The sequence below is a fragment of the Algorimicrobium algoritergicola genome (assembly GCF_008086165.1).
Lineage (GTDB): Bacteria > Bacteroidota > Bacteroidia > Flavobacteriales > Flavobacteriaceae > Algorimicrobium > Algorimicrobium algoritergicola.
Map to the genome: position 1 here is coordinate 1 of NZ_VSKL01000004.1, position 115343 is coordinate 115343.

The following is a 115343-nucleotide window of genomic DNA, read 5'->3' on the forward strand; positions in this document are numbered from 1 at the left end:
CTTGTAATGTAATTGTTACTCGTACTTGGACATTTACGGACTCTTGTAATAATACATCGTCTGTATCGCAAACAATAACAGTTGCGGATACAATTGCACCTGTTGTTCCTGCTGCACCTGCTGATATTACTGCACAATGTGTAACAGAACTACCAGAAGCTATAAACTTAACAGCTACAGACAACTGTGCTGGTGATATTGTTGCTTCGCCTGTAGATACTACGGATGATTCAAATCCTTGTAATGTAATTGTTACTCGTACTTGGACATTTACGGACTCTTGTAATAATACATCGTCTGTATCGCAAACAATAACAGTTGCGGATACAATTGCACCTGTTGTTCCTGCTGCACCTGATAATGTAACTTACCAATGTATTACTGAAGTACCTGTCGCAGCTGATTTAAATGCTGTAGACAATTGTACTGGTAACATTCTAGGTATTGCTACTGATGTAACTGATAATTCAAACCCTTGTAATGTAATTGTTACACGTACTTGGACATTTACGGATGGCTGTAATAATACATCTTCTGTATCTCAAACCATAACGGTTGCTGATACTACGGCCCCAGTAGCTACAAATGATTTATCTGACATATTTGTTAATTGTGCAGATGTACCTGATGCTCCGACTCTAGTCTTTGACGATTGTTCGAGTGATGTAACGATAGTTAGTTTTGAAGAAGTAAACACTTCAGACGGATCTGAAACAGATTATGAAATTATTTGGAACTGGACAGTTGTTGATGCGTGTGGAAATGAAGCACAATTAAGTCAAGCTGTTTACGTAACAAATGAAAACAGTATCATAACGGTAAATGATGATCGCTGTAATGATGATGGTATAATTGATTTGTTTGATTACTATAATGGATCAGACACGTCAGGAACATGGATAGCATTATCTAATACTGTAACCTTAAATGGCAATTTATTCGATCCTTTAACTGTTGATTTAGACGATTACACGTTTAGTTATACGATTATGGAAAATGGCTGTACAAGTACAACTCGAGTAACCATAAATGTAAATGATGATTGTGTTGTATTAGCTCCTGAACCTTGTGATAGAGAAAATATAGTCGTTTCGACTGCTATAACACCAAATGGTGATCAATGGAATGAGAATTTTGAAATCTCTGGTGTTGATACCTGTGGATATGCATATGATGTTCAGGTCTTTAATAGATGGGGAGCAATCATATACAAAGCAAATAACTACCAGAATAACTGGAATGGTACAGCGCACAAATCATCTGTTGGTGGTGCAGACAAAGTGCCTAATGGAACATATTATTATATCATTAACGTAAGAAATAGTGGATTTAAACCATTAACAGGTTACTTCTACGTAGGAACCAAATAAAACATTAACCTATGAAACTTATAAAACATTATATAATTGCACTAGCATTATTGAGTTGTACGGTTGGAATTGCTCAACAATTACCACAGTTTACCCAATATATGTATAATACCATCTCTATAAACCCTGCCTATGCAGGTAGTAGAGAAACGTTAAGCGTTGTTGGTTTACACAGAAGTCAATGGGTTGGCTTTGATGGTGGACCAATAACCCAAACCCTGTCTGTTCATTCTCCTTTAAGGAATGACAAAATAGGTTTAGGATTGTCCTTTATTAATGACAAATTAGGTGATGAACGTTTTTCATACCTGTATGGAGATTTTTCATATACCATACAAACAGGTCAGAAAACGGAGTTAGCATTTGGTATCAAAGCTGGTTTCACAAGTTATACGCTAGACAGATATTCTGCGGATAGTTCGGGTGATCCAAGCATTTATGGTATTGATGATCGTTGGGATCCAAATATTGGTGCAGGTGTTTATTGGCATTCAGATAGATGGTATCTAGGTTTATCCACACCGCGTATTTTAACCAATGATTATAACGATGACACAGGAGTCGGTCAAGACTATGCTGCATTAGAACGCGTGAGTTACTACTTTACAGGTGGATATGTTTTCACCTTAAGTGAAAACACAAAACTAAAGCCAGCATTTCTTTTGAAAGCAACCAATGGTGCACCACTCTCTTTTGACCTTACTGCCAACTTCTTATTCTATGAGAAATTTTGGGCAGGAGTAGGTTACCGAATCGATAATCAAACCTCTGCTTTAGCTGGTATAGTTGATTTTCAAGTATCAAAGCAACTCCGCATAGGCTATGCTTATGAATATCCACTATCAGACTTAATTGACTACACTGGAGGAACCCATGAAATATTGATCATGTTTGAATTATTTAAAACAAAACGAATCAAATCACCAAGATACTTCTAAAATATAATCGTATGAAAACTAAAATTATATTCACATTTATTGCATTAAGTAGTACGTTTCTATTTTCGCAAAAAAGAGTAGCTGACATATTCTTCGAGAATTACTCGTATGTTAAAGCTGCAGAATTATATGAAGAAACCGTTAGAAAAGGTGATAGTAGTGAGCATGTATTAACACGTTTAGGCGATTGTTATTATAACAACTCGGATACTGAATCTGCCGCAATATGGTATAAATTAGCCTTAAATAAATATAAAAAGGTAAATCCTGAATATATTTATAAGTACATCCAAACGCAACGTAGTTTAAGTAACTATGAGGAAGCTGACACCTGGTTAGCTACATTTAAAGACATTCAAAATGATGACAGACGCGCAGATGATCTGGACGGAAGTAATATTGCACTTTATGAATCTTTAGAATCCTTAAAAGGTGTTGAAGTAAAAACTAAAAACCTGGATATTAATTCGAAATATTCTGATTTTGGCGCATTTGTATATAATAACAATATGTACTTTGCTTCTGCAAGAAATACAGATAACGATATTTACAAATGGAATAATGAACCCTATCTTGATATCTATTCTGCGGAAGTTAGTAATGGCGAGAATAATATTGATAGTATCTCAAACCCCACTAGTGTCATTATAAAAGGAAAAGACCGAAATGATGTTCATGAAGCTAGTGTTGCGATAACTAATGATGGAAATACCATGTATTTTACACGTGATAACGTCAACAAGAAAAACAAACCTATCTACGATAAAAAAGGAACATCACATCTGAAAATTTACAAAGCAACTAAATCTGAAGATGGGAACTGGGATAATGTAATAGAGTTACCGTTTAATGATGACATATACTCTACTGGCCATCCAACTTTAAGTCCTGATAACAAAACACTGTATTTTGTTTCTGATCGTGAAGGTGGTTTAGGGCAAACCGATATTTATCAAGTTGCTATTCGTGGGGAATCTTATGACGCTCCCGTAAATTTAGGCAAAAAAGTAAATACAGAAGGTCGTGAAATGTTCCCGTTTGTTGCAAAAGATAGTACACTTTATTTTTCATCTGATGGCTATTTAAACCTTGGTTTATTAGATATTTTTAAAACAAACATCCTTAAAGATGCGGAAGCTGAAGTGGAAAATATGGGAGCACCATACAACAGCGGCTTCGATGATTTTGCATACTTTGTAGATAGTGACACACAAAAAGGATATTTCTCATCTAATAGAGCCGATGGAAAAGGTGGTGATGATATTTACGGATTTGTAGCGCAACCTTGCAAACAAATTATTACAGGAACGGTTAGAGATAGTAAATTACTAACGCCAATTCCAATGGCAACCGTTCAATTAATTGATGAATCCGGTAAGATTGTAGCCGAAGTAACAAGTGATGAAAACGGTCTATATGAAATTGAAGCCGACTGTAGTCAAAAATATAAAGTTCTCGGTATGAAAGCCGATTACAAAGACGACTTGAAAGATGTTGAAACAACAGATGTTACTGGTGAAGAACATGTAGTTGACTTGAATTTAATACCGTTAATTAATGATAATGAAATCGTGATTAATCCTATTTTCTTCGACTTTGATAAATGGGGAATTAGAGCTGATGCTGCTTATGAGCTGGAAAATATTGTTTCAGTCATGCGAGCACATCCGAACATGGTAATCAAAATTGAATCACATACAGATAGTCGTGGTGGTGATAACTACAACTTAAAACTTTCAGATAGAAGAGCGAAATCCACACAAGAGTATTTATACTCAAGAGGCATTACAACAGATCGTATTGAAAGTGCTATAGGATATGGAGAAACCCGTTTAATAAATGAATGTTCAAATGGCGTTAAATGTACCGCTGAAAAACATCAAGAAAACAGACGTTCTAAATTTATTATCTTAAAAGATAATGATTAATTAACAGTTGTTTTTAAACATACAGTTAATAAGATTTGCGAACTGATTTAATATGCTTACACATCATTAAAACCTTCCTAACAATAGTCTTAATAACTATAAAGCCACTCCATTCGGAGTGGCTTTTAAATTTAAAATACAAGACAAATTTTGAATTTATTATAGTAAATTTATCACCTAAAAAAATAAATCTCAATCTACTAATAAACTAAAATGAAAAATAATCTATTAAAGGTTTTACTTATATTTTGTATTTGTTATTCAGCGCAAGCTCAAACCCAAACACCAATGGCTAGTGTTGAGAAATCTGTTTTTGGTATACAAACTGGCTTTCTGGGAATATGGGTTCACAATGAAACCAAATTAAGCAATAGTATTGCATTAAGAACAGAAATAGGTTTGGAAGCTGGTATTTTTGATGGTGCTAATTATCCTAAAACGGGATACTTTTTAGTTCCTGCAATCACATTAGAACCGCGTTGGTATTATAATCTAAATAAACGTGTTAAAAAGTCAAGAAATATTTCTGGTAACAGCGGAAATTTTATAGCATTAAAAACAACCTACCATCCCGACGTAATCGTTGTTTCTAATTATGACAATGTCAATTTTATAAGTGATTTTTCTATTGTTCCAACCTGGGGAATTAGACGTCAAATAGGAAAACATTTTAATTACGAAACAGGAATAGGCATTGGATATATTCACTTTTTTAATCCTAATAATGTCTCGTTTGATAATGAGGCAGATCTAGCTCTTAACTTACACTTACGACTTGGCTATCGTTTTTAATTTTAGGAATTAATAACAATCAAAAAACTACCAACCTGGTAACCCAAGTGGTAGTTTTTTTATAAAAATAATCTAAATAGAATCTTATTTTATTTCTTAACAAATATGTTAGTGTAATACCAATCGCCATCAGCATTTTGATCAGCTGATAAATCAAAATCGGTAAAGTCTCCTTCTATATTCGCTTTATGATTTGTACTATTTAACCATGCTGTTACAACCGTTTGAGCAGATGTAAAACCATAAGCTACATTTTCCGATACATTACGAGCACCTAAACTACTTTCTAAAAATGATTTGCGTTGGTAAAAATTATCATGAGAAACATTATTATTCGTAATCATGTATTCTGTATGATTAAATGCTTGCGCTTTAATAATACCAACATTGTTTAGTGGATTTAATCCTTTGCTTAATCTGTAGTCATTAATAAGTTCCATAATTTCAATTTCTATGGTCTTGGTTTGAGGAACTACCAGATTGGCAGTACTCATATCTGCAGCTTTATCATCAATGGGATCAGAAGAACAGGAAGTCATAAACATGACTAATAATACCATTGCTGGTAGTAAAGTAAACTTTTTCATTATTAGGTTATTTAGATTTGGGATTATAAAAATAGAATCCTATCTCTAAACAACTGTTAATAAAATGTTAAAATCGATAAACAGCGCGCATTTAATCGATTTTTAATGTGTTTTATCGATGAAATGCATTTTGTAAATCAAAAATTATGTATTTCATCGTTATTATCATGGCGATAATCGATTTTTCACCCAATTGTACTCTGCATCCATTTGATAATGAATTCGATCATGCAATCTATTAGGTCGTCCTTGCCAAAATTCAATAGAAATTGGCCTTACCATATAGCCACCCCAAAAATCAGGTCTTGGAATTTCTTTTCCTTCGTATTGCTGTTCTAAATTCTTTAAATCGGTTTCTAATTGTGCCCTATCTTTAACAACAGCGCTTTGATTAGAAGCTATAGCACCTAGTTGACTTCCTCTTGGGCGTGATTCAAAATAACCATCGCTTAAATTTTCTGCTAATTTTTCGGTGACTCCTTTTATAATTATTTGTCGCTCCGCTCCATGCCAGAAAAACGATAAACAAACATTCGGGTTTTTAGCAATAGCATGACCTTTTTCACTTTCATAGTTTGTAAAGAATATAAATCCTTCATACGTGAAGCGTTTAAGTAACACGACACGATTTTTAGGAAAACCATCCAATCCTATCGTTGATATAGTCATAGCATTGGTTTCATCTCCCTCAAAATGTGTATCTACTTCATGAAACCATTTTTTAAAGAGCTCCATAGGATTTTCAGGTGTTTCTTTTAATAAAAGTTCACCTTTATCATAGGTTTTTCTATAATTACTTAAGTCTCCGTCCATTGACAATGTCATTTAAATTTTTGTACATTTGCACTGAATATATATGCAATTAACGCCCTAAATTTAAGCATTATTTAATAGAATGAAATTTGAAAATAGTATTTATTTCAACCAATTAAAACATCAAAAAGTGGTATTTCCATTTGGCATCTATTATCTGTTTGATAATTACATCATTGCCGAACACACGGAAGAAATCCACTTCGATTGGCCAGAAATTAAACAAATATCCGATTATCTGATTGATTTTTATGGACCGAATTTAAAAATTGGTCATATAACAAATCGTATAAACCACTACTCTATAGACCCAAATTTATGGCTTAAGTTCAATAATGAGTATGGATTTGTCATTGCATCCGCTATTGTAATCTATGATGACTTTGGGTATCGAAATGCAACGTTAGAAAAACAATTTTCTACTAATAGTATTAAACGCTGCACGAGTCTAGAAGAAGCTATTTATTTTATGCAAAACTTAAAAGAGTTTAAAACGTAATTACCTTGCCATCTCTAGCCAATTCTATAGGTTCAAAAATAGTTTCAGCTTCTAATTTAAAATCTTTTAAATTATCGTAACGTGTGGAATAATGCCCTAAAAGCAACGTACCTACTCCAGCCTGTTTGGCAATGCTAGCTGCTTGCTTAGCGGTACTATGTTTGGTTGGTGCTGCTAATTTTTCATGCTTTTCTAAAAAAGTGGATTCGTGATACAGCAAATCAACGCCTTTTATAATTGGAATGATAGCTTCTGAATAAGCTGTATCGCTGCAAAACGCGTAACTTTTTGGTTTAATTGGCTCATTCGTAACCTCATGATTTGAAATGATTATTCCGTCCTTATTTTCTACATCAAAGCCTTGTTTGAGTTTTCTATAATAAGCCACATCAATATCTGCATTTAAAACTGCATTCATATCCAGTTTGCGCTCACCTGGTTTTTCTTTAAATAGAAAACCGTTGGTGTAAATCCTATGGTCTAGAGGAATGGTGTGAACTTCCACTTTGTCATCTTCAAAAATTAGTTCGGAATTCTTCGAAGTTAATTCATGAAAAAAAAGAGGGTAATTTGTCCAAGATTCGGCCAATTTCATTTGAAGGGTAATGATATCTTTTAAACCTTTTGGACCGTAAATATGAAGTTCAGTTTCACGAGTTAATAAACGAAATGTAGAAATTAAACCAACGAGCCCAAAAAAATGATCGCCATGTAAATGAGAAATAAAAATATGCTTGATTCGTGCAAATTTGATTTTATTTCGGCGTAATTCTACTTGAGTGCCTTCACCACAATCTATTAAAAATAAATGGTTATTTATTTCCAGAACTTGAGCCGTTGGATTCGTGTCCGTTCGTGGTGTGGCGCTATAACAGCCTAAAATGGTAAGTTTCATTCTTGTTGTTTGTCGTTTGTTGTTAAGTCGTTAAGCGTTCAGACAGCTTAACACCATGCGACTTAACAACAAACTTTTTTATAAACCTAAATCGCGTTCCATTTCTTCCATTTCAATAATATCATGCGCTTCTTTAACGGTTGGAACCACTACCAGTTCATCTGGCATATCGTCTAAACTTGCTTGATTAGTAACAATAACAAACGATTGTTTTGCTTTTCTATGCTTATTTGATAATTGAAGGAACTCAACAATATCTTGTAACACCACAGGCTTTAAAGTATTTAAATTAACAATAATATTATCGTTTTTAAAGCGTTCGTAAAGCACGTCTATTTTTTTGATTAATTCAATTACCGAAGCTTTCTCTTGGGTAATGGTCGTTGTATTGTCAGTTTTATCGAAAATCATAGGGTTATTGTTTTATTTTGGATGCTAGTAAATAAATAATAGCCATTCTTACAGCTACACCATTTTCTACTTGGTTTAAAATAATAGCTTGGTTGGAATCTGCAACCTCACTGGTGATTTCTACACCGCGATTTATAGGCCCAGGATGCATAATGGTTATTTCCTTGTTTAAACTATTAAGAACATCCATTGTTACGCCATATTGTTGGGTATATTCTCTGGTGGATGGAAAATAATTAACTTCCATACGTTCGTTTTGAACCCGAAGCATATTAGCAACATCACACCAATTTAGAGCTTTTAGCAAATTGGTTTCTACTTTAACGCCTAATTTATCAATGTATTTTGGCAAAAGTGTTTTTGGTCCGCAAACCATCACCTCTGCTCCTTGTAACTGCAATGCAAAGATATTTGATAGGGCAACTCGACTGTGTAAGATATCGCCAACAATAACCACCTTTTTTCCTTTTACCTCTCCTAATCGTTCTCTAATGGAATAGGAATCTAATAAGGCTTGTGTAGGATGTTCATGCGCGCCATCTCCAGCATTTATAATACTCGCTTTCACGTGTTGCGATAAAAATACACTAGCGCCTGGATTGGGATGACGCATAACAACCATATCCACTTTCATGGATAATATGTTACTAACCGTATCTATTAAGGTTTCTCCTTTTTTAACCGAAGATTGTGATGCAGAAAAATTTATAACATCGGCTGAAAGTCGCTTTTCGGCTAATTCAAACGATAATTTAGTTCGGGTAGAATTTTCAAAAAATAAGTTAGCAATCGTAATATCTCGAAGCGAAGGCACTTTTTTAATGGGTCTGTTTATCACTTCTTTAAAGTGATCCGCAGTTTCAAAAATAAGCTTGATATCGTCTTTATTAAGATATTTTATTCCTAATAAGTGGTTGACACTTAATTCGCTCATGATTTTTAATTATTCATTGTTAACTATTAATTAAATAAACGGCATCTTCTCCTTCGTTTTCAACCCAATTTACTTTTACGCGCTCATCATTTATAGCATCTACTTGTCGGCCTTTATAATTAGGCTGAATTGGTAAATGCCTGCTAAAGCGTCTATCAATTAGGGTTAAAAGTTCAATTTCGTGGGGTCTGCCAAAAGATTGAATGGCTGTTAAGGCTGCACGAATGCTTCGTCCAGTATATAAAACATCATCTATAAAGACAATTTTCTTGTCTTCGACTAAAAAATTAATTTCGGTGGTATTGGCTTCTAGGGTTTTTTCGCCGCGTCTAAAATCATCTCTAAAAAATGTAATATCTAAAAGGCCTAATTGAACATTTTTGATTTTATAGTCCTCTTTTAACATGGTAGCTAAACGGTTGGCAAGAAACTTACCACGAGGTTGAATGCCTATTAAAACCGTATTGGTAAAGTCCTTGTGATTTTCAATAAGTTGGCAAGCCAATCGATGAAGAATGATGTTGATTTCCTTGGCGTTAAGTAACACTTTTTGACTCATAGACTATCCAAACATATTTGCTAAACAAAGTTACGGTAAAAAAATTGAGTTCACAATGCTTTTATAATACAAAGCATTTGTATGATTGATATTGCAAGTAAATTGCAAGCATAAAAAAAGCCTTCAATTTCTTGAAGGCTTTTTAGTATTATAGAATGGTGAAATTACTTTCCTTCCATTTTATTTTTAAGAGCTTGTAAAGCATCATTGGCATCACCTAAAGTTGGTTTTGCTTCTGCAGCTGCACTACTAGCAGCAGCTTTTACATTTGCAGCTTCTTCTTCTCTGAAGATTGCTGTATGCGACGCTACTACACGTTTGAACTCTTTATTAAATTCGATGATTTTGAATTCAGCTTCTTCGCCTTTTTTCAATTTCTTGCCATCTTCTTTTTCAAGGTGACGAGACGGTACGAAAGCTACGATATCTTCATTAAAATCAATAGTTGCACCTTTGTCAACGATTTCAGTTAATTCAGCTGTATGAAGCGTTCCTACTGCGAATTCAGTTTCATATTTATCCCAAGGGTTGTCTGTAGTTTGTTTGTGTCCTAAACTTAATTTACGACCTTCAACATCTAATTCAAGAACAACTACATCTAATGTATCACCTACATTACAGAACTCACTAGGATGCTTGATTTTCTTAGTCCAAGATAAATCAGAGATGTAAATTAATCCATCAATACCTTCTTCTAATTCAACAAACACACCAAAGTTTGTAAAGTTACGTACAATACCTGAATGCTTAGAACCTACAGGATATTTTTTAGTAATATCAGTCCATGGGTCTGGCGTTAATTGCTTAATACCAAGAGACATTTTACGCTCTTCTCTATCTAAAGTTAAGATAACGGCATCAACCTCATCTCCTACTGAAACGAAATCTTGTGCTGAACGTAAGTGTGTAGACCAAGACATTTCTGATACGTGAATTAATCCTTCAACACCATCAGTAACTTCAATAAATGCACCGTAATCTGCAATTACAACTACTTTACCTTTTACTTTGTCTCCAACTTTAACTTCTTCACCTAATGCATCCCAAGGATGTTTAGATAATTGCTTAAGACCTAATTGGATTCTAGATTTGTTTTCATCAAAATCAAGAATTACAACATTTAATTTCTGATCTAACTCAACAATCTCATTTGGATGGTTGATACGAGACCAAGAAAGATCTGTAATGTGAACTAAACCGTCAACACCACCAAGATCAATAAAGACACCATAAGATGTAATGTTTTTAACAATACCTTCTAATACTTGTCCTTTTTCTAATTGACCAATAATTTCTTTCTTCTGCTCTTCAATATCAGCCTCAATAAGGGCTTTATGAGAAACAACAACATTTTTAAATTCGTGGTTGATTTTAACAACTTTGAATTCCATTGTTTTATTAACATACTGATCGTAATCGCGAATTGGCTTCACATCAATTTGAGAACCTGGTAAGAATGCTTCGATTCCGAAAACATCTACAATCATACCACCTTTAGTTCTACACTTAACAAAACCATTAACGATTTCACCTGTTTCATGAGCTGCATTAACGCGATCCCATGCTTTGATAACACGTGCTTTTCTGTGAGATAATACTAACTGACCTGTTGCGTCTTCACGAACATCAATTAATACTTCTACTTTATCACCAACTTTTAAGTTAGGATTGTAACGGAATTCGTTTAATGAAATAACACCTTCAGATTTTGCGTTGATGTCAATAATGGCATCACGATCTGAAATGTGAATCACTTCACCTTCAACAACTTCATCATCTAAAGTGTCTACGAAATTTTCTGCTACTAATTTTTCAAATTCTTTTAATTGAGAATCTTCAACCTCATCAATACCTTCTTGGTAATTATGCCAGTTAAAATCTTGTAAGAATTTTTCAGGATTTGCTTGAGCTTCAGATACTACTGGAGCTTCTGCTGTTTTTACTTCTGTTGCTTCCGTTGCTTCAACTTCTGCTTGCTTTGCTTTTTCAGCCATTTAATATAAGTTAATATAATGCGTTTAGAGATTTCCGCCTTCGCGAAACCGCAATCGCATTATGTTTTGTATTCTGTGTTGTTTTAGAAACGTTAGGCGACTAACACACAGAAGGATTATTGTTTTTTAGTTTATTCCTTTTATTTTCCAACGCGTCGCTAAAAGGAGTGCAAAAATACTATATTTTCTGCAATTAAACAATAAGTAATTTTCTAAAAATTAAAGATTTAGTTATTTTCTTGTATCGCTGCTTCTGCCAGCTTTACGATTTTCTGGAATTGTTGGTCAAGAGACAAATGAGAATTGTCTATTTCAATAGCATCATCTGCTTTTCTTAAAGGCGAATCTTCTCGGTTAGAATCAATATAATCGCGCTCTTGAATATTATGGAGTACATCATTATAAGTTACAATATCTCCACGATTAATGAGTTCATCAAAACGACGCGTAGCACGTGTTTCTGACGAAGCATTCATAAATATTTTGAGTTCCGCTTGAGGAAACACAACGGTTCCAATATCACGACCATCCATGACCACTCCTTTTTCAGCACCCATTTTTTGTTGCTGTTTTACTAATTGATAGCGCACTTCTGGGATAGCGGCAACTTGACTCACAAAATTAGAGACTTCTAAAGTACGAATGGCTTTTTCTATATTTTCACCATTTAAATACACATCAGCAACATTTGTGGTTTCGTTTAGTTTGAAATAAACAACCACATCATGAAGTTTAGATACCAAACCGACCACATCAAATTGTGTAGCGTCAATAAAACCATATTTCATGGCATAATACGTCACGGCACGATACATAGCACCCGAATCCACATAAATATATCCTAAATGTTTGGCTAATTGTTTGGCAACAGTACTTTTACCTGTTGAAGAAAAACCGTCTATGGCAATTGTTATTTTTTGCATTTATCTTAAATCTAATTGCATGCCGAAAAAATTGGCATTGGATGCGCTTGTATATCTTACATGCGTAAAACTAAATCTAAATTTATTCAATTTCAGTCCAATTCCCGCAGAAATACCTGAAAAATTTCGTTGATCTACAATACGAAGCTCCTCACCTTTTCTGAAATTATAACCTAATCGGATATTAAAAGCGCCTGCTGGAAAAATTTCAGCACCTAATATAGTATGTCTGATAACATTCCCGAAGAATCCAACTTTCTCTTGTGTTTGATTTCCTTCTAAATCCGTTTCAGCACGAGCAGGATTAGAAACGCCAATTGGCCATTTTTGTAAATTTTCAAAAGTAACGTGCCAACGTAATGGTACGTTTTCTAATGTTTGCGACATTCCAAAAGCGACTTCAAACGGCAACGGCTCATTTTGTCCTGCATAGGTTGTTATTTGTAATCCTAAATTACGCACTACTAATGTAGCTTGAAATTCAATATCTTCATTTACATACATCAAACCAGCATCTAAAGCAGCTCCGAATGAGTTGTATTGTTCTAATTTGGATGTAATTAGTTTCACGGTTCCTCCTAAATAAAAATCGGAATAACCAATTTGTCTGGAATGTCCAAAGGATATAGCAGCTTCATTTCCACTGAAAGAGCCTGTGGAATTTCCTTGTTCGTCATAGCCATCAAAGCTTCCGTAATTTATATAGGTAACACCTCCAAAAAATGTGAGCGTGCGTCTATCCCAAGTATAGCCATATGCTGCTGTTCCGTAACTTATGCCTCCCAAATAGCTAGAATAGTTTAGTGCTAATTGATTATCCATTTCGTCATTTATGGCTGCAGGATTGGTCAATGCTTGACTAACATCATAATCGAGATTGGTAAACACTTTACCACCTAAAGCGGCTTGACGTGGCGAAGAAATTAAATTCAAAAACTGATATGTAGATTCACCACCAACTTGCGCAACCGCAGAAAGGCATAAAAGCAAGCAAAAACCAGTGGTAATTTTCTTTAACATATAAGGTTACGACGAAAGTAAGTCTATCTATAAACGGCTGCAAGTATAATTTATTTTTGCATCATAAAAAAACCTCGAAAATAATTTCGAGGTTTTAATCTATGTAACGTCACTTTTTACAGTTTTTTGGCATTCTTCACCTTCTGATTTGTGAGTGCTAACTTAATAACATCGCTCATTTCAGAAACATAATGAAAGGTTAAACCTTTTAAATATTCTGGTTTTATTTCTTCAATATCTCGCCTGTTTTCTTCACATAATAAAATTTCTTTTATACGTGCGCGTTTCGCAGCAAGAATTTTCTCTTTAATACCTCCTACTGGTAATACTTTACCACGCAGTGTAATTTCGCCAGTCATAGCTAAATTGTTTTTTACTTTCTTTTGTGTAAATAAAGATACTAATGATGTTAACATGGTAACACCTGCACTTGGCCCATCTTTAGGTGTTGCTCCTTCTGGCACGTGAATGTGTACATTATATTTATCAAAAATATCAGGATCTAAACCTAATTCTTCCGCATTGGATTTAATATATTCCATGGCAATCGTTGCCGACTCCTTCATTACTTTCCCTAAATTACCTGTAACCGTTAGCGTTCCTTTTCCTTTAGATAAAATAGATTCAATAAATAAAATATCACCCCCAACACGTGTCCAAGCTAATCCTGTAACTACACCTGCTACGTTATTATTTTCGTACTTGTCGCGAAGCATTTTTGGTCCACCAAGTACTTCAATAATATCTTCATTGGAAATTTTTACGTTATACGTTTCTTCCATGGCAATGCTTTTGGCTGCAAAACGCACCATTTTAGCCAATTGTTTTTCTAAACCACGTACACCAGATTCTCGTGTATAACCTTCTACTATTTTTTCTAATTGCGGCTTGGCAATTTTAAGATGCTTATCAGTTAACCCGTGTTCCTTAAGTTGTTTTGGCAATAAATGGCGTTTAGCTATTTCCACTTTTTCCTCAATGGTATAACCCGTTACATTTATAATTTCCATTCTATCCAATAATGCTGGTTGAATGGTAGATAAACTATTGGATGTAGCAATGAACATGACTTTAGATAAATCGAAGCCCATTTCTAAAAAGTTATCATGAAACTCGCTGTTTTGTTCAGGATCTAAAACTTCCAACATAGCAGATGATGGATCGCCTTGATGCGAATTAGACAATTTATCAATTTCATCTAAAACAAAAACGGGATTGGATGTTCCTGCCTTTTTTAAACTCTGAATAATACGTCCTGGCATAGCACCAATATAGGTTTTACGATGTCCACGGATTTCCGCTTCATCACGTAAACCACCTAATGACATACGCACATATTCACGTCCCAATGCTTCGGCTACAGATTTCCCTAATGAGGTTTTACCAACACCTGGAGGTCCATATAAACATAGGATAGGCGATTTCATATCTCCTCGTAATTTTACGACCGCTAAATGTTCAATAATACGACGTTTTACATCATCTAATCCATAATGATCACGATCTAAAATACGTTGGGCACGTTTTAAATCGAATTTATCTTTACTGAATTTATTCCATGGCAAATCTAGAAATAAATCCAAGTAATTTCGCTGTATAGAATATTCTGCAACTTGTGGATTCATGCGTTGCATTTTAGCTAATTCTTTTTCAAAATGCTTGGCTTCTTTAATTCCCCATTTCATTTTTTTAGAACGCTTACGCATTTCTTCTAATTCCTCATCATGACTCACACCACCTAATTCTTCCTGAATGGTTTTCATTTGTTGGTGCAAGAAATATTCGCGTTGTTGTTGGTTCATATCGCTTTGAACCTTGGATTGTATATCATTTTTAAGTTCCAATTTCTGGAACTCCATATTCATATATTTCAGCGTTTCGAGAGCACGATCTTTTAAATCGTTGGTTTCTAATAAACTTTGCTTTTCCGTAACACTCAAGTTCATGTTAGAGGAGACGAAGTTTATCAAAAATGAATTACTCTGAATGTTTTTAATAGCGAAAGATGCTTCACTTGGAATATTTGGGCTTTCCTCAATAATTTGAAGGGACAGTTCCTTTATTGAATCAATGATAGCTTCAAATTCTTTGTTTTGTTCAGCTGGTCTTGCTTCCGGAACATCTTCAATTGTTGCTTTAATATATGGATCTTCTGTTAATACTTCCTTTATTTTAAAACGTTTTTTACCTTGAATAATAACGGTTGTGTTACCATCAGGCATTTTTAAAACTTTTAAAATACGCGCTACAGTTCCTGTTTCATGAATATCCGAAGCTTTTGGGTTTTCAACCGCTTCATCCTTTTGTGATACCACACCAATTACCTTACTGCCTTTATTGGCATCGTTAATTAGTTTAATGGATTTATCACGACCAGCCGTAATAGGAATTACCACACCTGGAAACAAAACCGTATTTCGTAATGATAAAATAGGAAGCGTTTCTGGTAAAGCTTCGTTATTTATTTCTTCTTCATCTTCAGGTGTCATTAAAGGAATTAATTCTGAATTTTCGTCAAAATCTTGAAATGACAAACTGTCAAGGTTTAAAAAATTAGATTTCTTCATAGATATATTTAAGTCATTCTGTCATTAATTTGGGTTAAAAACAGAATCGTCTTTATGTTTTAATAATTCATTTTAGAAATACACAACTCGTTATCAGCCATTCAAACCGTATTACAGCTATATATTTGCCTATAGTATTCAATTTATATGCCATGAATATAAAGTGCGCTAAAACTATTTCATTTTGTGTTGATTGATATGGTTTTTTAATTGGACCATCTATAAATGCGCATATGTTATTAAAATTTTTCAACGACAATATCTTGCATAAAACAGCTATATTAATAAGACAATAAACGTTTTAACACGTTAGGCATAATAGTTAGATAATTAATTTTACCGGATAATTTATGGTTGTTTTTGTTAACCTTTTAATTCCTTACACATTAATAGGTAGAAATATTAAACAAACAAATTATGAGAAAATTACATTTATATGCCATTACTACCTTGCTAATTTTTGCATTTAGCGCGCCTTTACATGCCCAACGCGGTATGATTAAGCGAAAAATTAAAAATGATATGAAGGAGAAATATGCTGAACCGGAAAGAGAAAAAGGACGCGATGCCGTCCGCGATGTGACCTACGAAAATGATACGCGCTACCCAATACCAGAGAATCCAGTAAAAGCAACACTAGCAATGGAAATTAAATCCTTTAAAAAAAATGGCAAATTAGATGATACAAATACGACAAAACTCGTTTTTGGTGAAACGGGTGAATGCATGATTATGAATGAAAATGATAAAAATGAAACCCGAATGCTTTTTGACTATAAAGGTGCAGCCATGTATATGGTAAATCCTAAACAAAAATCGGCTACAAAAATGCCCATGATTAATTTTCAAAAAATGGCTCAACGCATGGCTGAACATCAAATGGATTTGGATGACGATACTGGAACTTGGGAACGCACTAATGAGCAGAAAGAAATTAATGGTTATAAATCCCGTAAATATGTTTATACCAATGCAGAGGAGAAAACTATCACCCATGTTTGGGTTACCCAAGATATTACAATCGATTTAAGCGAAAACCACCTTTTTGGCGGACAGGTAAAGAATTTTATAAATTCGCCAGCCGTCGCTAATTCATCTAAAATAGACGAAAACGCACCAAGGGGTATGATGATACGAAGTGTTTATTTTGAAAAAAACCGAGACACACCTAGTATGCAAATGGATGTAACGGAGTTTAGTGAAAATTCAGATCCTAATTATTTTGATTTAAGTAATTATGAGGTGAGCGATGTTTTAGGTAAATTATAATTTTAAGTGTTTTATTTGTTATTAATATAATCTCAATTTACAAACTAATTCAGCGTTCAAAAGCATCCAATACATTTTGGTTTATTCCAAAGTATTGGATGTTTTGTTTTGCAATACACTTTGTTGTTCTTATTTCACCTAAAATTCACAATAAATTTAGCAAACAAATGCTATCAACTGAATACTAATTCAAATGCTTTGCATATTCATTTAAACACAACTAATTCGGATTGGGTATATCGTATTATAATAACAACAAAAGTAAATCTTACTAAAGACTCTATTTAAAACTTTTAGGAATTTCACTAATTCTCTTGTTTACCTTTCTTTTTGCTAAGCACTAATGTATTGAAGTTAGTTTTTTTTAGGCTTCCAAAAATATACACTTAAAATTTAAATTAAGAAATACTATGCATATTATGAAACCCTTTTTTTACAGACTTACAACGTTATTGTTTTTATTAACGCTAAATGGTTGTAGTAGCGATGACGACGCTCCAACTCCTACCCCAACGCCAATTGCAACATTAACCAACATTTTCCCTAATAGCGGTCCAAAAGAAACCCAAGTTACAATCTCTGGAAACCATTTTGGGCACAGTCCAGATGCCATAAGTGTTTATTTTAATGATGTAGAAGCAACAGTACAAACTGTATCCAATACAGAAATTATCAGCATGGTACCAGCAAGATCTTTTACAGGATTGGTTAAAGTCATAGTTAACGGCACCCAATTAATAGGGCCAGAATTTGAGTATATTATTTCAGATATTCAAGTAAGTACCATTGCCGGAAGTACACAAGGTTTTGCAGATGGTACGGGAACCAGCGCACAATTTTATAATCCTGTTGGTATAACAGTTGATAATCAAGGTAATATTTTTGTTGCGGATAGTGAAAATAATAAAATTCGCAAAATAACGTCGGATGCTGTGGTTAGTACCATAGCAGGAAGTAATTCAGGATTTGAAGATGGCCAGGGAGCTAATGCACAATTTTCTAGACCAGAAGGCATTACCAGCGACAGCCAAGGGAATCTTTATGTAGCAGATAGCAGAAATCATAAAATACGCAAAATAACGTCCAGTGGCGAGGTTAGTACCCTAGCAGGAAATAGCGCTGGATTTCTGGATGGAACCGGCGCCAATGCACAATTCAACTTTCCAACTGGAATTACCATTGATAATCAAAACAACCTTTATGTAACGGATATGGATAATAATAGAATTCGAAAAATAACTCCAAATGGTGTCGTCAGCACTCTAGCTGGCAGCACTGCTGGTTTTGCGGATGGAACAGGGCCAGATGCACAATTTAATCAACCAATGGGAATAACCATTGATAGCCAAGGTAATCTCTTCATAACCGACAACGACAATTTTCGAATACGAAAAATTACGCCGAATGGCACTGTTACAACCCTAGCAGGAAGTACAGATGGTTTTTTAGATGGCCCAGGATCAACGGCACTATTCAGCTGGCCGACAGGAATTGCTATAGACATTCAAGATAACCTTTACGTGGCGGATTTTTATAATAATAAAATACGGAAAATTACGCCAAATGGTATGGTTTCAACCATAGCTGGAAGTACAGATGGATTCGCTGATGGTATAGGTTCTGATGCACAATTTTCTAAACCTATTAAAATAACCATTGACAGCCAAAATAATCTATATATAACAGATTATGAAAATAATAAAATTCGAAAAATAACCCAAGAATAATTAGTGTTTTATTTTACAAAATAAGATTGCAAGAATTTTACTAGATTTTATGTTAACCTTTCATTTTTATATACATTAATAGTATAGAAAACGTATTAATTAACTTACAAAACATGAACAACAAATGAGTACAAATAGAATTTTAAACCTTAAAAACAAAGAGTAATTTAATGAGGCATATTCTGCCTAATCATTACAAAAGAAAACACAGAAACTATTTTTGTTAAACTATATAATAAATAAAACCAATTATGAAAAAATTACAAATTACATTAAAACCTTTAATCTTTTTACTTGCCATTGGCTTCGCTATTACGAGCTGTAGCAGTGACGACAGTATAGACCCCGTTCCGCAAAGTATTATTCCTCCAACACTTTTGGACTGCGATTTCTTTAGTGCTGGAGGTGATATTCATCTCGAAAATGTCCCTGGTGCGCCAGTAGATTATATTATAAGTTGTGACCCAAAAATCACAAGCAATTTTAGCATAGATGAAGGCGTTGTCATTGCATTTGAGAAAAATGCAGGGCTACAATTTATTGATGATGCCAATTATAAAATAGAAATGAATGGAACATCTAGTAATCCAATTATTTTAACAGGTACAGAGAAAAATAAAGGGCATTGGAGAGGTTTATTAATGACAAGTGATAATCCTTCCAATATTATGAGCCATGTTACTGTTGAATACGCAGGACAAATTCGTCCAGGAGGCTGGAACTATAAAGGGGCGGTTATCGGTGCTTGGGGAGGTGTTATGAACCTTAATAATGTTACCATACAAGATTGTCAAGAAATTGGATTACATTGGGAAGCTCGTGCCGGTAATTTACTTATAGCAAATTCAACCTTTACACGAAATGATGTGCCAATTGTTACCAATCCAAATCATATCAACTCAATTGATGAAAGCAGCACCTATACAGGTAATGTAAATGATTATATCAGATTGGAACACACCGATGTTAACAAAGATATTACATTTCATAATATTGATGTACCATTTTTCTCCAATGGATTTAAGCCAAGCAATAGCGCTAAAAGGCGATTTACATTTGCACCAGGCGTTACATTAATTATGGATGCAGGAAGTGAAATTCGTTTTAATAATGCGTTTTCATACCAACATGAAACTATTATGGTAGGTACTGCAGATGACAGAATCACTATTAAAGGAAAAGAAGCGGTTGCTGGTTATTGGAAAGGATTGATTGTAGAGTCTAATAGTCCACTGAATGAAATAGGCTTTTTAGATATTTCTAACGCAGGTCAAACCACAGGTGATCCAAATGGTGCTATTAAAATGGGGTATTCAAGTTATTTGAATATTCACGATGTTAACTTTATCAATTGTTATGAATTCGCAATGAGTCTTGATTATCGCCTAACACTATTTCATTTAGAATTTAACAATTTGGTTTTAGATAATACACCAAAATTATTTTCGGATAGACATGGAGCTGAAGTAATTGATCCTTTCAATCCATAATAGATTTACAAGGTTTATTCCCAAATCAATAATTAGTCTGTTAGACCATTAATAAAGGCGCCCTTTTAGAATCAAATCTAAAGGGGCGCTTTTTTCATTAGCTAGAATTAAAACACCAATTAAATCTTATATTGTTTTTATCACCAATTCAAAAAATTCAACTAGTGATTTTATCTTTTATCTAAAGTAATTCTACCTTCTCCAAAACACGCATTCATTTCAATGAGAATTTGTTACAGAAGCTATCTTCAATTGACTTCTTAATCCATAAATTTAAAGAATGCTTAAACTTTTTTCTTTTAAAGTGTAACAATTCGTTTTTTGTAGCATCTTTATAATAACAAACCGATTTATTTTTGACACTAACCACAAAAAATATTGAAGAGCTCATTGCTTTGTGCCAATCTGGGAACCAACAAGCGCAGTTGGAAATTTACAACAGATATTACAAAGCCATGTATAATACCGCTTTTAGAATTGTAAAAAATTCTTTTGAAGCTGAAGATATTATGCAAGAGGCATTTTTATCTGCTTTTACCAAGCTAGATACATTACAAGAAGCAACAACATTTGGAGCTTGGCTAAAACGGATTGTGGTGAATAAAAGTATTTATCATTATCATAAAAATGATAAGCATCAAAATGTCCCTGTGGATGCCGTTTTATATAAATTAGAAGATGAAAGCTCTAGTATAAGTCGTGAAGAAACAGAAAGTACCAGTAAGGTAAAAGTAATTATTCAAGCCATAAACAGTTTAAAAGATAATTACAGAATTGCACTAACCCTCCATTTAATTGAAGGATATGATTATGAAGAAATTGGCATCATTACCAATGTAACCTATGCTAATTGCCGAACCACAATTTCACGTGCAAAAGAAAAATTAAGGCAAGCCCTTGAACCTATTATAAATTATTAAAACAGTTATTATGAAACCAGACGATTTAGATACGTTATTTACTGATTTACAAGCTGATTTTGATATAGAACAGCCTAAAAACAATCATGAAGAACGATTTTTAGCAAAACTAAATAAACAGGCAATTACTAACAAACCGAAACCTAAAGTTCGAAAATTGTGGTTACCAATTATAGGTGTTGCGGCATCCATTGTATTATTGGTTTCATTAGCTATTGGAACCAATTCAAATTCAGAAATCACAGGATTAGCAAGCGTTTCGCCAGAAATGGCTAAAACAGAAAGTTTTTTTACAGCTACTATTTCTGCGGAATTAAAAAAATTAGAGGCATCCTCCAATAGTAAAACACGCTTACTTATTAAAGATGCTATGGTGCAGCTAAACAGATTGGAAGCAGAATATAAAATTCTTATTTCCGATTTAATTGAAAGTGGACAAGATCAACGTGTTATTTATGCTATGATTTCCAATTTTCAGAATCGTATTGAAGTTCTAGAAAACACCTTAAAACAAATTGAACACGTAAAAGAATTAAACAACAACTTATCAGAAAAAACGCTTTAAAATATACCTCATGAAAACAAACATTTTATATAAACTCGTCTTGATTTTTGCGCTTTTACCTATAGTGGTTTCAGCAACAACAAATCCTGAAAAACGGGATAAACACTCCGAAGAAAAAACAATTAAGAAATCTTATAATGTCTCTAAAAATGCGACCTTAAAAATTGATAATAGTTATGGCAATTTAGATATTATTACATGGAATGAAAACCGTATTGAAATTACGGTAAACATTACTGTTAGCGGTAATAATGAAGATAAAGTGCGTGAAAAAATTGACAATATTAATGTCGATTTTGAAGCGAGCACAAATTACGTTTCAGCAAAGACTATTTTTAGTAAAGGAAAATCCAATTCTTGGTGGAATTGGGGAAGTAACAGTAGTATTAATATGAAGGTGAATTATGTGATAAAAATGCCAATGACCAATTCCGTTGATTTAAGCAATGATTATGGCAGTATTAATTTGGATAAATTAGAAGGAAATGCCAAAATTAATTGTGATTACGGTAAAATCACCACCAAAGAGTTGATGGGAAATAATAATGAGATTGAATTTGATTATACTAAAAATTCCTACTTCGAATATATAAACAACGGAACTATAAATGCCGATTACAGCGAATTTACCGTTGCAAAAGCTAAAACTATCAACCTAGAAGCCGATTATACCAACTCCAAATTTGAAACCATTGAAGATTTAAAATACGATTGCGATTATGGGTCACTTACAGCTGATAGAGCTAATAATGTGAGTGGATCTGGCGATTATTTAACCATTGTTTTAGGTGATATCTATAAAAACGTATCTATCGATTCAGATTATGGTTCTATTAAAATAAAAAACATCAAAGCAACAGCTAAAAACATTACTATAGATTCAGATTATGTTGGTATACATATCGGATTTGAATCGGGTTATCATTTCAACTTTGAAATAGATTTGGATTATGCCTCGCTTCGCAGTCATGAAGGTTTTGAGTTTAACAAGAAACGCGATGAATCTACAAGCAAATATTACCAAGGTTATTACGGTTCATCTAACACTAGTAATAACATTAAAATAAATTCAGATTACGGAAGCGTAACCATTGACAAAAACTAAATAGCAATCATTAAAATAACCAATAAAAACAAATAATATGAAAAATCAGGTATTATTATTCGCCATCTTATTAACGAGCGCTGTTAGCTGCGCACAATGGGGTGAAAAAATTTCAGGAAACGGCAACGTTGTAACAATAGATAGAAACACCAGCGATTATTCCGAAATAAGTTGTGCAGGACCATTCGATTATATTTTGGTGTCAGGAACCGAAGGAAAACTTCAAATTGAAGGTGAAGAAAATTTACTAAAATATGTCATTACAGAAGTCAAAAACGGAACACTTTCAGTAAAAACAGAGAATGGCGTTAATTTAAGAACAAGTCGCGGGAAAACGATAAAAGTAACTATTCCTTTTAAAGATATTGAAGAAGTAAGCTTAGCAGGATCAGGCGATTTATATAGTAAAGATCAAATAACTGCTGATGAATTTGATGTTAATTTAGCAGGTTCAGGAGACATAAAACTTGATATTGTAGCCAACGAAATAGAAAGCCATTTAGCAGGTTCAGGCGATATTACATTAACAGGAAAAACCAAAGATTTGGAATTAAGTATTTCTGGCTCTGGAGATTATAGCTGTTATGGTTTAGAAGCTGATAATACAGAGGTCACCATTTCGGGTTCTGGTGATGCTCAAGTAGTAAGCAACGTATATTTAAAAGTTCGCGTTTCTGGTTCTGGAGATGTGACGTATAAAGGAAAGCCAGCAAAAGAAGACACGAAAGTATCAGGTTCTGGGAGTGTAAGTAAAAATTGAATATAAATAAAAAAGCCACTATAAATAAAGTGGCTTTTTTAGGTGTTTAAATCTAAACCTATTGTCTTTCGTAAGTATAAATATCAATATAATCTTCACCTGCATCATTATAGCTGTCTTGATATCTTAATGTGGTATCTGTAATTTCTAATATTTCTAATGGATCATCACCGTTAACAAAGGACAAAATATTTCCAGAAATACTATACTCATAAGATTCAACAATTTCTACAACGTCACAATTTGGACCTGAATAATCTGTATCTGTTGCAGTAGTTGCTGTATATACTTCTTCCCAATAGCAAATTCCAGAATTATCTAGTTCTTCTTGCAACTCTTCCACACCATTGGATGTTAATGATATTATTCGCCATGTACCTATAATACTCGCAGTACTTGGACCATTTGTATCACAGTCTCCCAAGCCATCAATAATAGCCTGCAAACTCCCATCGGCATCACCACAAACAGTAATTTCATATTGCAAAGCTGTTTTATAAGCATTACATAACGTTGCATTTGTTGGATCTGCGTTATAAGCTGTTAGAGCAGAAAGCGATACGGATTCTGCATCTAAACATTCCGTATGCGTAGTTTCACAATTCAAATTATCAATAATTGCCTGAATGGAACCATTTGCATCACCACAAGCCGTTATTTGTAATCGCAATGCCATTTTATACGAATTGCATAAAACACTATAATTATCATCTGTTGCGTTGGTAAAACTTTGGGCAGCTGAAGCCGATGCTTGTACCGCACTTTGGCAAGCAGCTTGCTGGTTTTCATTTTCAATAAGTCCACTATCTAAAGGTTCATCATCACAAGCTGTAAAGGTAATAAAGAAAATAGAAAGGGATAAAAATGTTAAAGATTTGAGGTATTGTTTCATGTTGCAATTTTAAATTAATTTACACTTTAAATAGCGTTAAGATTCCTTTTAGAAATAATACAATTTAAAGCTTATTCATAATAGTAACTGAATAAACTAAAGTAGTAGATTCAATACCACCTTGATCTTCAGAAATTTCTTGAGTTTGAATAATGGTCAACGTTTGTCCGCCGTTACTAAACGCATATTGAACTGTTTGTTCTCCTGCATAATCTGACATATCTACATCTTGAAATTCAAATTCGAAAAAAGCGCCATCAGTAGTTAATGTATTACCACTTACCGTGTATGTCCCGGAACCAGAAACGTTTGAATATGTTTCTGTTTGTTCTTGTAAAACAGAACCATTAAATGAGGTAATTAAATGCATAGAATAATCACCAGCAGTTTCAAAAGTATTTTCAGTGAAAGAAACGATATAATTCATGTCTAGTCCTACAATGTCATTATTTGACGTATTTGTTTCACCCATAAAAGTTATTTCAGTATCCGTTTCTGTTTCAAAAGATACAATTTCCCAATCACCAATAAAAGATGATGAATTAGTATTGTTGGAGCTATTCAAAGTATTAAGACCTCTATCAAGCGGCTCATTATCACAAGCTGTAAACGTAATGAAAAAGATAGAAAGCGATAAAAGTGTAAAAGATTTGAGGTATTGTTTCATGGTATTAATTTTATATTAATTTTTTATTATGTTGTTAGATTCACGTGGCACTCTAAATAAGAGTAAAATTCCAAGCAGGAAAAATACAAATAAAAATAGAATTGCATTTCGCATACTTCCCGTTATTTGATCTATGGTTGCAAAAATAATCATACCAATTACAATTCCAATTTTTTCAGCTACATCATAAAAACTAAAATAGGATGTGGTATCCGCAGTTTCAGGCAAGAATTTAGAATAGGTGGATCGTGCTAATGCTTGAATTCCTCCCATAACTAATCCCACAAAACCTGCGGTAAGATAAAAATGAATAGGTGTGATAACGAAATAGGCTGCTAAACATAGTAACATCCAAATAATATTTACAGCGATTAGCGTTTTAATGTTTCCAAATTTTTCAGAAGCTCTTGACGTTAAAAAAGCACCCAAAATTGCGACCACTTGAATCACTAAAATACTAATAATTAAGCCAAAGGTTTTTTGACCATCGTCAGCCCATAAAATTTCCTCTTCTCCAAAATAAACCGCAATCAGCATAATAGTTTGAACAGACATACTGAAAACAAAAAATGCAGCCAGATAGCGTTTTAATCGTAAATTTTCTTTTAATTGTCGCCATACTTGACGTAATTCTCTAAAGCCATTTAGAACCACATTCCTTGTTACTTTTCGCCCATTTTTAACGCCTTTTGGTAGTATATAAAAGGTGTATTGACTGAATAAAATCCACCATAATCCCACAGTAACAAATGCTACACGCATGGCTTCAACAGACGCGGCATTTTTAGCATCCTCTAGTGCTAGTGCAATTTCTGCATTGGTACCAGTTTCTCGTACAGAATCAGCAATACTAATATCAAAGCCAAATACGCCAGGAAACATAACCAACCCTAAATTAAATAACAGGAGAATTACACTACCCACATATCCTAATGAGAAACCTCTGGCGCTAATACGATCTTGTTGTTCGGGAAACGCAATATCTGGTAGATAAGAATTGTAAAAAACCAAACTACCCCAGTATCCAATAAGGCCCATAAAATAACAGACCAAACTAATGTAAATATGATCTAAACTAAACCAATATAGCCCTATACAACCAATTCCACCAACGTAACAGAAAAACTTCATAAAAGCTTTCTTATTTCCTATATAATCGGCAATTCCGGATAGTAAAGGTGACAAGATAGAAACTACTAAAAATGTAAACGCCGTTACAAATGTAATAAGTGCCGTACTCTTAAAATTGTAGCCAAAAGCCGTTACAACTTTAATTTCCGAGATAAATAAGGACGAATAGAAAATGGGAAATATAGATGATGCTATGGTTAACGTGTAGACCGAATTGGCCCAATCATAAAAAGCCCAAGCATTTAAAAGTTTTTTACTGCCTTTAGGTAGTGGTTGTTTCATAAAAAAAGCTGCTCTTTTTTGAGCAGCTCCTAAAGTAAACAAATATTTTTAAACAGTTAATATTTCCCTAGCGATCTAAATTCAGATACGCCAAATTTTTTGGCTTCGGACTTCGCTTGCGGTACTAAATTAGTTAAGTTTTCAATTCGTGAAGCATTGGCTGGGTGTGTGCTTAAAAATTCAGGTGGTGCTTGTCCACCACTATTTGCATCCATACGTCTCCATAAGTTTGCCGCCTCTTCTGGATTATAACCGGCAACAGCCATTAAAATCAATCCTATTTTATCAGCTTCCGTTTCATGACTTCTGCTAAACGGTAACATCACACCAACTTGCGTACCAATTCCGTACGATTGGTTAAAAATATCACGTGTTTGATTATCTTCAATAAGTACGTTTCCAGCTAAAGCAATACCTTGCTGAATATAAGCAGCACTCATGCGTTGCTGACCATGATTAGCCAATGCATGCGCCACCTCATGACCCATAATTGCAGCAATAGCTGTTTCGTTTTCAGCAATTGGTAAAATCCCTGTATAAAAGGCAATTTTACCTCCAGGCATACACCAAGCGTTAACTTGGTCGGATTCTATTAAATTGTATTCCCATTTATAGCCTTCCAAATAACCTTGATACCCATTAGCGTTTAACCAACGTTCTGCCGACACCGAAATGCGTTGACCAACACGCTTAATCATTTCAGATTGAGACGTACCCGTAATTACCTTATTTTCTGAAAGCACTTGATTATACTGCTGAAATGCCGTTGGGAATAATTGATCATTCGAAACCAAAGCCATTGTTTGACTTCCGGTAAACGGATTTGTTGCGCAAGATGCGACTAAAATTAATACGAATAATCCACTTATTTTTTGTTTGAATTTCATGTGTTTTGGGTTTTCTTTTTCTAAAATAACAAAAATTGAACCATATTAAAAGTTCAGTTTTAAATAGTTAACAAATATATGTTATAAAAACATAAATTGAAATAACCTGTTATGTTTTAATAGTGTTTACGACCAAATAAGAAAAACAACTATGAAGTATATCCTATCTGTAGTCCTATTAACGGTTTTTTTTAGCTGTAATAGTTCTGCTCAAAAAAAGAATTCAAGTGAGAATACATCATTTCCAATTTCCAAAACGGAAGCCGAATGGAAACAAGAGTTAACCAAGGAACAATTTTACGTGATGCGCGAAGCTGGAACAGAACGTGCTTTTTCAAGCCCTTTAGATAAAAATTATAAAAAAGGAACCTACGTTTGTGCTGCCTGTGAAACACCGCTGTATAAAAGTGAACATAAATTTGATTCCGGAACGGGCTGGCCAAGTTTTGATCGCGTTATTGAAGGCAATGTTGCTTTTGGAACCGATAACGATCTAGGCTATTCCAGAAATGAAGAGCATTGCGCTACGTGCGGTGGTCATTTAGGTCACGTATTTAATGATGGCCCAAGAGAAACTACCGGAAAACGTCATTGCATAAATGGAACATCATTAAAATTTATTCCAGAATCTTAAGATTTTCCAAAACCTATAAAAGCATAGCATTATAAAAATCTGTATTTTTGTAATGCTATTTTTATTTTATGGAAAACGAATTAATCACTAGTATAATAAAACAGTTTAATTACTACAAAGCTGTTGGGGATAAAACGTTCGATCAACTAACTTTTGAAGAAATGACTTGGCAGTATAACGATTCTGCAAATAGTATTTCCATAATTGTTAAGCATATGGTTGGTAATATGTTCAGTAGATGGACCAATTTTTTAACGGAAGATGGTGAAAAAACTTGGCGTCAACGAGACCAAGAGTTTGAAGCTAGCTATACCAATAAAGACGAGTTAATTTCTGCTTGGGAACGTGGTTGGAAATGTCTTTTTGATGCCATTGAACCTTTAAAAAACAACGAATTAAACACCATAATTTACATCCGAAATGAAGAACATTTAGTTTCTGAAGCCATTTTTAGACAATTAGGTCACTACTCCTACCACATTGGTCAAATAGCACATATTGGAAAAATGTTGAAAGGAAACGATTGGCAACCCTTATCTATTGCAAAAGGGAATTCAGCAGCATATAATAAGGTGAAATTTTCAAAAGAAAAAGAAAATAAATAGTATACAGGTGACGTGTAGCTAGAAAAGTTATCAGTTTAGTACTAAATGACTGATTGACTTTGCTTTTCTCCAAAAAAATGCAACATGTGCGTGAGTGATAGAAACGGCATCCTTTTGCTTTTTCTGCAAAAGATATAGTGAATAGCACGACCTTTAGGTCACGCCCAAATAAAAATGAAACTACAATTTATTATATCGGCTATGTTTCGTAAATTCGTAGCATCAAAAAACGATTAAAAAAAACACAATGAGTAAATACGATATTATTGTTCTTGGAAGTGGCCCAGGAGGTTATGTAACAGCTATTAGAGCATCACAATTAGGTTTTAAAACTGCTGTAATTGAAAAAGAAAACCTTGGTGGTGTTTGTTTAAATTGGGGTTGTATTCCTACAAAAGCCCTTTTAAAATCGGCTCAAGTTTTTGAATACTTGAAACATGCTGAAGATTATGGGTTATCTGTAAAAGAATTTGACAAAGATTTTGATGCGGTTGTAAAACGCTCAAGAGGTGTTGCTGATGGTATGAGCAATGGTGTTAAGTTTTTAATGAAGAAAAATAAAATTGACGTTATTGAAGGTTTTGGGAAATTAAAACCTGGAAAAAAAGTGGACGTTGATGGTAAAGAATATTCTGCCGATCATATTATTGTTGCAACTGGCGCACGCTCTCGCGAGTTACCAAGTTTACCACAAGACAGCAAAAAAGTTATTGGTTACAGAGAAGCCATGACGCTAAAAGAGCAACCAAAAAAGATGATTGTTGTTGGTTCTGGTGCCATTGGTGTTGAGTTTGCATACTTCTACAATTCTATGGGAACAGATGTAACGATCGTTGAATTTTTACCAAACGTGGTACCTGTTGAAGATGAGGATGTATCTAAACAATTAGAGCGTTCATTTAAGAAAAGTGGTATTAAAATCATGACATCTTCAGAAGTTACTAAAGTAGATACATCAGGAACTGGTGTAAAAGCAACTGTTAAAACAAAGAAAGGTGAAGAAGTTCTGGAAGCAGATATTATTTTATCGGCTGTAGGAATTAAGTCTAACATTGAAAACATTGGTTTAGAAGATGTGGGTATTGCTGTAGATCGTGATAAGATTTTAGTAAACGATTTTTATCAGACAAATATTCCTGGTTACTACGCAATTGGCGATGTAACGCCTGGACAAGCATTAGCACACGTTGCTTCTGCGGAAGGCATTTTATGTGTTGAGAAAATTGCAGGTCAGCATGTTGAAGCTTTAGACTACGGAAATATTCCTGGTTGTACGTATGCATCTCCAGAAATTGCGTCTGTTGGTTTAACTGAAAAGCAAGCTAGAGAAAAAGGATTGGATATTAAAGTTGGAAAATTCCCGTTCTCGGCTTCTGGTAAAGCAAGTGCTTCTGGCGCTAAAGATGGCTTTGTAAAAGTGATTTTTGATGCCAAATATGGCGAATGGTTAGGTTGCCACATGATTGGTGCTGGTGTAACCGATATGATTGCTGAAGCTGTTTTAGGTAGAAAACTAGAAACTACAGGACATGAAGTTTTAAAAGCAGTACATCCACACCCTACTATGAGTGAAGCGGTTATGGAAGCTGTTGCTGATGCTTATGGTGAGGTTATACACCTTTAATACAGAAATGCCCATCCGAAATCCTTCTTGAACAGAAAGATTTTTATTTAGATGGAATACCATTTATAAATATGTAAAAAAGCACGATTCTCATGTGAATCGTGCTTTTTGTTTTTATTGTTTTTAAGTTCGAGTAAGAATGCCTTTCCTCTTAGGAAGGCTTTAGAACTAAAGAAAACTTTGAATGGCCAATTCATAACTTTGCAATCCAAAACCAACAATAACACCTTTGGCATGAGGTGCAACATAGGAATGATGTCTGAACGCTTCGCGCTTAAATGTATTGGAAATGTGTACTTCCACAACAGGTGTTTCTATAGCAGCAACAGCATCACCAATGCCAACAGATGTATGTGTGTAAGCTGCTGCATTTAATATGATACCATCATAAGTAAAGCCAACTTCTTGAATTTTACCAATGATTTCTCCTTCAATATTAGATTGAAAATGCGCTATTGTAAATGATTCATATTTCGATTTAATCGTTTCAAAAAATTCATTGAACGTTAAGCTTCCGTAAATTTGCGGTTCACGTTTCCCTAATAAGTTTAAATTGGGACCGTTTATAATGATTAGTTTTTTCATAAAGTAAAGGTATAAAAAAAACCGAAGCGTTAACTTCGGTTTTAATTTATGATTATGTGTGGTTTAGAACATAAAACCAACACCTACTTGCCATACTGCGTTTTTAGCATCTACGTTTTCAAAAACGGTATCATCTTTAAAAATGTCTGTTAAACCAAATGTATAACGACCATTTACAAAAAATCCGCTGTCAAATTTATAGGCAGCTCCTAAGGCTAAACTAGTATCAAAATCTTTGATATACGAATCATCTTGATTAATTTCAATGTCTCCACCATCAGAATTTGGTTCAAAATCTAATTCTTCATGTATTTTAAAACCAAATTGTGGTCCGGCCTCTACACTTAATCCTTTAACTAGATACACTTTCACTAATACTGGAACTTGAATATAATCCAATTGGTATTCTATATTCTCATCTGTATCAAAAACATTGTCTTGATCTATTTCACGCACATCAAAACCTTGTCCAGAATACATTACTTCCGGCTGGATAGACAAGCGTTCTGTAATTGGAATTTCGGCTAAAACACCCACATTAAAACTAGTACGAGATTTTAAATCATTAAAATCGTCACTGGTTATTGTGGAAAAGTTTACACCACCTTTTACTCCAAATTGAACGGTTTTTGAATCCGATTGTGCATATATACTTGTTAAGCTAAAAACTGCAGCTGCAGCAACTAAAATTACTTTTTTCATCTTTTGCTATTTTAGGGTTTATAATTATTGTGTCACAAAGATGTCTATCTTTTAAAATAGAAATTGACGTTTTCCATAAGAAAAATAACGCAAAAAATAATTTTATAAATTTGAATCCAGATTTAAATAGTACTGTTAATAAACTAACATTTTGACAATTAATAAATTAGCTGCTCTAACCTGAAAATTGTGTTCAATTGAGAATTTTAAGCATAAAAAAACCGAAGCTTTCGCTTCGGTTTTTAAACATTTTAATAATTTGGAATTAGAATTTGTAAACCAATCCAAAGTTGATATCACGTAAGTTCAAACCAAATGATAATGTATCATAAGATTCAGCTCCATCGAAATCAGCTTTTTCTGTTGTATATCCTAAAATACCAAAAGAAGCTTCTAACGCGAATGACTTAGATATAAAATAACTAACACCTGGCGCTACACCTACTGCAAAACCATCCGTTTTAACGTCTGCTAATTTATCATCCGTACTTCTGTAATCAACACCTAGTTCTCCAAATACTGAAAACTGACTATCCGGAGTAAAATAATATCTACCAAATACACCAGCAGATAATGTTCCCATATCAACTGTATCAACAGGACCTGATTCTGCTTTTCTAGATATATATCCTAATTTTGCTCCAACAGCAATATTTTCAGTTACGAAAAATCCTGCTTGAGGCGCTATTTCAAAAACGTTAGCCTTATCGTCTGCAATTTTTTCAGAACCAAAACCAACTGAACCAGAAATAAAAATATCTCCTTTTGCAAAACCAGTTGTTTGATCATTGTCATTCTGTGCATTCACATTTGTGAAACCAATTACAGCAACAGCTGCAGTAAATAATAATTTTTTCATTTAATAATTTAATTAAGTTTTTAATTTTTGAATCGGCAAAAATACGCCGAATCATCATATCAACCAAATTAAAAGTAAGTATAATCTTATATTTTAAAAACCAAATTCTACGCCAAAATTAAACGAATTAAAACCGCTACCTGAAACATAGGTTCCATCATTGTACGTATCACCATAATCCACACCTCCAGAAATACTTTGGAAAGATGCTATTAATGCTATTGTTCCTAAATCAAAACCAAATTTTGGTCGTGCATAAAATCCTGATTTAGCATCACCAGATACATTTACTCCAACACCTAAATCAAGACCTCCAAAGAACTTGCGGTCCGCAAAGTAATATCTTGCAGAAGCAGCTATTGGAACGAATGAGGCATCTTTATAATTTCTAATAAAATAATTACCGCTATTACCAGCGTAATAAGAATAATCGCCATCTCCTACAAAATGTGTGTAGCCTAATAAACCACCTACTTCCAGGTTATCAATTAGCTCAAATAAGTAGGCCACATCTAAACCAAAGTTAAAAGAAGAAACATCGCTTGATGTACTTAATGGAATTCCAATATTAGCACCTGCATAAAAACTGCCCGTTTTTGCTTTTTCGGCAAAATCATTTTGAGCAGTCATTTTTGTTAATCCGAATACTGCCATAGCAGCAAATAAAATTGGTTTTTTCATAATTGTTGGTTTTAGTTAAAAGATTGATATACTTAATTATAGACAATTTACAAAAATAAAAAAAGCCAAAACAGTGTTTTGGCTTTTTAATATTATTACAATATAATGTTTAGAACATAAATCCTGCAGATAACTGAATTACACGGTTTTTACGTGAGAAAGAAAATATTCCAAAGTCAGCAACATCTCCATAAAAATCTTCATCATCAACTTTCGATAATCCTAAATTATAACGAGCCGTAAAGAAAAGACCACTTGCCATTTCATAACTTGCACCAAAATTTAATCCAAAATCAAGTGATTTGTATAAATCCTTTGTATCAATTTCAGATTCGTCTGGGTCAAGGTCTTCGTTATTATAGTCGTTAAACTCATTCTTTGCAGATACTAAAAAACCTATTTGAGGACCAGCTTCAATGCTTAAACCATCAATAGGGAAAAATTTAGCCATGATTGGAATATTAACGTAGCTTAAATTCACATTATAATCTACTTTACGATCATCAAAGTCATAATAATTTGACTTGAATCCTTGGCTAGAAAATAATAGTTCAGGCTGTAATGCAAACTTTTCAGTAAGCTTTAGTTCAACTAAACCACCAATATGAAAGCCAACTTTCATTTCAGCGTCTTGAAAATCCTCATCAAAACCAGCTACACCAAAATCTCCAGCTAGATTTGCAAAGTTAACACCACCTTTAACACCAAACCTAACGTCCTGTGCTGAAAGTGAACCAATACTAAAAACAGCAACAGCTGCACATACTAATAATTTTTTCATAATTTTAAGTTTTAATTAATTGATTATAACAAACTAACCACTTTTTTCGCAATAATTAAAATTTTGAAGCTAACTTATTAACATTCTAATTAATAATTTAGAATAACAATCTATTTTTCAGCATCTTACAGTATTAGTTGTTAACAATTACGAAACCTACTCCCGCTTTTAATAGGATTTACATACTTTTAGAACTTTATCCTATCTTTGTTTGAATGACCTGGAACCAAGCCTTAACTGATTTTAATTTATACTTAAAAATTGAACGTGGATTATCTCAAAATACCATTTCCAGTTATTCGTTTGATATAGAGAAATTAATAGCTTTTTTAGCGGATCATAAAATTACCACCTCTCCTATACATATCACACCTGAAATAGTACAGCAATTTATTTACCAAGTTGCAAAAGATGTCAATCCACGCTCACAATCACGGATTATTTCTGGATTACGCAGTTTTTTCAGTTATTTAGTTTTTGAAGATTATAGATCGGATAATCCAATAGATTTAATTGAATCTCCTAGAATTGGCAGAAAACTTCCAGACACTTTAAGCTTAAAAGATATTGACCGCATTATTGACGCTATAGATTTAACCAAAGAATATAACCAAGTTCGAATTGGGGAACGTGACAGAACCATGTTAGAAACCCTTTACGGTTGTGGTTTACGTGTCAGTGAATTGGTGAGTCTGAAAATTTCAGATTTATTTTTTGAAGAAGGATTTATCAACGTTACTGGAAAAGGCGATAAACAGCGTTTTGTTCCTATTAGTCCTACAACTCAAAAATATATAACTATTTATATTCGCGATGTTCGTTCTGCTATAGATGTTCAGAAAGAATATAACGACACCTTATTTTTAAACAATCGTGGGAAACAATTAACACGTGCCATGATTTTTACCATTATTAAAAAATTAGCGACTGAAATAAATCTCAATAAAACTATTTCGCCACATACCTTCAGGCATTCCTTTGCAACACATCTACTAGAGAATGGTGCCGATTTAAGAGCTATTCAAATGATGCTAGGTCACGAAAGTATTACAACCACCGAAATTTATGTGCATTTGGATAAAAAGCAATTGAAGAAAGCCATTCAAACATTTCATCCTAGGAAATAATATTATACCTATTAAATTTGCACTTAATCGGTTATTTCATACTTTTGCAGCCTCCAAATCTCTAAATCATGAATAAAATTGAAGAAGTAAGTTCTCAAGATAGCTCTCTTTCTAATAAAATTGAGGATATTTCTTTAGATCCAATACAAAATAACATGATTATGGCGTTTGCGCTTAAAAATTCCAATATTGGTGTCTGGGATTATCATGCAAAAACGAACATGGTTTATTATTCTATTCAGGCCATTAAAATTTTAGGTTTTGACCACTTAAAATATGATACAAGAGATTTTGATTGGCAACAAAAAATACACCCCGATGATTTAGAAGGTTTGCTATCCAATTTAACCGCTCATTATGAAAATAAAACAGAAAAATATACGAGTGAGCATCGTGTAATAGGTAAAGATGGCACGTACAAATGGGTTAAAGATAGCGGTAAAATTGTTGAACGTGATTCAAACGGTATCCATACTAGAATGATAGGAACTATCTCTGACATCACTGATAGAATGGAACGTGAGAAATCTATTGAGAATAATTTAGATATAATTACAAATCAGAATCAGAAACTGACTAATTTTGCACACATAGTTACTCATAATTTAAAAGAATATGCTGGAAACTTTGAAAGCTTATTAACTTTCTATGAGGAAGCCAAAAATGAGGAAGAAAAAGCGTCTTTAATTGAATATCTTAAAACAGTTTCTAAATCCTTAACGAATACGATAACAAGTTTAAAAGATATCGTTACGACACAATCAATTAAAAAAATTGAACGTGAAAATTTAAACGTTTATAACTACATTGAAAGTACAATTAAATTATTAGATATAGAGATAGCTAGTAAACAAGCTGTATTCAACAACGATTTAAATAAATCTATTTATTTGTATTGCAATGCTGCATATTTAGAAAGCATCATACAGAACTTAGCTTCTAATGCGCTTAAATACTCACATCCAGACAGACAGCCGATAATTGATATCAATTCGGAATTAAGTAGTGATAACCAATTAACTATTACGGTAGCAGATAATGGTATTGGTATTGATTTGGATAAATTTGGCGACAAGATTTTCGGATTGTACAAAACATTTCATGGTAATGAAAATGCGCAAGGTGTTGGTTTATATCTTACAAAAAACCAAATAGAAGCTTTAGGCGGTGAAATTTCAGTGAGTAGCCAAGTTAATATGGGAACGACATTCACCATCACAATGACATTAACAAAAAATCCAGCTTAAGGTTAAGCTGGATTTTTAAAATTATATTATTCACTTTATTTTCCCTTATTTCGCAATATTTACGGCACGTGTTTCACGAATAACCGTGACTTTAACTTGTCCTGGGTAGGTCATATCTGTTTGAATTTTTTGTGAAATACTAAACGATAAATCAGCTGCTTTTTGATCATCCACCTTTTCACTTTCTACAATAACACGTAATTCACGACCAGCTTGAATAGCATAGGCTTTTTTAACACCTCCAAAACCGAAAGCAATATCTTCCAAGTCTTTTAAACGTTGAATATAACTATCAAGAACTTGACGTCTTGCGCCTGGTCTTGCTCCTGAAATAGCATCACAAACTTGAACAATTGGTGCTAATAAGGTTTTCATTTCAATTTCATCGTGGTGAGCACCTATGGCGTTACAAACCTCATCTTTCTCACCAAACTTTTCAGCCCATTGCATACCTAAAATAGCATGTGGTGTTTCCATATCTGCTTCTGCATCTGGCACTTTACCTATATCATGTAAAAGTCCTGCACGTTTAGCCATTTTTGGATTTAAGCCTAACTCAGCTGCCATAATACCACAAAGTTTTGCAACTTCACGCGAGTGTTGTAGTAAGTTTTGACCGTAAGATGAACGGTATTTCATACGTCCAACCATCTTTATTAATTCTGGATGAAGATTATGAATTCCTAAATCGATTATGGTTCGTTTTCCTACTTCAATAATCTCCTGTTCAATTTGCTTGGTTGTTTTTTGAACCACCTCTTCAATTCGTGCTGGATGAATACGACCGTCCGTAACTAATTTGTGTAACGATAATCTGGCAATTTCACGACGTACAGAGTCAAAACATGATAAGATAATGGCTTCTGGTGTATCATCAACAATAATCTCTACACCTGTTGCGGCTTCAATGGCACGAATATTTCGACCTTCACGACCAATAATACGTCCTTTAACATCATCTGATTCAATATTGAAAACAGAGACACAGTTATCAACCGCTTCTTCCGTTCCAATTCGTTGAATAGTATTAATAATAATTTTTTTGGCTTCTTGTTGCGCAGTCAGTTTAGATTCTTCAATCGTGCTCTGGATATAAGCCATAGCATCATTTTTAGCTTCACCTTTTAAAGACTCCACTAATTGTGATTTAGCATCTTCCGCAGAAAGACTAGAAATAACCTCCAGTTGCTCTATTTGACTTCTATGTAGTCTATCAACTTCTTCTTGTTTCTTTTCTATAACTTCTAAACGATAGTTATAATCTTTAACTTTTTCTTCTAGACCATCATTTAATTTTTTATTTTTAGAAAGCTCACCAGACAATTGCGATTCCTTATCACGCGAACGTTTTTCAGATTCTGCCATCTTTTTATCGCGCGAGTTAATCACTTTCTCATGTTCTGACTTTAACTCAATAAATTTTTCTTTTGCTTGAAGTATTTTATCTTTTTTTAATGCATCTCCTTCGCTTTTAGCTGCTTTTAAGATAGCTGTTGCCGATTTTTTTGCGCTTTTAAGAACTTTAGAAGCATTGTTGCGTTCTAAAACTTTAGCAACAATAAAACCAATTATAATACCCAATAATATTCCACCTACAATAACAATTGTATTATCCATTTTCTAGTTGATTAATTTATATAAAAAAGCCTGCACCAGAATAAAGTTTTGTATAAACTCCTTAAAACAAGTTTAGGGATACCAAGCTGATCAAGGGTCTGTTCGAGATACTGAATAAATTCAGCACTAACAGCATGCTTTTACAACTTAAACTCACCCTTTTTAAAGAATTCGCGTTGAGTTTATCAAAAAAAATAACTAATGCAGGCAGTAACCTTTATTTTATTTATAAGAACGTTAAGAGTTTAAATGCGATTCCAACAGATCGTTTAAAGCGTCTAACTTTAATTCCACTGTTTCATTCGCATAGTCTGTATCTAATGATTTCTGTTCCACTTGAGAAGCAAATTGCAAAGCGCACATGGCTAATACATCTTGCTTATCTTGAACAGAATAACTTTGCTCAAATTGTTTTATCATAGCTTCAATGTTTTTGGCGGCTTTTCGCAGCCCTTCTTCCTGACTCGGTGTAATCGTTAACGGATACACACGGTTGGCTATTGATAATTTAATTTTTAGTTTTTCTGACATTGAAAACTATGATTCATTACTCGGAAAGTTGCGCAATACAATGATCAATTTCCCGAATTAATGCGTTTATTTTGAGTTTTGTTTCTCTTTTATTTTCGTCACTGCCAAGCATGGAATTGGCCATTTTAAGCGCTTCATATTTTTCTTCCCAATCAACAATTTGTGTTTTATGAGACTGAAGCATATGTTGAGAAGATTGTAGTTCTTGCTGTAATTTTAAATTTGCTTCTTTTAAAAGTCGCTGCTTATGTAAAACCTTGTTGATTTTGTTTTCTAAAGCATTTACAGTTTCTTCAATTTTACTCATGTATCATATCCATACTTATCTCACAAAGTTAACATACCTCGATTTAAATAACAATAGTTTTTCAATAAAAATTAAATAATTTACGTTTCATCTTAAAATCGCTTCACATGCTAATGCTTGCGGTTTTTGCTTGTCCAATTTGAATCAAATTGATATTTTAGCAACAACATCCATTTTATGCAAAAATTCCTCACATTTTTTTTACTACTCGCGTTTATAAGTCACGCGCAAACCCCCTATCCTACTGATTATTTCATGCATCCATTGGATGTTACTATAATTCCATCTGGAACTTTTGGTGAATTACGTTCCAACCATTTTCATTCTGGAATGGACATAAAAACCCAACAACGCGAAGGTTTAAAAGTATTTGCAACGGCTGATGGTTATGTTAGTCGTATAAAAATTGCTCATTTTGGATACGGAAAAGCGCTTTATATAACACACCCAAATGGCTATACAACCGTTTATGCACATTTGCAGCAATTATCGCCAACTTTAGAAGCCTATATAAAAAAGCTCCAATATGAACAGGAATCATTTGAGATTGAAATATTTCCAAAAGTGGATGAATTACCAGTTTTAAAAGGCGATTTGATTGCCTTCAGCGGAAATACAGGAAGTTCAGGCGGTCCACATTTGCATTATGAAATTCGTGATAATGCCGAAAGACCTATAAACCCTTTACTTTTTGGCGTAGATATAACCGATACTACCAAACCTATTATTACGGAAGTGTACGCCTACCCTATTTCTGAAGATTCTCATATAAACGCAACAAAAGAACGCCAAAAATTACGTTTGATAAACACACCAAATGGCGATTATACGGTTGAAAACATTCAGGCATTCGGGAAAATTGGCTTTGCCATTGAAGCAAATGACAGACAGGATTTGGCCTCCAATAAAAATGGTGTAGAAAACATCCAAGCGTTTTATAATGGGAATCAGAAATTTGAAATGGATTTTAAACGCTTCACATTTGATGAATCTAGACTCCTGAATCGCTATATTGATTACGGACATTATTCAGACAAAAAAGAAAAACTTCAAAAATTATTTGTCGAGAGTGGCAACAATTTAAGCATGTTGAAGAATATTGATGATGATGGTTATATACATGTAGAAGATAGCACATCATCCGTTTATAAAGTCCGCGTTAAGGATTTTCATAATAATGATGTTTGGCTAACCATTAATATTGAAGGTTTAAAAGCGACAGATGTAAAATCGAAAGAAATTGTAGAAACACCATTTCATATATATTCCAAAAAAGCGAATGAACTCATAAATAAAAATGTATCGGTATATTTTCCGCAAGATGCTTTTTTCGATGATTTTTATATCAATTTTGAAGTCAATAATGATACCATCACCTTGCATGAAGATACCATTCCATTACGTGAGAATTTTACAATAACCTACGATATTAGTAGTTTTAAAAATCAAGATTCCGATAAATTGTATATTGCACGCTTAGTTGGTTGGCGAAAACAATACACTATTTATTCTAAAACCTATAGAAAAGAAAACACCCTAACCACATACAATAAAACCTTAGGAACTTACGCCTTAACAGTAGATAACGTTAATCCCACAATTAAACCTATCAATTTTACGGAAGGCAAATGGTTGAGCAAATACCGCTTTTTAAAATTAAAGATTGAAGATGAAGGTTCTGGGATATCTAATTATCGTGCTACTATAAATGGCAAATGGATTTTAATGGAGTATGATTATAAAACAAATTTATTGGTTTATGATTTTAATGATAATATTTCAACCGAAACAAAAAATAATTTAAAGGTAATTGTAACAGATAATGTGGGAAATAATTCTACTTTTGAAACAACCTTTTTCCGAAAATAAAAAATAAAACACCTTGACATATAAATCACTTTCCGTTTTCATTGTTCTTTTGCTATTGGTTTCGTTTACAGCCATTGCCCAAACAGGAACCCTAAAGGGTGTTATTTTAAACAGCGCCAACACACCCATTTCAGACGTTAATATTACAGCCGGAAATTCAGGAACTACCACTGATGAAAATGGTTATTACAGTATAAAAATACCTGCTAATCAAGAAATAACCGTTGTTTTTACACACATCACTTTTAAATCGATAACAGCAACATTTAATCTTAAAAATGGTGAAGATGTGGAATTTCATCCGGTTATGGACGAAGCAGTTGAGCAAATGTCTACCGTTGTTATTTCGGGAAAAACGCGAAAAGATGTTCAAGGAATTATTACCCTTCAACCCGAAACCATTAGGAATATTCCAGGCGCCAATTCAGGTGTTGAAAATTTATTAAAAACCTTACCAGGTGTTAGCAGTAATAATGAATTGAGTACACAATACTCCGTTCGTGGTGGAAATTTTGATGAAAATTTAGTCTACGTTAACGGTATTGAAGTGTATCGTCCGTTTCTTATTCGTTCCGGACAGCAGGAAGGTTTAAGCTTTGTGAATACGGATTTAGTTCAGAATGTCGATTTTTCAGCTGGAGGATTCCAAGCCAAGTATGGCGATAAATTATCATCTGTTTTAGATATTACCTACAGAAAACCCTATCAATTTGGCGTAAGTGCCGATTTAAGCCTATTGGGTGCCAGCGTTTCTGTAGAAGGCAGAAGCAAAGATTCTAAATTTACAGGTATTGTTGGCATGCGTTATCGTGATAACAGTTTATTGGTGAATGCCAAGGAAACGGAAACGAATTACGATCCGAAATTTGCCGATGTACAAACCTATTTAACGTATAAATTTACGGATAAATTTCAAATGAGTTTTTTAGGAAACGCCTCCATCAATAAATACAACTACGAACCTGAAACACGCCAAACCAATTTTGGAACCCTTCAGAATCCGCTTGCCTTATTGGTTTTTTATGAAGGTCAAGAACGTGATAAATACGAAACCTATTTTGGTGCTTTAAAAGGAACCTATTTAGTTAATGACGATTTAACCTTAAATCTTATTGCTAGCACATATCATACCGTTGAGGAAGAACATTTTGATATTTTGGCACAATACCGTTTAGGTGAAGTCAACACCAATATTGGCGGTGAAGATTTGGGTGAAGTGGAATTTAGCGAAGGCATTGGTGGTCAATTAAATCACGGAAGAAATGATTTAGATGCATTAATTACCACTATTGAACACCAAGGAAGTTATAAGAAAGACGATAATGATTTTGAATGGTCTATAAAATATACCAACGAAGATATTCGCGACAGATTGGTGGAATGGGAAGTGATTGATTCTGCTGGTTTTTCTATAAATCCGCCGAGTTCAGATGCGTTTAATGACCAACCCTATTCGCCTTATTCAGGGCCATTGGAGCCTTTTCAAAACGTACGTGCCAAAAACAAAACACAAATTGACCGACTGCAAGCCTATTTACAATGGAGCAGACGTATGGATATTGGTGACAATGAAGCGTGGTTAAATATTGGTGCACGTGCTCACAATTGGACCGTAAGTGGTGAAGGCATTGAAAGTACTAGTCAAACCGTATTTAGTCCGCGTGCACAATTCGCTATCAAACCGAATTGGGATAAAGATATGTTGTTCCGTATTGGAACAGGTTTGTATTACCAACCACCATTTTATAGAGAATTACGCGATTCTTCAGGAACCGTAAGACCAGATGTGAAAGCACAAAAATCGTTTCATATTGTTCTTGGAAACGATTACAGCTTTAAAATGTGGGACAGACCCTTTAAGTTAACCACTGAAGCTTATTATAAAAAAATAACCGATGTTAATCCGTACACCCTAGAAAACGTACGTATTCGCTACAGAGCCAATAACAATGCGGAAGCCTATGCCTATGGATTGGATATGCGTTTGAATGGCGAATTTGTGCCAGGAACTGAATCTTGGTTTAGTTTTGGGTATTTAAAAACCGAAGAAAACATTGATGATCGTGGTTATATTGCCAGACCAACGGATCAACGTTTAAAGTTTGCTGCTTTATTCCAAGATTATGTACCAAGTTTGCCAAAAATGAAAATGTATTTAAACTTGGTTTACAATACGGGCCTTCCAGGAGGATCACCAAGTTATGCCGATCCATATGATTATCAAAACCGACTACCAGACTACAAGCGTGCTGATATTGGTTTTCAATATGTAATTGTAGATGATAAAGATGATTATCAAAGTGGTTGGAGAAAGCCGTTCAAATATTTATCAATAGGAATTGAAATTTTCAATGTGTTTGATGTGCAAAACTCGATTACCAATACATGGGTTCGTGATGTGTATAGCAAGCGTCAATATGCGATACCTAATTACTTAACACCTCGCGTGTTTAATGTGCGGACGAGTATGAGGTTTTAAATAATCAAGTGAAAATATAATTTTATGTAATCAAAATTTTAACAGTTTTTTGATTTACGCCATGCAACTTTATTCTACTTTTGTCTTGTGAAAACAAAATTTCAATTACATATAGCCATTTCCTTACTCCTAGTTTATGTTTTAAACTTCGGAACGGCTATTCATGATGTTTTTGTAGATTCATTTTCGGAAAACACGTTTAAAACACAGTCGACTCATAAACAATCTAAAGATGATTCGTCTAGTTATTACGCCTATCAAGATCTTGAAATATTAGGTCACAATCCTATTGATTCTGAAGTTCCTAATGTTTTTACAGAGCGCTTTGCATCATATAATACAATTCTATCTCTAGATGCTTCACAAACAGCTCGAGATAATCAATATTTTAAAGCAGGACAGTATATTATACCGAGTTATAATACGCAAACCTGCATCTTCCCATTCCACGATTTTATTTAAAATCTTTTTTAGTTTTTGTTTCGCTGAATTTTCAGCCACTATTTCATGCTTTTAATTAAGCACATTTTAAACATTCTAAAAAAATAAAAATCATGGATTTAAATACCATTATCATCGGTTTAGTTATTACAACAGTTATTATTGTACCGCTAGTGTACATTCAAATGTCTCAAAATATTCAAAAGAAAAAAGCGAAAAATAAATTTATTGCGGATGCCAAATCAAAAAACGTTCATGTTTCCGAAATGGATTTCTGGGGAACATTTTATGCCGTAGCTTTAGATGCTTCGGAAAATAAACTCGTTTACTCTAAAAAAACAGATGAAGAAACCGTTTGGATTACGGCCGATTTAAGCCGCGTAACCGACTGCTACATTCATAAAACAGATAGAACCATAAAAAACAAAACGACCAATAAAATTGAAACGGACCGTATTGATCTCGTGTTACGTACCAAAGGTCAGGAGGATTATATTTTGGAATTCTTTAATGTGGATGTCAATTTTGAAATAACAAAAGAAAAAGTGCTGCTAGAAAAATGGCAAGCACTTATTTCAAAACAATTAGTAGCCGCTACAATAGCAGCTTAAAAAATTTTAATTTAGTGTTAAGGTATAAGGTTCAAAATACAAGTATCATCATACTTGTATTTTGGACCTTATTAATTATTATTGGTAGTTACTTACGCTTTTATAAATTCCTTTAAAACAGAAATCACGTAATCAATTTCATCTTTCGTGTTATAAATACTAAATGAAAAGCGAATGGATGGTTTCTTTAAATCATCTTCATTTAAAATTTCACTCAATACGTGTGATCCTTTTGAACTTCCACTTTGACAGGCACTTCCTTTAGAACAAGCTATCCCTTTCAAATCCATTTGAAATAATAAAATCAATGCTTTTTCAGGTGGAATAGGCAAACACACATTAATTAAAGTATAAGTGCTTTTTTCTAAATTACCAGACATGCCATTAAATCGCACATCTGGAAATGCTAGCTTTAATTCAGAGATAAAATAGCGTTTTAAATCTAATACATATGCGCTTTCCGTTTCCAAATTGGCATACGCCATAGTAAAGGCTTTTTCTAAACCAACAATATCATGAACAGCTTCCGTACCAGCGCGAATACCGCGCTCCTGCTGACCACCAAAAATTAACGGTTTTAAACCTGAATTTTTTCGAATAAAAGCAAAACCAACACCTTTTGGCCCGTGAAACTTATGGGCACTTGCAGCTAGAAAATCAATTTGAACATCTTGTAGATCCAGTTTATAGTGTCCAATACATTGTACAGCATCACAATGAAACAAAGCTTTGTTAGCTTGGCATAAATTGCTCACACGTTTCACATCCAAAATATTTCCTACTTCATTATTAACATACATGAGGCTTACCAAAGTCTTTCCATGCGTTTTAAGAAGTTGTTCTAAATGATCAAAATCTACCTGACCATCAGCATCTAATTTTACATAGCTCACTTTTATATCACATGTTTTTTCAAGTTGCTCAACGGTATGCAAAACTGCATGATGCTCAATTTTGGAGGTAATAATATGCTCAACCCCTAAATCGCGAATGGCGCATTGCAATGCTAAATTATCAGCTTCCGTACCACCTGACGTGAAAACAATTTCACCAGCACTCACGTTTAATTGTTTCGCAATTGTTTTTCTGGCTTGTTCTATTAAAACTTTGGAAGCGCGTCCAAAACTATGTGTGGATGAGGCATTACCATAATCTTTGCGCATAACGGCTGTCATAGCATCAATGACTTCATCTCTTACTTTTGTGGTTGCTGCACTATCAAAATATACTGGTTTCATAAGCTTTTCCGTCTCCATAAATTAATCACACAAAATTACGAGAAATAAAATTATTTGTTCCCGATGACGTTGTATATTTACCAATTCTTTTAATTTTGTATAAAATATACTCGTCATGCGAAAATTACTTCTAATACTTCTAACATTTTCAATCGTTTCATCTTGTGATGATGGTGATATTATTAACGTTGATTTTGAATTTGGCGATACGTTTGTTGCCTGTGGCGAATTGGTTTTCTATCAAGTTAAAGAAAATCCATTTGAATCGTTATCACTTCAAATAGTTCAACCTGATTGGACTTTAGAAAAATTAATAGAAGTAGATACCATTACAGGACTGCTTGTAAATGACGAACCGATAGAAATTGCGATTGAAGGAACGGCTAATCAATTTAATTACCGTTCATACAATAGCAATCCAGCACCTTTATTTTGTAATGATGTGCCACCTTCTGACATTCAAATTAATGAAGATTTATCAAGTTTCTCTGGAATTGGAATTATTAATGTGTTTTTACTTGAAGATGATAATGATGGTATTCCAGCCGAAATGGAAGATGCTAACCTAGATGATGATATGAATCCTGCAACAGACCCAACAGATACAGATGGTGATGGTATTCCAGATTATTTAGATGTGGATGATGATGGTGATAATGTTTTAACATCCGTGGAGATTGAAGATGATAATTTGGATAACGACAATAATCCGTTAACCAACCCAAGAGATACAGATGAAGATGGTATTCCAAACTATTTAGATACTGATGATGATAATGATGGCACACTAACGATTGATGAAGAAAATGCACCAGCCGATCAAAACCCTGCCAATGATTACACAGATCCTAATATAGCGGATTATTTAAATCCTAATGAAAGTGCTACACTTCCAGCAACAGCCTATCGTGCGCACCCAATCAATCAAGTGTTTACTATAACCTTGCGGGTTGAAGGCATTCAATTTCCTACTATAACACAAGATGTATTTGATATGGGCTCATTAACCGATTCCAGATTAACTAATACACGTTTGGTAACACCAGAATTTTAAGGAATTAAGAATTATTGGCATTTTGATAAATATAGACTTCTGTAGCGCCAACACCATATTTCTGGAAGTCAGCATCATAGAACTTAACAGCATCGTACCTACTAAACAGATATTCTAATTCTGTTTTTAAAACGCCTTCGCCAACACCATGGATAAACACCATTTTTTGAATGCGTTTTCGGATGGCGAATTCCAATTGTCCTCTTGCGGTATCCAGTTGTAAGGTTAACATATCATGATTACTCATCCTATTGGAATTTTCAGTCAGGTGATGAATATGCAAATCCACTTCCATAGTTGGTTGATACCGTTCTTTAGCCTTTTTGGTAGTTGCTTGCTTTCTTTTAGGTTGTTCTTTCTCTCTTATAATAGCTTCTGCAGCTCTTAAATCTATTTTCATAGGTTTAGTAACCACCAATTCTTTTGGTTCAAAATCAAGTTCAAAACCATCAGGTGTTTCAATGGTTACTACGCTATTTTTAACTTTGGTAACTATTCCAGATAAATCATCATCCAAAACAGCTACTGTATCTCCTATTTTAAATGTCTTCATGTTCATTTTCTATATCATTGGGTTCTTTATCAAACTTACTCGGAATCTTACTAGAGATTCTATATATACCATACATTAAAATAACGATACCTATAATTAAAAGCGTGACGTTTTTTTCAGCGCCGGATTGACCGTAAATTGCTGTAATACTGCCAATTAATATTAAAAAATACGAAATATATTGTTGCTTTTTCATGATATGGTCGGTAAAAATTTACTGTTTGTCGAAATTAATATTAAATGTTGAAACCACATATAATTTGCATTCTTTTTTTTCGTAGATTCAGTTAAGATAACCCATTAAATGATAGCGTATTATGAAAAACAATACTTCAGTAACCCGAATTCTCCATATCTTTATTTTAATATTTTTCTTTCATTTTGGCTTGTTTGCACAGGTTGGGATTGGGACTACTGCTCCTTCAAACACTTTGGACGTAGAAACTAATGCAGCGGTAGGCGGTATTGAAATAAACAACACTGCTGCCAATGGAGATCCAATTTTACAATATCGACTTAACGGAACTTCATTAATAACAATGGGAGTGGATGATAGCGATGCCGATAAATTTAAAATTGGGACAACAGCCTTAACAACAAACACAAGATTAACTATAGCTACTAATGGATATATAGGCATTGGAGTTACAAATCCAGTATATCATTTAGAAATGCAAAATAATCGAGCAAATGATTATTTAGCATTTTTCGAAAACACAAATGCCACTGGAGCAAGTTTAGCAGGCTATGTTACAGGAACATTTAATGCTTTAGGTGGTGTCACTAACAATACAGTTGGATTAGCATCTTATGGGGTTCATCTTCCGACTACTGGTGATGGTTTAGGTGTTTGGGGCACTTCTAATAGTTCGGACGCCATAGGAGTTCAAGGTTCCATACCAACAACTGGATCATGGTTGGGCTTCGGTGGATTATTTGGAGGAGGTTTAGGTTATATAAATGGCCTTTATAATTTATCCGACGAAAGAGTAAAATCCAATATTCAGCCAATTACCAATGCCATTGAAAAATTAAAGCAGATAAATGGTGTTTCATATAACTATAATCTGAATGAATATAATTACTTAACTAAAGGCGATTCTAAAACTTATTTAGGTTTTTTAGCACAGAATGTAAAAGAAATATTTCCAGAAGCTGTGGCTGAAAAACAACTTACAGTTGCAGGCCCAAGTAAAATGACTAATTCTATAAATACAACTGATTTCAAAAAAGAAATTTTCAATGTTGTCGACTATACGTCCTTAATTCCTGTAACGGTTCAAGCTATAAAAGAACAACAAGAATTAATTGAGAGTCAAAACAATAGAATTTTATCGTTAGAAGCTAAAATTGCATTGCTGGAGAACAGATTAAATACTTTAATTGAGAATCAAGATTAGTATAAAACTATAATTATGAAATATTTATATACATTAATTCTATTTGCGGTTAGTGGTTTATCATTTTCACAATCTGACTTATATGTTAGCAATGGTAGCTATGTATATGTTGATGGTACTGCCTTTACAAGTGGAACAAATGCACCATTATATGTAACCAATGCTATTAACTTAAACACCAACAGCCATATATACTTACGTAATGAAGCCCAATTATTACAAGGCAACAATGTGGGTAATTCTGGAGCTGGTAGATTGAGTGCTTTTCAAACAGGAACTGTAAACACGTATGCTTACAATTATTGGAGTTCTCCTGTAGGTGTAAATGCTGGCGCAGCTGGAAATACAGCTTTCAGACCAAACAATAATATGCACCGTGAAACGGCGGCGCCAATTACCAGCACACCTTTTGGTTATGTAGCGGGCTATAATGGTACAACCACACAAATTGCCAGTTATTGGTTATATACGTTTATTGGATTATCGTCAACAATCAACGCCTATGAAGATTGGATTGGTTTAGGTGGCGGTTCATTACCTATTGGAGGAGATCCTAATGGTACATTAGCATCAGGCTACGGCTTTACCATGAAAGGAAATCCAAGTGGAGGACAACAATATGATTTTAGAGGTCGTGCAAACAATGGAAATATAACAGTCGCCTTAAATGCCAACAGAGAAACATTAGTCGGTAACCCATACTCTTCCGCGTTAGATGCACGGGATTTTATTCACAACGCTACAAATGCTACACGCATGACCGGAACACTAAAATATTGGGAGCAAGCACCTGGCGCTAGCTCACATAATTTATCGGATTATGTTGGTGGTTATGGTGTTTATACCATTTCGGCAGGAGGTGTTGACTCATTTACCAATGCACCATTTACTACTTATTTACTAGATGGCACACCAACAAACGCGCCGTTTGGAACGGGCTCTAAAGTAGCGCGTCGTTATATTCCAATTAGTCAAGGTTTTATGATTGAAGGTAACGGAACAGGAGGCACTATTGTTTTCAATAATGCACAACGTGAGTTTTATAAGCAATCTGGTATTGATAGCTATTTTTATCGAAATCAGCATGATGATAACGACGATACAATAGCGGAAACTACTTATAATGAAGACGGTTTCAATATCGTACCAGCAGATTTTAAGCGCTTCCGAATTAATATCGATTTTACAGAAAACGAATTATACACACGACAGCTGCTTATGAATTTTCACAATTCGGCAACACCTGGTTTCGATTATGGTTTAGAAGGAAAAGGTGATACACCTTTGGCATCTGATGCGTATTGGACATTAAACAATGAACCGTATGTTATTCAGGCTTTCAGCTATGACCAAGGTCTAAGAATTCCTTTGGTTGTTAAAGCACGAGCTAATCAGCCTGTACGTTTTAGAATTTATGATGTTCAAAATTTTGATGCTAGTCAGCCTATTTATATTCATGATATAGAAAATGATATCTATGTGAATTTAAGAGAGTCTAATTATGACATCAATTTACCACTTGGAACTTATACCGATCGTTTTGAAATAACTTTTACGACTCAAACGCTTGGAGTTCCTGATATTGCTTTAACGGATTTTACCATCTTTCAAAATAATGATACTTCCGAAATAAATTTAATAAACCCGAATCTTCGTGATATTAAACATGTTTTGGTTTACGATGTTTCTGGAAAGCAGGTTTTAGACATTAAAAATATACCACTTTCCGAAAAGCAAACCATTTCTACTAAACAATTTAGTGATGGTATGTATGTTGTTTCCGTAGCTTTTAAATCCGGCATTAATTTGAATAAAAAAGTAATCATTGCAAATAAAAAGTAAAATATTCACTGCTTTTTATAACTTTGGCTAAATTCAATTAGAACTATTTATGTCTTCACCAGAAGATTTTATGTTACCCTGTTTAAACAAGCAAATTTTTGGGTTTGACTGCATGGGCTGTGGTTTACAGCGTTCCATATCGCTTATTTATCATGGTGAATTAGTAGCCGCATTTAAAATGTATCCAGCAGTTTTTCCATTAATTGCACTATTTATCTTTATTGGTCTCAATATTTTTTTTAAATTTCAACATTCAAACAAAATTATTAATATACTCGCAATTGCAACTGTTATTGTTATTATTGGGAGTTTTACTTTAAAACTAATCACTTAAATTTTACAAATGGAAAAACAAAGACTCAATCCAACACTGGTTTATGTGTTGGCTATTATTGGATTATTATGCTGTTGCGTAGCTGGTTTCGGCTTTATTTTGGCAGGAATTGCCTTCTTTATAGCGCATAGTCAAATTCAAAAAGCACAATTAAATCCGGATGATTACGATTTAAAAAGTGTTAATGCTATGAATACCGCAAAAACGGTTGCACTAGTGATATTAGTAATCAATATTCTATATTTACTTTGGTCTATTTACCAAATCTATTCAATGGGTGGATGGAATGCTTATATGGAACAATTTGATGACGTAATGAAACAGTTTCAACAAGCTCAAGTTGAATAATAATTGACTTATAGACATAAAAAAAGCGACTCACGTCGCTTTTTTTGTTTTTATAAGAATATGTTTTCTTAATATTTTTACTTTTCGAATTGTTTCAGTGTTTTAGTAATAATAGAGACGCAATCTAATAATTGTTCTTCAGTCATTACTAAAGGTGGCGCAAAACGAATAATATTTCCATGTGTTGGCTTCGCTAACAACCCGTTGTCACGCAAAGCTAAACAAATGTTCCAAGCTGTATCACTATCCTCATCATCATTGATAACAATAGCATTTAATAAGCCTTTACCACGAACTAAGTTTATAATGGAGCTGGTTTCAATAAATTTATTTAATTCACTGCGGAATAATTCACCGAGTTTATAAGCATTTTCTGCTAATTTTTCATCTCTTACCACTTCTAAAGCGGCCATGGCAACAGCTGCCGCAACCGGATTACCTCCAAAAGTACTTCCGTGATTTCCAGGACGAATAACATTCATAATAGCATCATCAGCTAAAACAGCAGATACGGGATACGCACCACCAGACAAGGCTTTTCCTAAAATTAACACATCAGGTTTAACATTCTCATGGTCTACAGCTAATAATTTACCAGTTCTTGCTATTCCTGTTTGAACTTCATCTGCAATAAATAATACATTGTATTTTTCGCAGAGTGCTTTTGCTTTTGATAAATAATCTGCTGCAGGCACGTAAACACCAGCTTCACCTTGAATTGGTTCTACTAAAAATCCAGCAATATTTTTATTGTTTTTTAATTGTGTTTCTAGAGCGTCTAAATCATCATAGGCAATTTTGATAAAACCGTCTGTATATGGTCCGAAATTTTTACGAGCAACTGGGTCGTTTGAAAACGAAATAATGGTGGTTGTTCTACCATGGAAATTATTTTCACAAACAATAATCTCTGCTTTATTTTCATCAATTCCTTTCACTTCATAAGCCCATTTTCTACAGATTTTTAAAGCTGTTTCTACCGCTTCTGCTCCGGTGTTCATGGGTAATAATTTATCGAATCCGAAAAATTCGCAAGCAAATTTCTCATATTTCCCTAACATGTCATTATGAAATGCTCTGGACGTTAATGCCAACGTAGATGCTTGCTTATACATTGCATCTACAATTTTAGGGTGACAATGCCCTTGGTTTACTGCGGAATAAGCAGATAGGAAGTCATAATACTTCTTCCCTTCTACGTCCCAAACATACACGCCTTCACCTTTAGCCAAAACCACAGGAAGTGGATGGTAATTGTGTGCGCCATACTTGTTTTCTAAATCGATCGCTTGTTGCGATGTTACTTGGTCTAAAATAGCCATTTTAATAAATTTAAGTTGTTGAATAAAATAACCATTCCTACTGTACCTTTATCCTTCCGAAATCCCAATTATCGGGACGAAAATTCAGCGTGGGAGAGAAATCATCCCTAGGACTCGCAAATTACTAAATATCTACTGTTTCTTAAAATATTTACCACATGTTTTTTGCTACGAAAAAAGAAAGTACTTTTGCAGCATGGCAAGAAAAAATAATAGAAAGCAAATATTCACCAATGTCGAAGTTGTTGATGCTGGTGCAAAAGGAAAAGTAATTGGGAAAGCAGCTGATGGTAAAGTGATTTTTATGCCAAATGCGGTTCCTGGCGATATAGTTGATGTTCAAACCTTTAAAAAGCGTAAAGCATATTACGAAGGAAAAGCAACTGTTTTCCATAAACTATCTGATAAACGTACCGAACCTGAATGCCAACATTTTGGCGTTTGTGGTGGTTGTAAGTGGCAAAATATGGGCTATGAACACCAATTATTTTATAAGCAAAAAGAAGTTACCAATAACTTAACACGTATTGGACATATAGAATTACCTGAAGTTACGCCTATTTTAGGCTGTAAAGAACCTTACTTTTATCGTAATAAAATGGAATTTTCGTTTAGCGATAGCCGTTGGTTAACCTTGGAAGAAATTCAATCAGATAGAGATCTAGGTGATAGAAATGCGTTAGGTTTTCATATTCCTGGTATGTGGGATAAAATTTTAGATATAAAAAAATGCCACCTACAAGCAGATCCTTCAAACGCCATCAGAAATGCGGTTAGGGAATTTGCAATTGCGAATGAGTTGGAATTCTTCAACACCAGAAATCAACATGGTTTATTACGGACCATGATGATTAGAACATCGTCTACTGGAGATATTATGGTGATGATTCAGTTTTTTAAAGAAGATAAAGCCAAGCGTGAATTATTATTGGATTATTTAGCTGAAACGTTTCCGGAAATCACCTCACTTCAATATGTCGTGAATGAAAAAGCCAATGATACCATTTACGATCAAGACGTTATTTGCTATAAAGGGAACGACCATATTTTTGAAGAAATGGAAGGCTTACGATTTAAAATCAATGCCAAATCATTTTATCAAACCAATTCGGAACAAGCTTACGAATTATATAAAATCACTAGAGATTTCGCTGGATTGTCAGGTAACGAATTAGTTTATGATTTATATACAGGGACCGGAACCATTGCGCAGTTTGTTGCTAAAGAAGCGAATAAGGTCGTTGGCGTAGAAGCCGTTCCAGATGCTATTTTAGCCGCTAAAGCCAATGCACAATTAAATGGCATTGATAACGTTGACTTTTATGTGGGTGATATGAAAAACGTATTTAATCAGGATTTTATTAATACACATGGACATCCAGACGTTATTATTACCGATCCACCACGTGATGGCATGCATAAAGATGTCGTTAATCAAATATTAAATATTGCGCCAGAAAAAATAGTTTATGTAAGTTGCAACAGCGCAACACAAGCGCGCGATTTACAACTTATGGATGCACAATATAAAGTAACACGTACACAAGCTGTGGATATGTTCCCGCAAACGCATCACGTTGAAAATGTTGTACTTTTGGAAAGAAGATAATACCTATGAAAAAATTACATGGATTAATAATTCTGATTTGTTGCATCACTTTTAGTTGCGAGCGTGATGATATCTGTACTTTAGATACTGTTACCACACCACGTTTAACTATATCCTTTTTGAGTATTGAAAATCCCGAACAGCAAAACCCGAGAAATGTAGGTAAATGTCGCGTTCAAGGAATTGGTGTTGCTGATGATGAAACGCTTCCAGATTTAGATGGAACCAGAGATAAACAAGTAATTTTACTTCCATTAAAAACAACAGAGAATAGTACTCAATATAGTATCTATAAAAATTACAAATTAAATAATAATAATACGCCTGAAAATCCAGATGATGATTTCGTAACTGGTAACGAGGATATTATAACTATTTCTTACGTAACTGAAGAAGTTTACGTTTCAAGAGCATGTGGTTTTAAAACCGTATTTAAGAATATCTCCGTGACGGTTGAAGATGATGGAAACAAATGGATAAAAATTATTCAGTCTGTAAATGATAATCAAATAATAGAAAATGAATACACAACAAACTATAACATCTATCATTAAAACATGTTTTATTGGTTTGCTGTTTTGTTCAGTTTCATTTGCACAAAACGATAGCATTCCTACAAACAAAAAATTAAAAGACAGCAGCAAGCAACTAGAAAAATACGGACTGCGTGTTGGTGGTGATGCTAGTAAATTACTACGTTCATTTTTAGACGATGACTATAAGGGTTTTGAAGTAAATGGTGATTTCCGGTTTACAAAAAAATGGTATTTAGCTGGTGAATTTGGTGTTGAAGAAAAAACAACGACCACAGATTATATTGATGTCACAGCCACCGGAACCTACATAAAACTTGGAGCCGATTATAACGCTTACGAAAACTGGTATGGCATGAATAATTTACTGTATGGTGGTTTTCGTGTAGCATTCAGTAATTTTAGTCAAGACTTAAATAGTTTTGGTGTGTACTCTCAAAATCAATATTGGGCACCACAATTTTCAACGTCGGAATCTAAAAAATTTAGTGGTTTAAATGCGGTTTGGGCTGAATTTATTGTAGGCTTAAAAGTAGAAGTTCTAACCAACTTGTTTTTAGGAGTTAATGCTCAATTTAAATATATAATTACGCAAAGCGAACCCGATAATTTTGAAAACATCTATATTCCAGGATACAATAAAACCTATGATAGTGGGAGTTTTGGCTTTGGTTATGGCTATAATATTTCGTATTTGATTCCGATTTTCAAGAAGGCTAAATAGTGTTCAGTGTTCAGAAGATTAAAAATTTCTGAAATTAAATACTAAATTCCAAAACGTAATAACAGAGTTTCTACGATAAATTTCCAATAATTAACCCTGTAACTTTACCTCTCTCTGACTTTGCCAGAAATATAAGTTCAAAGTTTATGATTCAAAATTTAAAGTTAGACAAACGAGCGTTTATTCAACTTAAGTTAAAAGTCATACTTCCTAACAACAGGATGTTAACCTAATCCCTATCTTGAAACTTCGCTTTTTTACTACCTTCATACATGACATATTTAACTAAACGCGATTCTAATTTCGCATTCATTAAATGTATTTTCCGAGAAGGACGTAATCCAACATGTTTTAAAGCATCTAAATTAGATGTAATAAACCACGCATCAGTTCCTGGATAGTTTTGTTTTAAGGTATCACCAATTGCGGCATAAAACTTTTCCATATCTATATCCAATCGTTCCCCATAAGGTGGATTGAAAACCATATGAAGCTTGGCATCACCAGCCTTTTGAGTTTTAAAGAAATCCTCATGTTTGATGCTGACAAACTCATCCAAATGCGCATTCTTCAAGTTGTCCTTCGCCTTTGTTACAGCACTAGGCGATTTGTCATAACCCATTATTTTATGATGAAAGTCTCGTGTTTTTTTCAAGAGTGATCCTTCAATAGTTTCAAATAAAGCAACATCCCAATCATTCCAGCGTTCAAAGGCAAATTCTTTTCGCATTAAGTTTGGTGGAATGTTACAGGCAATCATAGCCGCTTCAGCCAAAATAGTACCACTACCACACATAGGGTCCATAAAATCCGATTGACCATCCCAACCTGATAACATAACCAATCCTGCTGCCAAAACTTCATTTATTGGTGCAATATTGGTAGCCGTTTTATAACCACGTTTATGTAAGGATTCTCCGGAGGAATCTAAAGAGATCGTACATTGATTTCTATCAATGTGAACATTCACCTTTAAATCAGGGAACCGTAAATCAATATTTGGTCGCTCATTAGTTGTATCTCTAAATTTGTCAACAATGGCATCTTTTGTTTTTAGAGAAATATATTGGGAATGTGTAAATTGTTCCGAATGAACCGTAGAACTAATAGCTAAAGTGCCACTAGATTTCATAAACTGACTCCAATCCATTTTATAGACTTGGTCATACAGATCTTGTTCATCTTTAATACGAAAACTATTAATTGGTTTTAATATTTTTATAGCCGTACGCAAACCTAAATTAGCTTTGTACATAAAACCTTTATCACCAGTAAAACCAACCATTCTAGTTCCTTTCTGGATATCAGATGCACCTAGTTGAAGTAGCTCTTTTTCTAGTAATTCTTCAAAGCCAAATAAGGTTTTGGCAACCATTTTATAATTATTCTCCATTGCAGATATTAAATAGATTGCAAAAATACAGTATTTTTGTGGCAAGACAACAGACTTTACTCAACAAAGACATTTTTTTGGGTGACTAAATAATTATTAAAAGATCAAATCCCAGCATTGGGAAAACTTCTATGGAAAACACAGCACAATGGTTTGCTTCTTGGTTTGACACACCATATTATCACATACTTTATAAAGATAGAGATAATAGCGAGGCACAGCTATTTATGGATACTTTAACCAATTATTTGAATCTACCAGAAGATGGTGAAATTCTAGATTTAGCATGCGGAAAAGGCCGTCATGCTATATATTTAAATTCTTTAGGTTATCATGTTACAGGTGCAGATTTATCTGAAAACAGCATAGATCACGCTAAACAATTTGAAAACGAAACCTTAAATTTTCAAGTTCATGATATGTGTAAACCTTTTAATAAGCAGTTTGATGCTGTTTTTAATTTGTTTACTAGTTTTGGATATTTTGAAAATGAAGCGGATAACTTAAGAACCATTCAAGCCATTCAAGCTGATTTAAATGAAACAGGGTTTGGGGTTATAGATTTTATGAATAGCGACTTTGTCATTGATAATTTAGTTCCTGAAGAAACTAAAACGATTGAAGGAATTGAGTTTCATTTGAAACGTTCTGTTCAAAATGGCTATATTATAAAAGATATTCAGTTTAAAGATGCTGGGGAAAACTATCAATTTCAAGAACGTGTGCGCGCGTTTACTTTAGATGATTTTCAAGAGCTGTTTGATCAAGCAGGCGTCTATTTATTAGATATTTTTGGAGATTATAAATTAAATAAATTCAATAAAAATACCTCTGAACGTTTAATTATGATTTTTAAATAATGTTACACTATATATTACCCATATTAGCGGTTATTATTGGTGCTGCCTTGGTTATTTTAACACGCAAAAAAGCCTATTTTAACTTCAAATTGCTACTTGCTTTTAGTGGAGCCTTTCTATTAGCCTTAACCCTTTTTGAATTATTACCGGAAGTATATCATCATTTAGATGCCAAAGAGACTGGACTCTATATTATGTTTGGAATTCTAATTCAAATAATTTTAGAATTCTTTTCCAAAGGCGCAGAACATGGTCATGTTCACGTTCATAATCATGATGACAAATTTCCTTGGGCATTATTTATAAGTTTATGTATTCATAGCTTTTTAGAAGGTTTTCCAATTCATGAACACAATGATATGGTGTATGGTGTTCTTGTTCATAAAATTCCCATTGCTACAGTTATTACGGGTTTTTTAATCCATTCAAAAGCTACTAAATTTCAAGTCATTTCCTTTCTAATAATTTTTGCGGCTATGACACCTTTAGGAACTTACATTTCTAATCACGCAAATATTGCTACGCACTATATTAGTGCTATAAATGCCATTGTAATTGGTATCTTTTTACACATTTCAACCACTATTTTATTTGAAAGTGGTGAAGGTCATAAATTTAATCTCACCAAGTTAATAGCAATCGTTTTAGGCATTGCAGCAGCTTATATGATTTAATATTGCTTTATGTTTTCAAAAGAAGAATCTAGACAACTCCGACAATTATTCTGGACCAGTTTTGGGAAATCCTTTCCTAGAAAATGGATTTTATACGACACGAAAATAAAAGGGATGAGTTTTAAATTCCATTTTGATACGAAACACGCTATGGTTTCAATCGATTTAGAGGATGATTTGGAGAACCGCATCAATATTTGGGAAAAATTAGAGACTTTAAAAACCATACTAATTGATGATTATTTACCGCTTGCTATTTTTGAAGAAGAATACTATTTAGAAAATGGTAAAGAAATCTCCCGAATTTACGTTCCTTTAGAACAAAAAGTATCCATTCATAACAAAAATACCTGGCAAGACGTTATGGTATTTCTGAACGATACCATGAGTCGTTTTGAATCCTTTTTTGAAGATTATAGAGAGGTTATAACGCCCTAATTATATTCTCAACTGACTTCTTCTACAAAGCCTATATAACATCGTGTTTTCGTAACTTTTATGGATTCAAGGAAATTATAATTTAAAACGTGATTTTCAGCTGATTATATCACGTTGATTTCCTACCTTTGCAGCCTTAAAAAATCATGTTTCAAAACAGTGTTTATTGAGACTAAAAAAATATTAATTATTATTAGATAATGGATCATCTTGTTACTTTTTCAATAACGGTATTTACTGGATTCTTTGCTATTATGAATCCGATTTCTAATTTGCCTATTTTCCTATCACTCGTTGGAAATGCAGATAAGGAAACCAAGTTGCGTATCAGTAAACGTGCGGTTTTAATTGCATTTATTATTGTGGCAATTTTTGTGATTCTTGGTAAAACCATTTTTGAATTATTTGGACTTACTATTCCTGCTTTTAAAATTACAGGTGGTATTTTAATTTTCTATGTCGGTTTTGATATGCTTCAATCGAAAAAATCAAGCATTAAAAATTTAAAAAACACGCATATTGACGAAAATATTGCTGTTTCACCATTAGCTATTCCTATTCTAGCTGGGCCTGGAACTATTGTTACGGCTATGAACTTTGTATCGGATGCCAATGCTTTAAAAATAGGATTGGTACTATTAATTTTTGCTGTTATGTGTTTGCTAACGTATATCACGTTCAGTTTAAGCGATTTTATAGTGCGCAAAATTGGCAATAACGTGATTTCTGTAGTTGGAAAGATTATGGGTTTAATTATTGCTATTATTGGAACCAACATGATTATTGAAGGGATTAAAATCACATTCCACCTACCTTAATTTTAGGTTTAAATCACGTAAAAGAAAACCATAATAAAATGGCAAATAGCACCAGCTAAAACGAAAAGATGCCAGATTACATGGTTGAATTTTATTTTATCAATTGCATAAAATAAAATACCAGCTGTATAGGCAAAGCCACCTGCAAACAACCAGTAAAGTCCTGTAGCTCCTAAATTCTCTGATAAATAACTGAAATCAAATATAACGAGCCATCCCATTATTAGGTAAAGCAAAACGGAAAAGAATTCGAATTTTCCCGTGAAAAAAACTTTTAAAACAAGTCCGAGTGCTGTAATTGCCCAAACCGTCCAAAATAAATACCACCCTTTACTGGCTTCAAGTGTAATTAAAGCAACTGGCGTATAGGTTCCGGCTATTAAAAAGTAAATACTAATATGATCCAGAATACGCAAATAATGTTTGGGCTTATCAGATTCTACAAAATGATATAAAGTAGAAGAACTAAACAGCAAAATTAAGGTTAGCCCGTAAACTATGACGCTAAATAAACTGTAGTCGGTTTTGTCAGAATTATACAGTATTAACAACACTAATGCGGCAATACCTGTAAGCGCTCCAAGCGCATGAGTTAAACTGTTTAATCGTTCTTCAAAGGGAGTTTGTAAGCGCATTAGGGCATTTCTTTGGCGTTGAGCCATTTGTTGGTTAATTCATAAAAATCGAAATCTAAAGCAGACTCTTGACGTTCCAAACGACCGCTTTGGAAATTACGTTCTAGAACATCTTCAATTAAATAATCTTCTTTAACATTCCAAGGATCAAATTCTTCTTTTAGAGATATATTAAATAGTAATGCCGTATTATTAAACCAAAAGGCGCGCCAACCACTGCGCAAGTCTTTTATTAAATCGAATGTCGTTACGCCTGTTTGTCTGTGAATTAATTTTACAAGAATTTGTCCTTCCGTTTTGGTGAGTTTTTTCAATTCGGCTGAAAATTCATCTTCAATATATTTCTGAATTAATTTAGCATAGCGTCGCTTTTCACTTTCACGTTCTAAACTATTTAAACGTTCACTTAAAGATTCCAAACGTTCAGATGCTAGTTTAGCATACGGATAGACTTTAATAGTTTTTCGCCTAATAACTAAATACCGTTTCCGATCTTCATCACTATTAAATTTTAAGCGATGAAGCAACATCACTTCATTCAGATTAATAGCTGTTTTAGGTATTGAATCGCCTTCAACAAGGATATAAAAAACGTCTGTAGAATCCTGAACCTCCTCCTCTATTTGAGCAAAAAGTATCATGGGAAAAACTAAAAATAAGTAGACAATTACTTTCATAGCTTAAATTGAATCCAAAATCGTTCCAAATTGGAAGTGTAAAATTAATAATTTAAAAACCCTTTAACCTTAAAATAGTATTAATATTGTTATTTTAGTGCAAAAATAATACAGATGGCAAAAAAGAGTATACTGAATAAAAAGTCGATGGACTTTCTAGAGAAATATTTAAATAATGCATCACCAACGGGTTATGAGTGGGAAGGTCAGAAAATATGGATGGACTACCTAAAACCGTATGTAGATGAGTTTATTACGGATACCTATGGAACAGCGGTTGGTATTATAAACCCGGATGCTAAATATAAGGTGGTTATTGAAGGACATGCAGATGAGATTTCTTGGTATGTTAACTATATTTCAGATAATGGATTAATTTATGTGGTTCGTAATGGTGGTAGTGATCATCAAATTGCACCGAGTAAGGTGGTTAATATTCATACAAAAAATGGCATTGTAAAAGGCGTTTTTGGATGGCCTGCAATTCATACGAGAAACAAAGCTAAAGAGGAAGCACCAAAACCTGATAATATTTGTATTGATGTTGGCGCAAAAGACAAAGCTGGAGTGGAAAAAATGGACATCCATGTAGGTTGTGTTATTACCTATCCTGATGAATTTCATATTCTTAATAACGATAAATTTGTTTGTCGTGCTTTAGATAACCGTATGGGTGGATTTATGATTGCAGAAGTAGCGAGACTTTTAAAGGAAAACAAGAAAACACTACCATTCGGTTTATATATTACCAACTCGGTTCAAGAAGAAATTGGTTTACGTGGTGCCGAAATGATCACTCAAACTATAAAACCTAATGTGGCTATTGTAACCGATGTTACGCATGATACAACGACACCAATGATAGACCAAAAGGCTCAAGGTTTTGTAGAATTAGGCTCGGGTCCTGTTATTGCGTATGCACCAGCTGTACAACAAAAACTTCGGGATTTAATCACGGAAACGGCCGAAGAGAAAAAGATTCCTTTTCAACGTGCTGCACTATCTAGAGCAACAGGAACAGATACAGATGCCTTTGCTTATAGCAATGGTGGCGTACCTTCTGCCCTAATTTCGTTACCGCTGCGTTATATGCATACAACGGTGGAAATGGTTCATAGAGACGATGTTGAAAATGTCATTAAAATGATTTATGAAACATTATTGAAAATGAAAGAAGGCGAAACGTATTCGTATTTTAAATAGAAGGAGTTATAGCATAGAAAAAGCTATTTAGCTCTAAATGTCACATTGAGCGAAGTCGAAATGTTTTAGTTTTCAAATAATAAAACTTCGACTGCGTTCAGTTTGACAAATTATAAACACTCCTCAAATAGTTCTTCGTTTTGACAGTATTTTATTTTGCTGGCACAAATTCAATTTTTCTGGACTGCTCCATTATCTCCTCTTTATTAAGTAGCATTTTTCTAAATTCTCCATTGATATACATGGCTGCTTGATCTGAATAATGTTCACTAAACGGATTTCCAGATTGACCGGTTGGTAAAATACTCATGCTATTTTCAACATCCGAGAAATCTATAATACGTCGCGTAGAAGGCCCACCTTTTGCTTCATATAAACCAGAATCTGTATAGTCAAATAATATATTATTTATAACTTCTTTATTGCCTTCCGCAGGAAATGGACCAACATTAAATACCGGTTTTAAAGCTTCAACAGCACTTAAAGCATGGTTGTGTTCCAAAGTATGCACTTTTCCCCAAGTCCAAGCGTTTATATCTGTTCCTAGCTGCGTATTTAAAGCCGCAACTGTTTCTTTTAAGGATTGGGTTAAAATAGCACTTTTAGTTTCTGTGGTATTCGTTGCTGTATTATTCCACCATATAGACTCATCATTAACGAGTTGCTTAATAATGGTTCTTTTTATCAAATGAGTTTTTAATAATTGATTAAAAAGTGTTTCGCCTAATTCATCTTTATAGGTATTTTCTAAATAACGAAAGATAAACTTGGTGTAAATTGTTGGTGCAACTTCATCTGTATTACTATTACCTTTCCAGCTTTTTAAAACCTCTAAAGCGGCTATTTCTTGTTCGTTTAAATCAGAATTTGAAATATAATTCGAAACATGCTGAATGATGTCTAAATGAACTGGTGATGTAACATCATTCATCATTTTAGTAGTACTTTCTATATCCCAATCATTTTTTGGATCTAATAACGCAACAATACGTTTGGCTCTGTTTTCAGGTAAATAGTAACCAGGATATAACATATTTGCAGTAGAATCTGGTTGATTATTTGCTGAATACACATAGCCCCAATTTGGATTTTCGGCCATAGGGTTATCCTTAAAATCTAAATATTCAATAGGATCATCTTCACCAGATGCGCCATTTAAAATAAACTTCGGATTCACGTGAGGCTTGTGTTTATAAAGCTTACCTGTTGCCCACCATGCTACGTTACCTTTGGCATCTCCATACATGATATTTAAACCTGGTGCATGAATTAAAGAGGCACCTTCTTTGGCTTCACTCATATTTTTTGCATGCGAAATTTTATAAATAGCATCAAGAAGATTATTTTCTAATTGTGTATAAACCCATTGAATGGCAATGGGGCTATCTCCAATAATTTCATCTTGAACATCCGTCATTATCGGTCCATGATATGATTTTTTGACCACCAAATCAATTGGGTCTTGATCCTTCACCTGAATAGTTTTAGTCGTATAGGTATATTTTTTATAACCATCTGCTGTTTTATAAAGCGTAGAATCCGTTGGATGATTTTCTTCTTTATAAAAATCTATATCATCGTTTTCAAACATGGTAATTCCATACGCATAGTCTCTATTATGACCTAAAACAGGAAATGGAATTCCAGCCAGATAATAACCGTAAATTTCGCGATTAGGTGTTGTAATGTGCGCTTCATACCAAACCGAAGGTTGTGAATATGCAATATGTGGATCGTTAGCTAAAATAACACGACCAGACTTGGTTTTACTTGGCGAAATAACCCAACTATTACTTCCTATAAATAACGGAATTGGCAGGTTTTCTGTGACAGCATGGATGTTTTGTGCTATGTTATCTAAAACCGTTTCAGGTAGTTCTACGCTATTCTTTATAAGTGTTGTTTGACTATTAGGCAGCACATCTAGATCCAGAAGATAATCATCACCTAACTTTTGCTTGATATTGGTAATTACTGGATCTGTTTTTTGAGCTTGTGCAAAACTAAACGCCATATATCCGAAAACATTGTAGATATCAGTTAATGTAAAATATTCTTTCTCTACGCCTGCCAAAGTAAATTCTATGGGTGTTGGTCCTTCGTCTATAAATTGGTTGATTCCATCTAAATAAGCCATGGCTTCTAAATAGGGTTCGCCTGTTTTATCAAGCTTACTTATGGCCATTTCTGTGGCTTCATCAACAGATAATGTTTTAAAAAATTTATCTGTTTGAATTAATTTTTCTCCTAAAATTTCCGACAAATTACCTGGCGCAATCCGTTTCATTAATTCCATTTGCCATAATCTATCTTGCGCATGCAAATACCCTAAAGCAGTCATGGCGTCTAAATTATTATTGGCATATATATGCGGAATACCATAGGCATCAAAATAAGCTTCTGTACCTTCTGAAATGTTTTTTAAATCAATGGTTCCAGAATAGGTTGGTTTTTGATAGCGCGTATAGACAAAACCACTAATTAAAATAAGTAGTACTAAAAAAACTAAAACTTTTAAAATCTTTTTAATCATAATAAATTTGGATGTATGGAGGTAATCTGTAAATATAATACCTTTTGTGTTTATCTTCATTAAATTTGCACCTAGTTCGAAAACCAATTAGTGCATGGAAGAAAATATTGACATCGTAACCAAAACGGGAAAACCAACGGGAAAAACCGCATTAAAATCGGAAATTCATAGTAAAGGATATTATCACAATACAGCACATATTTGGTTTTATACGGAAGATGGACAGATATTATTAGCACAGCGTGCAGCAAGTAAAGTTATTTATCCATTGCTATGGGATGTTTCCGTTGCTGGACATGTAGATGCTGGCGAAACAATTGAAGAAGCTGCTATTCGGGAAATACACGAAGAAATTGGATTGATAATTACGCAAACGGATTTGCATAAAATTGATGTTTTTCCTTGTTTTCAAAGCTATGAAAATGGGATAATTGATAATGAATTTCACCATACTTATATAGCGAAATTACAAGTTCCCATTGAAAATTTAAAACCCCAACTTGGCGAAGTTGAAGCTTTGCAATTAGTAACGCTTAATCAGTTTAAATCCCTTTTAGAGCAAAGTACAACGAACGGTTACTTTGTGGCTACGAATATTGGGTATTATAAAACGGTTTTAAAAGCCATAACATCGGTCACGCTGTAAGTCCCAATTTTTATTTACTTTTCAACCATGAATTTATTCCTAGTCGCCATTGCGCCTGTTTGCATCATCATCCTCTATATTTATTTAAAAGATAAGTATGAGAAAGAGCCGAAGCTCCTACTCTTTTACTCCTTTCTTTTCGGTGCATTTGTTAGTGTAATTTTAACAACCATATTATATATTTTATTTGATTATTACTTCTTCCTAGATAAAGCAAGTGTTCTTCATATGTTTATAAGAGCCTTTTTCGTTGTCGGTTTAACAGAAGAATTTAGCAAATATATTATCGTTCGTTATTATGCCCAACCAAAAGATGCTTTTAACGAACCTTTTGATGGGATTGTATATGCCGTAATGGTTTCCATGGGATTTGCGGCTACTGAAAACATTATGTATGTATTGGAAGGCGGTTTTGAAGCAGCGTTTTTACGAGCCTTTACGGCCATTCCAGCTCATGCAACCTTTGGGATATTAATGGGTTATTATATGGGGAAAGCCAAGTTTTCAAAAAATAAAAGACTGCTTAATGTATTTGGATTAATGTTAGCCATTATCTTTCATGGTGCTTACGATTTTTTCCTGTTTATCGATTTTATACCTGGTATTTGGGTTGGCGCTTTTGTATCTTTATTTATTGGTCTTGTTTTATCCCGAAATGCCATTAAACGTCATCAAGACAATTCACATTTTAAACTCTAGTAAAATCTAAAAACCGTTTGAACAAAACGGTTCATATTCCTTATATTTACACTTCTAAAATTAAATCAATGAGTCAAACTTACCGTACAAAAGTTAACAACATCTACGATTTCGATCTACAACAGGAGTCTGTTGAAGCACTTGACAGTATTAAAGAAAGTGCCAACAACTATCATATATTAAGCAAAAACAAATCGTATAAAGCTGAAATTTTACAAAGTAATTTTAATGCGAAACAATATCAAATAAAAATTAATGGCACCATGTATCAAATTGCCATTGAAGATTATTTAGATGTACTTATAAAAGAGTTAGGTTTCGAAATTGGTGCTTCTAAACAAGTGAACGATATTAAAGCACCTATGCCAGGATTGATTTTGGATATAGCGGTAAAAGTAGGACAAGAAGTACATGAAGATGATACCTTACTTATTTTGGAAGCCATGAAAATGGAAAACGTGATTACATCACCTAGAAGCGGTGTCATAAAATCGATTTCCGTAAATCAAGGAGATGCCGTTGATAAAAATCAACTATTAATTGAATTTGAATAAAATTTAAGGCGTACACGTTATTCGCTTGAAAAAAGAATTATCCCTATAGGGAACACATAATAAAAAATAAGATTCCTGTTACCACAGGAACGATAATAAATTTATCGATAAAAAAAATACTAATTGCAAATCGTGGTGAAATTGCTATTCGTGTCATGCGAACAGCAAAAAAAATGGGCATTAAAACGGTTGCTGTTTATTCAACTATAGACCGGAATGCACCACACGTAAAATATGCAGACGAAGCTGTTTTAATAGGTGAAGCACCTTCTAACCAATCCTATTTATTAGGTGACAAAATTATTGAAGTTGCAAAAAGCCTTGATGTAGATGCTATTCACCCAGGGTATGGATTTCTTTCGGAAAATGCAGAATTCGCTGAATCATGTGAAGCTAATAACATCATTTTTATTGGCCCAAAATCTAAAGCCATAAAAGTTATGGGTAGTAAATTAGCCGCTAAAGAAGCTGTGAAACACTACAACATTCCTATGGTTCCTGGAACCGAAGAAGCTATAACGGATATTCCTGAAGCCAAAAAAATAGCTAAAAAAATCGGGTTTCCCATTCTAATTAAAGCCTCTGCTGGTGGTGGTGGAAAAGGTATGCGTATTGTTGAAAAAGAAGCAGATTTCGAGTCGCAAATGAATCGTGCTATTAGTGAAGCCACGTCTGCTTTTGGTGATGGTTCCGTATTTATTGAAAAGTATGTTACCTCACCTCGCCATATTGAAATTCAGATTATGGCAGATGCACATGGAAATATTATTCATCTGTTTGAGCGCGAATGTAGTATTCAACGTCGTCATCAAAAAGTGGTGGAAGAAGCACCTTCATCCGTCTTATCCCCTGAATTACGCCATGAAATGGGTGAAGCAGCTATAAAAGTTGCCAAGGCTTGTGATTATCTTGGCGCGGGAACTGTTGAATTTCTATTGGATGACGATCATAATTTCTATTTTCTAGAAATGAATACACGGTTGCAAGTAGAACATCCGGTTACCGAATTAATCACAGATACCGATTTAGTGGAATTACAAATTCGTGTAGCGCGAGGAGAAGTTTTACCAATCAATCAAACGGATTTAAAAATAACCGGTCACGCATTAGAATTACGTGTCTATGCTGAAGATCCTTTAAACGATTTTTTACCTAGCGTTGGAAATCTTGAAGTTTATAAATTACCTGTTGGCAGAAACATTCGTGTTGACAACGGTTTTGAAGAAGGTATGGATATTCCAATTTATTATGATCCCATGCTCTCTAAACTCATTACCTACGGCAAAACGCGTGAAGAAGCTATAGAGCTCATGATTTCTGCCATTGCAGATTATCAAATTGAAGGTATAGAAACAACTTTGCCTTTTGGAACGTTTGTTTGCAAACATGAAGCGTTTCGTTCTGGAAATTTCGATACGCATTTTGTAAAAAACTATTATTCGCCAGAAGCACTTAAGGAAAGCCAAGAAGCTGAAGCAAAAATTGCTGCAATGATTGCCGTGAAACATTATTTGGAAGAACAAAAATTATTGCGATTACCCGTTAAATAGTTAACAGTGTTCAGTGTTCAGTGTTCAGTGTTCAGTGTTCAGTGTTCAGTGTTCAGTGTTCAGTTAAGAAAAAAACATTTTGTTGCGATAACAAAATAATTAATCAATCCGCTTTGCGCTTTTGCGACTTGGCGAGAAAATAAAAACCCATACAACAAACCTTCCTTCGCCAGGCAGGCAACGAAACAACAAACAGTATATGGATTCAAAAATAAAAACCCTCAACGAAAAACTAGCCCTAGCCTATTTAGGTGGTGGCGAAAAACGAATTGAAAAGCAACATGCTAATAAAAAACTAACTGCTCGCGAGCGCGTTTTATATCTTTTAGATACGGGTTCATTTGAAGAAATTGGTGCTTTAGTTACACACCGAACCAAAGATTTTGGCATGGACAAGCAACAATATTATGGTGATGGTGTGGTTACAGGTTACGGAACCGTATCTGGCAGATTAATTTATGTTTTTGCACAGGATTTTACGGTTTTTGGAGGTTCACTTTCTGAAACCCATGCGGAGAAAATATGCAAGGTGATGGATTTAGCTGTAAAAGTTGGCGCACCAATTATTGGACTTAATGATTCTGGAGGCGCACGAATTCAAGAAGGCGTACGTTCACTTGGCGGTTATGCTGATATATTTTATCGTAATGTGCAAGCATCGGGCGTCATTCCGCAGCTATCGGCTATTATGGGGCCTTGTGCTGGAGGTGCTGTGTATTCGCCAGCTATGACAGATTTCACACTTATGGTTCAAGATACCAGTTATATGTTTGTTACTGGGCCCAATGTGGTTAAAACAGTTACGAATGAAAACGTAACCAGTGAAGAATTAGGTGGAGCCAGCGCACATGCTACAAAATCTGGTGTCGCCCACATTACGTCTTCAAATGATGTGGAATGTTTAGAAGATATCAAAAAATTATTGAGCTATTTGCCTCAAAATAATCAGGAAAAAGCGAAGGATCTCCCTTTCGAATTAGCGGATGAAATGCGTGATGAATTATCACAAATCATTCCTGATAATGCGAATAAACCTTATGATATGCATGCGGTTATTTCGGGAATAATTGATACGGATTCGTTTTATGACATTCATAAAGATTATGCCGAAAATATTATAGTAGGTTTTGCTAGATTAGGTGGAAAAAGTGTTGGTATTATTGCCAATCAGCCCCTGTTTTTAGCTGGCGTTTTAGATGTAAATAGCGCCAAAAAAGCTGCGAGATTTGTTCGCTTTTGCGATGCCTTTAATATTCCATTATTAGTATTAGAAGATGTACCAGGTTTTCTACCAGGAACAGATCAAGAATGGAATGGTATTATTGTTCATGGCGCCAAATTGCTGTATGCTTTTAGCGAAGCAACTGTTCCAAGAATAACAGTTATTACAAGAAAAGCGTATGGTGGTGCTTATGATGTTATGAACTCCAAACATATTGGTGCTGATATGAATTATGCTTGGCCAAGTGCCGAAATTGCCGTTATGGGAGCCAAAGGTGCAGCCGAAATTATCTTTAAAAAGGAAATTAATGCTGCTGATGATAAAGATGCTAAATGGAAAGAAAAAGAAGCGGAATATGCCAATTTATTTGCCAATCCTTACAGTGCTGCTCAACGTGGGTTTATAGATGAAGTCATTTTACCAGAAACTACCAGACGTAAATTAATTAAAGCATTTGCAATGCTAGAGGACAAACAGGTTGAAAAACCAAAACGAAAGCATGGGAATATTCCATTATAAAAACGTAACGGGTTTAAATTAAAATTATAAATCTTAACACGCTTTTAAAAATTCCAAGCACATAATGATTATCTTTAATAGACTCATTATGTGCTTTTTTATGAAAAAACGTTTAAACCAATTGGCTGCAACTGCTATTTGTGGAAACGATATCAGTTCATCTTGTTTATATGTTTCAGCACTAGCCATTGTTTATGCTGGACAATATGCTTGGATTTCTCTACTAATTGTTGCGTTAATTCTCTTTTTATTTCGGAAAATCTACGGCGAAGTTGTTGGTGCTTTACCATTAAATGGTGGTGCTTACAATGCCTTACTGAATACAACTAAAAAATCGACCGCCTCATTTGCTGCAGCGCTTACCGTTTTATCTTATATGGCAACTGCGGTTATTTCTGCCAGTGAATCGGTTAAATATGCACACAGTCTTTGGACTGGTATCCCTATAATTTACAGCACCATTGGATTGTTGTCCCTATTTATGACTATTGTTATTTTGGGTATTGGCGAATCATCTAAAGTTGCGATCGTCATTTTTATTTTTCATTTAACATCGCTAACCATATTATGTGCCTTTTGTGGTATTTATTTATTTCAAAATGGAATGGACAACCTGTTTGCCAATTTTAAAAATCCCATTGAAGGTAGTATAACTACGGCCTTATTTTTTGGTTTTGCAGCTGCCATGTTAGGGATTAGTGGTTTTGAAAGTTCCGCCAACTATGTTGAAGAGCAGAAAGCTGGTGTATTTCCTAAAACGTTACGCAATATGTGGATTATTGTTACCGTTTTCAATCCGTTAATAGCCTTTTTAGCTTTAGCCATTATACCTATTGCAACTATTGGCAACCACGAAGAAACGTTACTGTCCTATTTAGGTCAAACAGCTGGTGGAAATTGGTTGTTTTACGTTATTTCCATTGACGCTGTACTGGTATTAAGTGGAGCGGTTTTAACCTCTTTCGTGGGTGTTGGCGGTTTGGTAGAACGTATGGCTTTAGATCGTATTTTACCAAAGTTTCTTCTTAAGCGAAATAAAAGCGGAAGTTCTTATATTATTTTTATCAGTTTCTTTATACTATGTGTGACCATATTAATTATTACTCAAGGGAATTTAAAAGCTTTAGCCGGTGTTTATACCATTGCGTTTTTAAGTGTCATGATTCTATTTGCTATTGGCAACATTCTATTGAAAATAAATAGAAAAAATTTACCAAGACCTGAAAAAGCAAGTGTAGGCGCTCTAATTTTAGCTATGGCAGGCGTTCTTTTGGCGCTGATTGGAAACATTGTTTTAAATCCACCTTACTTAATTATTTTCATGGAATACTTAATTCCTACTTTATTAGTAGTCGGATTTATGTTGTTTCGGATTAAAATATTGAGAGGGTTTTTACAATTTTTAAAATATATAATACCCTCCAAGCTACCACTTTTTGAAAAATTAAACAACAAAATCCTACTGACCATTCATCATATTAATAATCAAGAATTTGTATTTTTCACAAACCATGATGACGTCTCTACTTTAAATAAAGTATTGCAATATATTCAGAAAAATGAACATACAAAACGCCTGAAAATTGTAACCGTTTTGAAGCCTGATTATGTTATACCTAAAAATTTACAAAATGATATTTCTGTTCTAGATCGCGCTTATCCTGAAATTCATATTGATTTTATAATAGAAGAAGGGCACTTTAACCCCGATAAGATTAGGGAATTATCGAAAAAATACAATATCCCAATTAATTTTATGTTTATCGGTTCGCCAGGTGAAACTTTTCCGTATAAAATTCAAGATTTAGGTGATGTTCGATTAATAATTTAATTCAAAACCAAGTTAATTGGTGTGTTGATAGTCCCGATTCACCAATAAATTCAAAACCCTTTTAAGCGCTAATAATCAGTGTTTTAAACTCCATTTTCAGCTGTCGTTTGAAGCCTTAAAAAACCTCATGGCATAAAACTTGTATGCTAAAACATCAAAGCTTTCTATCGATTGTCTTTTAAAAATGAATTATTTAATTAAATTTATATGAATTTATTAGTTGTTAGTCCCAACTTTCAACCGCTAACACCTTAAAAATCATATATAAAACTAAACTATTTATGAAGCCATTTTTATCAGTTATGATGCTCCTATTGTCCGTTTTTTCAATAGCGCATGCTCAAGAAAAATACCGCGTAATCTATGATTATTCTACAGATGAAATTACCTACTACCACTTAGATAAGTACAATAAGGTAGATGATACATTAATGAAACCCAGATTTAAGCGAAACAGTCTAGTGGAAATGAAACTTAAAAATGTAAATCCATTTGCTGTTGACATTCAAACTGATGTTAGTGAAGAAGCAATTCATTCTGAATCTGGTGGATTCAATTTCAGTTCGTTATTAGGTGGTATCAGTTCATTTTCTGGTGGGGATCTTGGTTTAAATGTGGATAATCTACCCATTGATGAAAGCATGTTTAGCAATAAAGTTGCTTCAAGAGGTGCTGGCGTTTCAAATAAATTTTCCGAACTTAATAAACTATCCTCAAATGTAGATGCTATTAAATCAACATTGATGTCCAATTTGCTGAATCCAAATTTAGATAAGGATGCTATTTTGAAGAACGTTAAAAATGCTGCACAAAAAGTTAGCGATTCCCGTGTTAGTGATCCAGATGATAATTTTTATGTGTTTTTATCAAATATGAAGCGTGTGGTTAAAGAAGATTCACAAGAATTAGCTTCAGAATTAAATGCTTTAGCAACAGACATTAATGAACAAGCAACTTCAAACACCGAATTATCTCGTGGCGAATTGGTAGCTCAAAATAATGCATATTCAAACCTAAAAGGCATGCTCAAATCCTTAAACTCCTCTTCAATAAGTACTTCAGAAGATTTAAATAAAATAGAAGAATTGTATGCAACCTTGGAAGCTTCATCATTTGAACAAACTTATGATTACTTAATTGAAGCAGATAAAGTGAATATTGAATTAAAATTTGTTCAAAGTGAATTTTCAAAATCATCTAATGTTGATAATTCGCAAAACACCTTAAAAACTAGGAATTTGAAGTTATTCTCAAAAGGTGGTTTTAAAATAAACTCGAGTGTTGCGTTAACATTAAACAATTTTGGTGATAATGCTCAAGATTTTTATATAGACGAAAATGGTGTTATTGGTGCAGACGTGAATGATTATTTTGTACCAAACTTGAGTACCATGATAAATTTCTATCCAGTAATGGGTGAAAACTTTAATATTGGAGGAAGTTTTGGTTTATCAATTCCTATTACTGAAGATTTAAAAGGCATCAACTTCTTACTAGGTCCATCCCTGTTTTTTGGCAGTAAAAGTCGTTTGGCACTATCTGGAGGAATTGCTTATGGCCCTGTGAATAAACTAACAAATGGTCTTGAGGTAGATCAAACAACCAATATTATAGATATTAGTAATTACACAAAAAACGCCTACGATTTCGGGTATTATTTTGGAATTTCCTTCAGTCTTTTCGATTTAAATTAAAACGCTATTCACATGAAAAAATTAAGCTTAATACTCCTGTTTTTTATTACCATTCAATATAGTTTTGCTGATAAACATGCGCTTATTATTGCGGTTGGCGACTATCCTAAAAGCACTGGCTGGAGCTCAATTAGTTCGGTAAATGATGTACCATTAATAAAAGGTGCCTTATTAAACCAAGGTTTTTTGGATAAGAATATTATAACACTTATTAACGAGCAAGCTACCAAACAAGGAATTTTAGATGCTTTAGCACTTTTACAATCTCAATTAAAACCAGGTGACGTGGTAGTGATTCACTATTCAGGACATGGACAGCAAATTTTTGATGATAATGGAGATGAAATTGATGATAAAGACGAAGCGCTTGTTCCTATTGATGCTTGGGTGCGATACACACATAATTATAAAGGCGAAAATCATTTACGTGATGATGAATTGAATAGCATTATTACCAATTTAAGGAACACACTGGGTCTAGACGGTCAATTATTAATGATTTTAGATAGCTGCCATTCTGGATCTGCCACTCGTGGTGGTGTAACACGTGGTGGAGAAGCAACATTTGCTCCTGAAAATTGGAAAGCCAAAGACCAAGAAGACAGCGCAGGAAGCGCCATGTTGGAGCGTACAAAAGTAAGTGATAATGCGGCACCATTTGTGATGATTTCTGGAGCTTCGGCAAACGAACTTAATTATGAATATGATGGTGTAGGTTCATTAAGCTATGCGTTCTCTAAAGCCATGAGCGAATTGGGTAGTGATTTTACGTATCGCCAATTGTTTTCCAACATTGCGGCCAATATGAATGTCATTTCACCAAAGCAAAAACCAACTATTGAAGGTGATATTGACTACAAATTATTTAAAGGTGACTATGTAAAACAACAACCCTATTTTGAAGTCACCAAAATTCCTACGTCTACCGTTATACAAATTAATGGTGGAAAATTACAACGTTTATTTAATAAAACCACCGTGTTTGTCATGCCAGCTGGAACGACAACCGTTGACGCAAGTAAAGCATTAGCCAAAGGCGAAATTAGTAATGCCAAATTTAATGAATCATTTATTAAATTAGATAAATCATTAGCAGATAGAAACGAAAAGAAATATTGGGTGTTTGTTGACAAACCGACCTATGGCGACATTGCTATTAATGTCTATATGCAACCTGACACCGATACCGAAATCAAAAAAAGTGTCGCTTTGTTTTTGGACAAAAATGGATTAGGAACTGTTGTAAGTGATACGTTAAAAGCAGATGTTGTTATTTCAAAAACCACAAACGGTTATACCTTAAATAACGCCAAAGGTTTGGATTCATTTGATGCTACCGAAAAGCAACGTGGTAGCGATTTAGAAGCAGATTTAAACAATAAACTGTTTAATTATGCACAAGGCATGTATTTGAAAAAATTAAGTTTAAAAAATTATGATTACGAATTCGATTTTAAACTATTACCTGTGGAATATGTTGCTGAAATAGGCGAAGTTGGCGACTTTTTACCAGAAGATAGCTACAATAATTCCGAAGGCATTTTAGAGATAAAACCTGGAGTAGACCATGTATTTCTTCAGGTAACCAATAAAAGTAAGCGTTCACTTTACTTTAGCATTATTGAAATTAACAGCAAAGGTGAAATTGCACCATTTATGCCAAGTAGAACTTGTCGTTTAACTGATGACGACCGGAAGTTAGCACCCGGAAAAACAATGATTTTCAAGGAATGTATTTATAAGTTTGGACCACCTTATGAGCGCCTTATTCTAAAGGGCTTTGCAACAGATTCGCCTATAAATTTTCAATCTACTGTGGAAACTCGTGGAGAAGGCACACGTAGTGCTAGTAATAATCCGTTAGAAAATTTTCTAAAAAACAGCTACTCGCAATCACGTGGATCTGAAGGCACCGAAACATCTGGAAACATGGATGGTTATAGTACCGAGTTTGTTTATGAGATAGTGGAAGAAAAAACTGATTAATGGTTTAAAATATGATCATAACAAAACGTTTATATTTAATACCTATTTATTTGTTGAGTTTGGTGGTTAATGCTCAAACTATTGATGACCTTATTCAATACAATAAAGAGAATCTAACCGATTTATATGGAAAGAGAGGTGCACCAGCTGATTGGTTGTTTACTGGTCATGTGAATGAAATGTACCTTATTGATGCCTTAAATAGTTACGAAGATGAAGTAGGTATTATTATATATTCGCATCAAAACAACGAACTTACTATTAGTTTGATAAACAAAAAAGGTATACTCCAATCAGTAAAACATACAATTTCAAAAGATACTATTATAGAACAAGTTAATGATGTTAATCAGTTGTTTTCATCAAATTTAAGCTCTCAAATACCATCCTTTCGAGGTTCAATTTCTACAAATCTTAAAAAAAGCACGAAGGTTACTGAAAAAGCATACAGAAATTTAAATACTATACTATTGCCAAACGAATGGCAGTTAGAAGATTACGATCATCTTATTATTGTTCCAACGCTTAATTTATCAACCTTACCATTCGCTGCATTTAAAATGGGAGAAACATTTTTAATTGATAAAATGAGTTTTTCCATAGCGCCTAGTCTTTTTGAATTTATGGTATCAACGAACATTAATTATAACGATGCTCAATCAAATAACGATGGTTATAATTGGACAAATGCTCTATTTGTGGCAAACCCTAAATACCCTAAAACTACGGATTGGCAATTTCCAGATTTACCTGGAACCGTAGAAGAAATCAATTATATTACCAGGTCTTTGCAACAAGAGACTTTTACGATACTTACGGCTGAAAACGCAACAAAGCACGCGGTAATGGATAATATTTGTAATTATGATTTATTATATTTTGCAACACATGGTATTTCAGATGCAACAAATCCACTAGATAATAGTTTTTTGGTTTTAGCTGAAGGCGAAAACAACACCGCATTTTTAACTGCAAAAGAAATTATGAATTTGCGGCAAAAATGCATGCTTCAAGCCGACTTGGTGGTATTAAGTGCTTGCCAAACAGGAATTGGCGCATCGCATGATGGTGGCATCATTGGAATGGCTAGATCATTTCAAATTGCTGGTGCCAATCATGTATTAATGAGTTTGTGGAGTATTAATGATAAGGAAACAGCAACCCTTATGGGATTTTTCTTCGATTTTCTGAATCAAAGTGGGCGTTTACAACCACATGAAGCTTTACGACAAGCTATTTTGAAATATAAATCAGAAGTTAACAATGATCCAAAATATTGGGCTGCCTTTTCAATTTTTGGCGTACCATACTAAAAATTTATAATGTAAAGAAGATTTAAATTTATGTTTTATCCAATTACATATCTTGATTCATACTAAATCTAAAACCCACTAACAACCTCAAAGTCATTTTCAAGATTCTCTTGTCTAGATGTTGGTTTTTGTAAACCATTTGTAAGTTTTTCGACCGTTTTAGAAACGTATTCTTTAAGTTCGTAAACTGTAATTGTTCCGTTAGCATCTAAATCAGCTTTACGATTTTCAATACCTTCCCGAACCGCAAAGGTAAACGCACCATTTTTCCAATCGCTATTTTCTAGAGCATATTCTTTTCCTCCTGATGCTGAAATGACTACGGCTCCATTTCCACGAGATAAATCGGCAAATAGAGATTGCATTAAGGTATAACTCGTTTCTAATGGTACTGCAATTGTACTTGTTCCAATAGCACCTTTTGTATTATAAGCTGCTGCTGTTTCTGTTAACTGAACGGTTTCACCTTCAATTGTTGGATTTTCAACCACCAATTCCTCATCATCTTGATCTAATGTACCCGAATGACAGGCATCAATAAAAACGAGTTTTTTTCTACTCGGAATCCCATCTAATAACCATTCTAAATCCGTGTAATTTAATCCGTTTTGTTCTGGGTTTTCAAAATCAATATCATAAGTAGCACAATAGAAATCTTGATTTTCAGCTAGAAGTCCGTGACCACTAAAACTTAATATTACGGTATCGTCAACTGATGTTTTTTGTAAGGTTTCTTTAAGTTTTAAAATATTGGCTTTGGTAGCGTTTTCATCCAAATACAAAAATGTTTCCACCGATTCAGATGCTGTTTTAAACATATGCTCTAAATCCAGTGCATCCTTTTTTGCATAAGAAAGATTGTAAGTACTATCTTGATATTTGGACACACCAATTCCGATAAAATAGGTTTTAGGTTTTTCAGATTGACCATCAAAAAATACGGATTGCGTTAGTTTTAGAGATTGTAATCCTTTATTATTCGTACACGATATTTGAATGGTATTATTCCCTTGAGATAAGGTAATGACTTGTTCAGCTTGAAAATCATGTAATTTCCCCTCAATAATCTGACCTTGTTGACCAAAAACTGGCACGCCATTCACCCAAATATCCCAGGAATTTAAGGCATGTTTTTCATCAATAAAAGAAGCTTTAATTTCATAATCTCTGGTTTTAGAAGTGAATGATAAATTTTTAGTTAATAAATTTATTTGAGGTATTTCATTTTTATTTAAAGCCTCCACATCTACTTTAACTGGTGAATTTACCAAACGCTTTTCATATGCTCTTTTATAAAGACTTAAAACATCTTTAGGTAACACATCCATCTGACCTAATACAATATCAGGACGATTAAAGATCATATCAAACTGTGTAAATGGATAGCCATTTTCTCCTATTAAAAAACCAAACTGATTACTGTTTAGTCCCGACGAACTCATGTAATAACCCGATTGATTAATAGCCATCTGATTATCGTCATCAAAAAAGTAATATTGAACAACCTGATCTGAACTTGTGTCAAAAAACGCTAAATAATCGCCACCATCCATAACTATCTTTTTTAAATCTGGAAATAAAGCTGGTTTGGATGACGTAGATGACGCTCTTGATTGCCAAACCACGGTATTGGTGATTAAATCTATTTGTTTCAGGTAATCTGTTGAATATAAATAAAGCATTTGGCCTTCCACGATAAAATCATGATAGTATGCACCCGAATGAACGGTTTTAATTGCCTGAACACCTAATTTAATTGGAACTTCTTTCAGTTGAAGAATTTCATCATCAGTTTCCGATTGACTGGTTTCCTTAAAGTATAATTTGGTTCCTTCCATGTTAAACCGAACAGCTGAAAAGTATAATTGTTTGATGGTATGCGTCCACAATAATTCCCAACTATTCGTATTGAAAACAGATATGGTATTTTGCCATTTACCAGAATCGCCATCAGATATTGCAAAAAACTCACCCGAATTGGAGACATCCCACTTTAAATCATATTCCGATTTAAATTGCTTGATAGTTTTTCCTGTGTTATCAATAATGGCATAAAACACCTTTTCTTTATGTCTCATATTGACTAGAAAATACTCGGAATTAGGAAAATAATGATAAACACCTTGGATACTAAAACCCGTCTCTAATGCTGTTAAATGAAATACCTTTTTATTCTTAAATCTTAAATCCGCTTTTGTTATTTCCTTGAAGCTTTTGATATCAATTGTTGTTTGAGGATTCTTTAATAGCGTTTTAGTTGGGTCAGCAACAATAATAATTTTTTCTTTATAATACCCTTTTCTATAAAAAAGCCATGTTTCTGAACCGGGATTAACTGTCATTAAACAAGACTCACAATTTACAACTGTCGTTTTTCTGGTTTCAGGATTTAGCAATCTCAAACTATCTAAATTATAGGGATTGTTTTCTTTTTTAGAATAGCCAAAAACATACTGATCGGATACTTTAATCAGTGTTTTAAAATTTAATAATGGTCCTTGAATCTCACTAAATTCATAGGTGAATTTTCTAGAGTTATAATTATAAATTGCCAAATTATCATATGATGCAATAAACTTTTGCTCGCCATAAGAAACGAATAGTTCTTTAGATTTCTGATTTAATATAATTTTCCCAATGGCACCTTTAAAATCTTTTGGACTAATATCAGTTATTGTTAAATTTTTAGAGTCTACTTTAACTAATTTACTATATCCATAATTAATAAAAATACTTTCGTCCGTAGAATCTACTTGAATATCATCAACAAGATTAGAAGGTAACAATTTTAGAGCGTAGGGATCATTTTGTTCAGCAGGCTCTTGTTCTTGAAAACTAATTTCCTTTTCAAATTTAGGTTTTTTAAGATGTTTAATAACTATAACTCCCTCTCCTATATCCATTTCGTATTCATTTTTATCCATAGATAAGGCTGAATTCGCGAATAAATAACCATCAGCTGTCAGATGTAAAAATCGTGCAGGCTTCTTTCTAAAGAAGTTAATTTCTTGTTGTGTTTCTAAATTATTTTCCAGTAACAAAACGTCGCCTTTATTATTCGAAATAAGAAACTGATTATTTTTTACGGAATAGGTTATATAAGGAATTTCAAACTCATAAGCATTTTGATAGACTATTGTTTTTGTATTCAAATTATATAGATACAATTTGGAGTTATTGGTAATATCATAAATTAAACCATTTTCCTTGTCTGGATAAATTTTTGTTGATACTATTAAAAGGGAATCATTCACCACTGCTTTCGCGTGAATATACTCGGGATAAACTGTTGTGAAAACCGTATCAGTCTTATTGTTTAAAAGATCGACTTTCAATAAACTATGATTAGTGCTAATAATAAATTTACCGTGATTTAATAAGTTTATTTTACCCGAACCAGGACCATTTTCAGAATCGAACCAACGCTCGGCAATCATAATTTTTGATTGATAATCCCATAACATCACAGTAATCCCGCCATTAGACTGAATATCACCTATATAGGTCATAAAATGCTTGTCATCTGGACTTATATATAAATTTTGAGTAGCTGAAGTTTTCTGTAAGATTGCTTTTGCATTCTGCCCATAAAGAAACAAACTAGAAACAGTAAATAGAATAACTAATACGTGGCTTTTTATGGTCATAACGGAATTATTTGCGTGACGTTCTATTTGGTAATTTTCATAATTGTAGAAGCGCCATCTTTTACAATAGCATCTTTGTTTTTACTTAATATACTTGGTAGCTGATTAATATATTTACTCTTGTTACCTTCATATTCCTCCAACTGAACATTTACTTTTAAAACACCATACGTGCTATTATTTGCTATTTCAGAGGTGATAGGAATGTCATAATACCAAGGAGACAATATTGGTTTTGTAATTTGATTGTCAGCACCATACTTTAGATTTTTAAAATCGTACTCCTGCTCTATCAAAATCTTTTTCATTGGTGATCCGTCTGTACTACGCCATTGTCCTTCAATTGAAATAGAAATACGTGCGTTTAAATTTTCATCGGTGAATACCTTCGTTTTTGAAAAAAACACACGCAAAGCATCAAAACTAATCCGAGTTACTCCAGGATTATCAGGGTCACTTATAAAATCTATTTTCGCATAAAAATTTAAGAGGTCATCCTTTTCATCTCGAATCACATCTTTTAATTCTAAAGCACCTTCGGTTCCACGGCTTTTTGGTAATGCGTTAACATCGCTGGTGATTAGCCGAGTCATATTTGTTTTTTCCTCAACCACCTGTGGTTTGGCATATTTAAAAATTTCGATTGATTGGTAGGTTTTTTCTATTTTATCAGAAAAGGTATTATAATAATTGTTTACAGAAATAGATTGTGCGTAGGAACTTGTTAATTGTTTCGCACTTTGATCTGCCAGATATTTGGCACCAATAAATAATCCTTGAAGTGCTATTTCTACCATGCCACCACGAGATTCCGGTTGTTTTAGGGATACAACGAATTCTTCCTCTGCCTTAATATGAGACCGTTGATGCGCGCCACAAGAACTAAATAGAATTGCGACTAAAATAATAGATGTTATATGTTTCATAATTTCGAAATAAATTAATTATTGACTTGTGAATAAACATTATAACTTGCCTTTACGCACGTTTTTTAAATATTTATAATTTGATTTAAAATCGGCGTTTTTTGCTGTTTTTTCAGGATAATCGCCTTCATAATTTTTTTCATCTACCAAAACACCATGTTTAACTAACAGTTGGAGTAAAGCCATATCGCCAATTTGAGCGGCTAGATGTAACAAATTATTTCCATTTGAATCTTTTACCGTTTTATCAGCTCCGGCATCTAATAAAAGACGAAAGCCTTTTGTGAAATTATTTTTAACGGCTAATTGAATCGGTGTTGGAAGATTATCATAAGTAACATCTGGATAAATAGAGTTCTCTAAAAGAATTTTTAACAGATTATCGTCTTGTGAGTCAATAGCTTCTTTCATGAGTTTATAGCCATCAACAGGACTTAATGCATCGTTAGTCATGGCTAGGATAGACTGTAACATGTCATATTCTTTATTACGAGCCGCAAGAAGCTCTAGCCTTCCCTGAATATTAGTATAAGTATGGTTATAAATCCAAGAATACGAACTCCAACTGCTAAAACGATCAGCTAATCCGTTTTTTATCGCGTATTCTAAATTCTCATAGACAGCCATAATTAAAATTTCTCCTGGTAATTTATGAATTTTATGGGCTTGACATCCTGCATTATTTTCTGCAGATGAAAATTGAACAGTTTTTACACAGTCGCAATCTGGATCATATTTATAATCGCCAGAATACGTTCCATTACTATATTGTGTGGCTCCACGAACCAAAATACCTTCTATAAACCCGTTAGGGTCAAAAACGGGACCGCCAGAATTTCCTGGAAATGCATCAATATCACTTTTAAAAAACTGTTCTTCTTCATTACTGACAACAATGGCATTTTCTGAAAATTTTAAGGGTAATCCTGTTGGAGTTCCTATGGTATTAACCCGACTATTTTTTGAAACCTCACCACTTGTTCTAAAACGGTAAGGTGCTCTTTCGGACTTTCTATCTAGTTTTAGTACGGCATAATCTTGATTGGTGTCATCATCTAAAACTGAAGCTAAAACATCAACCACCTCATACATGTTATTTTCAGGAACTTCTATGTACTTGTAATATTCATCATACTTTAGCTCATTTGTATAATCAAATACCCAAATCCATCTTTGGGCATCTTCTAGTGTTTTCACACAATGTCCAGCGGTAATTAATACATCTGGCGCAATTAAAAATCCTGTACAATTTGCTACTGTTGGTTGATCAAGATACCGAACGTTGGCATCAAAGTTTTCTGTTTCAAAACGGTCGGTGAGCATTTCGCGTAACGTATAACCAACAAGTTCATTTCCATCAATAACATCTTTGGAGACCATTGCTGCTGTAGCGCGAACAAAGTCTTTGATGCCATCAGCATCTTTAACTTCTTTTCTATCATCATTTCCAAAAATGCCTCGTGGTGTGGAACCAATTTCTCCAAATGGATATTGGAATGGTTCGGGTTGATTCTTTTCTTGAGCAAACAGGGTCGTTGAACAGCAAAACAATGCTGAACAAATAAAGATTTTTGTTTTCATGGTATGTAAGTATTGATAAAATAGCGTTATTATCGAAAACTTAATTAAAACTCCTGTATTTGTTGGGACAGAAATTTTCAAGTAAGCATATTGCTAATTAACCAATTATTATTCCAAGTCCTAATTTTATTTAAAAAAAAGCCTACAAAACACACATAAATACTTAATTTTAAGTATTTATTTTCTGTGAAATAATTATAATAATTTAGTTTCAGGCCTAAAACAAAACAAGCCATACACTAATGCGTGTATGGCTTGTTCAAAAATTAAAATATTAAAAAATTACTACATGAGTATTTTTAAATATACTTCATTCTTAATCTTCCGATAACTATCAATATGTTTCACATATTTAGATAGATACGTATCATGTAAATTAATGTAATATACATCACATTCTAAATCATCACATTCATTATACTTTACAATAGATGTTCTATAATTGTATAACTCGTTTAATATGCTTGCGTTTTGTTCAGATTCCTCCAAAAGCAAATCTCGCAACGCTTTGTCATTCAATTTATTAGATGCTATTTTCGCTAGCCAATCACTCTCGTCGGTCACGTAACTTAAATGAGAAATCCAAACGTCAAGCTCTTGTGTCCGCTTTACATGAATTATTTCTTCATCAGTATCATGATTAAAAAAGGTATTTGATTCCATTATAATTGATAGTGTTTGTTTGATTTATTTTGCTTCACATTTACAATACGGAGCTTTTTGATACCGCCAGGAAATTCCCAGTCAATGACATCGCCTTGAGCATAACCCATAACAGCAGATCCCATTGGTGTTAACACCGAAACCTTATTGTTTTGATAGTTTTTATCATTAGGCGTTACCAATTCAAAGGTGTTTTCCCAACCATCATCCGTTGCCACAGTAATTACAGAATTAAACCTAATAACATCTTGAGGAACTAATTCCTCATCACTTATTACGGCATTCTGCAATTCGGTTTCTAGCCTTTTTACGGAGTATTTACGCGTATCTTCTTTATAGTTTATAGATAAATTTAATAAGCGTTTTAAAACAACATACTCCTTTTTTTCTAATATCAAGCTTCCGTATTTCATATTAAATTAAAGTTTATTATGGAAAAATTCCACGTTGAATATATGCTTTTTCAATACGCTCAATTGCTATAAAGTAAGCAGCTGATCGCATATCGATTTGTTTCTCTTCGGAAGTTTTTAAAACTTTTCTAAAAACCTCTCTAATCTTTTTATCAATTTTAGCAAGTATTTCATCAAGCTCCCAAAGTTCACCATTACGGTTTTGTAACCATTCAAAATAACTTCCAATAACACCACCAGAATTACATAAGATATCTGGAATAACCGTTATTCCTTTTTCTTGTAATACTTTTTCTGCCTCAACAGTTGTTGGTCCATTAGCACCTTCAGCAATTAAAAATGCTTTAATTTGAGATGCATTTTCAGCCGTAATTTGATTTCCTAAAGCTGCAGGAATACAAATATCACAGTCTAATCCGAAGAAATCTTCCTTCAATACTTCTGTTGATCCTGGGAATCCTTGAACAGCTCCATTATTATTTTTAATAAACTCGAATAAACCTTCTACTGAAATGCCTTCGGTATTTGAAATTGAACCAAATGCATCTTGAACACCAACTAGTTTAGCACCTTCTAATTCTAAAAAGTGTGCTGCCCAATAGCCTACATTTCCAAAACCTTGAACAATAAAACGCTTATCTTTTAAATCTATTTTCTTGCTTTCAGCCCAATACTTAATCGTTAAAAATACACCAAACCCAGTTGCTCTATCACGACCTTCTAATCCACCAGAACCAACTGGCTTTCCAGTAACTACGTGCTGATTTTTTGAACGCTCTGATGGCGCTTTTGTAGACATATACGTATCTGCAATCCAAGCCATAGTTTGTGCACTTGTATTGACATCTGGAGCTGGAATATCGTGTTCTGGTCCAATATTTTCACCTAAAGCATAAGTAAAACGTCTTGTAATACGCTCTAATTCTGTATTAGAATATTTTTTAGGGTCCATTTGAATTCCTCCTTTAGCACCACCATAAGGTAAACCTGCTAAAGACGTTTTCCATGTCATCCACATAGCTAATGCCTTAACGGAGTCGATATCAATTGTTGGATGGTAACGCAATCCGCCTTTGTATGGTCCTAATGCGTTGTTGTGCTGTACACGGTAACCTTTAAAAATTTCGACTTCACCATTGTCCATACGAACTGGGAAATGAATAATTAACTCGTTATTCGTTACAGCTAATATTTTTTTAATGTTTGGATTCAATTCAACCATATCTGCAGCAGCATTGAATTGCTTCATAACATTTTCTAGCATGCCTTGTTTAGGTTGTTTTTTCTTTTTTACTTCTTTTGTTAAAGTCATTTTTTTTATTTTTTAGATAAGTTCAACAGTGGGATTATTCAACACGCGGTTGAATTTTTGATTATTATTATTATTATTATTGGAATATTTGTTCGTGTCTGTTTTAGCTAGTTCATATTCACTACAGGACCAAATAGAACTTTTATTTGTTGTTAAGTTGCACGTATGTACAAATATACAATCTTGGCACAAACTTCTTTCCATAGTATGATTCATAAACTAGTCTTTAATTTCCATGAACCAATAGGCAATAGGCGTGCCAATCAAAAATACAAACCACAAATCAATTACAATAATCTGACTACTATTTACTTACAATTAATATGCTTGAAATCTCTTAAAGTGATATTGAGGAGAAATTGACCAACTGCGTAAAAATCACCCAGTAATTAAATTCGCTTATTTTATTTTTTCGCTTAAAGTCTTCCTATCAATTTGAAGAATTTTAGCCGCTTGAGATTTATTGTTGTTAGTAGCCTCAAGTACTTTTAATATGTATTTTTTTTCAATTTCTTTAAGTGGTAACAGTTCATTATCATATTCTGGAAATGATATGTGATGTTTTAATTGTTCAGGTAAATCAGCAATCGTAATTTGCTTGTCACACATTATCACAGCACGTTGAATAACATTTTCTAACTCCCTAATATTACCTGGCCAGTGATAGCGCTCCAATACAGCCAGCGCATCTGGTGCGATAGAAATTAATTTGTCCTTATATTCAACACCATATTTAAACAAAAACTTATCGGTTAATAACGAAATGTCTCCTTTTCGTTCTTGTAATGTTGGTACATCAATTTCAACAACCGTTAATCGGTAATAAAGATCTTCACGAAAACGCCCTTTATCAATAAGTTCCTTTAAATCGCTGTTTGTTGCTGCAATAACACGAACATCTACAGGTTCAATTTTTTGAGATCCTACGCGAGTCACTTCCTTTTCTTGAAGTACGCGAAGTAAGCGTGATTGTGTAGCTAATGAGGCATTTCCTATTTCATCTAAAAAAATAGTTCCCTTATTTGCGGCCTGAAAAAAACCATTTCTATTTTCATCAGCTCCCGTAAAGGCGCCTTTGACATAGCCAAATAATTCGGATTCTAAAAGGTTTTCAGGAATCGCACCACAGTTTACAGCAATAAAAGGAGCCGACGCATATTTTCCTAAATAATGAATGGAACGTGCTACTAATTCTTTTCCCGTTCCACTTTCCCCTTTTATAAATATGGTGGCCTTATTGTCTTTAACCCGATCTATAACTTCCGTAACTCTCTTTATGGCTTCTGATTGTCCAATTAATTCACCATAACTTTTGGAATCTTTTGGCAACTCTGGTTTGCTAGTGACTCTTTTTGGTCTACTTTCAAACGCTTTTATAACAGCTAATTTAAGTTCTTCTTTGGTAAATGGTTTGGTAAGATATTCCATGGCTCCAGATTTCATAACCTCTAATGCTCCATCAACGGAAGGATAACCTGTAACTACTAATTTTGGAATATTTGGAAAATGCTCTGATACATATTTTACCAACTCTAAACCATCAACACCTGGCATTTTTAAATCGGTTATGAGTAAATCTATTGATTCATCCTGTAAAATAGTCATGGCTTCTTTTACAGAAACCGCTTTAAACGTATGATAATTTAAGGTTTGTAAATGACGTTGTAGGAGTTCTAAAATATGAACATCATCATCTACTAATAATATATTTTCTTGATGTAATGACATAATTTAATTTTTTGGAAAACTAATATGAAATATAGTGCCTTTTGGCGAATTTTGTCTATGTTTTATGGTGCCTTTATGACTTTTTACAATACCGTGAACAACGCTTAATCCTAAACCAGAACCTTCACCAACTGGTTTTGTTGTAAAGAAAGGATTGAAAATATTGTCTCCTTTTTTTGGATCAATACCCGGCCCTTCATCGCTAATTTCAATTATAATTTGTTTTTCATTTTGGCTAACAGTCACATTTATAACACCTTTTTCCGGTGAAAAATAAATAGCATTAATCACCAAATTAAAGATAACTTGTGTGAGTTGAATAGCGTCTACTCGGAAAGGAATATTTTCATCGGTAATGGTTACATGACAAGTAATATCTTTTTTAGAAAAATTAGGTTTCAATAAACTAATCGCATCTTTTATTATAGGTGTCATATTAGTTAGTTCCATTTGGTGTGGCATATCACACGAAAAGAACATCAATTTTTTGACCACTTCTCGCGAATAAATGGCACTATTCATTATTTTATCTAAATCGTTTAAAACCGCTTTTTGATCGTGAAATTGATCTTTTAATAATTCCGAATAGCCTAAAATATTAGCCAATGGTGTATTGAGCTCATGTGCGATTCCGGCTGTAATTTCACCTAGAATAGACAACCTATCGGCACGTTCTACTTGCCGTCTAGACACGACTTCCTTTTCTATAATTTGCTTACGTTCAAACAAATTACCAAGTTCTAAAGTAATTTTAGCTAACAGTCGTTTTTCTTCATTTAAAAAACTGTTTTCGTTAAATTTAGCTTTAGAATAGCCTACTTTAATGGAGCCGATTGCAATATTAAATTCTTTAATAGCAGATAACATAAAAACCTTATCTACCGACTGCTGCCCGACTTCAATATGAAAATCGGCAACGGTTAACTCCACAGAAGCTTCTTTTGGAAACCGAATAGCTTCCTGTAAACTTAAGGCAATAGCTTGAAGTGTTGGCTCCAAATTATCTAAATCACAATTGGATATATGCGAACTGATTGTGTATAAACAAGATAATTCTTTTATGCGTTCTTTTAATTTATCTTCAGCCGTATTTAATTGTGACATATTGTTTTTTATGGTAGATATGTAAAATTACATTTTTAAAAAATAGGATTCAAGATTCGCCATACAATTAAGATTATTTAACAATGAATTAGTTATTAAAATCAAGCATCCTAATAATTTATAAATACTTTTGCAGGATGCAAAATACAAAACCAAATATAGAAAAAGTTAATATTGAATTTATTGCATTAATGGCATCATTAATGGCTATTGTAGCACTTTCAATTGATGCACTTCTTCCAGCTTTACCAGACATTGCATCTGATTTTGGTGTAACTGATGTTTCAAAAAACCAACTTTTAGTTACCATGATTTTTTTGGGCTTGGGTTTTGGTCAACTTATTTTTGGCCCTCTTTCTGATAGTTTTGGGAGAAAATCCATTATTTATGTTGGATTTCTACTATTTGTATTTGCTAGTATTTTATGTGTTACAACGGGAAGTTTTGAAATTTTGATTTTAGGTAGAATTCTTCAAGGTGTTGGATTAGCTGCGCCCAGAACCATTAGTATTGCTATGGTTCGGGATTCTTATAGCGGTGATTATATGGCCAAAGTGATGTCATTCGTAGTTATGATTTTTATTTTAGTTCCTGTAATTGCGCCAACTTTAGGTCAGTTTCTAATTACGTTTTATGATTGGCATTCTATTTTTTATGTCAATTTAATATTTGGAATTGTTGTAATGTTTTGGTTTTGGAAAAAACAACCAGAAACACACACCAAAGAAAAGCGAACCAAATTAACACCACAACTTTTTATTGCAGGTGCCAAAGAGTTTTACAGGCATAAAGATGCCGTTGCCTATACAGTAATATCCGGTTTAATTACGGGTTCTTTTATGGTGTATTTAAGCACATCACAACAAATATTTGAACACCAATATAATTTAGCAGAATTGTTCCCTTACATTTTTGCCAGTTTAGCCATTTCTGTTGGGTTTTCCACATTTATTAATAGCACGTTGGTAATTCGTTTTGGAATGAGACGTATTGCCTTCACAGCTGCAGTTTGCTTTTCAATTATATCCGTTTTGTATGTTATTATATTTTCTTCAGGCGTAAATCCAGACTTATCTATATTGGTGATATTTTTTGCGTTGCAATTTACAGCTATCGGGTTTTTATTTGGAAATCTACGATCATTAGCCATGGAGCCTGTTGGTCATATTGCTGGTGTTGGAGCAGCAATTAACGGCTTTTTTAGCACCATCATGGCTGTTCCTATAGCTAGTTTTATAGGTGGTTTTGTAACTGAAAGTGTGTTGCCTTTGTTTATAGGCTTTTCAATCTGTGGCATTCTATCTGTTGTATTATTTCTTTCGGTTAAAAAACCAATTAAAACTGAATTGACTCAATAATATCAACAACTGATGAAATAATATACTCGACACCAATAGCAATTACAATAAATCCGATAACGCGTGACAAAGCATTGATTCCAGATGCTCCTAAAAATTTCACGATGAGATGTGATGATTTTAAAATCAGGTAAATACTGATCGTTGTTACTAAAATCGCGATTAATATAATACAGATTTGTAAAACAGTTTGGTATTCCTGATTAAACGTAATCAATAAAGAAATAGTCCCTGGACCCGCTAACATTGGAATAGCCAAAGGTGTTAAAGAAATAGCATCACGTGAGTGAATATCTTTTTGAACTTTATCACGTTTCATACCTTTATGTTCTTTGAATTTGCCCGTTAACAATGCAAATCCTGAAGACGCAATAATGAGTCCGCCTGCAATTTTTAAGGCATTTAAACTAATACCGAAAAAGGACAGAATATATTTACCTGCAAAAAAAGACAGTAATAATATAATTAACACATTAAACGCTGTCCAAAATGCCGTTAATGCACGCTGACGTTTGGTACTTTCTTGAGTTAAACCAACAAACACAGGAACAGTGCCGAGTGGGTTCATGATGGAAAATAACGCTCCAAAACTGATTAAAAATAAATCCATAGTTTTTTACTACAAATTCACTGCTTTTTATCAAGTTTAAGGTTACGCGAATTTTAACCTATGATATGAAAATTGTTAAATTTAATCGGATCTTTTACGACGTGTATGTTTTTTCGGTTTCTTTTCATCAATCCGAACATACACTAATTTAAAGCGACCATTACCGCTTTCACGTTTATCAATTTCAAAATCATCAATAGAACTAATTAATGGTGTTAGTTTGGCGAAACCGTAATTACGCGAATCAAAGTTTGGTTGTTTTTTCTGCAATAAACTTCCAACATCACCTAAAAAAGCCCAACCATCATCATCAGCTAGATCTTCGATGGTTTGTGAGATTAACCGAATAACTTTTGGTGTAATTTTATCGTAGGAATCTTTGGTAGATTTCTTTTCATCTTCTGGATCGGTGTCAGAATCCGTATCACTAGAAGCTTGCTTTAAAATTTCAATATAAATAAATTTATCACAAGCAACAATAAAAGGTTTTGGTGTTTTCTTTTCTCCAATACCATATACTTTCATTCCAGCTTCACGCAGTCTGGTTGCTAATCGCGTAAAATCGCTATCACTAGAAACCAAACAGAAACCGTTTACTTTTTCACTGTATAAAATGTCCATAGCGTCAATAATCATGGCGCTATCGGTTGCATTTTTTCCAGTTGTATATCCGTATTGCTGAATAGGTGTAATGGCATTTTCAAGTAACATGTTTTTCCATTTTGCTAAATGAGGTTTGGTCCAATCGCCATAAATACGTTTAATCGTTGGATTGCCATATTTGGCAATTTCTTCCATCATTTCTTTTACGTAAGCGGATGGTATATTGTCACCATCAATTAACACTGCTAGTTTAATTTCCATTATATATTTTAGTTAGTCGGTATTTCGTAAAGTTAACAAACTGCCATTTAAAACCCAGTTTTTTGATTGCTTATTTCAGCAAGAACAATTAACAAGACCTATTACTCTATTTTATTTCCTGGTATATTTTGCCCGTTTTGATGAAGCGTTAAACTTTCCACAACACCTTCATTAGTTACATGAAAAGTAACTTGAGCATCTACTACTTTTAAATAAAATTTATGTTCTGCGGATGGAAACAATTGAAACTGCGGCTGTCCTGTGGCTTGTGCTAAAAGTTGTGTGCCATCACGTGTTACCGTTATAATAAAATCTGGCGCCAATTGATATGCGCCTAAATAGGTTTCTAAAACAGCTTCCGAAACCTCCATATCTGAAACAATGTCACTAACATCAACACCTATTGATTTTAAAACAACTTTCGCATTTTCGTTTGCGGGATTTAGCTTCAATGATTTTTTATAATTTGAACTTGCTAACGCAGAATCACCTTGTTTTAAATAAACTTCGGCTAAAGAGTCAAATACATTGGATGACTCTGGAAATGTGTTCGCATTTAATTGAAATAGTTTAAAAGCTATTGCGTTTTTATCAACATTTAAATACTCATACCCTAAACGATTCAATTCGGATTCATTAAAGACATAATCATTTGGTGTAGCCTTTTTAGTTTGATGATATAAGGCAATAGCCGAATCTACACCATTCTTTGAAATTTCTTTTTTCAGTAACATGACAATAGACGGTTTCGGGTTCACTAAAGGCGTCGGACTTCCCAATAAATGAAAGCCTAAAGCATTTATGTTTTCGGTAGCATTAGTCAACACAACAACCCCTTTCTTTGTCCCTTGAACAAACCCTGAAAATGATGTGTAACCACCTGTTCTTCCGTTATGCCACGTTACATTCCCTTTTTTTTCATGATGCCAGCCTAAACCAATATTAAATGTGCTATCAGCATTAGAAAAAGCTTCCTGATGTGCCAATTGCATAGCCGGGTTGATGGGTGTTTTAGAAATTTCTAAATTGGCTTTTAAAAACGAAATCATATCAATAGCCGTGGAACGAATGCCGCCTGCGGAAGCTATGACATCAAAATCCCAATTAGAAACTTGAACGCCTTCACTATGTCCATAAGCTAAATGGTTCCGCATATTATCAGATAGCTTTAATGCTGTGTTTGGCATACCACAAGATGTTGTAATACGCTCTTTGATTAAAGTTTCATAGGTTTTTCCTGTATGCAATTCTAAAATATGGCCTAACAATCCCATACCTAAATTAGAATACTCATATTTTACACCAATATCTCTGGTCAATTCCAGCTGGTTTAAAAACGCATACATCATTGTTGGTGTATAATCCACATACGGATTTAAAGGATCTTTCGGGTTGAAATTATCTGGCATTCTTGGCAAAGCTGATGTATGTGTTGCTAAATCATTTAACGTGATTTCTTTACCATTTCGGGTTGGTAATGTTACGGATTTAGGTAAATATTTAGAGGCTAGATCCGTTAAAGCCATATGGCCTTTTAAAACTTCATCTGCCAATAAAGTGGTTGTAAATACTTTGGAAATAGAACCAATTTCAAAAACGGAATGTTCATCAACTGGTTTGCCTGATTTTGCAGCTGTCGTACCAAAACTATAGTATTCAATGGTTTCACCATCAATCATACCGACGACTATGCCAACATTCACACCGCTTTCTACACGTGCTTGAATATGATTTTTAACCTCTTGCGAAATAAGTTGCGCTTGCGAAAAAGTGGTAAGACTCAAACAAACTGCAAAGAATAATATGATGTATTTTTTCATGATATGGATGGTTATATTTAATTATAGGACGATTATTTTTATGAAGTGTTACAAATTAAAGCGCCTCATCAATAATATCCTGCACACATTCTGGATTCAGTAACGTACTAATATCACCCAAATTAGAGGTGTCTTTTTCGGCTATTTTCCGAAGAATACGTCGCATAATTTTTCCAGATCGTGTTTTTGGCAAACCTTCAGTAAACTGAATTTTATCTAGTTTGGCAATGGGTCCAATATGTTCGGTTATAATTTGGTTGATTTCGTTTCGTAAATTAGTATGATCCCGACTTTCACCAGATTCCTTCAACGTCACATAGCCATACAACGCATTTCCTTTAATATCATGTGGGAAACCAACAATGGCGGATTCAGAAACTGCTGGATGTTCGTTAATAGCATCTTCAATGGGTGCTGTTCCTAAATTGTGTCCAGATACGATAATGACATCGTCCACACGACCAGTAATTCGGTAGTAACCAACTTCATCACGAAGTGCGCCATCTCCCGTAAAATACATGTTTTTATAGGTGGAAAAATACGTATCTTTATAACGCTGATGATCTCCCCAAATCGTTCGGGCAATACTTGGCCACGGAAATTTAATACACAATCTGCCATCCACTTGATTGCCTTTTAATTCGTCCCCGTTTTCATCCATAATACACGGTTGAACACCTATAAATGGTAAAGTTGCGTAGGTTGGTTTGGTTGGTGTTACATACGGAAGTGGTGTAATCATGATACCACCTGTTTCGGTTTGCCACCACGAATCGATAATTGGACTTTTTCGTTTTCCAACATTATCATTATACCAATGCCAAGCTTCTTCATTAATAGGTTCGCCAACGGAACCTAAAACTTTTAAAGACGATAAGTCATACGGCTCTATTAATTCTGTTCCTTGTTTTGCTAACGCGCGTATAGCTGTTGGCGCTGTATAAAACTGATTAATTTTATGCTTCTGAATAATATCCCAAAAGCGTCCAAAATCCGGATAACTCGGTACACCTTCAAACATAACAGTCGTTGCACCATTACAAAGCGGGCCGTAAACTATATAGCTATGGCCTGTAATCCAGCCAATATCAGCGGTACACCAATACACATCATCCTCCTTATATTGAAACACATTTTTAAACGTGTATGCCGTATAAACCATATATCCAGCTGTGGTATGTACCATGCCTTTGGGTTTTCCGGTGGAACCAGACGTATATAAAATAAACAAAGGGTCTTCAGCTTTCATAATTTCTGCTTGTCCGTCTTTAGATGCTTTATCAAGTAAAGGCTGCAACCAAAAATCCCGACCTGCCTTCATGGTAATTTCTGAATGTATGCGTTTTACCACTAAAACGGATTTTACACCATCGCAACTTTCCAAAGCTTCATCTACAATACCTTTTAAGTCGATGGTTTTGGCACCACGATAAGAGCCATCTGCTGTTATTACTAATTTACAATCCGAATCATTGATTCGTGTAGATACTGCTTTTGAAGAAAAACCTGCAAATACCACAGAATGAATGGCACCAATTCTAGCACAAGCTAAAATGGCAACCGCCAATTCTGGAATCATGGGTACATAAATACATACGCGATCGCCTTTTTTAATGCCTTGATCTTTAAGTACATTCGCCATTTGGTTTACGCGCTCATACAATTGTTGGTATGTAATATGTTCTGCTGGCTCATCTGGATTATTCGGTTCAAAAAGAATGGCCGTTTTATCGCCTCGAGTAGCTAAATGCCTATCTAAACAGTTTTCGGTAATATTTAATTCGGCACCTTCAAACCATTTTATTTCTGGTTTTGAAAAATCCCAACTTAAAACGTTGTCCCATTTTTTTCGCCATAAAAAATGCTCTTCAGCAATTTCCTCCCAGAAATTCTCGGGCTCACGAATGGATTTTCTATAAATTTGATAGTACTCTTCTAAATGTTTAATATGGTAGTTACTCATGTGAATTATAATTATGATGAAAAGATAGGACAAAGCCGAAAACAATCAAAAAAAAACGTTATTAAAAAAGTGTATAGATTTTTTACATTAATTTTTATATTAGCAATCTAAACTTCCTGAAATCTTGAAAAATCACCTCACGCTCCTACTCGTTTTTACGTTTACTATATTTTCATTTGCTCAAAAAAAGACAGAACCAACGCCTAAAGAAATACAACTTGCCGAAACGCTTAAAGAAACCTATCCGGATGATCACGTAGCTTCTGAAAGTGAGAATTATCACATTACATTTGAGTTCAACAAGAAAACAGAAAAGGTGGAGGTCCTGGAAACTATTACCAAAAAACTCATCAGTTTAGATTCTCGAGCAGACATTCAAGTGTATAGTTTTTATAATGGCGAGTCGGAAATTGAATCTTTTGAAATCAAATATAAAACGGATCGTGATGCTGATTTTTACATTAAAGATGAAGCTATGAAAAGTGACGATTTATTTCATAATGATGCACGCGTAAAATATACGAATTTAGATTTCCCACTTAAAGGCTATAAATATCAAATTGAGACTGTTAAGCGCTACAAAGACATTAAATATTTTACCAGTTTGTATTTTAATGATGATTATCCAGCTGTAAAAAAAACGTTTACTATTGCTATTCCAAATTGGTTAGATTTAGAATTAAAAGAAATGAATTTTGACGGCTTTCCAATTCAAAAATCAGTAAAAGCGAATGAGGATACTGATGGTAAAATCCATACGTTTATAATAGAAAACGTACCAGCTATGTTTGATGATAGCAGTGCGCCTGGACCATCCTACATTTATCCGCATATTTTAATTTTAGCAAAATCATTTACTATAGATGCTGTAAAAACAAACATCTTCGAATCTACTCAAGATTTATACAATTGGTATAAAACATTGGTAAATAGTTTAGAAAATGACAATACGGATTTACAGGAGAAAGTGGTTGAATTAACCCAAGATGCAGCAACGGACGAAGAAAAAATAAAAAACATCTACTATTGGGTCCAAGATAATATTCGCTACATCGCCTTTGTGGACGGAATTGCTGGTTTTAAACCTGATGAAGCTTCTAGTGTTTTCAAAAAACGTTATGGTGACTGTAAAGGGATGGCAAACCTGACCAAACAAATGCTAATTGAGGCTGGTTTTGACGCACGATTAACATGGATTGGTACTAACCGAATTGCTTATGATTATTCAACACCAAGCCTATCTGTAGACAACCACATGATTTGCACCATTTATAATGATGGGGAACCAACGTATTTAGATGGAACCGAAAAATTCAACGCTTACAAAGAATACGCAAACAGAATTCAGGGCAAACAAGTATTAATTGAAAATGGTGATGAATTCATTTTAAACATCGTACCGAAAGCGGCCGCCAATTTCAATAAAGAGACCGTTAATTATAATTTATCCCTTGAAAACGAACAATTAAGTGGAACCGTTTCCAAAACCTACAATGGCGAAAGTCGCTCGGGATTATTACAGTATTTAAGTCAACTGCAAACTGATAAAAAAGACACCTTTTTAATGTGGTATTTGGATGGAGGCGATTCAAATATTAAAGTAGAAGATATAACGACATCTAATTTAACAGACAGAGAGATTCCTGTAAATATTGATTACAACATTACTATTAATAATGCGGTTTCTTCCTTTGATGATACCATGTATATTGATTTGGATTTAGAGAAAGAATTATCAGGTTATAATTTTGAAAAGCGTAAAACCGATTATGTTTTCGATTATAAAAAGCATTTAGAATCTACAACCACCTTAAAAATTCCTGACGGTTATAAAATTGGAAGCCTTCCAAAGGATATTGCTATTTCCAATGATAATTACAATTTAAAAGTCTCCTTTACAAAAACGAATAATACCATTATATATAAAAAGGATTTTGAAATCACCGATAGCGTAATTAAAAAAACAAGTTTTAATGAATGGAATGATTTCATAAAAAATCTTAATTCAGTTTACAACGAACAAATCACCCTAACCAAACAATAAAAAGCGCATGAAAATAAAATTACTCCTACTATGCACATTTGCGTGCACTACCCTGTTTTTTGGGCAATCTAAACTAGAAAAGGAAGCCCAAAGATTTTTTTGGGGAGAAAATGACACCTTTAAAAACACGGTTGATATTCCTAAAAAATGGGAAAACGAATCGGCTGTAATTATCTATAAGAATGAAAATTATGATTTTCATAAGTTTGGTAAACGTGTGGAATATAAATCATCAATTCGCAAACGTATTAAGTTATTAGACCAAGCATCTGTTACCGAATTTTCAACCTTCACCTATCAAAAACGTTTCAACTCATCAAAAGGCGTTTATGTTTACAATCCATCCAATGTTATTGTAGGTATTAAAATTATTAAGCCCGATGCCACAGAAACCATTATTGATATTGAAAAAGAAGCGGTAGAAGTTGATGGTGAAACAAAAGTAGCGATGGCTAATTTGGAAATTGGTGATATAATTGACTATTTCTATTATAGTATTGAGCCGTTTAAATCTATTGAGGCGTTTGGTTTTAATCCTGTTGAACAGACATTAAGTGAAGAATATCCCATAATGGATTACAAGCTTTCTTTTGAAACTGAAAATGACTTTTTTATAAATTTCAACTCCTATAATGGCGCTCCAGAACTAAAAGAAATTCCCACCGAAAAGAATAATATGAGACGGTATGAATTGATTGAAAAAGACATTGATAAACATAAATATGAGCGTTGGTTTTATCCTTTAGTAGAATTACCATGTTATAAATTCCAAGTGTATTTTGCTAGATCCGGAAAGTTTGAAGATCGTGCATTAGCTTTTTTACCAGAGAAAGAGGAAATCATAAAAAAGACAGTTTCAAAGGAAGAAATTTTAGACTTTTATGAGAAATACACACCATATGGCGATTTAGGTTCTATAGAGCGTTTTGTAAAAGAAAACGACTTTACAAGCGAGCGCGAAAAGGTAATGGCTGTTTATTATTTTGCGCGCCATCATTTTCTAACGCAATATGTAGATGGTATTATTGTTGGTGAAGCGAACATTTTGGCCTCACCATTTATTACCACCAGAACGGTTCCGTATTTATTTTCAAATGAGAAATCGTTTATACGGCATTTTATGGCTTTTTTATATGAATCTGATTATGATTACGACGTTATAGTTGGTAAAAAACGCTATGATGGTCATTTAGACGATTTGCTACTAGAAAGAAACACGAACGTTATTATCAAAGTAAACACGGAAATACCTGTTTATTTAGAAGCTTTCAAGATTCATTCGGATGCCAATCAATTTCATCATTTATTAGAAGGTACTGATGTGTATAAATTATCGGCAAGCAAAAAACGATTGGATGAAATTTCAACCGGAAAATTACCGCAATCAACGTACAACGATAATGAATCCTTTAAAGACATTACAGTTACTTTAAACGATGATATTTCAGGATTTAAGTATCAAGGTGTTAATAAATATAAGGGTTACGAAAAAGAAGATCATCAATATGACAAGCTTATTTTTAAAGATTATGTAGATGAGGATTACCAGAAATATGGAACAGAACTTTTTATTGATAAAATAAGAAATAAAAAAACACGCGAAAAAACAAGTAAAGAACTTGCTGCATTAGTTGAAAAACTTCGTGAGAAACAATCTGAAAGTTTAAAGAAAAATATAGAAGCTGAATTGGATATTCCAGAGGTTTCAGACTATACTTATGCCATTAAAGAAACGGGGCGTTATGGATTTGACACGTACTTTATTTATGATGAAAGCTTCATTATTTCAGATGCACTCATTAAAAAAGCAGGGCCTAATTACATTTTGGAAGTTGGTAAATTAATTGGTGGTCAAGTGGATTTATCTGATGAAGAACGCAAGCGTACTGAAAATGTGCACATGAACTATCCACGAAGTTATAATTACAACATAACACTAAATATTCCTGAAGGGTATTCGGTTTCTGGTTTGGATAAATTAAACAAATCGGTTGATAACAAAACTGGCGCTTTTATCAGTACCGCATCAATGTCGGGTAATCAGTTAATTATCACCTCTACAAAACAATACAAAAACAATTATGAAGACCATGCCGATTGGCCATTAATGATGGCGTTTCTAGATGAAGCGTTTCAATTTACCAATGAAAAAATCTTATTGAAGAAAGATTAATAATTCTTAATCGTATAAATTTTAAAAGCTGTCTGAAAAAAGATACTATAAATCGTCAAACTGAATTGGTTTCAATTTGACGAGAATTATCTAAACGTTCAGACAGCTTTTTTATTTATTAAAAGTCCGTAATTTATAAGCTTTTATTTCTTTAACCACGCGTGGCGCTAGCATAAGCGTTGTAAACATGGTTGGGAAAGCCATGAGTGCAAAAAAGCCATCAATTAAGTTAATCATCATACTAAGTGACGTGGTTGCTCCTAAAAGAATACTCACGATATACATGTAATTATAGTAATGTTTTTTATCGGCTCCAATCAAAAATGACAAACATTTACTACCATAGTAGGAATATGAAAATAGCGATGAAATACTAAAAACGGCAATACAAATTAATAGCAAGTATTTACCAAATCCTGGCATGGCATTTCCAAAGGCAGACGCTGTTAAACTCACACCATTAGCATCGGTTGTTTGCCAAACACCTGTTACCAAAATGGCTAAAGCCGTTAACGTACAAACCACCAAGGTGTCAATAGCTGGTCCAAGCATGGCAACCAAACCTTCACGAACGGGTTCAGAAGTTTTTGCTGCTCCATGAGCCATTGGTGCAGTACCAATTCCCGCTTCATTAGAAAACGCACCACGACGAATACCGAGTAGCATTAAACCCCCAATAACACCACCTAAAAAGGTGTCGCCCTTATAAAAGCTGGCACTAAAAGCATCGGTGAATATGAGGCTAAAATATTTAGGTACTTCCTCAAAATTTACTATCAGAATAATAACAACCGAAACAAAATATAGTAATACCATAGCAGGCACGAGTTTGGAAGCCGTTTTACTAATCCTATTCAATCCACCTAAAATAACAATGGAAGTGATAATGACTAAAACAATACCAACTGCTAAATTAGAGGTAAAACCAACTTCCACACCATTAGGACGCAATAAAATATCATTAATGGCTTGGGTTAATTGATTCACATTAAAAACGGGTAACGCACCAACTAGACCACAAACACTAAAGAATACAGCTAATGGTTTCCATGATTTACCTAAACCTTCGGTAATAAAATACATGGGACCACCTTGCAAATCGCCAGCACTATCTCTGCCACGATACATAATGGCTAATGTGGATGTAAAGAATTTAGTAGACATCCCAATAACGGCACTCACCCACATCCAAAAAACAGCACCTGGACCACCAATGGAAATAGCAACGGCTACGCCTGCAATATTCCCCATACCTATAGTAGAAGATAAGGCTGTTGTTAAAGCTTGAAAATGCGTAATTTCACCGGGATCATCTGGATTATCATATTTTCCACGCAACACGTTAATGGCATGTCCAAAAAATCGAAACGGCAAGAATCTGGACAAAATTAGCAAGTAAAATCCACCACCAATAAGCAAAATAAGTAATGGCAAACCCCAAGCAAACGAGGCGAAATCAGAAATGTATTGATTGAGTTGTTCCATAAATTAATTTGTAGTCATAAAAGTAACAAAGTCATTACAATATTTAGGTATATTTAAAAGTTTAAACCATTCAAGCTGCTTGTTTCTTCGGATTCTATCTATTAAAAGTTAACTTTGGAGTTCAATAATTAGAATATTTTTACGCATTTTTTAAAGAAAACAAAAGCTTGCTTTTATTAACGACCCAGATTAAAAATTAATTAAAATGAAATTCGTCTTTTCACTATATATCATATGTTTTAACTCTTTTATCAGTTTGGCACAAACTGGATATCCAGAACCTGAAAAGACAGAAACACGTTTGTTCTATATACAACATAGCAACAACCATAATACTTATGTTTATGATGCAAATTTAAATGGGAGCGTAATTAATCAATTAGAACCTATTAAAGAGTACCGCATTATTTATACTGAAAATGGTATAAAAAGGCCACTGACTTATTTACAGAAAAGCAGAGCCTATGGATTAATACGTTTAGATGATCAAAACAATTTGTTTACGTTTCAATTGGCTGCATCAGATAAGCTAGACTTCCATCTTCAAGTTACCAAAAATGATGTCGCTAAAATGTTTGTTACCATTAACGAGCATAAAATATATTTAGAAAAGATGTTTATTCAACTTAAAGCTGGTTTGTTTTCTATCAATGCTAAAGCCGATTATGTTTTATTTTATGGCACAGATTTTTATTCTGGAAAACCTGCTATGGAAAAGGTTTTAATGGACTAATTTCACAAAATAAATTGTGAATATTCTAATAAGAACCCAATTACAATCAATTTTTATCTCAAATTCCATTAATGAAAACTCAATATTTTATAATCCTATTTTTAATTTTTAGCAGCTGCTCAAATTTGAAATATTTGACCCCTTTTGAAGGGTATGCTAATAAGCCTAAGGAGGTTGAATTACAATATTATATAGTAAGCACTGTGGACAGTATAAAAACTATCAGAGCATCTTCAAAAAGTATCTCTTATTATGACAGAAAAGGTAGATTACTAAAAACAACATCATTTAAAGCGGACGGACCAAGCACTAAATACCGCCTTTTTACCTATGATAAATTTGGAAACCTAACGGAAGTAGCATCATTCAACAACACCAATAAAAAATCATACCAATTAAATTATTATTATAATAAACAGGGGCAAATAATAAAAAAAGAGAATATCAGAGAAAATAGCAAGATGGTAACAAATACCGTTTATGACCAAAAAAAAAGAATGAGTAAATCAATCATGGTAAAAAATGATAGTATCTTCTTTGATAGTAGTATGTTTAAATATAATAAAGATTGGCAAGAAATAGAGCTAACATCCTATCTTGAGTCAGGTGAACAAAAATCAAGAATAGAATTCTTCTATGATAAAAAAAAGAATCAAATCTTAAGTAAATGGTATAGGAGTGATAATTCGCTTAAAAAATTTTACGAAACAACCTTCAACGATAAAGGTGATAAAATAGCGGTTAAAAGATATAATTTTTTGGATGGTAAAACGAAATTGATAAGTCATAACCAAACCGATTTTATATATGACAAATATGGAAATTGCATTGAAAAAAGATACTTTGAGAATGGTGTTTTGAAAATGATTTTAAAATATAAATTCAGATATAAAAAATAAAATTCTAGTAGCATTCAGATACAGAGATATAAATATGATATTAAAAAAAAATCAAATGCATAAATTATCTATTCAAATAATCTTCCACATGCGTTTTAATACGATTTTGAATATCCGTTAAATCACCTTTTACAAAGGCTTCTCCTGTAATATTCTCATATAACTCAATATAGCGTTCGCTAACAGATTGGATGTATGCATCACTCATGTCCGGAACAGTTTGTCCTTCTAATCCTTGAAAATTATTGGCAATAAGCCACTGACGTACAAATTCTTTGGAAAGTTGTTTTTGAGCTTCACCTCTATCTTGACGTTCTTGATAGCCATCCGCATAAAAATAACGTGAGGAATCCGGCGTGTGAATTTCATCAATCAATACAATTTTTCCATCTTGTGTTTTTCCAAATTCATATTTCGTATCAACCAAAATAAGTCCTCTGGAAGTTGCTATTTCTGAACCACGCTGAAATAATTTGCGGGTGTAATCTTCTAAAACAATATAATCCGCTTCTGAAACAATACCTTTTTTCAGAATGTCTTCGCGTGAAATATCTTCATCATGATCTCCCATCTCTGCTTTGGTTGCAGGTGTAATAATTGGGTTTGGAAATTTGTCGTTTTCTTTCATGCCTTCTGGCAAAGTAACACCACACAGCATACGTTTTCCAGCTTTATATTCACGAGCTGCATGACCGGACATATAACCACGAATAACCATTTCTACTTTAAAAGGCGTACATAAATGTCCAACAGCTACGTTTGGATCTGGTGTGGCAATAAGCCAGTTTGGAACAACATCTTCGGTGGCTTTCATCATTTTGGTCGCAATCTGATTCAGAATTTGTCCTTTGTACGGAATCCCTTTCGGCATCACCACATCAAAAGCGCTTAATCTGTCGGTAGCAACCATAACCAACTGCTCGTTGTTAATATTATAAACCTCCCGAACTTTACCTTTATAAAGGTTTTTTTGTCCTGGAAAATTAAAATTGGTATCTATTATGGTATTCATGGGAAGTAGCCTGTTGTTTGTGACACAAAAGTAATTTGTTTACAATCGCGAAACAAATCTAAATAAAAAAAGGAGAAAAATTAATTTCTCCTTTTAAGTATATCTAAAATATGCGTGATTTAGTTGAATCTAATATTATACGTTACGCCAACACCGACGTTCTGCAAATCTAAATCGTTTTCTGCAAAAGTGTTTTGGTAATACGCATAAAAATTCCAATCTCGGTTATGGTAACCAATTTGTGGGTTTACATACAGCCCACCATCATTATTATCAATATTGGCTAAAAAACCGTAACCAACATCAGCACCTAAAAATAGGCCACTTGGCGTAAAGTAATAGCGAAAGAAACCAGCTACTGGAATAACGCCAAAATCTTCAACATTGTCTTTACCAAAATAATGGGTATAACCTGATGCTAAACCAATAGCTACATTTGGATTGAACAAATATTGTCCTCTAATGTCTGCGCCTAAAGTAAAAGACGATGCATCACTAGCATCACCAACAGGAATTCCACCTGTTAAACCTACTTTTAACCAGGAATTATCTGGTGTTAGTTCTACATTGTCATCTTGTGCGAAAATTGGACTAAATCCAAATAATAATGCTACTAAAAATAATTTTTTCATTTTGTCTCTTTTTTGATTAGAGTACAAAGTTCAACAATACACAGAGAAATATCTTACAGCATTTAAGGCAATGTTTATAGAATTATAAGAAACCACCACAAACAAACACCACAACAAACTGATTATCAATACAAAACAGGGCAATAAAAAAAGCCAGTTAAAAAACTGGCTTTCATATCAATGAAATAATAAACTAATCTACGTTCTCAATACTTTTATAAGCTTCAATAACTTTCTTAACCAATTTATGGCGAATCACATCCTTATCATCTAAAAATATCATGCCCACACCTTCTACGTTCTTCAAAATGAGCAAGGCTTCTTTTAATCCGGAAATGGTGCGTCTTGGTAAATCTATTTGACCAGGATCTCCTGTTAGTAAGAATTTGGCATCTTTACCCATACGTGTTAAAAACATTTTCATTTGGGCATGTGTGGTGTTCTGACCTTCATCTAAAATTACAAATGCATGATCTAAGGTCCGACCGCGCATAAAAGCTAAAGGTGCAATCTGAATCGTTCCGTTTTCAATATAATGCGCTAATTTTTCAGGTGCAATCATATCGCGTAAAGCATCATATAAAGGTTGCATGTATGGATCTAATTTTTCCTTTAAATCGCCTGGAAGAAACCCTAAATTTTCACCAGCCTCAACCGCAGGACGCGTTAAGATAATCCGTTTAACTTCTTTATTTTTCAAAGCGCGAACCGCTAAAGCCACACCCGTGTATGTTTTCCCTGTTCCAGCTGGACCAATAGCAAAAACCATATCGTTTTTACGCATGCTTTCTACCAATTTACGCTGATTGGCTGTTTGGGCTTTAATTAATCGGCCGTTGACACCATGGACAATTACCTCGCCACTTCTTGCACTGGTTTCATAATCCGCTTTGCTCTCACTGGTTAAAACGCGTTCAATAACATTTTCATCTATCTTATTGTATTTCATGTAATGCTCCATGAGCATATTGAAACGCTTATCAAATTCTTCCAGTAAATCTTCATCGCCATAGGCTTTAATTTTATTTCCTCTGGCAACAATTTTAAGTTTAGGATAATACTTTTTAAGGAGTTCTATATTAACGTTTTGTGCACCAAAAAAATCCTTTGGTGATACGTCTTCAAGTTCTATTATGATTTCGTTCAAAAGCTAGGCGATTTAATTAAATTAATCTATTTAGTTTTATTAGTTTTGTGTTTAAACAAAAATACACATTTTAATTTCGTATTAGGTTAAAAAAATATCAACAATTCTAAATGGCAATCATTACATTAACAACTGACTTTGGGGAGAGAGATCACTTTGCAGGCGCAACCAAAGGTGCTATTTATAGCGAATTACCGGATGTAAAAATTGTTGATATCTCGCATTCCATTTCACCATTTAGTATTCCTGAAGCGGCTTATATTATTTTAAACGCTTTTAGTAGTTTCCCGAAAGGAACGATCCATATCATTGGTGTGGATTCAGAATTAAACGAAGAGAATAAACATATAGCCGTAAAACTAGATGGTCATTATTTTATTTGTGCCAACAATGGGATTATGAGTATGATTTGTGCCGAAATAGCACCCGAGAAAATTGTAGAAATTAATATTCACGATGCTATTATAACCAGTTTTCCGGTTTTAGATGTGTTTGTAAAAGTAGCCTGCCATATTGCTCGTGGCGGAACTTTAGAAGTGATTGGAAAAGTAATAGACACCATAAAACCCATAAAAAATATCATTCCGTTTGTTAATGATGAACGCACACAAATAATTGGTCATATTATTTATATTGACAATTACGGGAATGTTATAACAAATATTAAACGGGCCTTTTTTGAAAAAGTGCAACTAGGTCGTACGTTTGAAATTTCCGCCAGAAACAAAACCTTCAATAAAATTTACAACAAATATAGTGATGTGGTAGATTTTAGTAAAGCGCCGGAAATACGGAATATTGAAGGCCATAGAATGGTTGTTTTTAATTCCTCAAGTTATCTGGAAATTGCCGTTTATAAGAGCAATCCGAACACCACAGGTAGTGCCTCATCATTATTAGGCTTGGAACTTATGGATACTGTTACAGTTAATTTTTTAAAAGAATAATATATGTTTGTACGTATTGTAAAATTGGGCTTTGAACCGAAACATATTGATACGTTTCTAGAAAATTTCCATAAAAATAAACAAGCTATTCGTGATTTTGAAGGTTGCCAATTTTTAGAATTATACCGCGATAAAAACAATACAAATGTGTTTTTTACGTATAGTTATTGGCAAAGTGAAAACGATTTAGAAAATTACAGGCATTCCGATTTATTTAAAAGCATATGGTCTGTAACGAAACCCATGTTTAATATGAAACCCGAAGCTTGGAGTGTTGACAAGTTGGAAACGCTTGAATAGTGAATAGTGAATAGTGAATAGTGAATAGTGAATAGTGAATAGTGAATAGTGAATAGTGAATAGTGAATAGTGAATAGTGAATAGTGAATAGTGAATTTGGTTTTTGAAAAGGACAATACAAAAGAAATTTTATTTTTATTTTACTCACCGCTAACACCTAATACCTAATACCTAATACCTAATACCTAATACCTAAAATAGCATGTTTGCAATCCTCAAAAAAGAAATAAATGCCTTCTTCGCCTCCTCGATTGGCTATTTAGTGATTGCCATTTTTCTTATTTTAAACGGCTTATTTTTGTGGCTATTTATAGGCGAATTTAATATTCTAGATAACGGCTTTGCTGATTTGTCTAGCTTCTTTTTATTAGCACCTTGGATTCTATTGTTTCTAATTCCGGCTGTTACTATGCGGAGTTTTTCAGACGAAAAAAAACAAGGAACATTAGAACTATTAGTCACCAAACCCATCAGTTTATTTAAAATTGTTTTAGGAAAATATTTAGGCGCTTTTATACTAATTGTCCTAGCGTTACTTCCTACATTACTCTATGTTTACACGGTTTATCAATTAGGAAATCCAGTAGGAAATATTGATTTTGGGAGTACGTTTGGCTCCTATTTAGGCTTATTATTTTTGGCAGCAGCATATACGGCAATTGGTGTATTTGCATCTAGTTTAACAGACAATCAAATAGTGGCATTTATTTCTGCTGTATTTCTGTGTTTCTTCTTTTATATAGGTTTAGAAGGTATTGCCGATTTTATGTCTAGTAGTTTTATAGACCAACTCGGTATGAGTGCACATTATAAAAGCATTAGTCGTGGTGTTATTGATACGCGCGATTTAATTTACTTTATCAGTATTATTTTAGTGTTTTTGGTGTTTACAGTTCGGTTTATAACCACCAAACCATTTCACAAAAAAGAATTGACAACGCTAGTAGTACTTCCTTTAGGCTTACTCGTGTTGAATATTTTTACCTATAATTTTTATGAGCGTTTTGATTTAACAAAAGACCAACGCTATACCTTAAGTCAAGCATCTCGCGGCATTATAGAATCGGTGGAATCGCCTATTATTATTGATGTGTTTTTAGATGGAACGAATCTCCCTTCAGAATTCAGACGCTTACAAACGGAAACACGTCAACTTTTAGAAGAGTTTAAATCGGAAAACAGTCAAATTTATTTCAATTTTATCAACCCGTTAGAAGATGATAAAACACGTGAACAAAGTATTCAGAAACTAAATGAACGTGGTTTAAAACCCATGCAAGTTACCGTTCAAGATGCAGGGAAATCTAGTCAAGAAGTTATTTTTCCTTGGGCTTTGGCAAGTTATAATGATGTAACCATTAAAATTCCTTTAATTAAAAATAAAATCGGCGCTGATGTTCAAGAATTGGCTAGCAATTCCATTCAGCATTTAGAATATGCGTTTGCAGATGGTTTAAGCAAGCTGGTGAATCCAAAACGTCGTAAAATTGCTATTCTTAAAGGAAATAATCAGTTGAAGGATGCGCAAATTTTCGACTTTGCAAAAACAATAAAAGACTATTATTACATAGCTGCCTTTACCTTGGATAGCGTTCAAAGCACACCACAAAAAACGTTGGACGATTTAAAATCTTACGATTTAATTATTTCAGCCAAACCAACCGAGGCGTTTACAGAAGCTGAAAAATTGGTGTTGGATCAATTTACCATGTCGGGTGGAAAAAGCCTGTGGTTGTTAGATAGAGTGGTTATTGAGCAGGATAGTTTATTTAATGCCGAAGGAAAAAACATTGCGGTTGCTCGCGATTTGAATTTAACCGATTTCTTTTTCAAATACGGTGTGCGAATCAATCCTGTTTTAATAAACGATCTCTACTCCGCGCCTATTACATTGGCAACTGGAGATGGCAGCCAGTCGCAATTTCAACAATTACCATGGTATTATTCACCTTTGGTAACTGCCACATCCAAGCATCCGATTGTTAATAATTTGAACTTAATAAAATTCGATTTTGCCAATCAAATTGACACGTTGAAAAACGATGTTCAAAAAACGATATTGTTACAAAGTTCCATACTTACCAAAATTGATGGCACACCTCGTGAAGTGAGTCTAGACATGACAAACGAAGAGCCAGACCCAAATAGTTATATAAATGGGCCTCAAAATTTGGCCGTTTTATTAGAGGGGAATTTTACATCTGTTTACAATAATCGTGTGAAACCTTTTAACGTTTCTGATGTTAAAAACACCAGTGTTCCAACCAAAATGATTGTGATTGCCGATGGTGATGTGATTAAAAACGATGTTGGCAGAAATGGGCCTTTGGAATTAGGTTTTGATCGTTGGACCGGACAAAATTATGGCAACAAGGATTTTTTACTGAATGCCGTTAATTACCTTTTAGATGATAGTGGACTTATAAACATTCGATCAAAAGATATTTCTATTGCCTTTTTAGACTATCAAAAAGTATCGGACGAAAAAACAAAATGGCAAATTATAAATATCGTCTTACCTCTAGTGTTTCTAGCTGTTTTCGGATTTTTATTCAACTTTTTTAGGAGGCGAAAATACGCCAGATAAGCTAATAATTTCAGGATGAAATTCCCTTTTTCGAGGGAATGATTTGTTAATAAGTTTGTTTCCTAAATTAACCGGTTTAGGATATATTTGTATGATTAACTTATTGAACACATAAACGCATTTTACATAGATGAAATTTATAGTATCAAGTACCTATTTACTGAAACAATTACAAGTTCTTGGCGGTGTTATAAACAGTTCAAACACCTTACCCATTTTAGATAATTTCCTTTTCGAATTAAACCAAACGGAATTAATTATATCAGCTAGTGATTTAGAAACAACTATGTCTTCTAAACTAGAAGTGGAAAGTGATAATAGTGGTAGCGTTGCAGTTCCTGCAAGACTATTATTAGATACGTTGAAGACATTTCCAGAGCAACCCTTAACTTTTGTGGTTGAAGAAAATAACACGATTGAAATCAGCTCTAATCACGGTAAATATGCTTTGGCTTATGCGGATGGTGCCGAGTTTCCTAAACCAGTGACTTTAGAAGATGCTACAGCAACAACCTTAAATGGTGATATTTTAGCAACGGCTATCAACAAAACTATTTTTGCTGCAGGAAACGATGATTTACGTCCAGTAATGAGTGGTGTCTTTTTTCAATTTTCTACGGAAGGTTTAACCTTTGTAGCGACGGATGCCCACAAATTGGTCAAATATTCGCGTGCAGATGTGCAAGCATCAGAAGTTACCGAATTCATTATGCCGAAAAAACCTTTAAATTTATTGAAAGGTATTTTAGCCGCTAGTGATGATGATGTGACTATTGAATACAACGATTCGAATGCGAAGTTCACATTTGAAAACGTAGAATTAATTTGCCGATTAATCGATGGAAAATATCCAAACTATGAAGCGGTAATCCCAAAGGAGAATCCAAACAAATTAGTCATTAATCGTAATCAGTTTTTAAACTCGGTTCGTCGTGTGAGTATTTTCTCAAATAAAACAACACACCAAATTCGTTTAAAAATTGCTGGTGCTGAATTAAATATTTCTGCTGAAGATATTGATTACTCAAACAAAGCAGAAGAACGTTTGACGTGTGATTACCAAGGTGATGATATGCAAATTGGTTTTAACTCGCGTTTCTTAACGGAGATGTTAAACAATCTAACCAGTGACGATGTGCAGTTAGAAATGAGCTTACCAAATAGAGCTGGAATTCTAACACCTGTTGATGGTTTAGATGAAGGCGAAAATGTAACCATGTTGGTAATGCCTGTTATGTTGAATAACTAACACAAATTCCTTCTAAAGAGCAGGAATCTCTAATAAATAAAAAAAACCACAACAAATGTTGTGGTTTTTTTTATACAAGTTAATTAGTAAAAAACTTTATAATATTACTTTATAAACGTAATAGAAAGCGGATAACTAGTTACTTCACCATTACTTGCTTTAATCGCATTTATTATAGGGAACACAAAAGCAATAACGCCAATTATAATAAGCATTAAAAAGCCTAATCCTAATAATATAATGGCTGGAATACTTAAAATAGCATATATAAACATGCTGATTTGAAAGTTGACTATTTTCTTCCCTTGTTCGTCCATTTTAAACACTTTATCTTTTTGAGTCACCCAAATAATAAGTGGCACAATAAGTCCGCCAAAACCTGTAATATACGTTAGTAGTTGACTTAAATGGGTTAAAACTAATAATTGATTATCTTCTCTCATGATGATTTTGTATTTTAATTGATGTATTGATTGGACGTGAAACTCTAACAAATGTTACAAGTATTACATAAAAATTATAGAGTTTATAATTATTTTTTTAATACAATTAACTCAATACGTCTGTTAAGCTGACGCTCCTTATCATTCTTTTCTGGATAGTAAAGCGGCTCCAAAAACCCCATACCTTTTATACGTATTCGATTAGCATCAATCCCATTCTCAATCAAATAATTTTTAACAGCAAATGCACGATTACGCGATAACTTCAGATTAGAATCTGATTGCTGTGGTTTAGGCATATCTTCTGACGTTTCTGGAATAACACCACAACACACATGGCCTCTAATTTCTACAACAAGATTTGGATTTTTAAGTAAAACTTCTTTAAGGGATAACAATTCGGAATATGAACTTGGTATAATGACCGCTATTCCTAAATAAAACAAGATATTACGGAGTACAATCCGCTCACCAACTTCTAATTGATTGATTGAATCGAGATAATTGGCCGATGAATCTGGCAAACTAACATCATTTTCTGCGAGCAAATTGTTAGAGTACATGACATAACAAATAACCTTTCTATCCATTGCGTTACCTTGATATTCATTATAGTTTTTAGGCTTGGGTTGTTCGCTTTTTGAAAAAACACTTATAGAATCTATAAACTGTTCGTTAATTATAAAGTCACTAATATTTTCTGCCCTCTTAAATGCCAATACATGATTACTTGTATCAGATCCAACATAATCCGCAAATCCTTCAACCTTAATTTTTAGTAACTTTTTGTTGGTTAAAAAATTCAGTATTTCTGTTTCTTGATTTGAGGACAATTTATAAGCGTCCGTTTTGTAATAGAAAACTAAAGTATCGTTTAAAATGTTAGACTCTTGGGCATTTAAAATGGTAAAGCTCCCTAATAAATATAAACCGACAATCATTAATCTCATAAAAATTATATTTTAACTTGTGAACACTAAAAATAGGGTATCATATTTAATTTGAGTTGCATTTATTACTTTAACTGCAAAGTTAATAGGTAAAAAATCTCGTAATAATTAAAGTACCTTTGCTCTTAAGAAATTATAATATTGAAAAAATTCCTAACGAACATAGAGCTATTTTTAAAAGGCTCCGATTTTTACAGAGGTCTTAAAATTACTTTTGCTGTTTTAATTCCTCTAATAGCACTTAATTTTATAGGCTATTTTGAATTTGCGCCTGCCATAGTAATTGGTGCTTTTTTAAATGCACCAGGTGATATTGCTGGCAGTATAAAACGAAAAGTAAATGCCATATTAATTAGTATTGGTTTAACCATGCTAATTACAGCTATCATTTTATTTCTAAAACCATACCTCCCACTTTTAGTTATTGCGCTGGCCGTTATATCATTTGTTGTATCCTTTATTTCGGTTTATGGGTTCCGCGCTTCATTGGTGTCGTTTTCAGGATTACTTGCTATGGTACTGGCATTTGCAATTGAGAAAGAAACAGCACAAGAAATTTTCATACATATTGGACTCATGGGAATTGGTGGACTTTGGTATTTATTGGTGTCCTACCTATTTCAAAAATTAGCACCCAAAAAAGAAGAGAACCAACTCCTATCGGATACGCTTTTACTTATTGGCGACTATTTAAAACTACGAGCAAGGCTATTAACGAAAAGCAATAAACGAGAAGAGCTCATACAGAAAACCTTTTTACTTCAAACGCAAATTAATGAGAAACACGAAACCTTAAGAGAAGTACTTTTTACAGGAAGAAAACGATCTGGTCGCTCACATTACGATGAAAAACAAGTGTTAATCTTTATATCATCTGTAAATATATTTGAACTCATTGAGGCAAAGCATTTAGATTACAATGAATTAGACAGATTGTTTGGCAGCAATAAAAAGCATCTTAAAGCTGCTAAAAAATTGAATACCGTAATGGGCAACCACCTAATTAAGCTGTCCGAGTTATTAATTCAGAATGATGAGCTGCCTAATAGAGATAATTTATTAAAAGCACTTGCAAATGCACGTCAAGCTATTACAGATTATGTTAACGATGTTAAACTTCCAAAAGCCCTAGAAGGCTCACTTCTTTTGCGGAATCATTATGATTATCAAGAGCTTTTACTGGAAGAAATACGATCTATCAGACGTGTCATGGCAAACGTACAACATGCTTCTAAAGTGTCATTAAAACGTCAAGATGCCAAGCAATTCTTAACGCTTCAAGAATATCGTTTTAATGTTATTCTCCAAAACTTAAGTTTCAATTCAACATTATTTAGTCATGCCCTTCGATTTACAGTGGCTATTGTATTTGCTTTTATTTTGGGAACAGTTTTTAATATTCATAATACCTATTGGATTCTATTAACCATTATTGTGATTATGAGGCCCAATTACGGTTTAACTAAAGAGCGCTCCAAAGATCGTATTATAGGCACGCTTATTGGTTCAGCCTTTGCCATTGGTATTGTATTAATAACCCAAAATATCATGGTGTATGGTGTGTTAGCTATTATATCATTAACCTTAACATTTGCTTTAATTCAGCAAAACTATAAGTCTGGAGCTGCATTCCTGACTATTAATATCATTTTTGTGTATTCATTAATGAATCCGAATACGTTTGAAGTTATTCAATACCGAATAATAGACACCATTATTGGTGCAAGTATTGCTGTAATTGCTAATTATTTTTTATGGCCATGCTGGGAAAGTAATAATTTAAAAGATGTATTATTAAGCACAGTTCAAAAAAATAAAATTTACTTATTAGCCACTAAAGATTTATATCATGATAAAAATGAAAATCAGTTGGCATATAAAATTGCTAGAAAAGAAGTGTTTTTAGCCATTAGCAATCTGAATGCAGCTTTTCAGAGGTTAACACAAGACCCAAAATCAAAGCAGAAGGAATTTCAATTAATTTATAATTTAGTAACCTTAAACCAAACCATGGTTTCCGCTATTGCGTCTATTGGTAGTTTTATTCTAAATCATAATACCACAAAAGCTTCTGAACAGTTTGATGCCGTATTATTAAACATTGTGGATAACCTGCATGAGTCCTGCGAGGTATTAGAAGGCGTTGTTCCTGCTAATAATCCAAATGAGAAATCGGTAATCCGTGCTGAAGAATCCTTATTAAGAGCCTATCAGAATTTATCTTGCTTACGTGATAGAGATATCCAAGAAGGCAATACTGAAATCGATACGGATACCTTAAACCAATTGCAAGAAGCCTATTTAATATCCAATCAACTTATTTGGTTAAAAACCTTATCTGAAAATTTAAAGAAAGCTACAACTCGCTACCAAGAGGTTTATAGCAAAAGCGTATAAACGGGACCAAACCTTATTATTCTTACAACCATGGTCTGCATTCCATTAAAAAAAGTATTCAGACTACATTGACAAATTAACAAATACAATCAATTAGGAACAAAAAGAACTATTAAAGAAATAAAAAATCCTTTCTAATACTATAAAATGATAAAGGTCTCACACATATATTTGTAAGTATATACTTAATTATAAGTAGATTATTTTTATATTCAGTTCAAAATTTTGTTACTTAACAGTCCCTATGTCTCATAAGTTGTTTAAAAAATACACGCTTTATTTTGCTCTATTTTCTACAGTATTTTATGCTGTAGGTCAAAATGATGTGCAAGTAGACACGTTGAAAATTAAACAAATAGGCCAAAAAGAAGGTTTAATACAGCTTAATGTAAAAGCCTTGGTTCAAGATGATTTGGATTATCTTTGGTTAGCTACGGAAGATGGTTTACACCGTTATAATAGTGCTGATTTTAAAGTCTACAACAACAACCCTTTGAATTCCTTGAGCATACCAGAAGATCACGCTAGGGATTTATTTATAGCAAACGATACACTTTTTATAGCCTCCAACTCCAAAGGTATTTTTGGTTTGAAGTTATCCACAGGTAAATTTATTGAGCTTTCAAAAAATTTGGAGGTTTTAAATACGAATACATCTTATAAAATTCGCCCTTTAGGCAAAAAGGCACTATTGTTTTCTTTTCGGAATTCGTTCATGATTTTCGACCGAAAAAATAAAACACTTAAAACAAAGAACCTACCAAAAAGCAAGATTGAAAATTACGTACAAGATGTGTTTGCGCTTGATAACGAAAATTATATTTTGGCTACTACGGCATCCGGCCTTTTAAATTACAATATTAAAAGTGACGTTATAAGCAACTTCAATATGCTAGATGACAGCTCACATAACGCAATCTTTATTCAAGATAGCTCCATGTACATTGGTACAGATATAGGTTTTTATAGTTATGATTTACAAACAAATAAAACAAACATTATTATCAATAATGATGGCGTTAATTGTTTTTATTTAGGCCAAAATAATCGGATTTTAATTGGTACAGATACAGGATCTTATACTTATTTTATGCAACAAGAAAACTTGGTAAAACATGTGTTTGTTGATCAAAATAATATGAGTTTCACACCTATTGAAATCAATGATATTAAAGGTGACAAAGAAGGGAATTTATGGTTTGCTACAGATGGCGAAGGTTTGTTTCATTTTAATAGCTATCGCGAAAAATTTAAAACGCTCAAGTTAAAAATACCTGATTTTTCAGCTTCAAAAAAAATAAGCACCTTTCAATTTCTTCCTCTTAAAGATTCCACTTTACTGATAGGAAGCACTGTAGGTATTATTAAGTATGATTTCAAAACACAAACATTTAAGCAGTATCAAAATCATAAAGACGAATTAATTTACACCTTAATCAAAGATTTTAATGGTACTATTTGGGCTGGTGGATTTACCACGGGTTTATTAAAATATAATCCAGAAAGCGATAGATTTTTAGAAGTAAAAG

The 115343-nt window shown here is 33.7% G+C and carries 102 protein-coding genes and 1 other RNA gene (1 of these 103 running past the window's edge); 54 read left to right on the top strand and 49 right to left on the bottom strand.

Annotated elements, in window-relative coordinates:
- The 4 genes from ES675_RS10635 to ES675_RS10650 form a co-directional block, all read left to right on the top strand.
- The coding region (locus ES675_RS10635; protein ID WP_148367441.1) for a gliding motility-associated C-terminal domain-containing protein at positions 1 to 1370 on the top strand (1370 nt) is incomplete at its 5' end.
- A gap of 11 nt (positions 1371 to 1381) precedes the next feature.
- Positions 1382 to 2308, top strand: coding sequence for a PorP/SprF family type IX secretion system membrane protein (locus tag ES675_RS10640; RefSeq protein ID WP_066256068.1), 927 nt, complete (start codon positions 1382 to 1384; stop codon positions 2306 to 2308).
- An 11-nt stretch (positions 2309 to 2319) separates the two neighbouring features.
- The gene (locus ES675_RS10645; protein WP_066256063.1) at positions 2320 to 4236 is read left to right on the top strand and encodes an OmpA family protein; all 1917 of its coding nucleotides are present in this window, start codon (positions 2320 to 2322) and stop codon (positions 4234 to 4236) included.
- Positions 4237 to 4449: 213 nt separating this feature from the next.
- Positions 4450 to 5028 carry a hypothetical protein gene (locus ES675_RS10650; protein ID WP_066256057.1) on the top strand — a complete coding sequence of 193 codons (579 nt, stop codon included), beginning with the start codon at positions 4450 to 4452 and terminating at the stop codon, positions 5026 to 5028.
- 89 nt (positions 5029 to 5117) lie between these two features.
- On the opposite strand, the gene ES675_RS10655 is transcribed toward ES675_RS10650, so the two are convergent.
- Both ES675_RS10655 and pdxH read right to left on the bottom strand, forming a co-directional pair.
- Positions 5118 to 5615: a CAP domain-containing protein gene (locus ES675_RS10655; protein ID WP_066256054.1), complete on the bottom strand. Its 498-nt coding sequence runs from the start codon at positions 5613 to 5615 to the stop codon at positions 5118 to 5120.
- A gap of 165 nt (positions 5616 to 5780) precedes the next feature.
- Entirely contained in the window at positions 5781 to 6428 is a 648-nt protein-coding gene (gene pdxH, locus ES675_RS10660) for a pyridoxamine 5'-phosphate oxidase (RefSeq protein WP_066256076.1), read from the bottom strand.
- Positions 6429 to 6510: 82 nt separating this feature from the next.
- Here pdxH and ES675_RS10665 point away from each other — a divergent pair, with 82 nt between their 5' ends.
- Complete coding sequence (locus ES675_RS10665) at positions 6511 to 6927, top strand: hypothetical protein (protein WP_066256051.1); 417 nt, start codon at positions 6511 to 6513, stop codon at positions 6925 to 6927.
- Here the strand turns inward: ES675_RS10665 and ES675_RS10670 are convergent.
- The 8 genes from ES675_RS10670 to lon form a co-directional block, all read right to left on the bottom strand.
- Positions 6917 to 7822, bottom strand: a complete 906-nt coding sequence (locus tag ES675_RS10670) for a ribonuclease Z (RefSeq protein WP_066256049.1) — start codon at positions 7820 to 7822, stop codon at positions 6917 to 6919. The genes ES675_RS10665 and ES675_RS10670 overlap by 11 nt on opposite strands.
- A gap of 78 nt (positions 7823 to 7900) precedes the next feature.
- A complete protein-coding gene (locus ES675_RS10675; RefSeq protein WP_066256044.1) occupies positions 7901 to 8233 on the bottom strand; it encodes a ribonuclease Z in 333 nt (110 codons plus the stop codon).
- A 4-nt stretch (positions 8234 to 8237) separates the two neighbouring features.
- The gene (locus ES675_RS10680) at positions 8238 to 9167 is read right to left on the bottom strand and encodes an aspartate carbamoyltransferase catalytic subunit (protein ID WP_066256042.1); all 930 of its coding nucleotides are present in this window, start codon (positions 9165 to 9167) and stop codon (positions 8238 to 8240) included.
- Between the two features lie 19 nt (positions 9168 to 9186).
- Entirely contained in the window at positions 9187 to 9726 is a 540-nt protein-coding gene (gene pyrR, locus ES675_RS10685) for a bifunctional pyr operon transcriptional regulator/uracil phosphoribosyltransferase PyrR (protein WP_066256037.1), read from the bottom strand.
- Between the two features lie 164 nt (positions 9727 to 9890).
- Positions 9891 to 11720, bottom strand: coding sequence for a 30S ribosomal protein S1 (gene rpsA, locus ES675_RS10690; protein WP_066256034.1), 1830 nt, complete (start codon positions 11718 to 11720; stop codon positions 9891 to 9893).
- Positions 11721 to 11947: 227 nt separating this feature from the next.
- Positions 11948 to 12643 carry a (d)CMP kinase gene (gene cmk / locus ES675_RS10695; RefSeq protein WP_066256031.1) on the bottom strand — a complete coding sequence of 232 codons (696 nt, stop codon included), beginning with the start codon at positions 12641 to 12643 and terminating at the stop codon, positions 11948 to 11950.
- Entirely contained in the window at positions 12644 to 13663 is a 1020-nt protein-coding gene (gene porQ / locus ES675_RS10700) for a type IX secretion system protein PorQ (RefSeq protein ID WP_066256027.1), read from the bottom strand. It abuts the gene before it with no gap.
- Between the two features lie 116 nt (positions 13664 to 13779).
- The gene (lon, locus tag ES675_RS10705) at positions 13780 to 16230 is read right to left on the bottom strand and encodes an endopeptidase La (RefSeq protein ID WP_066256023.1); all 2451 of its coding nucleotides are present in this window, start codon (positions 16228 to 16230) and stop codon (positions 13780 to 13782) included.
- Between the two features lie 417 nt (positions 16231 to 16647).
- Between lon and ES675_RS10710 the strand changes: the two genes are divergently transcribed.
- The 7 genes from ES675_RS10710 to ES675_RS10740 all read left to right on the top strand — a co-directional run bounded on the left by ES675_RS10710 (position 16648) and on the right by ES675_RS10740 (position 24066).
- Positions 16648 to 17499, top strand: a complete 852-nt coding sequence (locus tag ES675_RS10710; RefSeq protein ID WP_066256017.1) for a hypothetical protein — start codon at positions 16648 to 16650, stop codon at positions 17497 to 17499.
- Positions 17500 to 17918: 419 nt separating this feature from the next.
- Complete coding sequence (locus ES675_RS10715; protein ID WP_197503514.1) at positions 17919 to 19226, top strand: NHL domain-containing protein; 1308 nt, start codon at positions 17919 to 17921, stop codon at positions 19224 to 19226.
- A 251-nt stretch (positions 19227 to 19477) separates the two neighbouring features.
- Positions 19478 to 20716: a hypothetical protein gene (locus ES675_RS10720; protein WP_066256013.1), complete on the top strand. Its 1239-nt coding sequence runs from the start codon at positions 19478 to 19480 to the stop codon at positions 20714 to 20716.
- 356 nt (positions 20717 to 21072) lie between these two features.
- Entirely contained in the window at positions 21073 to 21636 is a 564-nt protein-coding gene (locus tag ES675_RS10725; protein WP_066256010.1) for an RNA polymerase sigma factor, read from the top strand.
- Positions 21637 to 21646: 10 nt separating this feature from the next.
- Positions 21647 to 22201 (top strand): hypothetical protein, encoded by a 555-nt coding sequence (locus ES675_RS10730; RefSeq protein ID WP_066256007.1) that lies wholly within the window; start codon positions 21647 to 21649, stop codon positions 22199 to 22201.
- Positions 22202 to 22211: 10 nt separating this feature from the next.
- A complete protein-coding gene (locus tag ES675_RS10735; RefSeq protein ID WP_066256002.1) occupies positions 22212 to 23306 on the top strand; it encodes a DUF4097 family beta strand repeat-containing protein in 1095 nt (364 codons plus the stop codon).
- 37 nt (positions 23307 to 23343) lie between these two features.
- The gene (locus ES675_RS10740) at positions 23344 to 24066 is read left to right on the top strand and encodes a head GIN domain-containing protein (protein WP_066256000.1); all 723 of its coding nucleotides are present in this window, start codon (positions 23344 to 23346) and stop codon (positions 24064 to 24066) included.
- Between the two features lie 58 nt (positions 24067 to 24124).
- Here the strand turns inward: ES675_RS10740 and ES675_RS10745 are convergent, their stop codons facing one another.
- The 4 genes from ES675_RS10745 to ES675_RS10760 all read right to left on the bottom strand — a co-directional run bounded on the left by ES675_RS10745 (position 24125) and on the right by ES675_RS10760 (position 27925).
- The gene (locus ES675_RS10745; protein ID WP_066255810.1) at positions 24125 to 24958 is read right to left on the bottom strand and encodes a lipocalin-like domain-containing protein; all 834 of its coding nucleotides are present in this window, start codon (positions 24956 to 24958) and stop codon (positions 24125 to 24127) included.
- Between the two features lie 64 nt (positions 24959 to 25022).
- Positions 25023 to 25625, bottom strand: coding sequence for a hypothetical protein (locus tag ES675_RS10750; protein ID WP_066255807.1), 603 nt, complete (start codon positions 25623 to 25625; stop codon positions 25023 to 25025).
- Between the two features lie 15 nt (positions 25626 to 25640).
- A complete protein-coding gene (locus tag ES675_RS10755; protein WP_066255818.1) occupies positions 25641 to 27038 on the bottom strand; it encodes an MFS transporter in 1398 nt (465 codons plus the stop codon).
- Positions 27039 to 27094: 56 nt separating this feature from the next.
- Positions 27095 to 27925 carry a M48 family metallopeptidase gene (locus ES675_RS10760; protein WP_066255804.1) on the bottom strand — a complete coding sequence of 277 codons (831 nt, stop codon included), beginning with the start codon at positions 27923 to 27925 and terminating at the stop codon, positions 27095 to 27097.
- Between the two features lie 151 nt (positions 27926 to 28076).
- On the opposite strand from ES675_RS10760, the gene msrB reads away from it, so the two are divergent.
- The 3 genes from msrB (at position 28077) to lpdA (ending at position 30788) form a co-directional block, all read left to right on the top strand.
- Positions 28077 to 28559, top strand: a complete 483-nt coding sequence (gene msrB, locus ES675_RS10765; RefSeq protein ID WP_066255802.1) for a peptide-methionine (R)-S-oxide reductase MsrB — start codon at positions 28077 to 28079, stop codon at positions 28557 to 28559.
- Between the two features lie 68 nt (positions 28560 to 28627).
- Positions 28628 to 29164, top strand: coding sequence for a DUF1572 family protein (locus ES675_RS10770; protein ID WP_066255795.1), 537 nt, complete (start codon positions 28628 to 28630; stop codon positions 29162 to 29164).
- Positions 29165 to 29411: 247 nt separating this feature from the next.
- Positions 29412 to 30788, top strand: coding sequence for a dihydrolipoyl dehydrogenase (gene lpdA, locus ES675_RS10775; protein WP_066255788.1), 1377 nt, complete (start codon positions 29412 to 29414; stop codon positions 30786 to 30788).
- Between the two features lie 168 nt (positions 30789 to 30956).
- On the opposite strand, the gene aroQ is transcribed toward lpdA, so the two are convergent.
- The 5 genes from aroQ to ES675_RS10800 form a co-directional block, all read right to left on the bottom strand.
- The gene (gene aroQ / locus ES675_RS10780) at positions 30957 to 31373 is read right to left on the bottom strand and encodes a type II 3-dehydroquinate dehydratase (protein WP_066255786.1); all 417 of its coding nucleotides are present in this window, start codon (positions 31371 to 31373) and stop codon (positions 30957 to 30959) included.
- A 63-nt stretch (positions 31374 to 31436) separates the two neighbouring features.
- Positions 31437 to 32075, bottom strand: coding sequence for a porin family protein (locus ES675_RS10785; RefSeq protein WP_066255783.1), 639 nt, complete (start codon positions 32073 to 32075; stop codon positions 31437 to 31439).
- Positions 32076 to 32340: 265 nt separating this feature from the next.
- On the bottom strand, positions 32341 to 32934 hold the full coding sequence (locus tag ES675_RS10790; protein ID WP_066255780.1) for an outer membrane beta-barrel protein: 594 nt from the start codon (positions 32932 to 32934) through the stop codon (positions 32341 to 32343).
- 93 nt (positions 32935 to 33027) lie between these two features.
- Positions 33028 to 33615 carry a hypothetical protein gene (locus ES675_RS10795; RefSeq protein ID WP_066255776.1) on the bottom strand — a complete coding sequence of 196 codons (588 nt, stop codon included), beginning with the start codon at positions 33613 to 33615 and terminating at the stop codon, positions 33028 to 33030.
- A gap of 109 nt (positions 33616 to 33724) precedes the next feature.
- Entirely contained in the window at positions 33725 to 34396 is a 672-nt protein-coding gene (locus tag ES675_RS10800) for a porin family protein (RefSeq protein WP_066255771.1), read from the bottom strand.
- Between the two features lie 215 nt (positions 34397 to 34611).
- Between ES675_RS10800 and xerD the strand changes: the two genes are divergently transcribed.
- Complete coding sequence (xerD, locus tag ES675_RS10805; protein ID WP_066255764.1) at positions 34612 to 35523, top strand: site-specific tyrosine recombinase XerD; 912 nt, start codon at positions 34612 to 34614, stop codon at positions 35521 to 35523.
- A 68-nt stretch (positions 35524 to 35591) separates the two neighbouring features.
- Positions 35592 to 36770 (top strand): sensor histidine kinase, encoded by a 1179-nt coding sequence (locus ES675_RS10810; RefSeq protein WP_066255758.1) that lies wholly within the window; start codon positions 35592 to 35594, stop codon positions 36768 to 36770.
- A gap of 45 nt (positions 36771 to 36815) precedes the next feature.
- Here the strand turns inward: ES675_RS10810 and rny are convergent, their stop codons facing one another.
- From rny to ES675_RS10830, 4 genes are all read right to left on the bottom strand, one after another.
- The gene (rny, locus tag ES675_RS10815; protein WP_066255752.1) at positions 36816 to 38387 is read right to left on the bottom strand and encodes a ribonuclease Y; all 1572 of its coding nucleotides are present in this window, start codon (positions 38385 to 38387) and stop codon (positions 36816 to 36818) included.
- 54 nt (positions 38388 to 38441) lie between these two features.
- Positions 38442 to 38569, bottom strand: a non-coding RNA gene (ssrS, locus tag ES675_RS10820) — 6S RNA.
- A gap of 55 nt (positions 38570 to 38624) precedes the next feature.
- Positions 38625 to 38918 (bottom strand): cell division protein ZapA, encoded by a 294-nt coding sequence (locus ES675_RS10825; RefSeq protein WP_066255745.1) that lies wholly within the window; start codon positions 38916 to 38918, stop codon positions 38625 to 38627.
- A 16-nt stretch (positions 38919 to 38934) separates the two neighbouring features.
- On the bottom strand, positions 38935 to 39225 hold the full coding sequence (locus ES675_RS10830; RefSeq protein ID WP_066255741.1) for a hypothetical protein: 291 nt from the start codon (positions 39223 to 39225) through the stop codon (positions 38935 to 38937).
- Between the two features lie 177 nt (positions 39226 to 39402).
- Between ES675_RS10830 and ES675_RS10835 the strand changes: the two genes are divergently transcribed.
- The 4 genes from ES675_RS10835 (at position 39403) to ES675_RS10850 (ending at position 44625) form a co-directional block, all read left to right on the top strand.
- Complete coding sequence (locus tag ES675_RS10835; RefSeq protein WP_066255737.1) at positions 39403 to 41094, top strand: M23 family metallopeptidase; 1692 nt, start codon at positions 39403 to 39405, stop codon at positions 41092 to 41094.
- A gap of 13 nt (positions 41095 to 41107) precedes the next feature.
- The gene (locus ES675_RS10840; protein WP_066255733.1) at positions 41108 to 43573 is read left to right on the top strand and encodes a TonB-dependent receptor; all 2466 of its coding nucleotides are present in this window, start codon (positions 41108 to 41110) and stop codon (positions 43571 to 43573) included.
- 87 nt (positions 43574 to 43660) lie between these two features.
- Positions 43661 to 44035, top strand: coding sequence for a hypothetical protein (locus ES675_RS10845; RefSeq protein WP_066255728.1), 375 nt, complete (start codon positions 43661 to 43663; stop codon positions 44033 to 44035).
- Positions 44036 to 44127: 92 nt separating this feature from the next.
- A complete protein-coding gene (locus ES675_RS10850) occupies positions 44128 to 44625 on the top strand; it encodes a hypothetical protein (protein WP_066255726.1) in 498 nt (165 codons plus the stop codon).
- Positions 44626 to 44717: 92 nt separating this feature from the next.
- On the opposite strand, the gene ES675_RS10855 is transcribed toward ES675_RS10850, so the two are convergent.
- On the bottom strand, positions 44718 to 45863 hold the full coding sequence (locus ES675_RS10855; protein WP_066255815.1) for a cysteine desulfurase family protein: 1146 nt from the start codon (positions 45861 to 45863) through the stop codon (positions 44718 to 44720).
- Positions 45864 to 45978: 115 nt separating this feature from the next.
- On the opposite strand from ES675_RS10855, the gene ES675_RS10860 reads away from it, so the two are divergent.
- A complete protein-coding gene (locus tag ES675_RS10860; protein ID WP_066255721.1) occupies positions 45979 to 46917 on the top strand; it encodes a hypothetical protein in 939 nt (312 codons plus the stop codon).
- Between the two features lie 4 nt (positions 46918 to 46921).
- Here ES675_RS10860 and ES675_RS10865 read toward each other — a convergent pair whose 3' ends face one another.
- Both ES675_RS10865 and ES675_RS10870 read right to left on the bottom strand, forming a co-directional pair.
- Positions 46922 to 47470, bottom strand: coding sequence for a Smr/MutS family protein (locus tag ES675_RS10865; protein ID WP_066255716.1), 549 nt, complete (start codon positions 47468 to 47470; stop codon positions 46922 to 46924).
- Positions 47457 to 47666, bottom strand: a complete 210-nt coding sequence (locus ES675_RS10870) for a hypothetical protein (protein WP_066255712.1) — start codon at positions 47664 to 47666, stop codon at positions 47457 to 47459. The genes ES675_RS10865 and ES675_RS10870 overlap by 14 nt, the downstream gene beginning before the upstream one ends.
- Positions 47667 to 47787: 121 nt before the next feature.
- Here ES675_RS10870 and ES675_RS10875 point away from each other — a divergent pair, with 121 nt between their 5' ends.
- From ES675_RS10875 to ES675_RS10890, 4 genes are read left to right on the top strand one after another with little or no spacing between them, the layout of a single operon-like run.
- Positions 47788 to 48870, top strand: a complete 1083-nt coding sequence (locus tag ES675_RS10875) for a tail fiber domain-containing protein (RefSeq protein WP_082985994.1) — start codon at positions 47788 to 47790, stop codon at positions 48868 to 48870.
- A 15-nt stretch (positions 48871 to 48885) separates the two neighbouring features.
- A complete protein-coding gene (locus ES675_RS10880) occupies positions 48886 to 50712 on the top strand; it encodes a T9SS type A sorting domain-containing protein (RefSeq protein WP_066255703.1) in 1827 nt (608 codons plus the stop codon).
- A gap of 49 nt (positions 50713 to 50761) precedes the next feature.
- Positions 50762 to 51046, top strand: a complete 285-nt coding sequence (locus tag ES675_RS10885; RefSeq protein ID WP_066255699.1) for a DUF2752 domain-containing protein — start codon at positions 50762 to 50764, stop codon at positions 51044 to 51046.
- 9 nt (positions 51047 to 51055) lie between these two features.
- The gene (locus ES675_RS10890; RefSeq protein WP_066255697.1) at positions 51056 to 51394 is read left to right on the top strand and encodes a CCC motif membrane protein; all 339 of its coding nucleotides are present in this window, start codon (positions 51056 to 51058) and stop codon (positions 51392 to 51394) included.
- A 77-nt stretch (positions 51395 to 51471) separates the two neighbouring features.
- Here ES675_RS10890 and rocD read toward each other — a convergent pair whose 3' ends face one another.
- Complete coding sequence (gene rocD / locus ES675_RS10895) at positions 51472 to 52716, bottom strand: ornithine--oxo-acid transaminase (RefSeq protein WP_148367445.1); 1245 nt, start codon at positions 52714 to 52716, stop codon at positions 51472 to 51474.
- Between the two features lie 196 nt (positions 52717 to 52912).
- On the opposite strand from rocD, the gene rlmD reads away from it, so the two are divergent.
- The 3 genes from rlmD to ES675_RS10910 are packed head-to-tail and all read left to right on the top strand — an operon-like array spanning position 52913 to position 55582.
- Positions 52913 to 54325 (top strand): 23S rRNA (uracil(1939)-C(5))-methyltransferase RlmD, encoded by a 1413-nt coding sequence (gene rlmD, locus ES675_RS10900; protein ID WP_066253387.1) that lies wholly within the window; start codon positions 52913 to 52915, stop codon positions 54323 to 54325.
- Positions 54326 to 54330: 5 nt separating this feature from the next.
- Positions 54331 to 54879, top strand: a complete 549-nt coding sequence (locus ES675_RS10905) for a DUF6452 family protein (protein ID WP_066253384.1) — start codon at positions 54331 to 54333, stop codon at positions 54877 to 54879.
- Positions 54845 to 55582, top strand: coding sequence for a DUF6048 family protein (locus ES675_RS10910; RefSeq protein WP_066253381.1), 738 nt, complete (start codon positions 54845 to 54847; stop codon positions 55580 to 55582). Before ES675_RS10905 ends, ES675_RS10910 begins: the two co-directional genes overlap by 35 nt.
- Positions 55583 to 55811: 229 nt before the next feature.
- On the opposite strand, the gene ES675_RS10915 is transcribed toward ES675_RS10910, so the two are convergent.
- Positions 55812 to 56975, bottom strand: coding sequence for a THUMP domain-containing class I SAM-dependent RNA methyltransferase (locus ES675_RS10915; protein ID WP_066253378.1), 1164 nt, complete (start codon positions 56973 to 56975; stop codon positions 55812 to 55814).
- A gap of 131 nt (positions 56976 to 57106) precedes the next feature.
- On the opposite strand from ES675_RS10915, the gene ES675_RS10920 reads away from it, so the two are divergent.
- The 4 genes from ES675_RS10920 (at position 57107) to ES675_RS10935 (ending at position 59765) form a co-directional block, all read left to right on the top strand.
- Positions 57107 to 57835, top strand: a complete 729-nt coding sequence (locus ES675_RS10920; RefSeq protein WP_066253375.1) for a class I SAM-dependent methyltransferase — start codon at positions 57107 to 57109, stop codon at positions 57833 to 57835.
- Positions 57835 to 58509, top strand: a complete 675-nt coding sequence (locus ES675_RS10925) for a ZIP family metal transporter (RefSeq protein ID WP_066253372.1) — start codon at positions 57835 to 57837, stop codon at positions 58507 to 58509. Before ES675_RS10920 ends, ES675_RS10925 begins: the two co-directional genes overlap by 1 nt.
- Before the next feature lie 9 nt (positions 58510 to 58518).
- Positions 58519 to 58947, top strand: coding sequence for a DUF4268 domain-containing protein (locus tag ES675_RS10930; RefSeq protein WP_066253370.1), 429 nt, complete (start codon positions 58519 to 58521; stop codon positions 58945 to 58947).
- Between the two features lie 200 nt (positions 58948 to 59147).
- A complete protein-coding gene (locus ES675_RS10935; protein ID WP_066253367.1) occupies positions 59148 to 59765 on the top strand; it encodes a MarC family protein in 618 nt (205 codons plus the stop codon).
- 8 nt (positions 59766 to 59773) lie between these two features.
- On the opposite strand, the gene trhA is transcribed toward ES675_RS10935, so the two are convergent.
- Both trhA and ES675_RS10945 read right to left on the bottom strand, forming a co-directional pair.
- Positions 59774 to 60400, bottom strand: a complete 627-nt coding sequence (gene trhA / locus ES675_RS10940) for a PAQR family membrane homeostasis protein TrhA (RefSeq protein ID WP_066253399.1) — start codon at positions 60398 to 60400, stop codon at positions 59774 to 59776.
- Positions 60400 to 61077, bottom strand: a complete 678-nt coding sequence (locus ES675_RS10945) for a DUF4294 domain-containing protein (RefSeq protein ID WP_066253364.1) — start codon at positions 61075 to 61077, stop codon at positions 60400 to 60402. The genes trhA and ES675_RS10945 overlap by 1 nt, the downstream gene beginning before the upstream one ends.
- A 114-nt stretch (positions 61078 to 61191) precedes the next feature.
- Here ES675_RS10945 and ES675_RS10950 point away from each other — a divergent pair, with 114 nt between their 5' ends.
- Entirely contained in the window at positions 61192 to 62280 is a 1089-nt protein-coding gene (locus tag ES675_RS10950) for a M42 family metallopeptidase (protein ID WP_066253361.1), read from the top strand.
- 151 nt (positions 62281 to 62431) lie between these two features.
- On the opposite strand, the gene ES675_RS10955 is transcribed toward ES675_RS10950, so the two are convergent.
- Complete coding sequence (locus ES675_RS10955) at positions 62432 to 64873, bottom strand: penicillin acylase family protein (RefSeq protein ID WP_231931304.1); 2442 nt, start codon at positions 64871 to 64873, stop codon at positions 62432 to 62434.
- 34 nt (positions 64874 to 64907) lie between these two features.
- On the opposite strand from ES675_RS10955, the gene ES675_RS10960 reads away from it, so the two are divergent.
- The 9 genes from ES675_RS10960 to ES675_RS11000 all read left to right on the top strand — a co-directional run bounded on the left by ES675_RS10960 (position 64908) and on the right by ES675_RS11000 (position 76827).
- Positions 64908 to 65459, top strand: coding sequence for an NUDIX hydrolase (locus ES675_RS10960; RefSeq protein ID WP_066253357.1), 552 nt, complete (start codon positions 64908 to 64910; stop codon positions 65457 to 65459).
- 27 nt (positions 65460 to 65486) lie between these two features.
- Entirely contained in the window at positions 65487 to 66158 is a 672-nt protein-coding gene (locus ES675_RS10965; RefSeq protein WP_066253353.1) for a PrsW family intramembrane metalloprotease, read from the top strand.
- 68 nt (positions 66159 to 66226) lie between these two features.
- Complete coding sequence (locus ES675_RS10970; protein ID WP_066253349.1) at positions 66227 to 66712, top strand: acetyl-CoA carboxylase biotin carboxyl carrier protein subunit; 486 nt, start codon at positions 66227 to 66229, stop codon at positions 66710 to 66712.
- 107 nt (positions 66713 to 66819) lie between these two features.
- On the top strand, positions 66820 to 68262 hold the full coding sequence (accC, locus tag ES675_RS10975) for an acetyl-CoA carboxylase biotin carboxylase subunit (protein WP_066253346.1): 1443 nt from the start codon (positions 66820 to 66822) through the stop codon (positions 68260 to 68262).
- 199 nt (positions 68263 to 68461) lie between these two features.
- Positions 68462 to 70003, top strand: a complete 1542-nt coding sequence (locus tag ES675_RS10980) for an acyl-CoA carboxylase subunit beta (protein WP_066253390.1) — start codon at positions 68462 to 68464, stop codon at positions 70001 to 70003.
- A gap of 100 nt (positions 70004 to 70103) precedes the next feature.
- Entirely contained in the window at positions 70104 to 71834 is a 1731-nt protein-coding gene (locus tag ES675_RS10985) for an APC family permease (protein ID WP_066253342.1), read from the top strand.
- 281 nt (positions 71835 to 72115) lie between these two features.
- A complete protein-coding gene (locus tag ES675_RS10990; RefSeq protein ID WP_148367447.1) occupies positions 72116 to 73528 on the top strand; it encodes a hypothetical protein in 1413 nt (470 codons plus the stop codon).
- A 12-nt stretch (positions 73529 to 73540) separates the two neighbouring features.
- Positions 73541 to 75514 carry a caspase family protein gene (locus ES675_RS10995; protein ID WP_066253335.1) on the top strand — a complete coding sequence of 658 codons (1974 nt, stop codon included), beginning with the start codon at positions 73541 to 73543 and terminating at the stop codon, positions 75512 to 75514.
- 11 nt (positions 75515 to 75525) lie between these two features.
- Positions 75526 to 76827 (top strand): CHAT domain-containing protein, encoded by a 1302-nt coding sequence (locus ES675_RS11000; protein WP_066253332.1) that lies wholly within the window; start codon positions 75526 to 75528, stop codon positions 76825 to 76827.
- A gap of 68 nt (positions 76828 to 76895) precedes the next feature.
- On the opposite strand, the gene ES675_RS11005 is transcribed toward ES675_RS11000, so the two are convergent.
- The 8 genes from ES675_RS11005 to ES675_RS11040 all read right to left on the bottom strand — a co-directional run bounded on the left by ES675_RS11005 (position 76896) and on the right by ES675_RS11040 (position 88201).
- The gene (locus ES675_RS11005) at positions 76896 to 80474 is read right to left on the bottom strand and encodes a caspase family protein (protein WP_082985949.1); all 3579 of its coding nucleotides are present in this window, start codon (positions 80472 to 80474) and stop codon (positions 76896 to 76898) included.
- Between the two features lie 23 nt (positions 80475 to 80497).
- On the bottom strand, positions 80498 to 81400 hold the full coding sequence (locus tag ES675_RS11010; protein ID WP_066253325.1) for a hypothetical protein: 903 nt from the start codon (positions 81398 to 81400) through the stop codon (positions 80498 to 80500).
- Positions 81401 to 81439: 39 nt separating this feature from the next.
- Positions 81440 to 82981: a trypsin-like peptidase domain-containing protein gene (locus ES675_RS11015; RefSeq protein WP_066253321.1), complete on the bottom strand. Its 1542-nt coding sequence runs from the start codon at positions 82979 to 82981 to the stop codon at positions 81440 to 81442.
- A gap of 285 nt (positions 82982 to 83266) precedes the next feature.
- Positions 83267 to 83644, bottom strand: coding sequence for a hypothetical protein (locus tag ES675_RS11020; RefSeq protein ID WP_066253318.1), 378 nt, complete (start codon positions 83642 to 83644; stop codon positions 83267 to 83269).
- Positions 83644 to 84057, bottom strand: coding sequence for a GreA/GreB family elongation factor (locus tag ES675_RS11025; protein WP_066253314.1), 414 nt, complete (start codon positions 84055 to 84057; stop codon positions 83644 to 83646). The genes ES675_RS11020 and ES675_RS11025 overlap by 1 nt, the downstream gene beginning before the upstream one ends.
- Before the next feature lie 16 nt (positions 84058 to 84073).
- Positions 84074 to 85369: a Glu/Leu/Phe/Val family dehydrogenase gene (locus ES675_RS11030; RefSeq protein ID WP_066253311.1), complete on the bottom strand. Its 1296-nt coding sequence runs from the start codon at positions 85367 to 85369 to the stop codon at positions 84074 to 84076.
- A gap of 399 nt (positions 85370 to 85768) precedes the next feature.
- Entirely contained in the window at positions 85769 to 87097 is a 1329-nt protein-coding gene (locus ES675_RS11035) for a sigma-54-dependent transcriptional regulator (protein WP_066253309.1), read from the bottom strand.
- A gap of 3 nt (positions 87098 to 87100) precedes the next feature.
- A complete protein-coding gene (locus tag ES675_RS11040) occupies positions 87101 to 88201 on the bottom strand; it encodes a sensor histidine kinase (RefSeq protein WP_066253306.1) in 1101 nt (366 codons plus the stop codon).
- A 137-nt stretch (positions 88202 to 88338) separates the two neighbouring features.
- Between ES675_RS11040 and ES675_RS11045 the strand changes: the two genes are divergently transcribed.
- Complete coding sequence (locus ES675_RS11045; protein WP_066253303.1) at positions 88339 to 89559, top strand: multidrug effflux MFS transporter; 1221 nt, start codon at positions 88339 to 88341, stop codon at positions 89557 to 89559.
- On the opposite strand, the gene ES675_RS11050 is transcribed toward ES675_RS11045, so the two are convergent.
- The 4 genes from ES675_RS11050 to acs all read right to left on the bottom strand — a co-directional run bounded on the left by ES675_RS11050 (position 89537) and on the right by acs (position 94816).
- Positions 89537 to 90169: a MarC family NAAT transporter gene (locus ES675_RS11050; protein ID WP_066253300.1), complete on the bottom strand. Its 633-nt coding sequence runs from the start codon at positions 90167 to 90169 to the stop codon at positions 89537 to 89539. The two genes, ES675_RS11045 and ES675_RS11050, sit on opposite strands and share 23 nt — an antisense overlap.
- Positions 90170 to 90250: 81 nt before the next feature.
- Positions 90251 to 91033, bottom strand: coding sequence for an NYN domain-containing protein (locus ES675_RS11055; RefSeq protein WP_066253296.1), 783 nt, complete (start codon positions 91031 to 91033; stop codon positions 90251 to 90253).
- A 101-nt stretch (positions 91034 to 91134) separates the two neighbouring features.
- Positions 91135 to 92853, bottom strand: a complete 1719-nt coding sequence (locus ES675_RS11060) for a serine hydrolase (protein WP_082985948.1) — start codon at positions 92851 to 92853, stop codon at positions 91135 to 91137.
- 55 nt (positions 92854 to 92908) lie between these two features.
- The gene (gene acs / locus ES675_RS11065; RefSeq protein ID WP_066253291.1) at positions 92909 to 94816 is read right to left on the bottom strand and encodes an acetate--CoA ligase; all 1908 of its coding nucleotides are present in this window, start codon (positions 94814 to 94816) and stop codon (positions 92909 to 92911) included.
- Between the two features lie 124 nt (positions 94817 to 94940).
- On the opposite strand from acs, the gene ES675_RS11070 reads away from it, so the two are divergent.
- Positions 94941 to 96860, top strand: coding sequence for a transglutaminase-like domain-containing protein (locus tag ES675_RS11070; RefSeq protein ID WP_066253288.1), 1920 nt, complete (start codon positions 94941 to 94943; stop codon positions 96858 to 96860).
- 7 nt (positions 96861 to 96867) lie between these two features.
- Positions 96868 to 99033 (top strand): DUF3857 domain-containing protein, encoded by a 2166-nt coding sequence (locus ES675_RS11075; RefSeq protein WP_066253284.1) that lies wholly within the window; start codon positions 96868 to 96870, stop codon positions 99031 to 99033.
- Between the two features lie 111 nt (positions 99034 to 99144).
- Here the strand turns inward: ES675_RS11075 and ES675_RS11080 are convergent, their stop codons facing one another.
- Positions 99145 to 100518 carry an alanine/glycine:cation symporter family protein gene (locus ES675_RS11080; RefSeq protein WP_066253281.1) on the bottom strand — a complete coding sequence of 458 codons (1374 nt, stop codon included), beginning with the start codon at positions 100516 to 100518 and terminating at the stop codon, positions 99145 to 99147.
- A 205-nt stretch (positions 100519 to 100723) separates the two neighbouring features.
- Here ES675_RS11080 and ES675_RS11085 point away from each other — a divergent pair, with 205 nt between their 5' ends.
- Together ES675_RS11085 and ES675_RS11090 are read left to right on the top strand one after the other, a co-directional pair.
- Positions 100724 to 101251, top strand: coding sequence for a DUF4833 domain-containing protein (locus ES675_RS11085; RefSeq protein ID WP_066253278.1), 528 nt, complete (start codon positions 100724 to 100726; stop codon positions 101249 to 101251).
- A gap of 71 nt (positions 101252 to 101322) precedes the next feature.
- Positions 101323 to 102150, top strand: a complete 828-nt coding sequence (locus ES675_RS11090; protein ID WP_148367449.1) for an RHS repeat domain-containing protein — start codon at positions 101323 to 101325, stop codon at positions 102148 to 102150.
- Between the two features lie 64 nt (positions 102151 to 102214).
- Here ES675_RS11090 and ES675_RS11095 read toward each other — a convergent pair whose 3' ends face one another.
- The 3 genes from ES675_RS11095 to ES675_RS11105 form a co-directional block, all read right to left on the bottom strand.
- Positions 102215 to 103162: a phosphoribosylaminoimidazolesuccinocarboxamide synthase gene (locus ES675_RS11095; RefSeq protein WP_066253271.1), complete on the bottom strand. Its 948-nt coding sequence runs from the start codon at positions 103160 to 103162 to the stop codon at positions 102215 to 102217.
- A 119-nt stretch (positions 103163 to 103281) separates the two neighbouring features.
- The gene (locus ES675_RS11100; protein ID WP_148367451.1) at positions 103282 to 103794 is read right to left on the bottom strand and encodes a hypothetical protein; all 513 of its coding nucleotides are present in this window, start codon (positions 103792 to 103794) and stop codon (positions 103282 to 103284) included.
- Positions 103795 to 103987: 193 nt separating this feature from the next.
- Positions 103988 to 104941 (bottom strand): PhoH family protein, encoded by a 954-nt coding sequence (locus ES675_RS11105; RefSeq protein ID WP_066253264.1) that lies wholly within the window; start codon positions 104939 to 104941, stop codon positions 103988 to 103990.
- 110 nt (positions 104942 to 105051) lie between these two features.
- Here ES675_RS11105 and ES675_RS11110 point away from each other — a divergent pair, with 110 nt between their 5' ends.
- The 4 genes from ES675_RS11110 (at position 105052) to dnaN (ending at position 110024) form a co-directional block, all read left to right on the top strand.
- Positions 105052 to 105888 (top strand): SAM hydrolase/SAM-dependent halogenase family protein, encoded by an 837-nt coding sequence (locus tag ES675_RS11110; protein ID WP_066253260.1) that lies wholly within the window; start codon positions 105052 to 105054, stop codon positions 105886 to 105888.
- A gap of 3 nt (positions 105889 to 105891) precedes the next feature.
- The gene (locus ES675_RS11115) at positions 105892 to 106188 is read left to right on the top strand and encodes a putative quinol monooxygenase (RefSeq protein ID WP_066253257.1); all 297 of its coding nucleotides are present in this window, start codon (positions 105892 to 105894) and stop codon (positions 106186 to 106188) included.
- Between the two features lie 202 nt (positions 106189 to 106390).
- Positions 106391 to 108775 carry a gliding motility-associated ABC transporter substrate-binding protein GldG gene (gene gldG / locus ES675_RS11125; protein ID WP_066253255.1) on the top strand — a complete coding sequence of 795 codons (2385 nt, stop codon included), beginning with the start codon at positions 106391 to 106393 and terminating at the stop codon, positions 108773 to 108775.
- A 130-nt stretch (positions 108776 to 108905) separates the two neighbouring features.
- On the top strand, positions 108906 to 110024 hold the full coding sequence (gene dnaN, locus ES675_RS11130) for a DNA polymerase III subunit beta (protein WP_066253252.1): 1119 nt from the start codon (positions 108906 to 108908) through the stop codon (positions 110022 to 110024).
- A gap of 104 nt (positions 110025 to 110128) precedes the next feature.
- Here dnaN and ES675_RS11135 read toward each other — a convergent pair whose 3' ends face one another.
- Together ES675_RS11135 and ES675_RS11140 are read right to left on the bottom strand one after the other, a co-directional pair.
- Positions 110129 to 110467, bottom strand: coding sequence for a DUF4870 domain-containing protein (locus ES675_RS11135; protein WP_066253021.1), 339 nt, complete (start codon positions 110465 to 110467; stop codon positions 110129 to 110131).
- 89 nt (positions 110468 to 110556) lie between these two features.
- Positions 110557 to 111417 (bottom strand): OmpA family protein, encoded by an 861-nt coding sequence (locus ES675_RS11140; protein WP_082985940.1) that lies wholly within the window; start codon positions 111415 to 111417, stop codon positions 110557 to 110559.
- 141 nt (positions 111418 to 111558) lie between these two features.
- Here ES675_RS11140 and ES675_RS11145 point away from each other — a divergent pair, with 141 nt between their 5' ends.
- Both ES675_RS11145 and ES675_RS11150 read left to right on the top strand, forming a co-directional pair.
- Complete coding sequence (locus tag ES675_RS11145) at positions 111559 to 113814, top strand: FUSC family protein (protein ID WP_066253014.1); 2256 nt, start codon at positions 111559 to 111561, stop codon at positions 113812 to 113814.
- A 244-nt stretch (positions 113815 to 114058) separates the two neighbouring features.
- On the top strand, positions 114059 to 115343 hold the start of the coding sequence (locus tag ES675_RS11150; protein ID WP_066253011.1) for a ligand-binding sensor domain-containing protein. 1790 nt of this gene lie beyond the right edge of the window; the window shows 1285 of its 3075 coding nt (coding positions 1-1285); it begins with the start codon at positions 114059 to 114061; the stop codon falls past the right edge of the window.

Coding starts and splice junctions, on each gene's coding strand:
- ES675_RS10920 (WP_066253375.1), top strand. CDS start 57,107: ATGGAAAACACAGCACAATGGTTTGCTTCTTGGTTTGACACACCATAT.
- xerD (WP_066255764.1), top strand. CDS start 34,612: ATGACCTGGAACCAAGCCTTAACTGATTTTAATTTATACTTAAAAATT.
- porQ (WP_066256027.1), bottom strand. CDS start 13,663: ATGTTAAAGAAAATTACCACTGGTTTTTGCTTGCTTTTATGCCTTTCT.
- ES675_RS11055 (WP_066253296.1), bottom strand. CDS start 91,033: ATGGAAATTAAACTAGCAGTGTTAATTGATGGTGACAATATACCATCC.
- ES675_RS10675 (WP_066256044.1), bottom strand. CDS start 8,233: ATGATTTTCGATAAAACTGACAATACAACGACCATTACCCAAGAGAAA.
- ES675_RS10880 (WP_066255703.1), top strand. CDS start 48,886: ATGAAATATTTATATACATTAATTCTATTTGCGGTTAGTGGTTTATCA.
- ES675_RS11085 (WP_066253278.1), top strand. CDS start 100,724: ATGAAATTCGTCTTTTCACTATATATCATATGTTTTAACTCTTTTATC.
- ES675_RS11010 (WP_066253325.1), bottom strand. CDS start 81,400: ATGAAACATATAACATCTATTATTTTAGTCGCAATTCTATTTAGTTCT.
- ES675_RS10835 (WP_066255737.1), top strand. CDS start 39,403: ATGCAAAAATTCCTCACATTTTTTTTACTACTCGCGTTTATAAGTCAC.
- pdxH (WP_066256076.1), bottom strand. CDS start 6,428: ATGGACGGAGACTTAAGTAATTATAGAAAAACCTATGATAAAGGTGAA.
- msrB (WP_066255802.1), top strand. CDS start 28,077: ATGAAGTATATCCTATCTGTAGTCCTATTAACGGTTTTTTTTAGCTGT.
- ES675_RS10885 (WP_066255699.1), top strand. CDS start 50,762: ATGTCTTCACCAGAAGATTTTATGTTACCCTGTTTAAACAAGCAAATT.
- ES675_RS10645 (WP_066256063.1), top strand. CDS start 2,320: ATGAAAACTAAAATTATATTCACATTTATTGCATTAAGTAGTACGTTT.
- ES675_RS11135 (WP_066253021.1), bottom strand. CDS start 110,467: ATGAGAGAAGATAATCAATTATTAGTTTTAACCCATTTAAGTCAACTA.
- ES675_RS10970 (WP_066253349.1), top strand. CDS start 66,227: ATGAGTCAAACTTACCGTACAAAAGTTAACAACATCTACGATTTCGAT.
- ES675_RS11025 (WP_066253314.1), bottom strand. CDS start 84,057: ATGAAATACGGAAGCTTGATATTAGAAAAAAAGGAGTATGTTGTTTTA.
- ES675_RS11050 (WP_066253300.1), bottom strand. CDS start 90,169: ATGGATTTATTTTTAATCAGTTTTGGAGCGTTATTTTCCATCATGAAC.
- ES675_RS10850 (WP_066255726.1), top strand. CDS start 44,128: ATGGATTTAAATACCATTATCATCGGTTTAGTTATTACAACAGTTATT.
- pyrR (WP_066256037.1), bottom strand. CDS start 9,726: ATGAGTCAAAAAGTGTTACTTAACGCCAAGGAAATCAACATCATTCTT.
- ES675_RS10790 (WP_066255780.1), bottom strand. CDS start 32,934: ATGAAAAAATTATTATTTACTGCAGCTGTTGCTGTAATTGGTTTCACA.
- ES675_RS11030 (WP_066253311.1), bottom strand. CDS start 85,369: ATGACTTTAACAAAAGAAGTAAAAAAGAAAAAACAACCTAAACAAGGC.
- ES675_RS11095 (WP_066253271.1), bottom strand. CDS start 103,162: ATGAATACCATAATAGATACCAATTTTAATTTTCCAGGACAAAAAAAC.
- cmk (WP_066256031.1), bottom strand. CDS start 12,643: ATGCAAAAAATAACAATTGCCATAGACGGTTTTTCTTCAACAGGTAAA.
- ES675_RS11000 (WP_066253332.1), top strand. CDS start 75,526: ATGATCATAACAAAACGTTTATATTTAATACCTATTTATTTGTTGAGT.
- ES675_RS11005 (WP_082985949.1), bottom strand. CDS start 80,474: ATGACCATAAAAAGCCACGTATTAGTTATTCTATTTACTGTTTCTAGT.
- ES675_RS11080 (WP_066253281.1), bottom strand. CDS start 100,518: ATGGAACAACTCAATCAATACATTTCTGATTTCGCCTCGTTTGCTTGG.
- ES675_RS10855 (WP_066255815.1), bottom strand. CDS start 45,863: ATGAAACCAGTATATTTTGATAGTGCAGCAACCACAAAAGTAAGAGAT.
- ES675_RS10770 (WP_066255795.1), top strand. CDS start 28,628: ATGGAAAACGAATTAATCACTAGTATAATAAAACAGTTTAATTACTAC.
- ES675_RS11075 (WP_066253284.1), top strand. CDS start 96,868: ATGAAAATAAAATTACTCCTACTATGCACATTTGCGTGCACTACCCTG.
- ES675_RS10950 (WP_066253361.1), top strand. CDS start 61,192: ATGGCAAAAAAGAGTATACTGAATAAAAAGTCGATGGACTTTCTAGAG.
- ES675_RS10785 (WP_066255783.1), bottom strand. CDS start 32,075: ATGAAAAAAGTAATTTTAGTTGCTGCAGCTGCAGTTTTTAGCTTAACA.
- ES675_RS11060 (WP_082985948.1), bottom strand. CDS start 92,853: ATGAAAAAATACATCATATTATTCTTTGCAGTTTGTTTGAGTCTTACC.
- acs (WP_066253291.1), bottom strand. CDS start 94,816: ATGAGTAACTACCATATTAAACATTTAGAAGAGTACTATCAAATTTAT.
- ES675_RS10890 (WP_066255697.1), top strand. CDS start 51,056: ATGGAAAAACAAAGACTCAATCCAACACTGGTTTATGTGTTGGCTATT.
- ES675_RS10905 (WP_066253384.1), top strand. CDS start 54,331: ATGAAAAAATTACATGGATTAATAATTCTGATTTGTTGCATCACTTTT.
- ES675_RS10925 (WP_066253372.1), top strand. CDS start 57,835: ATGTTACACTATATATTACCCATATTAGCGGTTATTATTGGTGCTGCC.
- ES675_RS11020 (WP_066253318.1), bottom strand. CDS start 83,644: ATGGAATCAAATACCTTTTTTAATCATGATACTGATGAAGAAATAATT.
- lpdA (WP_066255788.1), top strand. CDS start 29,412: ATGAGTAAATACGATATTATTGTTCTTGGAAGTGGCCCAGGAGGTTAT.
- ES675_RS10710 (WP_066256017.1), top strand. CDS start 16,648: ATGAGAAAATTACATTTATATGCCATTACTACCTTGCTAATTTTTGCA.
- ES675_RS10670 (WP_066256049.1), bottom strand. CDS start 7,822: ATGAAACTTACCATTTTAGGCTGTTATAGCGCCACACCACGAACGGAC.
- ES675_RS10965 (WP_066253353.1), top strand. CDS start 65,487: ATGAATTTATTCCTAGTCGCCATTGCGCCTGTTTGCATCATCATCCTC.
- ES675_RS11035 (WP_066253309.1), bottom strand. CDS start 87,097: ATGTCATTACATCAAGAAAATATATTATTAGTAGATGATGATGTTCAT.
- ES675_RS10650 (WP_066256057.1), top strand. CDS start 4,450: ATGAAAAATAATCTATTAAAGGTTTTACTTATATTTTGTATTTGTTAT.
- ES675_RS10655 (WP_066256054.1), bottom strand. CDS start 5,615: ATGAAAAAGTTTACTTTACTACCAGCAATGGTATTATTAGTCATGTTT.
- ES675_RS10730 (WP_066256007.1), top strand. CDS start 21,647: ATGAAACCAGACGATTTAGATACGTTATTTACTGATTTACAAGCTGAT.
- rpsA (WP_066256034.1), bottom strand. CDS start 11,720: ATGGCTGAAAAAGCAAAGCAAGCAGAAGTTGAAGCAACGGAAGCAACA.
- ES675_RS10935 (WP_066253367.1), top strand. CDS start 59,148: ATGGATCATCTTGTTACTTTTTCAATAACGGTATTTACTGGATTCTTT.
- ES675_RS10640 (WP_066256068.1), top strand. CDS start 1,382: ATGAAACTTATAAAACATTATATAATTGCACTAGCATTATTGAGTTGT.
- trhA (WP_066253399.1), bottom strand. CDS start 60,400: ATGCGCTTACAAACTCCCTTTGAAGAACGATTAAACAGTTTAACTCAT.
- lon (WP_066256023.1), bottom strand. CDS start 16,230: ATGAAGAAATCTAATTTTTTAAACCTTGACAGTTTGTCATTTCAAGAT.
- ES675_RS10910 (WP_066253381.1), top strand. CDS start 54,845: ATGAATACACAACAAACTATAACATCTATCATTAAAACATGTTTTATT.
- ES675_RS10830 (WP_066255741.1), bottom strand. CDS start 39,225: ATGAGTAAAATTGAAGAAACTGTAAATGCTTTAGAAAACAAAATCAAC.
- ES675_RS10745 (WP_066255810.1), bottom strand. CDS start 24,958: ATGAAACAATACCTCAAATCTTTAACATTTTTATCCCTTTCTATTTTC.
- gldG (WP_066253255.1), top strand. CDS start 106,391: ATGTTTGCAATCCTCAAAAAAGAAATAAATGCCTTCTTCGCCTCCTCG.
- ES675_RS10760 (WP_066255804.1), bottom strand. CDS start 27,925: ATGAAATTCAAACAAAAAATAAGTGGATTATTCGTATTAATTTTAGTC.
- ES675_RS10955 (WP_231931304.1), bottom strand. CDS start 64,873: ATGAAGATAAACACAAAAGGTATTATATTTACAGATTACCTCCATACA.
- ES675_RS10875 (WP_082985994.1), top strand. CDS start 47,788: ATGAAAAACAATACTTCAGTAACCCGAATTCTCCATATCTTTATTTTA.
- ES675_RS10930 (WP_066253370.1), top strand. CDS start 58,519: ATGTTTTCAAAAGAAGAATCTAGACAACTCCGACAATTATTCTGGACC.
- ES675_RS10995 (WP_066253335.1), top strand. CDS start 73,541: ATGAAAAAATTAAGCTTAATACTCCTGTTTTTTATTACCATTCAATAT.
- ES675_RS11140 (WP_082985940.1), bottom strand. CDS start 111,417: ATGAGATTAATGATTGTCGGTTTATATTTATTAGGGAGCTTTACCATT.
- ES675_RS10720 (WP_066256013.1), top strand. CDS start 19,478: ATGAAAAAATTACAAATTACATTAAAACCTTTAATCTTTTTACTTGCC.
- ES675_RS10750 (WP_066255807.1), bottom strand. CDS start 25,625: ATGAAACAATACCTCAAATCTTTTACACTTTTATCGCTTTCTATCTTT.
- ES675_RS10810 (WP_066255758.1), top strand. CDS start 35,592: ATGAATAAAATTGAAGAAGTAAGTTCTCAAGATAGCTCTCTTTCTAAT.
- ES675_RS11045 (WP_066253303.1), top strand. CDS start 88,339: ATGCAAAATACAAAACCAAATATAGAAAAAGTTAATATTGAATTTATT.
- rny (WP_066255752.1), bottom strand. CDS start 38,387: ATGGATAATACAATTGTTATTGTAGGTGGAATATTATTGGGTATTATA.
- ES675_RS10740 (WP_066256000.1), top strand. CDS start 23,344: ATGAAAAATCAGGTATTATTATTCGCCATCTTATTAACGAGCGCTGTT.
- ES675_RS10715 (WP_197503514.1), top strand. CDS start 17,919: ATGAAACCCTTTTTTTACAGACTTACAACGTTATTGTTTTTATTAACG.
- dnaN (WP_066253252.1), top strand. CDS start 108,906: ATGAAATTTATAGTATCAAGTACCTATTTACTGAAACAATTACAAGTT.
- ES675_RS10800 (WP_066255771.1), bottom strand. CDS start 34,396: ATGAAAAAATTATTAGTATGTGCAGCTGTTGCTGTTTTTAGTATTGGT.
- ES675_RS10985 (WP_066253342.1), top strand. CDS start 70,104: ATGAAAAAACGTTTAAACCAATTGGCTGCAACTGCTATTTGTGGAAAC.
- ES675_RS10825 (WP_066255745.1), bottom strand. CDS start 38,918: ATGTCAGAAAAACTAAAAATTAAATTATCAATAGCCAACCGTGTGTAT.
- ES675_RS11090 (WP_148367449.1), top strand. CDS start 101,323: ATGAAAACTCAATATTTTATAATCCTATTTTTAATTTTTAGCAGCTGC.
- rocD (WP_148367445.1), bottom strand. CDS start 52,716: ATGGCTATTTTAGACCAAGTAACATCGCAACAAGCGATCGATTTAGAA.
- ES675_RS10870 (WP_066255712.1), bottom strand. CDS start 47,666: ATGAAAAAGCAACAATATATTTCGTATTTTTTAATATTAATTGGCAGT.
- ES675_RS10795 (WP_066255776.1), bottom strand. CDS start 33,615: ATGAAAAAACCAATTTTATTTGCTGCTATGGCAGTATTCGGATTAACA.
- rlmD (WP_066253387.1), top strand. CDS start 52,913: ATGGCAAGAAAAAATAATAGAAAGCAAATATTCACCAATGTCGAAGTT.
- aroQ (WP_066255786.1), bottom strand. CDS start 31,373: ATGAAAAAACTAATCATTATAAACGGTCCCAATTTAAACTTATTAGGG.
- ES675_RS10980 (WP_066253390.1), top strand. CDS start 68,462: ATGGATTCAAAAATAAAAACCCTCAACGAAAAACTAGCCCTAGCCTAT.
- ES675_RS11040 (WP_066253306.1), bottom strand. CDS start 88,201: ATGTCACAATTAAATACGGCTGAAGATAAATTAAAAGAACGCATAAAA.
- ES675_RS10990 (WP_148367447.1), top strand. CDS start 72,116: ATGAAGCCATTTTTATCAGTTATGATGCTCCTATTGTCCGTTTTTTCA.
- ES675_RS10755 (WP_066255818.1), bottom strand. CDS start 27,038: ATGAAACAACCACTACCTAAAGGCAGTAAAAAACTTTTAAATGCTTGG.
- ES675_RS10860 (WP_066255721.1), top strand. CDS start 45,979: ATGCGAAAATTACTTCTAATACTTCTAACATTTTCAATCGTTTCATCT.
- ES675_RS11015 (WP_066253321.1), bottom strand. CDS start 82,981: ATGAAAACAAAAATCTTTATTTGTTCAGCATTGTTTTGCTGTTCAACG.
- ES675_RS11115 (WP_066253257.1), top strand. CDS start 105,892: ATGTTTGTACGTATTGTAAAATTGGGCTTTGAACCGAAACATATTGAT.
- ES675_RS10960 (WP_066253357.1), top strand. CDS start 64,908: ATGGAAGAAAATATTGACATCGTAACCAAAACGGGAAAACCAACGGGA.
- ES675_RS10665 (WP_066256051.1), top strand. CDS start 6,511: ATGAAATTTGAAAATAGTATTTATTTCAACCAATTAAAACATCAAAAA.
- ES675_RS10945 (WP_066253364.1), bottom strand. CDS start 61,077: ATGAAAGTAATTGTCTACTTATTTTTAGTTTTTCCCATGATACTTTTT.
- ES675_RS11110 (WP_066253260.1), top strand. CDS start 105,052: ATGGCAATCATTACATTAACAACTGACTTTGGGGAGAGAGATCACTTT.
- ES675_RS10735 (WP_066256002.1), top strand. CDS start 22,212: ATGAAAACAAACATTTTATATAAACTCGTCTTGATTTTTGCGCTTTTA.
- ES675_RS11100 (WP_148367451.1), bottom strand. CDS start 103,794: ATGAAAAAATTATTTTTAGTAGCATTATTATTTGGATTTAGTCCAATT.
- ES675_RS10865 (WP_066255716.1), bottom strand. CDS start 47,470: ATGAAGACATTTAAAATAGGAGATACAGTAGCTGTTTTGGATGATGAT.
- ES675_RS10915 (WP_066253378.1), bottom strand. CDS start 56,975: ATGGAGAATAATTATAAAATGGTTGCCAAAACCTTATTTGGCTTTGAA.
- ES675_RS10680 (WP_066256042.1), bottom strand. CDS start 9,167: ATGAGCGAATTAAGTGTCAACCACTTATTAGGAATAAAATATCTTAAT.